At 55.2% G+C, this 111,167-nt stretch carries 84 protein-coding genes (1 of these 84 only partly in view); 37 read left to right on the forward strand and 47 right to left on the reverse strand.

The genetic code is table 11. From position 1 onward, the window contains the following. Positions 1-865, reverse strand: partial view of a glycoside hydrolase family 2 protein gene (locus CEE69_RS17435; RefSeq protein WP_099261899.1) — the 5' end (the start) only. Its footprint begins 1,439 nt before the window's first position; the window shows 865 of its 2,304 coding nt (coding positions 1-865); its start codon is at positions 863-865; the stop codon falls past the left edge of the window. Between the two features lie 375 nt (positions 866-1,240). Here CEE69_RS17435 and CEE69_RS17440 point away from each other — a divergent pair, with 375 nt between their 5' ends. Together CEE69_RS17440 and CEE69_RS17445 are read left to right on the forward strand one after the other, a co-directional pair. Beyond that, positions 1,241-1,864 (forward strand): hypothetical protein, encoded by a 624-nt coding sequence (locus tag CEE69_RS17440; protein WP_233215336.1) that lies wholly within the window; start codon positions 1,241-1,243, stop codon positions 1,862-1,864. After that, positions 1,865-2,698 (forward strand): DUF1853 family protein, encoded by an 834-nt coding sequence (locus CEE69_RS17445; RefSeq protein ID WP_099261900.1) that lies wholly within the window; start codon positions 1,865-1,867, stop codon positions 2,696-2,698. Between the two features lie 13 nt (positions 2,699-2,711). Here CEE69_RS17445 and CEE69_RS17450 read toward each other — a convergent pair whose 3' ends face one another. The 5 genes from CEE69_RS17450 to CEE69_RS17475 all read right to left on the reverse strand — a co-directional run bounded on the left by CEE69_RS17450 (position 2,712) and on the right by CEE69_RS17475 (position 7,307). Beyond that, positions 2,712-3,830 (reverse strand): alpha/beta hydrolase fold domain-containing protein, encoded by a 1,119-nt coding sequence (locus CEE69_RS17450; RefSeq protein WP_099261976.1) that lies wholly within the window; start codon positions 3,828-3,830, stop codon positions 2,712-2,714. A 187-nt stretch (positions 3,831-4,017) separates the two neighbouring features. Further along, the gene (locus CEE69_RS17455; RefSeq protein ID WP_099261901.1) at positions 4,018-4,557 is read right to left on the reverse strand and encodes a DUF1697 domain-containing protein; all 540 of its coding nucleotides are present in this window, start codon (positions 4,555-4,557) and stop codon (positions 4,018-4,020) included. A 71-nt stretch (positions 4,558-4,628) separates the two neighbouring features. After that, entirely contained in the window at positions 4,629-5,162 is a 534-nt protein-coding gene (locus CEE69_RS17460) for a GNAT family N-acetyltransferase (RefSeq protein WP_099261902.1), read from the reverse strand. A 333-nt stretch (positions 5,163-5,495) separates the two neighbouring features. After that, positions 5,496-6,776, reverse strand: coding sequence for a FecR domain-containing protein (locus CEE69_RS17470; protein ID WP_099261904.1), 1,281 nt, complete (start codon positions 6,774-6,776; stop codon positions 5,496-5,498). 15 nt (positions 6,777-6,791) lie between these two features. Next, positions 6,792-7,307 carry a sigma-70 family RNA polymerase sigma factor gene (locus CEE69_RS17475; RefSeq protein ID WP_099261905.1) on the reverse strand — a complete coding sequence of 172 codons (516 nt, stop codon included), beginning with the start codon at positions 7,305-7,307 and terminating at the stop codon, positions 6,792-6,794. A 319-nt stretch (positions 7,308-7,626) separates the two neighbouring features. Here CEE69_RS17475 and CEE69_RS17480 point away from each other — a divergent pair, with 319 nt between their 5' ends. Both CEE69_RS17480 and CEE69_RS17485 read left to right on the forward strand, forming a co-directional pair. Beyond that, positions 7,627-10,695 carry a DUF5060 domain-containing protein gene (locus CEE69_RS17480; RefSeq protein WP_099261906.1) on the forward strand — a complete coding sequence of 1,023 codons (3,069 nt, stop codon included), beginning with the start codon at positions 7,627-7,629 and terminating at the stop codon, positions 10,693-10,695. Between the two features lie 338 nt (positions 10,696-11,033). Beyond that, entirely contained in the window at positions 11,034-12,536 is a 1,503-nt protein-coding gene (locus tag CEE69_RS17485; RefSeq protein ID WP_099261907.1) for a carbohydrate-binding protein, read from the forward strand. A 184-nt stretch (positions 12,537-12,720) separates the two neighbouring features. Here CEE69_RS17485 and CEE69_RS17490 read toward each other — a convergent pair whose 3' ends face one another. The 3 genes from CEE69_RS17490 to nadB all read right to left on the reverse strand — a co-directional run bounded on the left by CEE69_RS17490 (position 12,721) and on the right by nadB (position 17,381). Beyond that, positions 12,721-13,371 (reverse strand): SGNH/GDSL hydrolase family protein, encoded by a 651-nt coding sequence (locus tag CEE69_RS17490; protein WP_099261908.1) that lies wholly within the window; start codon positions 13,369-13,371, stop codon positions 12,721-12,723. A 97-nt stretch (positions 13,372-13,468) separates the two neighbouring features. After that, positions 13,469-15,607 carry a DUF5722 domain-containing protein gene (locus tag CEE69_RS17495; protein WP_233215337.1) on the reverse strand — a complete coding sequence of 713 codons (2,139 nt, stop codon included), beginning with the start codon at positions 15,605-15,607 and terminating at the stop codon, positions 13,469-13,471. Positions 15,608-15,698: 91 nt separating this feature from the next. Next, on the reverse strand, positions 15,699-17,381 hold the full coding sequence (nadB, locus tag CEE69_RS17500; protein ID WP_099261909.1) for an L-aspartate oxidase: 1,683 nt from the start codon (positions 17,379-17,381) through the stop codon (positions 15,699-15,701). Positions 17,382-17,505: 124 nt separating this feature from the next. Here nadB and CEE69_RS17505 point away from each other — a divergent pair, with 124 nt between their 5' ends. Genes CEE69_RS17505 through CEE69_RS17520 form a run of 4 tightly spaced genes read left to right on the forward strand, consistent with a single transcriptional unit; the run spans position 17,506 to position 21,951 of the window. Next, a complete protein-coding gene (locus CEE69_RS17505; RefSeq protein WP_099261910.1) occupies positions 17,506-18,501 on the forward strand; it encodes a phosphatidylserine decarboxylase family protein in 996 nt (331 codons plus the stop codon). Beyond that, positions 18,498-19,454, forward strand: a complete 957-nt coding sequence (gene pssA / locus CEE69_RS17510; RefSeq protein WP_099261911.1) for a CDP-diacylglycerol--serine O-phosphatidyltransferase — start codon at positions 18,498-18,500, stop codon at positions 19,452-19,454. Before CEE69_RS17505 ends, pssA begins: the two co-directional genes overlap by 4 nt. Then, positions 19,451-20,542, forward strand: a complete 1,092-nt coding sequence (locus CEE69_RS17515) for a hypothetical protein (RefSeq protein ID WP_099261912.1) — start codon at positions 19,451-19,453, stop codon at positions 20,540-20,542. Before pssA ends, CEE69_RS17515 begins: the two co-directional genes overlap by 4 nt. Next, on the forward strand, positions 20,539-21,951 hold the full coding sequence (locus CEE69_RS17520; protein ID WP_099261913.1) for an MBOAT family O-acyltransferase: 1,413 nt from the start codon (positions 20,539-20,541) through the stop codon (positions 21,949-21,951). The genes CEE69_RS17515 and CEE69_RS17520 overlap by 4 nt, the downstream gene beginning before the upstream one ends. Positions 21,952-21,959: 8 nt before the next feature. Here the strand turns inward: CEE69_RS17520 and CEE69_RS17525 are convergent, their stop codons facing one another. Next, positions 21,960-22,871 (reverse strand): NAD(P)-dependent oxidoreductase, encoded by a 912-nt coding sequence (locus tag CEE69_RS17525; RefSeq protein WP_099261914.1) that lies wholly within the window; start codon positions 22,869-22,871, stop codon positions 21,960-21,962. Positions 22,872-22,877: 6 nt separating this feature from the next. Continuing rightward, positions 22,878-23,933, reverse strand: a complete 1,056-nt coding sequence (locus tag CEE69_RS17530) for an NHL repeat-containing protein (RefSeq protein WP_099261915.1) — start codon at positions 23,931-23,933, stop codon at positions 22,878-22,880. Between the two features lie 530 nt (positions 23,934-24,463). Between CEE69_RS17530 and CEE69_RS17535 the strand changes: the two genes are divergently transcribed. Further along, on the forward strand, positions 24,464-25,078 hold the full coding sequence (locus CEE69_RS17535) for a hypothetical protein (protein ID WP_099261916.1): 615 nt from the start codon (positions 24,464-24,466) through the stop codon (positions 25,076-25,078). A gap of 274 nt (positions 25,079-25,352) precedes the next feature. Here the strand turns inward: CEE69_RS17535 and CEE69_RS17540 are convergent, their stop codons facing one another. From CEE69_RS17540 to CEE69_RS17560, 5 genes are all read right to left on the reverse strand, one after another. Further along, positions 25,353-26,660, reverse strand: a complete 1,308-nt coding sequence (locus CEE69_RS17540; protein ID WP_099261917.1) for a DUF1501 domain-containing protein — start codon at positions 26,658-26,660, stop codon at positions 25,353-25,355. Continuing rightward, positions 26,660-30,352 (reverse strand): DUF1553 domain-containing protein, encoded by a 3,693-nt coding sequence (locus CEE69_RS17545; RefSeq protein ID WP_233215339.1) that lies wholly within the window; start codon positions 30,350-30,352, stop codon positions 26,660-26,662. Before CEE69_RS17545 ends, CEE69_RS17540 begins: the two co-directional genes overlap by 1 nt. 227 nt (positions 30,353-30,579) lie before the next feature. Then, positions 30,580-30,942 (reverse strand): hypothetical protein, encoded by a 363-nt coding sequence (locus CEE69_RS17550; RefSeq protein ID WP_099261977.1) that lies wholly within the window; start codon positions 30,940-30,942, stop codon positions 30,580-30,582. A 29-nt stretch (positions 30,943-30,971) separates the two neighbouring features. Next, positions 30,972-35,207 (reverse strand): FtsK/SpoIIIE domain-containing protein, encoded by a 4,236-nt coding sequence (locus tag CEE69_RS17555; RefSeq protein ID WP_099261978.1) that lies wholly within the window; start codon positions 35,205-35,207, stop codon positions 30,972-30,974. Between the two features lie 158 nt (positions 35,208-35,365). Beyond that, complete coding sequence (locus tag CEE69_RS17560; RefSeq protein ID WP_099261919.1) at positions 35,366-36,499, reverse strand: sensor histidine kinase; 1,134 nt, start codon at positions 36,497-36,499, stop codon at positions 35,366-35,368. 406 nt (positions 36,500-36,905) lie between these two features. On the opposite strand from CEE69_RS17560, the gene CEE69_RS17570 reads away from it, so the two are divergent. The 5 genes from CEE69_RS17570 (at position 36,906) to CEE69_RS17590 (ending at position 44,947) form a co-directional block, all read left to right on the forward strand. Beyond that, positions 36,906-37,385, forward strand: coding sequence for a hypothetical protein (locus tag CEE69_RS17570; protein WP_233215341.1), 480 nt, complete (start codon positions 36,906-36,908; stop codon positions 37,383-37,385). Further along, positions 37,382-38,464 (forward strand): ABC transporter ATP-binding protein, encoded by a 1,083-nt coding sequence (locus CEE69_RS17575; RefSeq protein ID WP_099261922.1) that lies wholly within the window; start codon positions 37,382-37,384, stop codon positions 38,462-38,464. The genes CEE69_RS17570 and CEE69_RS17575 overlap by 4 nt, the downstream gene beginning before the upstream one ends. 73 nt (positions 38,465-38,537) lie before the next feature. After that, positions 38,538-41,111 carry an ABC transporter permease gene (locus tag CEE69_RS17580; RefSeq protein ID WP_099261923.1) on the forward strand — a complete coding sequence of 858 codons (2,574 nt, stop codon included), beginning with the start codon at positions 38,538-38,540 and terminating at the stop codon, positions 41,109-41,111. A 285-nt stretch (positions 41,112-41,396) separates the two neighbouring features. After that, positions 41,397-41,795: a response regulator gene (locus CEE69_RS17585; protein ID WP_099261924.1), complete on the forward strand. Its 399-nt coding sequence runs from the start codon at positions 41,397-41,399 to the stop codon at positions 41,793-41,795. A gap of 59 nt (positions 41,796-41,854) precedes the next feature. Then, positions 41,855-44,947 (forward strand): PAS domain S-box protein, encoded by a 3,093-nt coding sequence (locus CEE69_RS17590; protein ID WP_099261979.1) that lies wholly within the window; start codon positions 41,855-41,857, stop codon positions 44,945-44,947. On the opposite strand, the gene CEE69_RS17595 is transcribed toward CEE69_RS17590, so the two are convergent. The 9 genes from CEE69_RS17595 to CEE69_RS17630 form a co-directional block, all read right to left on the reverse strand. Then, positions 44,944-45,834, reverse strand: coding sequence for a hypothetical protein (locus CEE69_RS17595; protein WP_099261925.1), 891 nt, complete (start codon positions 45,832-45,834; stop codon positions 44,944-44,946). The two genes, CEE69_RS17590 and CEE69_RS17595, sit on opposite strands and share 4 nt — an antisense overlap. A gap of 63 nt (positions 45,835-45,897) precedes the next feature. Next, positions 45,898-46,356 (reverse strand): hypothetical protein, encoded by a 459-nt coding sequence (locus CEE69_RS17600; RefSeq protein ID WP_099261980.1) that lies wholly within the window; start codon positions 46,354-46,356, stop codon positions 45,898-45,900. An 80-nt stretch (positions 46,357-46,436) separates the two neighbouring features. Next, the gene (locus tag CEE69_RS17605; protein WP_099261926.1) at positions 46,437-46,853 is read right to left on the reverse strand and encodes a VOC family protein; all 417 of its coding nucleotides are present in this window, start codon (positions 46,851-46,853) and stop codon (positions 46,437-46,439) included. Positions 46,854-46,877: 24 nt separating this feature from the next. After that, positions 46,878-48,083: a four-carbon acid sugar kinase family protein gene (locus CEE69_RS17610; protein ID WP_233215343.1), complete on the reverse strand. Its 1,206-nt coding sequence runs from the start codon at positions 48,081-48,083 to the stop codon at positions 46,878-46,880. Positions 48,084-48,096: 13 nt separating this feature from the next. Next, positions 48,097-48,279: a hypothetical protein gene (locus tag CEE69_RS33250; RefSeq protein ID WP_233215344.1), complete on the reverse strand. Its 183-nt coding sequence runs from the start codon at positions 48,277-48,279 to the stop codon at positions 48,097-48,099. A gap of 49 nt (positions 48,280-48,328) precedes the next feature. Next, on the reverse strand, positions 48,329-48,976 hold the full coding sequence (locus tag CEE69_RS17615; RefSeq protein ID WP_099261927.1) for a cyclase family protein: 648 nt from the start codon (positions 48,974-48,976) through the stop codon (positions 48,329-48,331). After that, positions 48,973-50,022 (reverse strand): Gfo/Idh/MocA family protein, encoded by a 1,050-nt coding sequence (locus tag CEE69_RS17620; protein ID WP_099261928.1) that lies wholly within the window; start codon positions 50,020-50,022, stop codon positions 48,973-48,975. The genes CEE69_RS17615 and CEE69_RS17620 overlap by 4 nt, the downstream gene beginning before the upstream one ends. Further along, positions 50,019-51,320 carry an MFS transporter gene (locus CEE69_RS17625; RefSeq protein ID WP_099261929.1) on the reverse strand — a complete coding sequence of 434 codons (1,302 nt, stop codon included), beginning with the start codon at positions 51,318-51,320 and terminating at the stop codon, positions 50,019-50,021. Before CEE69_RS17625 ends, CEE69_RS17620 begins: the two co-directional genes overlap by 4 nt. Before the next feature lie 60 nt (positions 51,321-51,380). Then, positions 51,381-52,475, reverse strand: a complete 1,095-nt coding sequence (locus CEE69_RS17630; protein ID WP_099261930.1) for an isocitrate/isopropylmalate dehydrogenase family protein — start codon at positions 52,473-52,475, stop codon at positions 51,381-51,383. 174 nt (positions 52,476-52,649) lie between these two features. Here CEE69_RS17630 and CEE69_RS17635 point away from each other — a divergent pair, with 174 nt between their 5' ends. Next, positions 52,650-53,795: a DUF1593 domain-containing protein gene (locus tag CEE69_RS17635; protein ID WP_099261931.1), complete on the forward strand. Its 1,146-nt coding sequence runs from the start codon at positions 52,650-52,652 to the stop codon at positions 53,793-53,795. Here the strand turns inward: CEE69_RS17635 and CEE69_RS17640 are convergent. Together CEE69_RS17640 and glpK are read right to left on the reverse strand one after the other, a co-directional pair. Further along, on the reverse strand, positions 53,792-55,381 hold the full coding sequence (locus CEE69_RS17640; RefSeq protein WP_099261932.1) for a glycerol-3-phosphate dehydrogenase/oxidase: 1,590 nt from the start codon (positions 55,379-55,381) through the stop codon (positions 53,792-53,794). The genes CEE69_RS17635 and CEE69_RS17640 overlap by 4 nt on opposite strands. Before the next feature lie 63 nt (positions 55,382-55,444). After that, a complete protein-coding gene (gene glpK, locus CEE69_RS17645) occupies positions 55,445-56,950 on the reverse strand; it encodes a glycerol kinase GlpK (protein WP_099261933.1) in 1,506 nt (501 codons plus the stop codon). Between the two features lie 277 nt (positions 56,951-57,227). On the opposite strand from glpK, the gene CEE69_RS17655 reads away from it, so the two are divergent. Continuing rightward, positions 57,228-57,461, forward strand: coding sequence for a hypothetical protein (locus CEE69_RS17655; protein WP_233215345.1), 234 nt, complete (start codon positions 57,228-57,230; stop codon positions 57,459-57,461). 22 nt (positions 57,462-57,483) lie between these two features. Here the strand turns inward: CEE69_RS17655 and CEE69_RS17660 are convergent, their stop codons facing one another. From CEE69_RS17660 to CEE69_RS17680, 4 genes are all read right to left on the reverse strand, one after another. After that, entirely contained in the window at positions 57,484-58,941 is a 1,458-nt protein-coding gene (locus CEE69_RS17660; RefSeq protein WP_099261936.1) for a sulfatase, read from the reverse strand. Between the two features lie 104 nt (positions 58,942-59,045). Then, positions 59,046-60,044 (reverse strand): SDR family oxidoreductase, encoded by a 999-nt coding sequence (locus tag CEE69_RS17665; protein ID WP_099261937.1) that lies wholly within the window; start codon positions 60,042-60,044, stop codon positions 59,046-59,048. Positions 60,045-60,222: 178 nt separating this feature from the next. Further along, the gene (locus tag CEE69_RS17670) at positions 60,223-60,714 is read right to left on the reverse strand and encodes a flagellar export chaperone FliS (RefSeq protein WP_099261938.1); all 492 of its coding nucleotides are present in this window, start codon (positions 60,712-60,714) and stop codon (positions 60,223-60,225) included. Positions 60,715-61,290: 576 nt separating this feature from the next. Continuing rightward, the gene (locus CEE69_RS17680; RefSeq protein ID WP_099261939.1) at positions 61,291-63,354 is read right to left on the reverse strand and encodes a flagellin N-terminal helical domain-containing protein; all 2,064 of its coding nucleotides are present in this window, start codon (positions 63,352-63,354) and stop codon (positions 61,291-61,293) included. A 332-nt stretch (positions 63,355-63,686) separates the two neighbouring features. Here CEE69_RS17680 and CEE69_RS17690 point away from each other — a divergent pair, with 332 nt between their 5' ends. The 3 genes from CEE69_RS17690 to CEE69_RS17700 all read left to right on the forward strand — a co-directional run bounded on the left by CEE69_RS17690 (position 63,687) and on the right by CEE69_RS17700 (position 66,207). After that, positions 63,687-64,106: a bifunctional nuclease family protein gene (locus CEE69_RS17690; protein WP_099261940.1), complete on the forward strand. Its 420-nt coding sequence runs from the start codon at positions 63,687-63,689 to the stop codon at positions 64,104-64,106. Between the two features lie 78 nt (positions 64,107-64,184). Next, a complete protein-coding gene (gene panC, locus CEE69_RS17695) occupies positions 64,185-65,036 on the forward strand; it encodes a pantoate--beta-alanine ligase (protein WP_099261982.1) in 852 nt (283 codons plus the stop codon). Positions 65,037-65,238: 202 nt separating this feature from the next. Then, on the forward strand, positions 65,239-66,207 hold the full coding sequence (locus CEE69_RS17700; RefSeq protein ID WP_099261941.1) for a UDP-glucuronic acid decarboxylase family protein: 969 nt from the start codon (positions 65,239-65,241) through the stop codon (positions 66,205-66,207). A gap of 49 nt (positions 66,208-66,256) precedes the next feature. On the opposite strand, the gene CEE69_RS17705 is transcribed toward CEE69_RS17700, so the two are convergent. Together CEE69_RS17705 and CEE69_RS17710 are read right to left on the reverse strand one after the other, a co-directional pair. After that, a complete protein-coding gene (locus tag CEE69_RS17705) occupies positions 66,257-67,396 on the reverse strand; it encodes an FtsX-like permease family protein (protein ID WP_390179982.1) in 1,140 nt (379 codons plus the stop codon). Positions 67,397-67,500: 104 nt separating this feature from the next. After that, positions 67,501-68,703: an ABC exporter membrane fusion protein gene (locus tag CEE69_RS17710; RefSeq protein ID WP_233215348.1), complete on the reverse strand. Its 1,203-nt coding sequence runs from the start codon at positions 68,701-68,703 to the stop codon at positions 67,501-67,503. A 169-nt stretch (positions 68,704-68,872) separates the two neighbouring features. Here CEE69_RS17710 and CEE69_RS17715 point away from each other — a divergent pair, with 169 nt between their 5' ends. Continuing rightward, positions 68,873-70,066: an ATP-binding cassette domain-containing protein gene (locus CEE69_RS17715; protein ID WP_099261983.1), complete on the forward strand. Its 1,194-nt coding sequence runs from the start codon at positions 68,873-68,875 to the stop codon at positions 70,064-70,066. 100 nt (positions 70,067-70,166) lie between these two features. Here CEE69_RS17715 and CEE69_RS17720 read toward each other — a convergent pair whose 3' ends face one another. Then, a complete protein-coding gene (locus CEE69_RS17720) occupies positions 70,167-71,129 on the reverse strand; it encodes a sigma-70 family RNA polymerase sigma factor (protein WP_390179983.1) in 963 nt (320 codons plus the stop codon). Between the two features lie 515 nt (positions 71,130-71,644). Between CEE69_RS17720 and CEE69_RS17725 the strand changes: the two genes are divergently transcribed. The 4 genes from CEE69_RS17725 to CEE69_RS17740 all read left to right on the forward strand — a co-directional run bounded on the left by CEE69_RS17725 (position 71,645) and on the right by CEE69_RS17740 (position 76,128). Next, entirely contained in the window at positions 71,645-73,159 is a 1,515-nt protein-coding gene (locus CEE69_RS17725; RefSeq protein ID WP_099261984.1) for an MFS transporter, read from the forward strand. Between the two features lie 140 nt (positions 73,160-73,299). Then, complete coding sequence (locus tag CEE69_RS17730; RefSeq protein ID WP_099261945.1) at positions 73,300-73,719, forward strand: OsmC family protein; 420 nt, start codon at positions 73,300-73,302, stop codon at positions 73,717-73,719. An 87-nt stretch (positions 73,720-73,806) separates the two neighbouring features. Beyond that, complete coding sequence (locus CEE69_RS17735) at positions 73,807-75,201, forward strand: beta-ketoacyl-[acyl-carrier-protein] synthase family protein (protein WP_099261946.1); 1,395 nt, start codon at positions 73,807-73,809, stop codon at positions 75,199-75,201. A 213-nt stretch (positions 75,202-75,414) separates the two neighbouring features. Further along, positions 75,415-76,128, forward strand: coding sequence for a hypothetical protein (locus tag CEE69_RS17740; RefSeq protein WP_199169899.1), 714 nt, complete (start codon positions 75,415-75,417; stop codon positions 76,126-76,128). A gap of 22 nt (positions 76,129-76,150) precedes the next feature. On the opposite strand, the gene CEE69_RS17745 is transcribed toward CEE69_RS17740, so the two are convergent. The 5 genes from CEE69_RS17745 to CEE69_RS17765 all read right to left on the reverse strand — a co-directional run bounded on the left by CEE69_RS17745 (position 76,151) and on the right by CEE69_RS17765 (position 85,391). Further along, on the reverse strand, positions 76,151-77,719 hold the full coding sequence (locus CEE69_RS17745; RefSeq protein ID WP_099261947.1) for a carbon-nitrogen hydrolase family protein: 1,569 nt from the start codon (positions 77,717-77,719) through the stop codon (positions 76,151-76,153). A gap of 90 nt (positions 77,720-77,809) precedes the next feature. Next, complete coding sequence (gene speA / locus CEE69_RS17750) at positions 77,810-79,816, reverse strand: biosynthetic arginine decarboxylase (protein WP_099261986.1); 2,007 nt, start codon at positions 79,814-79,816, stop codon at positions 77,810-77,812. Positions 79,817-79,859: 43 nt separating this feature from the next. Continuing rightward, positions 79,860-80,381, reverse strand: coding sequence for a hypothetical protein (locus CEE69_RS17755; protein WP_099261948.1), 522 nt, complete (start codon positions 80,379-80,381; stop codon positions 79,860-79,862). 83 nt (positions 80,382-80,464) lie between these two features. After that, positions 80,465-81,472, reverse strand: coding sequence for an FAD:protein FMN transferase (locus CEE69_RS17760; RefSeq protein WP_099261949.1), 1,008 nt, complete (start codon positions 81,470-81,472; stop codon positions 80,465-80,467). A gap of 154 nt (positions 81,473-81,626) precedes the next feature. Continuing rightward, positions 81,627-85,391 (reverse strand): CHAT domain-containing protein, encoded by a 3,765-nt coding sequence (locus tag CEE69_RS17765; RefSeq protein ID WP_099261950.1) that lies wholly within the window; start codon positions 85,389-85,391, stop codon positions 81,627-81,629. A 355-nt stretch (positions 85,392-85,746) separates the two neighbouring features. On the opposite strand from CEE69_RS17765, the gene CEE69_RS17770 reads away from it, so the two are divergent. After that, a complete protein-coding gene (locus CEE69_RS17770; protein WP_099261951.1) occupies positions 85,747-87,132 on the forward strand; it encodes a Gfo/Idh/MocA family oxidoreductase in 1,386 nt (461 codons plus the stop codon). A gap of 168 nt (positions 87,133-87,300) precedes the next feature. On the opposite strand, the gene CEE69_RS17775 is transcribed toward CEE69_RS17770, so the two are convergent. The 3 genes from CEE69_RS17775 to CEE69_RS17785 all read right to left on the reverse strand — a co-directional run bounded on the left by CEE69_RS17775 (position 87,301) and on the right by CEE69_RS17785 (position 91,631). Then, positions 87,301-87,498 carry a cold-shock protein gene (locus tag CEE69_RS17775; RefSeq protein WP_037198672.1) on the reverse strand — a complete coding sequence of 66 codons (198 nt, stop codon included), beginning with the start codon at positions 87,496-87,498 and terminating at the stop codon, positions 87,301-87,303. 168 nt (positions 87,499-87,666) lie between these two features. Beyond that, positions 87,667-90,336 carry a beta-propeller fold lactonase family protein gene (locus CEE69_RS17780; RefSeq protein ID WP_099261952.1) on the reverse strand — a complete coding sequence of 890 codons (2,670 nt, stop codon included), beginning with the start codon at positions 90,334-90,336 and terminating at the stop codon, positions 87,667-87,669. A gap of 5 nt (positions 90,337-90,341) precedes the next feature. Then, positions 90,342-91,631 (reverse strand): 3-keto-disaccharide hydrolase, encoded by a 1,290-nt coding sequence (locus CEE69_RS17785; RefSeq protein WP_099261987.1) that lies wholly within the window; start codon positions 91,629-91,631, stop codon positions 90,342-90,344. Positions 91,632-92,380: 749 nt separating this feature from the next. On the opposite strand from CEE69_RS17785, the gene CEE69_RS17790 reads away from it, so the two are divergent. The 10 genes from CEE69_RS17790 to CEE69_RS17835 all read left to right on the forward strand — a co-directional run bounded on the left by CEE69_RS17790 (position 92,381) and on the right by CEE69_RS17835 (position 105,063). Beyond that, positions 92,381-93,433, forward strand: coding sequence for a DUF1559 domain-containing protein (locus CEE69_RS17790; protein WP_099261988.1), 1,053 nt, complete (start codon positions 92,381-92,383; stop codon positions 93,431-93,433). Positions 93,434-93,608: 175 nt separating this feature from the next. Further along, on the forward strand, positions 93,609-94,073 hold the full coding sequence (locus CEE69_RS17795) for a hypothetical protein (RefSeq protein ID WP_143549279.1): 465 nt from the start codon (positions 93,609-93,611) through the stop codon (positions 94,071-94,073). 163 nt (positions 94,074-94,236) lie between these two features. Beyond that, the gene (locus CEE69_RS17800) at positions 94,237-95,814 is read left to right on the forward strand and encodes an HTTM domain-containing protein (protein WP_099261954.1); all 1,578 of its coding nucleotides are present in this window, start codon (positions 94,237-94,239) and stop codon (positions 95,812-95,814) included. A 90-nt stretch (positions 95,815-95,904) separates the two neighbouring features. Then, on the forward strand, positions 95,905-98,265 hold the full coding sequence (locus CEE69_RS17805) for a phytase (protein WP_158231043.1): 2,361 nt from the start codon (positions 95,905-95,907) through the stop codon (positions 98,263-98,265). Between the two features lie 168 nt (positions 98,266-98,433). After that, the gene (locus CEE69_RS17810) at positions 98,434-98,982 is read left to right on the forward strand and encodes an RNA polymerase sigma factor (protein WP_099261956.1); all 549 of its coding nucleotides are present in this window, start codon (positions 98,434-98,436) and stop codon (positions 98,980-98,982) included. Continuing rightward, positions 98,979-100,010, forward strand: a complete 1,032-nt coding sequence (locus tag CEE69_RS17815; RefSeq protein WP_233215351.1) for a hypothetical protein — start codon at positions 98,979-98,981, stop codon at positions 100,008-100,010. The genes CEE69_RS17810 and CEE69_RS17815 overlap by 4 nt, the downstream gene beginning before the upstream one ends. Continuing rightward, positions 100,003-101,439 carry a metallophosphoesterase family protein gene (locus CEE69_RS17820; RefSeq protein WP_233215352.1) on the forward strand — a complete coding sequence of 479 codons (1,437 nt, stop codon included), beginning with the start codon at positions 100,003-100,005 and terminating at the stop codon, positions 101,437-101,439. The genes CEE69_RS17815 and CEE69_RS17820 overlap by 8 nt, the downstream gene beginning before the upstream one ends. Before the next feature lie 38 nt (positions 101,440-101,477). Then, the gene (locus CEE69_RS17825) at positions 101,478-102,197 is read left to right on the forward strand and encodes a hypothetical protein (RefSeq protein ID WP_099261957.1); all 720 of its coding nucleotides are present in this window, start codon (positions 101,478-101,480) and stop codon (positions 102,195-102,197) included. Positions 102,198-102,243: 46 nt separating this feature from the next. Beyond that, positions 102,244-103,452 (forward strand): TlpA family protein disulfide reductase, encoded by a 1,209-nt coding sequence (locus tag CEE69_RS17830; RefSeq protein ID WP_233215353.1) that lies wholly within the window; start codon positions 102,244-102,246, stop codon positions 103,450-103,452. A gap of 324 nt (positions 103,453-103,776) precedes the next feature. After that, positions 103,777-105,063 carry a YHYH protein gene (locus tag CEE69_RS17835; RefSeq protein ID WP_390179981.1) on the forward strand — a complete coding sequence of 429 codons (1,287 nt, stop codon included), beginning with the start codon at positions 103,777-103,779 and terminating at the stop codon, positions 105,061-105,063. Positions 105,064-105,127: 64 nt separating this feature from the next. Here the strand turns inward: CEE69_RS17835 and CEE69_RS17840 are convergent, their stop codons facing one another. Then, entirely contained in the window at positions 105,128-105,877 is a 750-nt protein-coding gene (locus tag CEE69_RS17840) for an SDR family oxidoreductase (protein WP_099261992.1), read from the reverse strand. Positions 105,878-105,986: 109 nt separating this feature from the next. Then, positions 105,987-106,706 (reverse strand): carboxymuconolactone decarboxylase family protein, encoded by a 720-nt coding sequence (locus tag CEE69_RS17845; protein ID WP_233215354.1) that lies wholly within the window; start codon positions 106,704-106,706, stop codon positions 105,987-105,989. Between the two features lie 193 nt (positions 106,707-106,899). Between CEE69_RS17845 and CEE69_RS17850 the strand changes: the two genes are divergently transcribed. Then, complete coding sequence (locus CEE69_RS17850) at positions 106,900-107,742, forward strand: transglutaminase-like domain-containing protein (RefSeq protein ID WP_099261959.1); 843 nt, start codon at positions 106,900-106,902, stop codon at positions 107,740-107,742. A gap of 133 nt (positions 107,743-107,875) precedes the next feature. On the opposite strand, the gene CEE69_RS17855 is transcribed toward CEE69_RS17850, so the two are convergent. Beyond that, complete coding sequence (locus CEE69_RS17855) at positions 107,876-108,451, reverse strand: c-type heme family protein (protein ID WP_233215355.1); 576 nt, start codon at positions 108,449-108,451, stop codon at positions 107,876-107,878. 237 nt (positions 108,452-108,688) lie between these two features. On the opposite strand from CEE69_RS17855, the gene CEE69_RS17860 reads away from it, so the two are divergent. Continuing rightward, the gene (locus CEE69_RS17860; RefSeq protein WP_008657045.1) at positions 108,689-108,871 is read left to right on the forward strand and encodes a hypothetical protein; all 183 of its coding nucleotides are present in this window, start codon (positions 108,689-108,691) and stop codon (positions 108,869-108,871) included. Between the two features lie 96 nt (positions 108,872-108,967). Here the strand turns inward: CEE69_RS17860 and nhaA are convergent, their stop codons facing one another. After that, positions 108,968-110,290, reverse strand: coding sequence for a Na+/H+ antiporter NhaA (gene nhaA, locus CEE69_RS17865; RefSeq protein ID WP_099261961.1), 1,323 nt, complete (start codon positions 110,288-110,290; stop codon positions 108,968-108,970). A gap of 50 nt (positions 110,291-110,340) precedes the next feature. Then, positions 110,341-110,628 (reverse strand): hypothetical protein, encoded by a 288-nt coding sequence (locus tag CEE69_RS17870; protein WP_099261962.1) that lies wholly within the window; start codon positions 110,626-110,628, stop codon positions 110,341-110,343. Positions 110,629-111,167: the final 539 nt, after the last annotated feature.

A 111,167-nucleotide genomic window follows, 5' to 3' on the forward strand; every position in this document is an offset into this window, starting at 1 on the left:
AGTCGACTGCTTCGAAGTTCAATAGCGTTCGCTTGCCATCCTTCTTGCTGCAATCGAATTCGCGTCGATACCACAAAGTCTCCTCCGCATCGAGCAATCGCTGGACGCCGCTGAGTTTGGATTCCAATGGAAACGGAACCAAGATCTGGCCGGCCCATTCAGTCGGTGCCTGGGTTTGTTTCGGAGTGATTGCGTAGTCCCAATGGCCGTTCAAGTTGGCCCAATTCGATCGTTGCAGCTGAGGTCTTGGGTATTCGGTCCAAACGTTCTCAGCTGTTACTTCGGATCCCCACTTCGTGATCAGCTCCGATTGGAAAGGCTTCGTGCTGAGTTCGGGCTTGGGAAGCTCAGGAACGTTTTGCGAATCGACCACGTGGACATCGATGAATTGGCCGCCTGTCTTTTGAACGCAGTGCACGGCCAGCAGGTTTTTTCCGACTTGAAGGGCTGCTGCTTCGGCAGGCTCAAGCGGAAGCGTGTGGTATTGCGTGCTGTAGCCAGTCAGCTTTGCCACGAGTTTCCCATTCAGGTAGATCTGCGTGTCTTCGTCGTGGTGCACCAGCAAGGCGGGATTTGTGGGGATGGAATCCAGCTTGAATGACTTTCGAAGCCAGATCGCATCGGTGTCCCAGACGTGTCCAATGCGTGCGGCAGGGGTTTCGTGGGTTCCAAAACCTCCGGCCCCGTCCTGCCAATCGGCAACGTCGAAGCCGGGTTGCTGCCATCCGTCGGCGGGAGCACTCAGGCGAAATTTCCAGTCATCGTTGATCTCCTGTGCAGATACAACCTGGCATGCGAGCGAGAGAAGAAACCCGCCAAAGAGGATCAGCGGCTTCAAGACGGAATTCGAACCAACATGGAGCATGTGGGGACTCTTGGATCGGAGGAGGTCGAAATTTGGACAACTGATCGAGTGACGGAGAAACTGAGTGGGTTTTCCGGGTGTTCGCGTTGCCAAAATTTCGCTGGATGGGGTGGGGAAGTTGCGGGATCAGCTCAATGGTTCCGAAAGACTCTGTTTTTTGCGTGGATGGCAAAGGACCTGCGTCCGGTCGGTCAACGGATGAGTGAGCTGATTGCTAGGCTAGCATGACAACGGGTCGTAGTAAAGGATTCGGTCTTGGAAGGTTGGAGCGGCTTTTCGCTGGTGAATGGATGACATCGCTAACGGCGGTGACAATCCAGCCTGCGTCGGGACTTTCCGAAGCTGCAGCCATCGGCAGCGTGTTGGGTTAGGGCGATGGCCTTGTGCGTCATGCCAAGCGAAGATGGTGACGCGTTGTCGTTTGCAATGGATCACCACTGTTTGGAGATTGAAGACGTGACAAAGAATGATGTGACGGTCGGGGACTCGAGCGAGGTGCTCACTGAGATTGAAGCTTTCGAGTCTGCTTACGGGTACAACGCCGACTACATGAAAGAGTTGTTCGAACGGTCGCCCGAATCGTTTCGTCGGTTTGCGGCAGCTCGACCGATGACAATGCACTACGACCAACTGACGGCGGACGCGTATTTCACTGCCGCGATCACCGTGATGCAGGTCGAGGATTGTCGTGGTTGCCTCGAGCTGAATGTGATGATGGCAAGAGAAGCTGGGGTCTCTGACGCGCTGATTCAGCAGATCGTTGAATCGTCAGACAAATTGCCGACGGAGTTGAAGGACGTCCGTGAACACACTCTCAATTGTCTGCGTGGTGGTGCTGTCGATGAAGAGGTCGCTTCGCGAATCCAGCAACACTTTGGCCATGCCGCATTCGGTGAGCTCGCGATCGCGATTGTCGGCGTTCGAATCTATCCAGGTCTGAAACGCGCTTTGTTGAAGATGCAGAGCTGTCAGATCCCAGCTGACATCGCGAGCGAGTAGTTGAATCAATTCGCCGAAGATCTGCTTTGGGTGGTGAACAGTCCTTCGTTGATTGCACCCGGTGCGACGCACTCACCCATTTCGCCAGCACAGATTGATCGTCCGCGTTTGACCTCGTTCATGAATGAGGGATTGTCGAAGAAGGTTGGTCCCTATTTCGAGCGATTGATTCTGTATTGGCTGATCCACATTCGGTCTGTGGAGATTGTTGCTCACGGCGAACAGGTCCGTGTCGATGGCAGAACGCTTGGCGAAATGGACTTCTTGTTTGTGGATGAACTCGGTCGACTAACCCACTGGGAGGTTGCTGTGAAGTTCTATCTCTACCTACCTGACGAACCGTTGCGGGGGAGTCGCTTTGTCGGACCGAACTCGAGCGACTCGTTTGAACGAAAGACGACGCGTTTGTACGAGCATCAATTGGCTCTCAGCAAAAAGGTGCGAGACGACGTCGTTGTTCGTGAAGCCTTGATGAAAGGTTGCTTGTTCTATCCGCCGGGAATCCACTCAGTGCGGGAGTTCCCTCGTTGGATGTCCGCCAACCATGAGCGAGGGATTTGGGTACGTCGCCGAGATCTGGAGAAGCTTGCCCATCCGAGCGAGGAATATCGAATACTGAGAAAGCCGTACTGGCTGTCCGCTTGCCCGGCAAATGGAGAACATGCGTCAGCGATGGACTGGAACGATTTTGTCTCCGAGGTCGACCGCCAAATGGCTCAATATCAGCGTCCCGTCTTTGCAGCTAGACGTGAGAATTCTGTGGAAGCAGCTGAGCCAACCGCTCCTTCATTCAGTCGCTTTTTCATCGTGCCTGATGATTGGCCAGGCGAGTAAGCGAAATTAAGAACTACTCGGACGCTTGAAGATTCTCTGTCAGGAACGTCTGCATCATCTCACGAATCTTTGGAGACCCGAATTCTTTGCCTCCGTGTTTGCCACCTTCGATGAGATGCAGCTTCGATTCGACTTCGGCGGCTTCGAGTGCTTCGTGCATCAATTGGCTCTGGTTCGCCGGGACGGTCGGGTCTTTCGTTCCATGGATGATCAAGAATGGAGGGTCATTTGCGTCGACGTACGTGATCGGGTTGACCCGGCGGATTCCATCGTCGTTCCCGATGACTACACCGCCCCCGAGGAGCTTGGATTCGGGTGAACCGGCGCGGTTGTGAGATTCAAACCCTTTGGTGGTCACAAATCTTGAGAAGTCGGTGGGACCGTAAAGATCGATGACAGCTTGGACGCGACTGGATTGGTCCTGCCATCCGCCGGTTCCTTCGAGCTCCTCAACGTCGCCGCTGGTTCCGAGCAACGCGACCAGATGGCCGCCAGCGGAACTACCGCCGACCGCGATGCGGTCTGGATCGATTCCATACTCCTCCGCGTGCGCTCGCAGGTATCGAATCGCGCACTTGCAGTCTTCGATTTGTGCCGGAAAGGGTGCTTCACCTGTCAGGCGGTATTCGATGGTTGCCCCGACAAAGCCTTTCGCCACCACCCTTGCAACTTGGCCGACGCCACCTTCTTTGGTGCCACCCTGCCAGCCACCACCGTGCACCCAAACATACGCGGGCAACGGTTCATCGGACTTCTTCTCTGGCAGCACGATGTGCATTTTCAGGTCCCGGCCACCACCCTTTCCAAAGATGACGTCGCGTTTGATAATGACGCCTCGCGGCGCATTTGCAGCGGCATTGCGATTGTTGGCAGGACGTCGCGCGGACATTGTCGTCACCACCTCTTTGATCACGATCTCGCCGTCACCATCGCGGTCGAGACGTTGAAACAACCGATCGGGTCCACTGAACTCATCGAGAGTGACTTTGCCATCGTCATTGGAATCGTCGCCTTCCAAACGGTTTTTAATTGAGGAAGGGTCTCGCTGCTGGGCGGGCGCCATCGCCGCCCAAGTGAAGACGGCAACGAAAACCACGAGTGCGTGAATCAAAGGACGGGAGCTGTGAGTCATGGAATGCTCGGCGGTGTTTTGCTGGTCGACGTGTGCAATTGGATGATTCCCCGCATGATAGCGAACCAGTCTTCCGCGAATCAAATCACTCGATATTTGATACAGAGCTTCCGCATCTTCGCCTCGCGGTCTCGATCTAATTCTTCCACTTCTCGTAAGCATTCGCCCCATCTTCGAAAATGACGGACTATTGCGATTCGATGAGCGTCACAATGTTTGCGATCGTGGAGTAGTTGCGTGCGGTTGCCGCCACTCCCAGTCTACGCTCAATGTTGGCGGCCAGTTTGGAGGTTCCAAATCCATCAGGAGCGTGCAAGTAGAAGATGTCGCCAATCAATTCGTACCGTTCCGATTCAATCGCAATTTTCGCCATCTCCCGGGAGTCGAAATCGACCGGCGAGTCTGCCAGGAAGAAGAAGTGCATTGTCTTGGGAGCCGAAATAGCGTCCGCAAAAGGATTCGTCGCGACGGCAATTGCAAATTCGTCTTTGTTCAGAAGGATAACGTCGGGGTAGAAGCCGAACTGCTCTCCTGTCGCATCGGAGATGCGTCTAGTGAGTTCACGTTTCGATCTGAACCTGGACTCGAAGACAACGTTCCCGCTTTGGATGTAGGTTCGAACAGCTTTGCAGCCAACTGATTCGAACATTGAACGCAGCGCGGCCATCGGCACTCTGTTCTTGCCACCCACGTTGATGCCGCGAAAAAGAGCGATCCAGGTATTCATTTTTTCTCAACGGGTACGATTTGTTGCGAGGCGAATTTGCCGAGGAACGTGAGAAGACGCTGATCCGCCGTTCACTGTTCGGCTTGAGTAATGTCCAACACAAAACGATGCGTCGCGATTCCGTCGTAGTTGAAATCGCAATCGTAGGTCATGCCAGACTTTTCTAGCACGCGGATGGAGGCGATGTTTTCCGGCATGACAAACGCAACGATGTGTCGCAGTCCGATAACTTCGAGGCAAAACTTCAGACAAGCCGTGCAAGCTTCCGTTGCTATCCCGCGACCCCAGTGGTCTGGCAAGAAGCGATATCCTATGTCGACGACACCCAGGTCCGGCAAATACTTCGGACCGCAGAACCCGATAACGGTCTGCGATTCCTTCAAGACGCATGCCCATCGACCGTATCCGTACTCTCGAAAATCCGGGTAGTCGGCGATGAACTGCCTGGCTTCTGCGACCGAGCTCAGAGGTGCATCGCCGGTGTATCGCAGGACGTCAGGATTGCTATTGAGCTCAAACGCAAGTTCCGCGTCGTCAACCGTGAAGGCTCGATGAACGAGACGCGCCGTTTCTGGTCCAATTGAATAGGACGATGTAGTAGCCATGACATTTGCCTATTCCGTTCAATTCGTCGAAGGCGATTTCGGTCTGCTATTGGGGCCTGGATGGAGCCAAGACACTGGTCCTAACACGCTTTCCTCAGCGATACCGCCTTACGATAGGCCGACTGCCGTGCCAAAGAAACCCAAAGGCAAGAAGTGAACAACACGGAGATCCCCCGGAGTCGACATCGTTCTCGCGTCGGTTGGTTGACGTGTACCGTGACGCCAAGAATCTGCAACGTCAAAAGTCATCGTCGAGCAAGGCGGACTACGCAAACACAGGCGTCATGCCACCACTTCCGCAATTAGCTGAATCGTTACTGCGACAATCACCGTCTAAATAACCGCAGTGGAAAGAATCAACTGCGGCGGATGATTGCCTTTCCTTGAACCAAACCAGATATCGTTTTCTTTATCCTTGTCCAGGGTCAAAATCAACGTCAACGGACCTGGTTGCGTGACAACCTTGGACACATCCATTTCGACCACCTGCCCGTCGGTCACAACGCCACTGTGTTCGTCAACCAATTGGATTGATTCCGGGGCGTTGTCGTGGGTCAGGCTTGCCTCATCCCAATCGCTGTGTTCACCAAGGTGGACTTGCAGCTTGCCAGACCCGGTGTCGATCTCTTGAGTCAATTGCAGTTTCGCCGTCTGCAGTGCGCCCAACTCGGGAACGACGAAACGGAGGTAAATTACACGTTTGCCCCCTTCGACTTTCAATTGCCTGCTGTTGGCGGCGAGCTTTCCCCGGCCCAACGTCATGTCATCCGTTGGCACAAGCCGAGTGTTTTGTTGTGCTGATATGGCAATGTCCTGCACCGCGAAGGACGCGTCCTTCGTCGAAACGGTCTGCTGGGACCCCACCTCGATCCGCTTGCGATCACTGTGCCGGATCATACTCACGCGACCTTCGTAAACTTCCAACTTCGTCTGTCCGTCATCCGCCAAACCGAAAATGGTCCCCATCACGTCAATGGTCGAAAGGCTCGTGTGCACTTGGAAGGGCAGCTCATCAGGTCTTCGGTCCGAAACTTCAAAAAGCACATCACCTTGGTCTAGGTTGACTTCCGGACGAGCCGAAGCAAGCGTCACCCGCGTCCCCTTGTCCAACGATAAAATAGAACCATCGACCAGCCTCAACACCGCCCGAGCATGCTCCCCGCACACGACCTTGTCGCCAACACGAACGTGTGTCTCTGGGGCTAAAGGAAAAACACCTGCGGATCGTTCCACCTGTGCTTCACCGCTACCCGAAACGGTAAGGCAGATTCCAAACGGCGGAGAGGTCTCTGGCGTGGCATTGCGATAAAAATAGATTCCACACACGATCAACAAAGCCGCCGCGTTGGCAAGCAAGAGCCAAGCAAAAGAACGAAGCGGCGGGGGCGCTGTCCGCTTTGGCATCGCTGGCGTGGCGTTCTGTTGCATCAGGTTGATCTCAACCTGCTCACTCATCGATTCACGCAACAACACGTTCAGTCGCGTTTCTTCCTGGAATTGCCTGCGTAAATCCGCCGACGACTCCACCGCCCGCAACAACGTTTCGATGCCTTGTTCATCAAGCGAGCCGTCAAGGTACGCCGCTACCAGTTCGTCAAAAGACTGTTGATCCATGATTCAAAGCTCTCCCTACACCTGGACTGTCTGTGCGTGAATACACTGTCGAAGTTGACAACGAAGTCGGGTCAGCGTCGTGCGGATCGACCCGGCTCGCATGGATGCTTGCTCGGCCAAGTTTTGCCCTTTGATGTTCTGCCCGTACCGCAACAGCAACAGACGCTGCATGTTGGGCGATAACTTTTGGAAGCAACGGCGCAAGGCCACCCGTTCGCCTCGCCATACCTCGTCGTCACCTTCAACGGCGACCATCGCAAGCTCAGCCAACATGGTGTTCACACCACTGGTTGGCATTTGTTTTTGCCGTCGCCAATACCGCTGAACCACGTGCTTGGCGACGCCACACGCCCAGGGCAAAAATCGGCGTGAAGGATCAAACGTGTCCTCACTTTTTAGAATCTCGACCACCGTTTCCTGGAACAACTCCTCCGCCACATCGAAGTCATGCACCATCGCTACGATCATCGCAAAGATTCGCGACCGATTCTCGGTGATGTTCAAAAACGATTGAAAGGAAGGGTCACTCATGAAAGCGAATCATTGGTAGTGGTGACAGATTGCGGCGGTTCCAGCAACGACGATAGGGCAACGACGATAGAGCACATGCCTTTTCGGCCTAACGGAATGTCCGCTGTAGTTACTTGTTCGGTCCGTGCAAAGCGTGCACACGAAATCCTCCATTTTTCAAAACTTGATTGCCTCACGAACCAAGCGGGGAAAGTTTCGCCAGAAATCGAATTCTTTTTGTGCACGTTTGGACGGTTCCGACAATAGACCGTTGAAAGGCTTCATGTCAGCCCACGCTCTTTGTCGGATTACAACTAAGTTTGATTGGAAGGCTCCAGTAATGAAACGTATTTCAGTGTTCGTTTGTGCTCTCATCGCCATTGGGAACCTCAGCGTTCCCGCCGCAGCCAAAGCGGCGGACGTCTCCCTTTCAGGGGAACTTCGCCAATGGCATGCGGTCACGTTAACCGTCGATGGCCCGGAAGCCTCCGAACAGGGCACTCCCAATCCATTCCTCGATTACCGGATGGAAGTGGCGTTCATGAACGCGGATTCAGGCGTGTCTTACATCGTGCCGGGTTACTTCGCTGCTGACGGTGACGCCGCCAACACCTCGGCAACCTCGGGGAACAAATGGCGAGCCCACCTCTGTCCCGACCATGCTGGCGAATGGACGTACAAGATCTCCTTTCGGAAAGGGCCTAGCGTCGCGATTTCAGACGACGAAAATGAAGGCACGCCAGTCGAATCAGTCGACGGTTTGCAGGGCACGATCACAATCGCAGCGACGGATAAGTCAGGACGCGATTTCCGTGGCAAAGGTCGACTGAACTACGTTGGCAAACATCACCTGCAATTCGCCGGCACTGAAGAGTACTTCTTGAAAGCGGGCGCGGACGCCCCCGAAAACTTCCTGGCCTACCGTGATTTCGATGGCGACTTCAAAACCGATGGAAAGAAGGACAATCTTGTCAAAGACTGGCAACCTCACGTTCAAGACTGGATGTCAGGTGACCCAACCTGGCAAGGCGACAAGGGCAAAGGCATCATTGGTGCGATCAACTACCTTGCTTCCCAAGGACTGAATGCTTTTTCATTTCTAACTCTCAATATCGAGGGCGATGATCGCAACGTTTTCCCATATACCGCATACGACGAACGTTCACGAATGGACTGTTCGCGAATGGATCAATGGGAAATCGTGTTGTCCCATGGCGACAAGATGGGCATGTACTTGCATTTCAAAACTCAAGAAGCTGAAAACGTGAACCTGCTCGACAACGGCGAAACAGGACCACAACGCAAGCTGTACTACCGGGAACTGATCGCACGCTTCAGCCACCACCTAGCGATGAACTGGAACCTGGGCGAGGAGGTCGGCCTGGGCCATAAGGTCAGCACGGAAAAGAAAGTTGCCTGGGCGAAGTACTTTTGGAATCACGATCCGTACCAACATCACATCGTGATCCATAACGGAAACCGACACTACGACATGCTGGGGAACGCTTCCCAGTTGACCGGGTTTTCACTGCAAACGAACAAGCCTGACTTCCGCAATGTCCATGGACAAACGCTGGACTACCTTCGTCGTTCGGTGCAGGCCGGCAAACCTTGGGTGGTCGCGTGCGACGAACCTGGCGATGCACAACATTCACTTGTCACCGACGAAGAAGATCCGACTCGCAACAACGCTCGCCAGAACGCTTTGTGGGGTAATTTCATGGCCGGTGGAGCCGGCGTCGAATGGTACTTTGGCTACAAGCACCCTCACAGCGATCTAACGTGCCAGGACTATCGGGTTCGCGAAAACATGTGGCGGCAATGCCGGATCGCATTGAAATTCTTTGCCAATGAAAAGATCCCGTTTCAAAACATGACCAACGCAAACGACTTGCTTGGTACGAAAAACGGCTACTGCTTCGCGGACGCCGGAAAACTGTATCTCGTCTACCTGAAACAGGCCGACACAACGACTCTCGATCTCAACGGTGTCGATCGGGAGTTTGAAATCCTTTGGTTCAACCCCCGCACCGGAGGCGACCTGCAAGCGGGATCCGTTCAAACCGTCAACGGCGGCGACAAAGTCAATCTCGGCCAACCGCCTATGGATTCCGACCAAGACTGGCTCGCAGTACTGCGGCCAACCCATGGAGCCGTGGCACACAACACAACCGCCATGAACGCGTCGCCTCAAAACAAATCGAATCCGAACTCAACTGCACGAAGTTCGGCAAATGAGGCACTCGTCCTGAACGCTCTGACCGATTTCCAGTTTGTAACCGAAGGCGATTTTGTGCCTGGCTACAAAGACAAGAACCGGCGAGCGATGGCGATCGACGCAGCCAAGTTCCAAGACAAGTTTGCAGCCGCCGAGGCACAATACCAAGGCCAAGCGGGCACCTTCGACTTGGTCCTCACCGCGTTAACGGAAACGGACGGCGAGTCAAGCTACCGCCTTCTTGTGGCCGGCAAACTCGTCGGCGAAGTCCAAAATCCGGAAACCGCCAAAGACTATGCGCCCAACCGGACTCACTTCAAGCAAGTTGACTTGCACCCCGGTGACACCATTCGCGTCGAATTCAATTCGGCATCCAACGGCAAGATCCCTGAAGGCGATGCGTTTGCATTTTCACGAGGACGTTGGCGTTCAGTGACCATCGTGCAACCGGGATCGTCAGCGGGAACACCGGCCAAACAACCATCCAGCAAAACCAAGAACGCAAACGCCGCGTCTTCCGCTAAGACTCCCTTCAATTTCACTTATGACCCGTCAAAAGCCAAACGCGTTTCTCGACAAACCGACGGCATCGTCGTGGTGGAAGCCGAAGACTTCGACGCCGTCGATCGCCAGGACCATCGCAAGTGGTACGTGACCCGCAGCGAAACGACACCGGGCATCCTACCTGATCCGGACCCCAACCATGCCGACGGTGCCAGCAACGGTGCCTACCTTGAAATCCTCCCCGACACGCGGGTCACACACAGTGACCCATTGGTCAATGGCGTCAGCTTTAGCAACACGCCGGGCCAATGCAGCGTTCTGTACTACCCGGTCGAAATCACCGAACCCGGCCGCTACTACGTGTGGGTGCGGATGTGCTGCACCGGTTCGGAGGACAACGGTTTGCACGTGGGGATCGACGGTCAATGGCCCGAATCCGGTGCTCGCATGCAGTGGACCGGCAAGCACGGTCAATGGCAATGGGATTCTCGCCAGCGAACGGAAAAGGTCCACACCGGCGTGTTAGGAAAGATCTGGCTCGACATCGATGAACCCGGCCGACACACGGTCATGTTCTCAATGCGAGAAGACGGTTTCGAATTCGACCGATTCCTGCTGACCCAAACGCCGCAGTTCTTGAAAAGCAAGAACAGCGAAATGGGCCCAATCGCAAGTCCAATGCGATAGCCAGCGAAAGACCGAAACACCCAACGCCCCAACGCCCCAACGCCCCAACGCCCCAACGCCCCAACGCCCCAACGCGTTCCTCTCTTCTCGAGGTCGCGCCACTTCAAAGGGCGGGTGCCTGTTTCGCATTTCAACCTCGCCCGACGAAAGTTGGGACGGGTCGGAAAGCGAGCGTTCAGGGTGATTTCAGGGACACGCCGCTTCCCAAGAATTGTCCTGCCCCTCAGCCTCACCTGAACGGCTCTACTCGCCACCTCGCAGACTGCACACCGCAACCCGATCACGTTGCTCCCCTTCCCACCAACCAAACAACTTCCCGTTTCCCTTGGAGAACAAAAATGCCTTATTGGGGCCCATCTGCTCGCACCCTCTTCGCACTCGTTTCACTGTGTTTGTGCCTACACGCATCCAGCCTCCCTGCCCAAGGCTGGGGCTACGATAAGCACCGCATTGCGATTAGCGCTGACGGCAACAATCAACCTGACCTGAATTACGAAGGAACCTACAACACCGCCGACCCCGATGATTGGGGCGCGACACCGGCGACATTGGCGATCTTGGCCAAGATGAACCTGCAACCCAAACTGGTTCACTTCTCCTACAACAACTTCATGCCCTCGCCAGCCCACACGACGGCCCGCAACTTCATGCAAGAAGGCACCCAAGGGGCGATCGCACGATGGGGATTCGACGCGGACGTATTCTTCGACGTCGGCGTCCGCAAAGAAGACGCGATCGAACATTTGAAAGACGAACTGGCCAAATCAGTTGAATCCGACCCGCTCTACTTTGTGAATATGGGCCCATCCGAGTTCATCTACCAGGCGGTTCAACGGGTTGTTAACGAAGGCAACGCCGACTCCCTGAATCATGTCCGCGTGCTATCACACAGCAACTACAACGACCACCATCTGCGACATCCCAGTCACCATACGATCGAGCAGGTGATTGAACTAAGCGGCAACCGCATTCAGTTCAAGCGGATCAAGGATCAAAACTACCCCAAGGACAATCCCAAGGTGGGCTGGCACACGGGCCAGGACTGGCAACCGTGGGCTTGGCTAGAAAACCACCGCGACCCCAATGTCGCCTGGATTTGGGAAAGCATGAAAATGCATCAACACAACAAGGCCGATATCTCAGACGCCGGGATGATCTATTTTTTGATCACCGGTGACGCCAATGGCAGTCCAGCCAAATTCCAAGCCTTTCTTGGCGGCGGCATTCCGGTCGACGCGCAACAATTGGACAACCGCAGCAGCCAAATGAACAAGACGCTCGAGCGTCAAAAGGAACTTCAAATCAATTACAACAACGCCGTTCAATCTGGCAACTTGCTAGCTATCGAAGCGGAAGACTTCCCGCTCAATGGCGACTGGGCGTTAATCGAGTCGGCCGATGCGTCGGGTGGCGCGTACCTTCAATTCAAAGGGAAGAACCACTACGCCGCCGCCCAAGACGCGCACACGATCACCAAGCAGATCAACGTTCCCCAAGCAGGCACCTATGTGGTGAAATCGTACATGCGTCAGCCGTCTGATGCCGAAGGCGACAAGTCAAACGACATCTGGATTGGCTTTCCCGATGCGATCCAGAAGGGGAACGGGCAAACGATCACTGGGTTCCACAAATACTTCGGCCGCAGCAAAGGGCGATTCGGCATGAACGGACAAATCGAGGCACACCATAAACATTCATGGCTGAACGTCGAATTCCCGAAACCGGGCACTTACACAATGCAGGTTTCCGGGCGATCCGAGTTACTGCAATTCGATCAATTTGTGTTGTACCGAGAACTCAGCGCTGATGACGTCCTCGAACTGTTGGAAGTTGGCCAATAGCTGGCCCCCGCTTTCATCCACAATCTCACGAGTCTGGACTTTTTGAAGAAGCGGTTCCGACTCGTTTTGGATACTGAATTTCAGTGAGCACATCCGGTTGAGCGATGCGACGCTGAATCGCTTTGGAAATCATTTGCTTGATCCTGCGGACCTAAATACGGAGATCGAGTTTGACCGGTGTCGGTCAGCTTTCAATTCGCGTCAACATATCTTCAACGACGCCAGCAAGCTTGATACCGAGTTCGTGATGCTGGTCTTTGTCGAGGTGGACGCCGTCGAGCACGCTGGTCGTTGCGACTTCAGCTGCATTGAAGTAGTCGCATTGCTTTTCAATTGCAACCTTTCGGATTGACTCTGAAAGCCCGGCGGACTTTGTCTCGGCACCCTCGAATTTCTCGGCCATGCTGCCCACTGCAGTTTGGATCTTTGGAGGGGCGATCAGCAGGATGTCCGGGATGGGCATTCCCGGTTCGATAGGCGAACGTCGAATGGCATCGACGAGCGCTGCAATCCCTCGTGCTGATTGGCCTGCATCGACCCGGTGAGAAGATTGAAAGTCGTTTGTGCCAAGAAAGAGAATCGCGACTGATAGTGGCGAGTTGACTTCAATTCTTTGCTCCAAACCAATGAGCCCGTTTCGTCCAGGTTTGATCGGATCGTCCCACGCCGTTCGACGACCATTCAGGCAGTCCTCAATGACTCTGATGTTCAGCCCTCTATCCTGCAACTCAAACTCCATCCGTCCCGGCCAGCGATCTTGGTAGGCAAGACGACGCCGAGTGTTTGGGATGATTCCCCAACTGAGCGAATCAGCGTAAACGAGTACCTGGTGCATTCCATTGAGCCTTCATGTGAGTCGCGAATTTATACCCAGTCGAGTTGGGCGTTTCCCTGTCGATCTTGTTAGACGCGTTTTGTCGTACAGAGCTTGTTCAGCGTTCCCACGGCAGTTCGTATTGCGAACGAACCTCCGATTCAAACTCTGTTCCGATGGACTTGTAGGCCTCCCATGCCGGTTTCGCGATTCCGCGTGGGTGCTCGGGCGATCCGAGTCCTCGCAGGCCGAGATGCAGTCCGCCTTCTGATCGTGAATCGACCGGTCGGTGGTAGTCAAAGGCGAGAACTGACGAGCATCTTTGGATTTGGTCGAAGGTGTAGAACACAGCGGCGGCTTGCTGTTTCAACGATTCGCGATTCGTTTCGGATGCGTGGAAACCTTGTTCGCTGAGCAAGACCGCGCGGACGTTGCCATCCGGATCTCGCATTCGAGACGTGTGAAGGTAGTCATCCAAAACTCGCCAGTTCTTGAGCGTGAACATGGTCGCGTTCATTGAGAATTCGACGTCATCATTCCATGTGTCCGATTCCCAAAGACTTTCGGGATAGGGATGATGCGCCAATGCCCAGGCAAAGTTGCCTTCGACTTCGCCATGGCGGATGAGTGCCTCAATGATGTCCTTGGAACGGTACCAACGCCAATGCGGCGGATCGTGAAGGTTCCAATGATGAGTCAACGAAATGAACGACCGTGCGTGCGGATTGACTCGTCGAGTGGCGGCATCGACCATTCGCAACGATCGGAAGTAGTGATCCAAATACACATTGATGGGGACCTCGCCCATGTTGGTCCATTGCCACCCGGCGTCGATTTCGTTGTGAACGATCCAGTGATCGATGCGCAGGTTCCCTTCGCTGTATCGATGGGCAAGAAAGTCCAGCGTGGCCGCATAGAGTTTGGCGGACTCTTCATCGACCAAGTTAGGCATCGTGTAGGCGCCGGCTGGGTCGGCATCAGGGTGCTGTAGGCTGGGCGATTCGGAACGACGCTTCGCTTTTGAGGTATTGGGAATGAGCAAGATGCCCGCCATCACCAATCCAGCGTCACGCCCCATTTGCACACGCCGATCCAGGTGCTTCATCGCACCATGGTTGATGTAGAGCTCACGACCGCGAATCATCATGGATTCGTAGCCGCGACGTGGAGTCGTTGACAGCAAACCATTGAGAACAATGTTGACGGAGCCATGTTTCAAGTCGAGTTCTTTGACGTGTTCCGGTGTGAGTTCCGACAAACACGTCATGCCCTTCGCCGCTTGTAGTGTCGGCGTGGGTGCCAGCCGTTTTGCTTCGTCGGCGTCGTAAGCATCGACGTGATGGACGGCTGAAAACGGAGTCGTGGATCGTTGGCCATCCGAGTCAACCTGGCTGGAGATCGAAACGACTTGAAAGCGTGTTCCTGTATCACGAAGCGACGAATGGGGTGTTGCGGGGATTTGTACTTCAAACGTTCCGTCCGCCTTGATTCGAACCGGGCGAACAATTGATCGCGATCCGACCTTGGCGGAAGCGGCAGAGACATCGGTCAGTCCGCGTACAATCAAGCTGAGATTGGCGGTGGATAGTTTGCCAACCGCTTTTCCGTCGACGAGTATCTGATCGCTGTCGTGACGAACGTTGGTGATCTCGATCGGAAATTGTGTCTGGTAGTAAGAGGCAATCTGTTCGTCGAGTTGTTGCAGTTGCTGAATGCGTTGTGCCTTCTGGTGACGCTTTTCAAGTTCGAATTCGTTTTCGAGACGCAAAACAACGTTTCGAATGCGGAAGCGTCGGTTGGCAGCGTTTCCAAAATCGAGACGAAGCCACAGCGGTGCATCTTCTCGAAGAAATTCTTGGCCGAGTGACAAGTCGCAGGCGTAGGTGGTCCAACCCTCGGAACGGCTCAGGTGAGGCAAGTCGACACGACGTTTCTCCGACCAAGGTTTTCCGTAGAAGAGTTGCAGATTCCGAATGCCTTCTGCGCAGAAAACGTCCATCCCCAAAACCCAGTGTCGATCTTTGATCGGAGTCGCAGGAATTTCGAATGTGATGTACGGGTCGTTCCCCGTTGTCTGAAAGATGACTTCACTTTCGACGGACTCTCTGGTCAGATCGTGTAGTTGTGTCGACTCGTCGTCGAAACGGATTGTCCTCGGCGAGGTGGGCGAATCCTCTTGGGCGGTAGCGATGGAGATGGCGCTCGCGGCGAAGGTGATCAAGACGGCGAAATGTACGAACTTTCGAACTGAAGTCATGAGGCGCCCTGTTGGATTGAGCAACGAATGTTTGTGCGGGAGCGATGCAAGACGCTTCACCAAATTGGTTTTCAAAGAACAGCGGATGCGATCAGTCGGCGGTCGATTTCGCTTCGGCAGTTTCTCGAGTGATGACAGGCGATGTCATTGGTTCGCCTTTTTGCGGCATCCCACCGTCGATGTCCACTTGGACGCTGAGGTGGCAACGCCAATTCTCGTCGTCGGGTTCGGGGTAATCGCTTCGGAGATGCACGCCTCGTGATTCGGTTCGAGCCAGCGCGGAGGAGGCCATGCAGTGGGCGGTCAGCAAGAGATTTTGCAATTCCCAGCCCTCGACATTGGTGAATTGATGCCGCATCACATACGCTGCCAACGATCGGATTTGGCTGTCGGCTTGTCGTAGTCCTTCGGCGTCGCGTTGAACACCGACGAGTCGACCCATCAGGCTTTTCAGTGACACTCGCACGTCGGCGATGTCGAACGATTCGCTGAGTGTGTGATCGGCGTGTTGAATGCGTCGCGCGACCATTTTATGCGGGCCTTCCGCTGCCGAACGACTGGCCGCTTCCCCCGCATGTGCACCGTAGACCAATCCTTCCAGCAAACTGTTGCTGGCCAATCGGTTGGCGCCGTGCAGTCCGGAGCTGGTTGCTTCACCGGCGGCCCACAACCCTGGCAGACTGGAGCGGCCAAGCATGTCGACGCGAACGCCGCCGATCATGTAGTGGGCACCCGGACGAACGGGGATTCGATCGGTGGCGATGTCCAAACCGAACTTGCGACAAGTTTCCGCGATGCCTGGGAAGCGGGCACGAACCTGCTCGGCATTGAGGTGCGATAGGTCCAAGTACACGCAGGGGTGAGCCGTCTCGTTCATCTGATTGACGATCGATTGGCTGACAATGTCCCGCGGTGCGAGTTCGCCTCGCGAGTCATAATCGGGCATGAACCGATGTCCCGTGGCATCGCGAAGGTAAGCACCGTCTCCACGAAGGGCTTCCGTGATCAGTGACCGGGAAGAACCAGCGATGTAGAGCACGGTCGGATGGAACTGAATGAATTCCATGTCGCGAAGTTCAACGCCAGCCCGATAGGCGAGGGAGGTGCCGTCGCCCGTTGCGACAGGTGGGTTGGTTGATTCGCGGTAAACCTGGCCGACTCCGCCGGTGCATAGAATCGTTTCTTTGGCCCACACCATCGTCGGCCGTCCATCGCCGGTGACCACAATCGCGCCGTGACAGCGGCCCTCTTGGCTGAGCAAATCGACGGTGAAGGCATTTTCCCAAATGTCGATGTTGGCGGCTTCGCGTGAACGAGCGATCACGGCTCGCATCACTTCGCGGCCGGTCGCATCTCCCATCGCATGAACGATGCGCTCGTGGCTGTGTCCGCCTTCGCGGCCGAGAGCGAGTTCGCCTTCGCTCTTGTCGAACTGGGTTCCCCAGTGGATCAGTTCTTCGATCCGGCGGGGGCCTTCGTGAATCACGCGAGCGACCACGGCGGGATCGCACAGATTGCCACCCGCGATCAGCGTGTCTCGGATATGATCATCGAAGCAATCTTCCGGATCCAAGACCCCGGCGATGCCGCCTTGCGCGTAATTGCTGTTGGACTCGCGAAGCTCGTCTTTGGTCACGACTAAAACAGAGAGATTCGGTTCCACCGCGTTGGCCGCACGCAATCCAGCCAAACCACCACCGATGACCAGGACGTCCGTGAAACGATGAAGGGCTCTTCGCGAATCAAACGGCAAAAGATACCGGGGTGTGATCATCGTCCATCCAACGTGTAAACAAATTCGAGTGCGAGTGTTCTCGACAATTTCACAGTGTAACCAGTAGGCTTCACGCTGACCGGCCCCCTGCCAAGCCGTCGTTTTTGGCTTTCATATTGAACTCATGGCCAGCTTTTTGTCCTCCAACGCTTCCGTCCCGCTTGACGATCCGAGTCCGCCGTTCACTGACGCGTCGACGATGGAAGTCCCGGCCATGGACCCGGCCCTGAAATCGATCCAGCCGGGCGGTGGCGTGGTCATGTCCATCGAGTTGGCGTGGGGCAAGCTCCGGCGGGCTTGGTTGAACTCGGTTCGTCCCAAGTACGTGTCGAAGATGCGGGATCGCCGCCAAGGTCACCGAGGCGATTTGCCGTTCGAACCGGTCGATTCGCGGGACATGAAATACTATCGCAACCAAGACAGTTATTGGTGGGCGGATGCCGACGACCCGTTTCTCTGGCGAGAATCGCTTCCGTTTGTCCGGGTTGGGTTGGCAGAATTGATCGTCATGTGCACCGCCTCGGTTTTGCTGGCCCTGATCGCCGGGTGGTTCTGGTGGCCCCTGGCGTTGCCGTTTGTCCTGATCGCCGGCTTGGTTGCTTGGTTCTTCCGCAACCCGCGTCGGCAGGTTCCGGGATCCGTCGGTACGGTGGTTGCTCCTGCTGATGGCAAGTTGGTCGAGATCGTCGAGTTTGATGACCCGGTCATTGGTTCCGCGATCCGCTTTGGTATCTTCTTGTCCATCTTCAATGTGCACGCGAATCGAATCGCGATGCCCGGTCGAGTTGTCAGGGTTCGGTACCGTCCGGGCAAATTTATGAATGCTTTGCGTTCCGAATCATCCAAAGAAAACGAAAACATGGATGTCGAATTGGAATGTCCGGAAATTGGAGGCCGAATTGTGCGGATTCGACAGATCACCGGCCAATTCGCGAGAAGAATTGTATGCTGGGCTCGCGTTGGCGATGTTTTGCAACGCGGAGAAATGTTCGGAATGATTAAACTGGGTTCGCGAACCGAGTTGGTGATTCCTCACGACGAAGCCCTCGAGATCGTGGCACAAGTCGGTGAAAAGGTGTGTGCCGGCTCGACGGTGTTCGCCCGCTATCAACAAGGTTGATCGAAATGAGCGAACTGAAACCACGACCACCTATTCTGGACGATGACAGCGTCGACGACGAATCGGACCTCATGCGAGAGGACGATCTGCTGGATCGTTCCAAGTTCGGGCGTCGTCGAAAGCGACGGCGTGGTAAACGTCGACGACTGACGCTGGCCGTTTTGCCCACTGCACTGACGCTTGGAAACGGCGTTTGCGGTTTGGCAGCCATTGCGATTGCGGTCAGCACCGAATCACTCGATTGGACGCCCGAGTCAAAGCTTTTCGCGGCCGGTCTTTTGATCTTCGGCGGCATGTTGTTTGACGCACTGGATGGTTCGGCGGCGAGACTGACCGGCCAAGCCAGCCGGTTTGGTGCAGAGCTGGATTCATTGTGCGACGCGGTCACGTTTGGAGTCGCACCCGCGGTGATCGTTTGGCGGATCAGTGATGTGTTGCTGCAGCGATTGACTTGGGGAATTGGAGTGTTGTTTGCGTTGTGCGTGCTGATTCGATTGGCGCGTTTCAATGTGGAAACACCCGAGGATGATGACCACGAGGGTTTCGAAGGATTGCCATCGCCCGCCGCTGCTGGCACGATTGCGGCGTTTGCGATTGCGATTCCTGACCTGGCTGATTTCGCCGTGGGAGAAGCTTATCCGGAGTGGATTCATTCCATGGCGGGTGTCGCATTGGATGCGTCGCATTACGTGATTCCGACTTTGGCGTTGGTGCTCGCCTTTCTGATGGTCTCTCGCTACGAGTACCCTCACGTGTTCGCTCAATTGGTTCGCGGAAGACGGGCGCCGCACCAAATCGGACAAGCCCTTTTCGCGGTGGTGGGTTTGTTTTTGTTGCACTGGGTCGCGCTCCCGGTTGTGTTCTGCTACTTCGCGTTCATGTCACCGATCCGATCGTTGCTGCAGCGAAATTCGAACCCAGTCGCGTCATCGTCGTCGGTTGAAGGCGGATGATCGTTCGCTGGTTGATCGGTCTGTCGTTGGGCACCCTGATCATCGCAGCGACTTCGCCTTGGTTTGTGCGCAGTTATGTGCCGCGAAAGTTTGACGAGGCACGGAAACGTGTCGTGCTGAAGCCAGGCGAGTCGTATCGTTGGCGAGCGGAAGGCTACGCGACAACGTCAGTTGGACCGCACGGGATGATGGGGCGAACCAACCTGCCGTCGTCGAGTCATTCACCGGACTTCGTGCTTGCTCTTTGGGGGGATTCGCAAGCTGAAGGTGTCAGCGTCGCAGACACTGACAAATTGTGGCGTCAGCTCGAGAGTTCGCTAGGCGATCGGGCAGCGAACGGTGACCAAAGCGACGTGGAAGTGCAAGTCATTCCTTTGGCCAGCAGCGGTGATCACGCTGGCTCGTGGAGGCGACAGATGCCGTTGGTTGAGCGAGAGCTAAACGTGGACGGGCACGTCCTTTTGCTTTGTGAAATGGTCGACCTGATGGGGATGGTTGAACCCTTGGATGACCGAGACTCTGTTGGCTCAGTGGACCTTGCCAACACAAACTCGCTTGCGAATTGGATTCCGGACTTCGTAGTGCATGCCGGAAGAAACTTGTTGACTGATCCGCAGACAACAGAGCGTCGTCGACTGAGGTTCGGTATCGGTCCGGTTCCAATGTACACACCGCCGACCCAGGCGACATTTCTAGAAGAATCGGATCGAGTCGCAGCGGAACGATGGATTGCCGACAATCTGAACGCGATTCGTGCGGCAGCAACAAAGCCCATTTGGATCGTCTACGCACCTCGGTGCCCATTGATCATGGACGGCGAGCTTCGCGTGAATGATCCGGACGATCACCTATGGGACATTGTCGAGCAAAACGCGGAAGCGAATTCGTTCGAAGTCATCGATTGTCGTGACGTGTTTCGCGATTCGGTCGAACGTGGCGTCTTTCCACATGGCTTTCACAACGGGCGATTCGGAAACGGGCACCTCAACGCGGTCGGCTACCGACTGATTTCGAGGGAATTCGCGAAACGTTGGGGCGGGGCGGAAATACTCGTGCGTTCGGCCGAAGTGTCTGGAGCAGCCGAGTGAACTTCACGCAGCTGGAATTCTTGTGTTTCCTGGCGGTGGTCGTCTCGATCGCGTGGATGCTGCGTGGGCGGACGTCTCGCAATGCATTTCTGTTGGTCGCCAGCTACTACTTCTATGCGTACTGGGACATCCGGTTTTGCGGTTTGTTGTTGTTGTCGACCGCGGTGGACTTCGTCGTTGCCAAACGCATTGCCGCAAGCGATGACGATACGATTCGCAAACGGTGGTTGCTTTGCAGTCTCGTCGTCAACCTTGGGATGCTTGGTGTCTTCAAGTACTTCAACTTCTTCCTGGAGACGGCCGAGCCTTTCGTGCGAGCCATTGGGCTGAACGCATCCACGTTGCCAATCGTGTTGCCGGTTGGAATTTCGTTCTTCACGTTTCAAACGCTCAGCTACACAATTGACGTGTACCGCCGGAAGATGAGGCCGACCGATAGCGTGTTGGACTTTGCGTTGTACGTCGCGTTCTTCCCCCAGTTGGTTGCGGGGCCAATCGTTCGTGCGAGTCATCTGTTGCCGCAGTTGTCGGTGACACCAGGCTGGAATTCCAAACGGATGTACAACGGCGCCCAGCAATTGCTGCGCGGTGCCGTGAAGAAGGTGTTGATCGCCGATCACCTAGCGGACTTGGTCGACGGCGTTTTCGCAGGACCGGAGCTCTATCATTCCGCGACGATTTGGTTGGCGGTGTTGGCTTATGCGGGGCAGATCTACTACGATTTTTCCGGCTACAGCGACATGGCGATCGGAATCGCGAAAATGCTGGGGTACAGGTTTCCCGTTAACTTTCGACATCCTTATCTTGCGACTTCGGTTGGCGAATTCTGGCATCGCTGGCACATCACGCTATCGACTTGGCTCAGAGACTATCTGTTCATCCCATTGGGTGGGTCTCGCGGTTCGACATGGCAGACGAACCGCAATCTGATGATCACGATGTCACTCGGTGGGCTATGGCATGGCGCCGCGATGACCTTTTTGAGTTGGGGGATTTTGCACGGGCTGGCACTGATCACTGCTCGAACGATAACTCAACCACTGCCTCGCATTGCGGGATGGTTCGCAACGATGTGTGTTGTCGGTTTCGGATGGGTTTTGTTCCGAGCGACTTCGTTTGAGAATGCGATGTCGGTCTATCGTGGGATGCTCGGTTGGGTGACACCACTTTCCATTCCTGGAACCGAGACCTGGTCCGTGGCGGGAACGATCTTGTGGTTGCCGCCGTTGCCGTTGTTGGCTCTCGGTTGCATGGTGGTGGAGCACTTGATTTGGCGAACTCGCGGACGCCGTTGGATGCGATTGCCAGCGAACCGTTGGTACACACCGGTTGCGACCGCCGTGATGATTTGGGCGTTGGTGTTGTATGCACCTCGCGGTTTTCGTCCGTTTGTTTACTTCCAGTTCTGACGGGACATCTAGCGTTTCTGCCAGTCAATTCCCGAGAGACTGGCGACGGCCAAGGCCAAGGCGTGTGTGCCGTCCCGACCGTGGCCCTGAGCCGAGACGGCCCGATACAACTGTTCCGCCAACGCGAGTCCGGGCATCGAGAGATCCATCGCTTTGCATTCCGCCAAAGCGATGCCCATGTCTTTAAGAAAGTGCTCGACATAGAACCCGGGATCAAACTGGTTGTCGATGATTCGCGGGCCGAGGTTGCTCAACGACCAGCTGCCCGCCGCTCCGGATTCAACGGACTGCAGAACCGTGGGCAAGTCCAAACCCGCTTTATGACCGTAGACGAGTGCTTCGCAAACGCCGATCATGTTGGTCGCGATGAGAATTTGGTTGACCATTTTTGTGTGTTGACCCGCGCCAGGCCCACCTTGATGCACGATGGTTTTTCCCAGCAAATCCAAGCATGGATGGACCTTCGCGAGTGCTCGCCCGCTGCCGCCAATCATGATGGAAAGTGTGCCTCCACGAGCGCCCGTGTCACCACCAGATACGGGCGCATCGAGTGAGTCGACTTCGAAGTTGGCCGCCGCCTCCGCAATCTCGACTGCAAGCGATGGTTGGCTGGTCGTCATGTCGACGATGACATTGCCGGGTTTGCAACCCGCCAGGACTCCCGTTTCAGGATTCAAGATGACTTCGCGGACATCGTGCGGGTAGCCAACGATCGTGAAGATTAGATCACTGTTGGCCGCCACGTCCTTCGGTTTGCTCACCCAGGTCGCGCCGCGTTTCAAAAGTGATTCGGCTTTCGCTACAGTTCGGGTCGTCAGGGTGACTTCGTAGCCGGCGTCGAGTAAATGGCCGCACATGCTGGCCCCCATCACCCCCGTTCCAATCCATCCGATTTTGGGGAGCGATTTGTCGTCGGCCATGGTCATTCACTTTGCTGGGAGGGGAACTCGCAAGATACGATGGTTGAAGCTGTCGGCAATGTAAAGTTGATCGCCTCGGATGCAAACGCCGTGTGGACGACGGAGAGTGTATTCGCCTAAATTTAAAGTCTGAACGATGTCCGATTGCGGATCATAAACGCGAATCAGGTGATTGACGTCGTCTGCGATGTAAACGCGTCCATCAGTAGCAACGTCCATGTGCTTGGGACCATTGAAACTGGCTTGCTTCGCTTGCCCGTCCGCCGTGCCTTTCTTGCCGTTTCCGGCTAGTGTTGTGATTTCGCCGTCGTCTTCGACACGTCGCAACCGATTGCCGTTGCGTTCCAACACGAGCAGACGGCGGTTGCCGTCCAAGTCCACCGCTCGCGGGTCTTTGAGTTTGGATTTCCGTCCGGCGAGGGTGGTGACCAATCCAGATGAAAGATCGATTGACCGGACGACTTGATTGCCGATGTCAGCAATCAACAGTCGATCGCTTTCCGCGTCCAAGGTGACTGAGATGGGTTCGTGAAAGGTGGCTTCGCTGCGGTCGACGTTGTTGGTTGCAGGACCCTCTTTGCCTTGACCAGCATACGTGTCCACCAACCACTCGCCATCGGCCGCCTGCATCAACCTGCGAACGGAGTGGTTCGCATGGTCAGACAGATACAGGACATCCTCCGCGTCGATGACCAAGTTGTGCAACTTGTTGAACCGCGCCGACCGGGCAGGTCCATCAACGTATCCAAGTGCGTTGGGTTCAGTTGCTGATTCAGGACCGGCGATCACGTGTGGATCGCTAAAATTATCGGGCTCGCAACGCAACACGCGTCCGCCATCGAACTCGACAATCCACATGCGATTCTGCGAGTCGAACTCGACAGCAAAAGGTGTCCGCAACGGTCCCGGAACGGGAGCTTCCTCGGGAGCGGGTTCGGTTGGACCAAGTATGACCTCAACTGGTAGTGAAGGCATCTCACCAGCCGTTGAGTTGTTGGCAAAGAATACCAGCGTGTAGACGGTCACCACCAACGAACAGCTGCGAAACGTAAACGACGTCATGAAAAACTCGGTGCAGGAAAGGATGCATTTTGAAGAATGGCAATGGAACAGGTGTGACGCATGAATGGCACGATCGTTAGTTTAGCGACTCGGTGATGAGCAAATTGAGATGAAGTTCATCGAAGAGTTCTCATCATCAGACCGTAGTCGAACGACTCACTTTCGTCACTCGTCAATTTCGGGAAGGAACAGCAGAGTGAATGAGCTAAACTGAGTCCGTTTGACGGGCTCGCAAGGGGCTCATCTGTCCAGCGGCGATACTTTCAAGCGGCGACACTTTCAAGCGGCGATTTAACTTCCTGTCGTGTACATCGGATACTAGCGTGTGCAGTCAAACAAACATCCGGGTAGATTGCCGCTGCGGGTTGAACAAGAAGCTGCCAGGCAACTGAAATGAAGGACAGTTCGGTGGTTTCTTGATCGTAAATCGCGAGGATGGCTGCAATGAGTTCCACAACCATCGAAAGCTGTAGTAGAACGTAGGCCGAACGGTAATTCTTCACACTCAATCATCGAAACAGGCGGACCCAGTGTCAGATACTCCTCAAGAACCAGCGAACCCTTCTTCGCCCCAGCCCAAAAGTAGTGGAACTGGCCATAAAGGGCTGTTCATCATACTGATTGCTATTGCCGTCGTACTTGCGGCATTCTGCTATGAAACCTTCCTCGCCCCGGCGAATCTTCAAGCTGGCTTTGACAAGGTCGCCGAGGCACAGTTGAAAAGTCTGGGGGACAAAAAGACTCTAACGAACCTAGACGTGCGAGAGGTGTTGGGCAAAGAGCCCGCTGATACCTATAACGAGGGCGAAGAGTATGTCGAGGTTTTTCATTGGATGGGTGGCATGATTGTGAATTCCCATAAATTGTATGCGGTCTATCGAAAGCAGGGTGAAGATTGGACGTTTGTTCGTCACTCGCTGAAGCCTAAGGAGATGACCGACAAACAGACGATTGTCGTTGATCCGGACGCGATCGGGGATGATTCGGAATCTTCAATGGATACCGCGGATGGTAGCGGACCGCCTAAGGAACCGAACGGAGAAGATGATTCCTCCGGGGCCGACCAACCCGCCAATGACGACAACAGCGAATCTGGAAGCGATTCGGGAATTGGACCTTTAGAAGAAGTAAGCCCGTCCGCATGAGTCCTTGGAAATGATCTGCGATAGCACACGTCTGGCGGACACTCTTGTAGAACGCACCATGATCTGACTCCCGTGGTTGTCGGGAGGAATCCACGTTGCATTGCTGACTGACCGCAGAGCGATTTGATGGAAAACGCGAATGGTTCACACCTGCCTAACGCTGCAGATCAAACGCTAATTTCACCCGATCACACCCGTTGACGTGGTCATTCCTCGTGGAGCGAATTCGACGCGACATGGGTATTCGGTATGGGTGGGATCGAGCGTGTACGAGTCAGAGGAGCAATGGCCGAATTGGTTTTCCGTTGTCTGTGATGGGGATCGGACGGTCGCCGTCGTAGAGAAGTTTCTGCGGGTCGATTCCGAGCGATGCGTGCACGGTCGCGAATAGGTCTGGAACGCTGACGGGCGATTCGACAATGTTTTGCGAGAGTTCGTCAGTCAGTCCATAGGCACCGCTGTGGTTCAGTCCGCCGCCCGCCAGGACACAGGTGAACGCCTTGCCTTGGTGGCCGCGTCCTCCGCCGGCGTCGAACCCTGGTGGACGCCCAAATTCAGACGAGACCATGATGAGGGTTTTGTCCAGCAAAGACAGTTTCTCCAAATCATCGATCAAGGTCGACATGGCGGTATCAAGGTCTCGAATCAGCTCGTGCTGCTTGTTAATTCCGTCATTGTGAACGTCCCACCCGGTGCCGTTGATGAAATTCAGGTTGTGCGATACCTCCACAAAACGAACGCCTCGTTGAACCAGGCGGCGTGCCAGAAGACATCGCTGGCCAAACTCGCTTCCGTATTGATTGCGGAGCTGGTCGCTCTCGTTTTCGAGCTGGAAGACTTGTCCGAACTCGGGTCCAGATAGTCGCAACGATTGTTCGATCACGGAATCGTAGTCGGCGACGGCCGAGTCGTTCCCGTATCGCTGCAACGCGGAGGCTCGTGTTTGGGCGAGTAACTTTTCGCGTCGGGATTGGCGCCCCGCATCAATCCCGTGAGGCAACGACAATCCCGATGGGCCTTTGCTGGTGTCGGTCAAATACAAGTAACCACTTGATGCGCCGAGGAAACCGGGGCCCCGCGTGACGTTGGGATATCCGATCAACACATAAGGAGGGACACCGGAGTCAGCCGCGCCAAGTTCGTGAGCAACTGCGCTTCCCAGTGACGGGTAGGTAACCGTTCCCGTCACGACACGGCCGGTGTGCATTCGGTTGGTGGCGGCCGCGTGTTCGTCGATGACATCGTGGTGAACCGTCCGGACGGCGGTGATACGGTCCATGCGTTCGGCCAATCGCGGAAGGTGTTCGCAGACGGAGACACCTGGAACAGCCGTGTCGATGGACTCGTAAAGTGAGCCGGGTTTTCGAGCCTTTTGATCACCGACGCGTTTGGGATCAAACGTATCGATCTGGCCCATCCCGCCACCCAACCAAATGGAGATGACGTGCTCCGCCTTGCCGAAGGGAGTTGAGTCGCTCGCTTCGTTTGCACTCAGCATATTGCTGAGACCGGCGGATGAGGCGGCGATGGCGGAACTGCCCGCCGCGACGTTCTGAAGCCAGCTTCTTCGAGACTGCAACATCACGGAATCCAGATGAATTCGGGGGAATTGAGAAGTGACCAAACGACGTCTTCGTAGTTCTGACGCCACGATGACCGCAAACGAGAATCGGGGGCGTCACCGTGAACCGCACGGCGTTCCAATTCCAGTTTGATACTGTTGGCGCGGTCGGCCAAATGGTTGGACCATGACACGTGTTCGAGTTCGGGAAGCGATTCCGGGCGAATGCGGTGTTTCTGCGGCACGATCCGGTCCGCGAATCCTTCGGTCAGCACGTTGGCAAACAGATCGAGTTCGTCTTCAGTTGGTTTGCGTGACAGGAAGCGAACGAACAACGACCGTGTCAACGATTCGACCGAGTCGGAATCGACGGCCAAATCCGCGAGTTCGCTCCCTTCTGATGCTGCAACGGTCCATGAAGCGAAGACTGAGTTGCCAACCGCACCGGGCTGCAGCACATTCGGGTCAACATCGCGACGATCGATCGCTGATTGGCGAGAACCGGTCCATCCAAATGTTTTCATCACGTCGACGACCACTCCCGCTCTCGGAAATGCGAGGCTGGGGCGATCACGTTCGTTTGACAAAGTCGTGAATTGCCATGCTCGATTGGGGGCAGCCAGATGAATCATGGTTTGAGGTGGACGACGCGCTTCTTGATCAAACGACAACGGTTCGACATCCAGTGGTCTTCCCGAAGAAACAACCATCGAGTCAATGATCTGTTCCGATGACATGCGACGCCGGTCAGGTGCGGCGAAGAAGCGACTTTCCGGGTTCACCGGATCGTTGTCGCCGATGGCTTCGCGTTGGTAGACATCCGATTGCATGATCGTGCGAACCAAGTCGCGAAAATCGTAGCCACTTGCAACGAAGTCACGCGACAACCATTCCAACAGTTCCGGGTGGCTAGGGTTGGCCTTTTCCCAGTCTCCCAGCGGTTCGACAAAACCGGTGCCGATCAATCGTTGCCAAACGCGATTGACGATGACTTTCGCGAAACGAGGGTTCTCTGGAGTCGTCACCGCGACCGCTAGTTTTTCACGAGGGTCGGAAGGTTCACGCATCCAGCGATCCAGTCGCGACGTCTCGATCAAATCGTCGAAGGGCCATCTAGGTTTGACCGCTTCGCCGGGAGGCAAGGTCACCTTGATCAATGAGGCGCGACCGGGGTGATCCTCGAAGAACGCTGCTGGTACGCTGCTGCTGGCAGGGACTTTTAAAGACTTTCGAGCCAACATTGCGGCCAGAGAATACAGGTCTTCCTGCGTCGTGGAGTGATAGGGTGAGTCATGGCATCGAGCACACTGCAAATTCATCCCCATGAAGGCTGACGCGGCGACGATGCAACGTGTTGCTTCGGGAGCGTCATTGTCGGCGGCCATGCCGAAGCCGGCGCTACCACCTTCGTAGCGGCTTCCATGCAACATCAACAGTTCGGTTGCCATGCGATCGATCGGTTTGTTGTCGATCAAGGACTCATGCAAGAAGAAGCGGAACGGTCCGGTGTTGTTGAGCGATGGCTTCAAGAGATTTGGGTTCTCAGCGAGGAGATCTTGCCAAAAGCTAATCCAGTGATCAGCGACTTCGTCGCGCTGCATCAGTTGTTCAACGAGCCGTTCACGTTTATCCGATGACACGTCGGCGACAAAGTGATCAAACTCGGATTGCGTTGGAGGCACGCCAATCGAGTCGAGGTAGATACGACGTAGAAAGGATTCGTCGTCGATCGAGGCTGCATCCGGGATTTCGACGACGCTTGATTGGTCGTTCCAATTAGCTCCTTCGGAAATCCAACGGCTGAGGATGGCGACTTCTTCTTCGGGGATAGATTCCGACGGCGGCATACGTTCCGATTCGTCATCCGATCGGATTCTTCGCATCAACTCACCAGCGTGTGGGTCCCCGGAGATCACCAAGGATTCGCCGGAGTCACCTCCGATGCGGATGGCTTCGGCGGAACTTAGTTGCAACCCGCCCTCGCTGTCTTCGTCATGGCATCGATAGCATCGCTCTCGCAAGATCGCTTGAGCACGTTGCGACAACTCGTGATTCTTGTTGCTTGCCTTGTTTGGCTGAACGCTCTTTCGGTACTTTTCGATTTTGGCGGTTAAGAACTGATCGATCGCATGGCTGGACTTGTCCGCCTGATTCAACCCGGTCGGCATCGCGACGGGATCGAGAGAGTCAACCCATTCAGATGCTCTCGCGTGTCGTTCATCCCAGTAGTCGGTGTGCGAATCAGACTTTGTGCGTCGCGTCGTCGCATCGTGAGCATGAAGAGTCGAGTTGATTCGTTCCAGTTGACTTTCCACAACGGCGTCTGCAATCGGCAGGCGTGCTTTGACGTTCTGAAAGTCAGGCGACAGCAACCAGAACGGTCCGCTGCCATTCAGTTGCACCGCGATCATTGTTTCATCGGGTTCCGCACGATACCGAGAGCCGCCGATGACAGTTTCCAGGATGAAACGCTTTCTCTCTTCGTCTTCGATTGTGTGTTCAACGAGGGTTTCTTGTACGCCATAGGCCAGTCGTCTCATTCCAGGACCCGGTCGCTCCGGCAATGGTTCGACTGGATTGTGCCCGTCGGTGCGCCCGTTTTGGGGACCGACCGTCGCGATTGTCTCGTCGTTCATCCACAAACGAGACAATCCACGTGTGCGGACAAGGAATCGGTGCGTTCCCGATGGGATCGTGAGCTCGGTCCCCATTCGGAAATACACGGCACCCGAATAAGAGTCCCGGATTCCGTGCGAGTCGTACTTCAACGGCAAACGCGAAAGCAGCATGGGGGATTCGATGGTCAGCGATTCTCCCTGGTCGAGCGTCTTGTCCGGCCACTTGGTGTGAGAGGAAATCGAATCGTTCCACCACCAAGTGACTTTCCCGGGGGCTAGTCGCATCTCGGGTGGTTTGGGGAGAGGCGGAGGCGGCGGGCTCCAACAATCTTTCAAGTCTTCGTCTCGAAGCAGCTTGCGAGAGACGGTCAGTTGATCGATCCAGCCACGAAAACTGGACGAATGCTGACCTCCCATGGACGATCCGATCCACACTGGCGCGTTGTCGACGACAGGGTTCTGCTTTGTTGGTCCGCCCATGTCCCACTTCCCGGCGACCAGCTTTCCGTTCAACCAAGCTCGGACACTTTTGGGTTCTCCGAAGCGATAAGTGACGGCGATGTGGTTCCAAGTTGCATTAGAATCAATTCCTTTGTCGGACGTCCATCGATGCCATGGCGAATCGCCGTCGACTTCTGGCGTTGCGAAAAGCAAGCTGATACGGCTGGACCCTTTGAGGTGCCTCAGACGCAACGCCCAGTTTTGATTGTTGGATTGATACTTCTTTTCGTGAGTCCGTCCTTTGCCAATCACATAGACGTTTTGACCTTCGCCAATATCGTCGAGTTTGATGATCGCTTGAATCGACAGCAGATCCCCATTGGTGAAATCCCATTGGGATTCAGCACCGGGATCATCGATCACCAAGCGATCGCCCTTCCCGTGAAAACGTGCGGACTGATTGTTCGGTTCAGCTTCCTTGTATTCGGGAGGGACTGGACCAGGCGCATCCCACTGAATGGGACCACGTGATCGGTATTCGACGGACTGCGATTCGCTCAATGTCGCGTTCTCGAAATCAAGCGACAGCACGACATCGCCAGGATCGGTCGATTGTGCTGCGACTGGATCGTTCCCGAGCAGGGAAGCGATCATGGCAACCAATGCGAAGACGGTAATCCAAGATTGGCAAGGATTGCTGCGTGACCAAGCCTGATCACACGCTCTCGTTGGAGTTCCAAACGAAAACATGGCATTTTGGGGTGGGATGGGGAGGCGGGAGGGGCCGATCTGGTCAATCGACCCACCCACTATAGACTACGGGCTCACCCCCGTGTGCATCGCTTTGTAATGAAACATGCACACTCCGGCCAACCTGTCCGCTATTGGTAACGGACTCTGACTTCGGGCAGTGGGTAGTCGGTGACGTCTCGATCGCCTTCTTCGGAGTTGATTTCCCACAGACGATGGTACCCGCGAGTCACCAGCTCGATCATTTGATTCGCGTGGTCGGAATCCAGTTCCGTCAGTGCGAACGGACCGGTGACTTCGGCGGACTCGACGCGTTCATCGCGAATGCATTGAGCCAGGACCGGGTTGCATCGGATGTGTCGTTCCGGCGAGACGTGCAGCGTCTCAGGATCCAGGTGCCCGATGACGTACCTCAGATAGAGATCGCTGTCGACGATTGACATGACATCTTCGCCACAGACTTCGCATCGGTAACCTTCGTCGCACTTGGCCAAGTGAGTTTCCTGAGAAGAACGAACCAAAATCAATTGTTTAGAGACAACGAATTCAATTCTCCCGACGTCGGCGGGTCGCACAACCGGAATTTGGTCATTCGCCCGTCGGAATCGTCATACAAGATCATCGTTGCGGCAGACAAATCAGCTGCCGCGGGGGAATCGATCAGCATCGATGAGTCACCCGCGTTGAGTGCTCCCACCAATCGAAGCTCCAGATCGTGGTGACTTTGACGCGGCAGCCAGCGGTTCAGCGTTTCGGCCGACGGCAGGGTCACGATGACGAACACGTTGACCGCGGGGCCTTCGCGAAGGATGGCCTGGAAGGCGTCGCACCCGGAGACTTGGCTGGACGCATCCAACGAGAAGTTCATCGATTCCGGTTGACGCAGATCACGGAATCGATCCAGACCATCGAGGACGACCAAGACAGGCGTGTCGTTGTCAACGGGCAACTGTTTGATCGGCGGTTCCTCTGCTTTGTCATTGTTTGCCGACACGAGAGTCCCGCCGGAATCGAGACTGAACGCATGAGACGGAGATTTGGTTTCGCTGTCGTCCGATGAATCAGCGGGGTCTTTGCCGAGTCTCTTGTCCACCAATTGTGAAAGCTGAAGCATCGCCGATTCAGCATCACGGGTTCGAACGATTTGTCCGTCAAGATGATGTTGCTGGATCCAGTGAGCGGTCGAATCGCCTTCTTCGGCTCGTGAACCGTCGAAAAAGACCAGCGAAAGCTCGGGACGGTGAGCCATTGCGGATGCGATGACGCTGCCGAGGATGTTGGGTCGATTCCGCGCTGATCCGACCAGCAACGCATTGCGACCCGTGTTGGATTGCAGTCGCAATGCACATGGCGGCCCGAGTTCGACGGCCTCACCCAGTAGCCCGACCAGAGCGTCGGACGGCCCAGAGTCGTCGATGACTTCTCGGACCATTTCACCCGTGAAGCGACCGGGGCGGTTTCCTTCGAAGACGACCGCAGGACCGAGTTCTCGATTCCAGCATTCGTCGCGTTGTCCGATCTGATTCAGGAGGCGGACTTGCTCGGCACTCTCGAGGTAGGCAACTTGGAATGGATGGTTTCCTTCGACCAAACCACTTTCGTCGTTGTAGATCGCTTCACCTGGGCGCGAAATCAGACGGGCGGCGGTGTTGTCATCGGAAAGGATCAATGCCGCGTCCGCTTCGCTGCATTGCATTGCGATTCGAACCGCCATTTGGCCCAACGTTGCACGCGGCAGACTGTTTGCTCCGGCCAATGATTGGCTGCTGAGCACGACGTGAATTCCGAAGGAACGTCCCTGCCGCACCAGTCGATCGAGCAATGCGGTGCAGTCCGCTGCAAGCGAATCGTCTCGGGTGAACAACTCTTGAAATTCGTCGACAACCAGCATCAACCGTGGCATCAACTTTTCTGGACAAGCACGCCGGTACGAACCGACTTCTTGCACACCCGCGGCTCGGAAAAGTTCGCCTCGGGTAGTCATTTCGGAATCCAAGCGTTGCAGAACACTGCGCCCGAATTCGCGTTCGCTTTCGATGCCAATCACGCGAGCATGTGGCAGCTTGGAATCCGCGTAAATTTTGAATTCGACGCCCTTTTTGAAGTCCAGAAGATAGAACTGAAGCTCATCGGGTCGGTACATGGCTGCACCGGAAGTCACGATGCTGTGCAGCAGTGTGCTCTTTCCCGATCCCGTTTTACCTGCAATCAAAACATGTTGCCGGACTCCTTCGCCCAAGTCCAACGATCGGTTCCGGCCGGCGCCGGAGCTTCCGATGATCACGTCGAGGCCATCGGCTGCACTGGTTGTTTGTTCCGGGCCGGGCAATTGCTCTTCGGGTAGCAAAGACGTCAGCGGCACAACGACCCGCGACGCTTCTTGAGCAAGGCGTCCAATCCGATTGATCAACGCCGAACGGTCTTGCGGCATGGGTGGCGGAGCGGGCCAGAACTCGAACTCGTCCAAGCCGGCATTGAGCAATCGCCAATGGCCCGCCGTGATGCCATCGTCCAGCAAGCGAACTCGCCGTTTGGTTGCAATCGGGATGATGCCGTTTTCGTTCGGTTCTGGTCTCTCACCCGACAGCATCGATCGATCCAGGCCGTCGAACGCAACCGAAGGATCTTTTCTGGCTGCTTCTTCACCCGAGTCCAAGCCTGCATCGCCGTATTTGAGACGCAGTAGATTGGGGTGATCGAACATCGGCATGTCCGCGGGCCACTCATGTTTCTCATCGATCACCAGGATGACGAACACCCCGCAACGAATCCCGCTGCGAATCAGGGATGCGAGTTGCGAGTGAGCTTCTCGAGACAAACCATCCGGAAAGCCAACCGCCGCGATCGCTTCGTATGGTTGAGCCAGTGAACCCGCGACTTGGTTGTAATCTTCCAGGCGTTCGTATTGATCTCGCAAGCATGACTGCAGAATGTTTTCGGCGTGGTGGCTGACATCGTTGATCCGCGCCGTGATTTGATCCCCTTGGGTCCAGACTCGGTGGTGAATCAAGCTGGCATCGTGATCAGCCAACGCGAGAAAACTGGAGAAGTTTTGGCCTCGTCCGGCGGGATCGATCAACGTCACGCGAGCTTTGCCCGGTGGTGCGGCGCTGAGCAAACGCCAAAGGATCTGATGAGCGATCTTGATGCCGTCGTCAACGTGTGCCGTTGGTGCCTCGATGATCACTCCGGAGTGTTGGCGTCGATGCATTGCAATTGGCATCGTGTCGGGCACTTGCAATCGATTCAGAATGTCAGCTTCGTCACGTGCATGACCGTTCGTCTCCGCACGTTGCTTGTCGCTGTATCCCAATGCCGAATCGAATTGCTGTTTCAAGCGGTTGCCCAAACGAATCGATCCCAAAGGAAGGAAATCGATTCCCGCATGCTGCGGCGGTGGATTGGAAAGCAGTTCGTCCCAGTGCGGATGCCGATATTCCACCAAGTCGTTGGCGGCGAGGATCCGCGTCATGCCGCGATGCATTCCAGTGCTCAACCGCTGGGCCAGTGATTCCAACGTGTGTTGATGCTGCTGTGCAACGGCTTGCAGGGTCTGTCCCGCCGCCGCGTCGGACTGGCTGAGCTTTTCCGTGATCGCGTCGGCCGTTTGATCGGCACGTTCACGCATGGTTTGCTGAAGTTCGGAAAAGCCAGAACGGAACTGCTGCTCGATGCGTTGAAGTTGATCGTTCAGTCGGGTCTCTTCGGCCGCCTGCTTTGCCGAGAGGTCTTCTCTCAAAGCGAGCAGTTGGTTCTCCTGCCAATGGTGAGCTTCTTTGACGTGGGCGTCGCGTCGCTGGATCAGTTCCTGGCTGGACTTTTTGGCCGACGATGTCGAGATTCGCTTGGCCTGGATCACTGCGTCCTGAGATGACAACCGAATTCGCTCGGTGGTGGGGTGCAGTGCACGAGTCATCCGCCGGAGCGGCCACATCAGAATCAGGTAGCAAGTGAATCCGATCAAACCCGCGAGGACGACGGATCCAATCAAGTAGTGCAGGAGCGGTTCCGCTTTTACAAGAAGCGACGTTCCGGCGAAGAGCAGTAGCAATACCGCGACCAGCGATGGGAGATAGTACACAGCGTCGACGACGTGTGCGGCGAATCCTTTTTGCATATCGACGACGGTTGACTTCAGTCGGCGGTTTTGTCGACGAATCAGATCCAATGCGTCTACAACGCTGGTCGGTTGTGATTCACCGAATTCGGAATAGAGGTTGCTCGGAGTTTGGATGTCGAGCAAACGATTCAGTCGCCGGATCGTCAACGCTCGCGCCCATTCAATGTCCTCGTTGGATTCAGCAAGAGCGGCGTCGAGTTGATGATGTTCTTTGGTCGCGATTTTCTTCGGTTGATCCTTTCGTGCGTCGTATTGATTCTTGATCGCAATCAAGCGTTTGTCGACTTTGCCGTTGATGACGGCCTCTTCTTCAGCCAATTGACGTCGAAATCTCGCCGAGCATCGTCGCAGCTCATCGCGGGTTTGCAGCGTCGCGGTTTCATAGGCCGCGAGGGTCTCCTCTTGAGCCACATCCCATTGCTTCAGCGTGCTGATGCGATCCGCGTTGCAGTTTTCCTTGACCGCGGCGAGTTGGGCGGCAAGCCTCTGTTCGATGTTCGCGTGTTGGTCGCCTTGTTGACGGACCAATCGAGAATGTTCCTCTCGCGAAGCCGCAACGCGTTGAATCAATCCATGAAGCAGACGGCGTTGGCGTTCCGGAGCAAACAACAGCGCAGGCGAAACAGCAGAGTCTTTCATGGATTCGATTTTAACCCATGCCAGTCCGCCAAGTGGCTTCAAAGAGGGCGTCGAATGCAAATACAGGCAGTAGAAGTTTGAGCGGTGAAAAGAAGTGACACGGCGGTCTCAAAAGTCCCCTCGCAATCATTCCGTCGCAAACAGTTGCGAGTTGTCCATCATTCTGCGGGCGGTGTTGAATCCGTTTCGGGGTCTGGTTCGACGATCTTTCCGTTGGGGAGCGTGACATCGATTCGTGTTCCGATGCTGCCCTTTGGTGCGGGGTTGCTGGTTGGTTGCGAGGCAGAGGAGGACGGCTCGAGCGCAGATGACTCCGTCGCATCGAATGGGTCAGTGGTTTCGGTGGAAACCGCCCAGTGACCGTCTTGTATGTTGATGCGTCCACCAAGTGCGTGTGTGATGTTGCGAACCAGGTACAATCCCAATCCGGTGCCCTGTTTGCTTCGTTCCAATTCACTTCCCAAGCGAACGAAGCGACCGAACACTTTCCGACGCAGGTTGGCGGGGATTCCTGTTCCGTTGTCCAGCACCGAAACGGTCACATCGCCAGACGAGGAGCAGACGGCGGTCAACTCCACCTTGGGCGGCGAGCCTCCGTATTTGATCGCGTTGTCGATTAAATTGCGAAACAGAATCTCAATCTGGACGACGGGAGCATGCACATAGATGGCCGGGCAATGGATGCTCACCGTTTCAGGTGGCATTTTGTACCGCACGCAAGCTCCTTGGGCGCATTTCGACAAAACCGTTTCCAGGGAAAGATCGCTGGCCTCGTAGCCTTCACCGCCTCTTTCGACGCTCGCTGCATCCAGCAAGTGATTGATCAGGCTGTCCAACCGCTCGACATCTTCCAACATGATCAGGTGGAACTCCTTTTGTTGTTCCACGCTGACGTCGTGCCTTGTCATCGTTTGAAGGTACAGCTTCAGCGACGCAATCGGACTCTTCAATTCATGCGTGACTGAATCGATGAAGTTGGACTGGCGGCGATTCAGGTTGAACGCTTTGACCGAAAGCGTCAGATACGCGATCACCCCAGCCAGCACCGCGACCAACAAAGGTGCTCCAGCGCCCAGCATCACCCAGAACATTCCCGACGTTGAATCGTTGCGGACAGCACCCCAGACTGTGCCGCTGATCCAAACTGCGGTCAGCAGAACGACCAACACGATCAGCACCACGCCCAGTGTGACTGGCGTTCGCAGTGTCAGCGGGCGATGCGAGATGGGCGAAACGATGACGGTGTCCTTTGCAAGCTTTGCGGGATTCGAACCAGACACTTGGTTCTTCATAGGAGGAGCGATGAAATGGGCTCAGTAGCGAGGTTGTATTTTGTTCATTGAGGCGGACCTGCGTGGGGGTCGAACGCAAGCCTTTTGTGTGAAAGGACGAGCGGTAAATCTCGCCGATCCGATACGGCCGTTTGAGCCGTGGTCCATTCAACGTTAGCAAGATTGCTGCGTTGACCATAGCGTCGAAGGAATTGTGGCCTCGGAACGACAAATTCATGATCGGGCCGCTTCGGGAAACGAGCCTCCGGTTCGGGCATGTGACTCGGAAGCGAACGCGACATGCTGTCGCACCAATGGGTGGTGCCGAACATCGTGAACGCAAAAATGAGCCAAAACTTCCTCAAAAATTTGACTCCGACCATGACGGCGGTTGCCCAACCGGCAATAATGATCAAACGAAGACCAAGTGTCTTCTTCATTGCCACGCGGGGTTAGGATGATGCGTGCCGAAGCGCAGCAACGACAGTATTCCGAGAGAACGCTCCAGCAGGTCCGTTTGGACAGTGTCCGCGCGCTATCAAAGGCAAGGTTCTGTCCGAAAAATAGTGAGATCGTTCGTTCGCAGTGTGTCGACGACCGAGCTGAATCCGACAACCAATTCGGCAATCAGCTCTGGTACTTCGAAGCCAAAGGCGTTGACGAAGGCCACCACCGCCAAGACGTCTTTGGCGTGATCGAATATCAAATTCAGTTCGGATTGCAGGAATTGGTCGAGGACGGGGTGTTTGACACGCCTCAAGAACGCGAAGGATTTCGCAGCTTGTACGACCGCGAAGTCAGTGGGCCATCCTGGCGTCACCCCGCTAATCGGCTGTTGTTGGCCGCGATGATCGCCGTCGCCGCTCTGACGTTGTTCCTGCTGACGCTGAAGAATCTTCTGGCGTGAGTTCTACTGTCGTCGAACCAACCGAGAGTTTCCCCGCCGCTGACGAAGTGCCCGTGAAGTTTGGCACGATTGTTTCCGTCAACGGTCTGCAAAAAATCTATCGCGGAAGTTGGCTGCGTTCGTCCCACGTCCATGCTCTGTCCGGAGTGACATTGAATGCTGACGCGGGGCAGGTGTTTGGTTTGCTCGGGCCAAATGGTGCGGGCAAGACGACGTTGATCAAAATTTTGCTGGGAGTCATTCGCTCGTCCGGCGGTTCGGCCAGCCTGTTCGGACTGCCCGCCGGATCGGCCGCCGCTCGTCGTCGCGTCGGCTACCTTCCCGAATCACTGCGAGTCGATCGGCATCACACCGCACGATCGGCGTTGAAGTATTACGGACGACTGAGCGGTTTGGATGGAACGACGATCGGCAACCGCAGTGATGAGTTGTTGCAACTGGTCGGTTTGGCTGGTCGAGATCGCGAGCCGGTTCGTCGTTTCAGCAAAGGCATGCTGCAGCGTTTGGGTTTGGCGCAGGCCTTGATGCACGACCCTGATCTGTTGGTTCTGGATGAACCCACGGACGGATTGGACCCGGTCGGACGATCCGAAGTTCGCCGCGTGATCGAGCGTCTTCGAGACGCCGGCAAGACGATTTTTCTGAACAGCCACATTCTGCACGAAGTCGAATTGGTTTGCACGCACTTGGCGATCATGGCGAAGGGCCGTGTGCTGGCCTCGGGACCCATCAACAATCTGAGCGGACCCGGGTTGGAAGTCGCAACATCTGAGTTGACCATCCACATGGAGATCGAGCTCGAACGATCCAACTTGGACAGATTGCAGAATCAATTGCAGCCAATGATGTCGGGCGATTCTGCATGGCAATTGGTTCGATCCAACAACACGAAGGATCTGTGGCGAGTTCAATTGAATTGCGATGATCAAGCCGACGTGGATGCCAGCGTGGATGTGGTTCGCGGTCTGGACGGATCGGTCGTGACCTTGCAACCGCACCGACACACGCTGGAAGACACCTTCATGCGATTGGTGCAGCAATCTGGATCTCCTGTTCCAGCCACGACATCGGCGTCGTGATCTCGGCGGCTTCGTCTCGTGTCGGAAAATCGGCGACACCCTCTGTTTTGAATACGATCCCGGGAGAGATGCTTTGAATTGGCGACCTTATTTCGCCGTCGTTTGGGATTCGTTTCACGCGGCGATGGCCTCGCGAGTTCTTTGGGCCGCGATGCTGGCAATCTGGATACTGCTGGCGATGCTTGCGCCAATCGGAGTCCGCGAAGACTACACGACGACGTTCCGCTTCTTCGACGTTTACAACGGAACGCGAATGAAGGCCATGCTTGCTCAAGGCATGGTCGACCCAAAGCAAGAGGACGCTCCGTTGGGCCGAATCGCGGCGGCGATGCCAGAGGAATTGTCGCGAAAGCTGAAGCGTGTTGGCGAAGGTGATGAGGTCCGGATTCCTTTGCCGATGTTGACCGACGCTTTGAACGAATTGATCGACCAGGAGTTCAAACTTGCGAAAGGCAATCCGGACGCCGACGGCGATTCGGCTGATGCAGCAAGTGATGCAGCTGATTCGCGACATTGGTACGACGCGAGTGCTTGGGAAGAGACCGTTCGGCTTCGCGAGCTGCGTGAACTAGACGAAAAGCCGGTTGAGGAACTCTCCGATTCATTGGTTCGACGTCGTGCTCGGCTTCGGATCGAGGCCGCTTTGCCGGGCGTCTTCGAGGCTCGAAGTGCGCGATCAGTGTTGCTGACGTATGGCACATTGGATTTTCCGACCGGTTTCGAGATCGACCGAACTCAGTTTGAGTCCCTGTTCAACCAATTTGTCATTCCGACTTTGGTTCATTGGCTTCTCGGTTTCGTATTGGTTTTCCTAGGCATTCTTGTCACCGCGTCCATGATCCCAGACATGTTGCAAACGGGATCGTTGCACTTGTTGTTGAGCAAACCGGTCTCGCGACCCGCCTTGCTGATCGCAAAGTTTGTTGGCGGATGCGCGTTCGTATTCTTATGCGTGGCTCAGTTGGTCATCGGTTTGTACTTGATCGCTGGGATGCGACTTGAAATTTGGAACCCGCGAATCTTGTGGTGCATCCCCGTCGCGGTGTTCTTGTTTGCAGTGTTCTTCAGTGTTTCTGTTCCGGCTGGTTTGAAGTGGCGATCGCCAATCATCTCGATCGCGGCGGCAGGTGCGTTGGCAGCGATTTGCTTGGTGTTCAGCATCATTGCGGGTGTGTTTGACACGCGGATTGTTCAACCTGACCGTGTCGCTGGATTGGTTCGTGCCGGCGATGATTTGCTGTCGGTCACCAACGGCGGTGGACTGAACCGAATGGATGAAGAACAGTCTCAATGGGTTCCTGTGATTGATGGCAAGGCGATGTCCAACGATCGCGTCTTGCGACCCGTCGCGATTGATGCAGACCACGTGCTGACGGCAAGAATCCGCAACGGGAAGTTCAATCCGTTTGGTTCAGGGTCGCTCGACCTCATCGTGCTAGCTCGTGACAACGATTGGAAACCGCAACCGGGGTTGCGTTTGCCAACGGCGACCGAACGCTTGATTCCAATCGGCGTGACGGACAAGTCTGGCTCAGGGCACACACTCGCGGTCAACACAGCAGACCTGTTGATCACACACAATCGAGACATTCTGTCTTCGATTGGAAAGAAGGTGGAAGACGATTCCGACGAGTCAAATGCGGAGGATAACGATGGCGAAGACGGTCGTTCACCTCGCGGTCAATCATCGAATTCCATCGGCGCTTGGTTGAGCACGCTGGTGACGATGCAAGGTGGTGCGACGGAGGAGTTCGTCTCGATTCTGCCGAGGAACGTGGCGCTCAGTCCGCCGATCCGTTTGGCTGTGCCATTGAGCGCGGATCAATCGTCTGAAGGGAACTCGAGCGAATCGACGGGGTTGCTGATTTTGAATGGCAGTCAATTGCAGTTGCTGGAACCCGATGGCGATCCAACGGAGAACGTATGGCAACGCAACCACACGGCGGATTTGCTTCGGTCTGACACACCCTTGCCTCCCGTGTTGGCGGCGTCAGATCAGTTTGTGATCGCCAGCACCGGCGACGAGGTGGCTCGCTTGTTTGATCTTAGCGAATTGGAAGAGATTTACGCGGGCGATTGGCCCGATGAAATCGCACCTCTTGCCATTCACGCGGTCGCCGATGATTTGTTCTTTGTCGTGACCACGGAAGGCAATGGCCACTTGCTGAGCGTGATCGAGAGAGAAGCGACGGAGGCGGACGATTCAACAATACAGTTGCAAATCATCTCGACACTGCCGGTCGACGACATCGAAACGGCAATGGTGGAATTCGCGGCGGACTCGACCTCGGTCCAGCTGATCGTCGCGCACAATGTCGACCGAATCAGTGAGTTTGAAATCAGCAATCAATCTGGTTCTTGGGGACTCACCCTGAGCCGCAGCATCGAACCCGAACGCTCGTTCTGGAGAAATGTGGATCGTTATGGGATTGGGTTGTTGGAATTGCTGACGCCTCAGGTCCTGGCGCTTGGCGATACCACCGCCGGAATGGTTTCTGGGAAGAAGGCTTTCATTATCGGCGGTGGTGATATGGAAACTGGCGAAGTGGTTCGATACGGCATCGCCACACCGATCATCAGTTGCGGTGTATTCATCATCGCGATGATGCTGCTGAGCTGCCTCTACTTTGCTCGCAGCGACTTCTAAATTTGGTCGAGGACGCAGCGGCTACTCGCGTAAAAAGGTCCAGGATCTCTTTCCTTGGGCGGGAACCGACCCAACATTTGGAGCGTTCCTAAGCCGGAAATCCGATTGTGACGATTGGGCCGTTTGACGGAACTTGAAGTCAATGGCCACCACGTATTGCCGCGGAAGTATCGCAGTCGGTCACAAAAGGGGGCTAGTCTTGTTGTGCCCCGCTTTCCAAATCATTTCATGTTTCACTCTCAGGTGGGGAGAATCCGCATGTGCAGTACTGAACGAATACTATTCGTGGATGATGACACCATCGTCTTACGCGTGCTCAGACGTAGCATGGAAAGTGACTACGAAGTTGAGACCGCCGAATCAGGCCTTAGGGCTCTTGAAATTCTGCGAAGCGAAACGCCAATCAGTTGTGTTGTGAGCGATATGCGTATGCCCATGATGGATGGCGTCGAATTGGTGAAGAAGATCGCAGCGGAATGGCCAACTATTCCCTGCATTATTCTGACTGGTAATCAAGACGAAGAGAGCGAACAACGGGCACTCGAAGAATCGAACGTCTATCGATTGATGAACAAACCCTCGCCACGTGGTGAAATCATTGAGGCGATCGAGGGTGCATTGCAGCTCGGTAAAGGAAAACAAATTCCACCACAATCAGATGCTCATTTTACGATCAGTGCTTGATCGCCTATTGGTTTGAGACGCCCAAATGGCGTCTGGTGATCCTACCCCCAGAAAGTGTCATGAAGCGTTCACTCACTCTCGCACTAGTGGTTGCTTGCGTCGGAATTGCTACGACGGCCGCCACGTTAAACATCGTGCGACGTTCAGCAATGCGTCACGACCGAGAACGCTTCGAACACCTGGCGGACCGTTTGCACGGTGAGTTTCAGCGTCGAATGCAACAGAGCGAATTGGCGCTGGTCGCAGTCCAGTGCCTTTTTTCATCGAGCGATTCCGTACGGTATGACGAATTCACCAACCTTCTGTCGCAGATCGACTTTGATGATGAATTTTTAGGTGCTGAGGCGTTTGGATATCTCGAGGTCGTGCCTGACACTCCAGAAGCCTTGGAAACACTCAGCGACGAGTTGGTTGAATCCGGATTGCCCGCGTTGCATTTGATGACGCCCAAGGTAGCCGGAGTTCCTTACGATCGAGTTGGTGACGAACGCCTGATTCCTGCTCATTTTATCGTCAAATTTGTACAGCCCGGGACGCGATTCACAAAAGTGATTGGGTTCGACATGGGCGAAGACCTGTCTCGCCGTAGAACTGCGGAATTGTCCGCACGCACGGGGCAAGCACAGATCACCCCCAGGTTGCAGTTAGTGGGTGCGGATCCGGATGAGGCGAACTTCCTCTTCATGGTTCCACACTACCGTGGGATGCCCACAACCGAAGAAGAAAGGCTGGCCTCGATCGTCGGTTGGGTCGGGATGGTGATCGATTCATCAGCTGTCTTTGAGGGTTTGGAATCTGCAACCGGATGCGAACTTGGATACCGCTTGTTCATTCATGAAGGATCGTCGGGAGAGTATGAGGTTGCATCAAGTGGCGAGTTGAGCAACTCCTACGCGAGTGAATTCAAACATCATGCTTCGGAGCGAATCGCTGGACAACGTTGGGACATCGAGATGTTCCCGACCCAGGCTTTTACGACCACCACTGCTTCGCTGGTTTGGACCATTGGGCTGGGCGGGGCCTGCTGCACCATTTTGGTTTCGTCACTCGTGCTTGTGTTAAGTTCGAGCGCTTATCGAGCCAATCGAACGGCAGCTCGAATGACCGTTGATCTGCGAAAGCTGGCGATGGTCGCGAAACGAACGACCAATTCGGTCATCATCACGGACGTCAATCGAAAGATTACCTGGGTTAATGAAGGATTCACTCGCATCAGCGGTTATGAGTTTGAGGAAGTTGTTGGAAAGAGCCCGGGCAGCTTTCTTCAATGCGAGGAAACTGATCCCGGAACGATTGCATGCATCCGCTCATCTCTTAGTAGGCAGCAGGGTTTCCATGGAGAACTCTTGAATCGTAGGAAGAATGGCGACCACTACTGGGTCAATCTCGATATTCAGCCTCTTCTCGATGATGACGGCGAACACATTGGATATTTGGCCATCAAGAATGATGTCACCGAAGCCCATGAATCTGCTGAAGAACTGAAGCAAGCGACCAAACGAATCGAGTATGCTCTCGACGGAGGCCGGATGTCCATCTGGGACTGGGATGTGGCGAATGAAATCGTGTTCTACGACAGTCGTTGCCAAGCGATCACGGGCCATAGTTGTTCAAAAGAAGGCGATCTAATTGAACTTTGGTTCGCTCGCGTTCACAAGGATGATCTTGAATACGTCCAGGGCGAAGTCGGTCGCTGTATTGCTGGCGAAACCGACGTCTTTCAGATCGAATGGAGATGCAAGCGTCCAGATGGAAAGTACAACTGGCTGTTTGCAAGGGGACAGGCCGTCGCCCGCGATCAACACGGGAAGGCGAGTTTCATGGCTGGAACGACCATGGAAATCAATGAGCGTAAACGGGTTGAAATGGCGCTCGTCGAGAACACAAAGCGTTCGCAGGCGATGTTCTATTCCTCACAGGATGCAATCTTGTTCCTGTCGGATCGCGAACTCCTGGATTGCAATCCGAGGGCTCTGGAGTTGTTCGGTTTCGATAGCGTCGAAGCGATGCGCAACGTGGACGTGATGGCTCTCTCCCCGGAGTTTCAGCCGGATGGAAAGCGATCCGATCTTGAAGCTGATCGAATCATGCAAATGATCCGCCATACAGGAAAGAAGCACTTCGAATGGACTTATCAAACGAGAGACGGTAGGGCGTTTGAATGTGATATCTCCGCTGTCTCGTTTGAACTTTCTGGACGACTCTACGAACAAGCTGTGATTCGGGACATCTCCAGCAAGAAGGAAATGCAGCGTCAATTGTCACAAACGCAGAAGCTGGAGAGCATCGGACAGCTTGCGGCCGGAGTTGCGCACGAGATCAACACCCCGATGCAGTGCGTGTTCGGAAACGTTGAATATTTGAATTCGGCTTTCGACAAAGCTTTCAACCTGATCAACGCCTATCGTGAACTGCGTGAGGACGATGAACCAAGTGAGCTGGCGCAGCAAGTCGTTCCAAAAGCCGAAGCGTCATGTCGCTTCGATGCGTTGCAACGCAACATCACTGAATCCATCCAAGAAGCGCATGATGCGTCAAACCGTGTCATTGATATCGTTCGAGCAATGAAGACGATGTCGCATCCCGGAACCTCGGACAAGAGCGTGATGGATTTGAATCAGCTGATCCGAGACGCAACCACAGTGGCGAGAAACCATTGGAAGTACGTTGCCAATTTGGAACTAGAACTCGACGACACAATTAGTCCGCTGCCGATGTTCCCTGCACAAATGAGTCAGGTGATTCTAAACTTGGTGGTCAACTCCGCGGACGCAATCGAGGAACTCATTGGCAGCGAATCCCGCGAACTGGGGAACATCACCGTTGCAACTCGCAAGGTTGGAGAAGATGTCCAAATCATTGTGAGCGACACGGGCACCGGTATGCCAGAGAGTATCAAGTGTCGAGTTTTTGACCCGTTCTTCACGACCAAAGATGTCGGGAAGGGAACGGGGCAGGGACTGGCAATTGCATATGACGTGGTCGTCAACCAGCATGGCGGAACAATCAAGGTGGACTCGACGCCCGGCAAGGGGACTCAGTTCACAATCACGTTGTCGCCGTTGGTTGAATCCGATTCATTGCTCATTGCTGCCGGTGGTTCCGAAGACTCATCGACGGCTGGTGGGTTGGTGGAAGCAATCGTCGGCTAGTTCAGATTCTCGTCGCTAAGATTGGTATCTGTATCGACAGGATCAATTGGTCTCGCGAACAGAATGCCTTCCAGGCGATCGTAGTGCTGGTTGCCTGTGGCTTCTTCAGTTCCGAGTTGGTTGTACCAGCGTTTGCTGGTGAGGCTCCACTTGTAGCCGTTCGCGTTTCCCTGCCTGTCCAGTCGAAACCGCATGACACCGGAACCGATTCCCGAGTTGTCGATCGCCGTGACCCGACCGTCAACTTGATGGCGAGTGTCGAGTCGTTTTGTATGGGCTCCTTGTGAGGAGTCGAAAACGCGGACCTGGATCGAGGTCTCGCTTTCCGCTTGCTTGACGTCCCAAGCGATCATGATGTGCCCCGTCGTCGATTTCCCGCGGCGGATCCGCCATTCGTCGTCGTAGCGAGCAACGATTATGTCGCCCTGCATCAGATCCTCGGGCGAACGAAAAACCAGCCAATCGTCCGGTTGCTGTTTTTCAAGGTAGTCGTAGAACAATCCAGCCAACGGACGTGTCATCCACATCCGACCGTTCTCGGCGGAAGGAATCGATGTGCGGTTCTTCTTCAGATAGCTATTGATCCGTCGGTAGTGATCCGGCAACGCATTCTTCAGCACAACCTCACATACAAATCCGCTGCAATCAAATTTGACAATTCCTCGATCGAGATCGATCACGCTTTGCTTGCGGTGTGTGTATTGCGTCTCCTTCAGTCTCGACCAGACGTCTTTCGTTTCATTGACCAGAAGAACTCGCGGGGTGTTTCCGGCAATTGGCGTCGTGTCAATGACAACGTTCTCAAGCGTCGAAGCACTTGTTGCAGCTGTCGGCGATGCGACCTCTGATAAAACGAGAACTGCGAGCAGAAGCGTCGATTGGAGCATGATTTGGATGTGCAGCAAGTGTATCGAAGTGAAATGCCAACGCCGCGGCTGCCGAATACAAGGTCACCTGGACGCGGTGTCGGCGGATTCGGATTCCTGTGAGTGATTGGTGGGCTGGTTTTCGCTCAACAACATCACGCAATCATTGCGGAAGCGCACGTAGCCTAAGCTAATGGTGAGGACGCAGTAGGTCGCGAGGGATATCGACGATGCGCCAGATTCGAGTAGACGCGAAGTGTCCAAGTGCGGATCCCCTGCCAGCCAGGCTAAAGCTAGGTAGGTTCCGTTTGCAAGGATACAGAAGTCGGCCACAAACCACGCCGAACGCCAACGAATGATGACTGCGGCAACAATCGGAATAGCCACCCCAACGATTGGTCCCGACCACAGCGTCAGCAACGGAGATGGATCGGGCGAGTGAATTGAGTACGGGAGGTGCCACGGCCGCAGGTCGGCATCCACCAACGTCGCACCACCACTCCATCCGCCGAAGATGTGACCCAGTTCGTGCGTCATCGTCATCACGACCCAGCTCGTCAGCAACAAGCCGGCAAACCGTCCGAATAGACGAAGCGAATGAGGCGGATGTGGCATAGCGAGGACTACTGAGGGCCGGTCATTTCCCAGATCACGCCGCGAGTTTTGGCTGGATCGATGAAGCCAGCCTTCTTTCCAAGCACGCCATCGTGAGGCGTTTCGCTTTTGGGTGCCATTCCGCGGCCCGGCAGTTCCGCGAAGGTTTGACGGACATCCTCGGTTTCGAAGCAAAGGTGATGAAGCCCCTCGCCTTTTTGATTTAGATGTTCGATTAGCGGATGGTCGTCTGTCAGTGGTTGGACGAGTTGTAAATGCAGGTTGCCCATGTCCAAGTGGGTCAACCGAACGTTACCTGACTCAATGTGTTCGTCGATGACAACGGGCAGCCCCAGTTGGTCGCGGTAGAAAGCGAGTGCCTCATCGGTGTCGCGGACCACGATGGCGATATGATCGAGCTTCTTGAACAGTGGTGTCGTCGACACGGGATCCTCGTTGGGTACGTGAATTCAGGCTTTGAGTTTTTGAAAGGCATGCAGCAACGCGTCGCTGCCGCCGACGTTGCCAGGGAAGACGACGTAAGCGATACCAGGGAAGTGGCTGTCGGACGGCATCTTCCACACTGGTACACCAGGCAAAATTTGCCCGAGCACCATCGCGTGTTTCGCTCGCAAACCCTTGGTCGCGACATCGCTGGAAGTGATTCCGCCTTTTGCGATCAGGAATCGAGGACGCTGAGTGAGTCTCTCGACCACGGAAACTAGAGCGTCTGAAACTCGACTGCCAATTGATAAGCTGGACGCGGCGTCATTCCCGGTCACCAATTTTCGCGACGAGGAGAGAACGACGTTGGATCGTTGCAATCCAATGCTCACTTCTTGAACAATTTCTTGGATGTACGATTCACTATCATCGGATAGCAATTGGTCGACATCCAAAACGACGGACTTCAGTTCCGGTTCATTCTCGAGCAAACAGGCGAGTTGTTGAGTTGTCTTGGGGACGTACGAACCAACGACGATCAATCCGGTTTCCGAATCGCCGTCGACCATCTCATCTGCGCTCAGCAGTTCTCTTGGTTCCAACCCAGCGAAGGCTTGAACGAAGCTTGCGGCAGTCCGATAGACGAACGTTTGTCCTTTCTGTTCGGCAGATTGAGCTGCAAAAACGAAGGCTTCGATGTCTCGCATCGAGGCCGCGTTGACGATGCAAACTGATCCTGGAGACAGGCTGGTCAACCGATCTTGAAGCGGCGTCAGGTCGGGCGAACGCAGTTCGTTCAACCCGATAGAAACAATCTGATTTGGATCGATCTTTCCGCCGTGCTTTTCGACAACCCATTCTTTCAGATCGCTGTTTGAAAATCCGAACGCAGCGTCCTGGGCAAATGGCGTCTCTGCCGCGGGAACCAAACCATCATCTTCAGCGACATAGTGAACGTCGTTGATCGTGAAACGACCGCCTTGCAGGAAGAACGGGGCAATCACGTGAACGGCATCAGGTGTCCCAACGGCGGCAGCAATCGCGTCGACTTCCGCGGGGTAGTGGCCACGAAGTGTCGAATCGCTTCGGCTGACGACGACAATCCGTTGATCAGTTCGGCGAGCAGCTTCGGTCAGGTTCTCACCAATTTGCGAGGCCAATTGAATTGCATCGGGTTCGGTCAACGCACGTGAATTGGTGAGGATGTAGAACAGGTTCGATGGCGAATTCAACGCCGCGATCAACTCATCGATTCCCCCAAGTGGTCAGAACCGGCGTGTCGTACACGGTTTGGGTTCCGGTCGGATCATCATCTAACACAACGATCTTCCGGTTGGTTCGCTCGAGTTCTTCGCGAATTTCGGGGAGTAGCGATTCAGAGCGTTCTGCCGCGATGCCTTGCAGAGCTTCCGAGAGTGCTTGTTTCATGGGAGTTGGAGCGAAGCAGGGGTGATGGGGATTTGAAAAGGCGAGCGTCTCAAGCTTCGATGGGGCAATTCAGCAAAGCAAACGCTCGGCAGGGCGCTCCATCTCCACCCGCAACCTTGAGCGGCATGGCACCGAACAAACAATTTGGTTCCGTGATTGCATCCAGATTGGTCAAGCCTTCGACGATGATCACATTTCCGCCGAGCAGGATTTGATGGATTTCCGTGACCGCTGGAAGATTGTTGACATCCGCGACGGATGGAGGTTCAACGCCCACCAAGCGAACTTTTCGGTCCACCATCCAACGAGCCAGGCCCGGACTGATCGGCTGAAAGTTGTCCCGATAATAGGTCGGGTCACTGACATGCTGACTCCACATCGTCCGCAGCAACAACGCGTCTCCGGGGGGAAAACGATTGGCGAGTTCACCTAGGTGCGATACTTCGATCGGAGTTTTTGGTGGAAGGTGGGCGAGATCCACCAACCAAGCGTTACCGATGCAATCTTGCAGCGGGATCTCATCGATGGTTTGGTCGCTCGCTTCAAAGTGGAGCGGTGCATCCATGTGCGTCCCGCAGTGCGAATACAGATGCAGCGTGCTCGCGTTCCAACCGTTCTCGGCCAATGTGAATTTGCTCTCCGATTCGAACCCGCGCATTCCCGGTTCGAGACGCAGTGTCAGGTCGATGACTTTCATACTTTTGGCGTCTCCCACGATCCCGATCGGGACGAATCATACATCGCTTCCTGGACCGCTAGACTCTTCAGGTAGCTCGGGCCGTCCGTCTCGAAAGGCTCGCCGCTTTGCAGTTGATCGATGAAGTGTCGTTGGGTCGCGAAAACGCAGTCTCCAGCGAAACCATGTTGGCTGGGCGAATAAGAATGCTCATTTTCGGATTCACCCAAACGCTGAATTGTCAGGCGACCGTCATCATGAAGGCGAATGGATCCTTCGTCGCCTTCCAGCAAAACCTCGCCGAAGGTGTATCGAGGATTCTTGGCCGTTGATTCATTGAACCGATTGGCGTCGTACAGTCCCATCGCACCATCGTGAAAGCGAAAGACACCCACCGCGGTGTCCTCGCCTGCGATGGCAGGGTTAAGCTGGCGATGCCAACACCAAGTCTGATCGATCTCGCCTCCGAGATATCGAAACGTATCGATCGTGTGGATGCCAGCCTCAAAAATCAGGAACTTTTCCATCGTTTGAAAGTAGGGTTGGCGAGCGAGATACGCATCCGCCCCATGTCCATCACCGGCCCGGTTGCGGAACGAAAGTGAATGCAAGCGACTGCCAATGACACCCTCGTTCATCAGCCGTTTCATTTCGCGATACCAAGGCTGGAATCGGAAGTTCTCGTGAACCATGAAGCGGATTCCACGTTCTTCCGTCAGCGCGACCAATTCGCGGGCTTCCTCGACCGTCGGTGCGAGTGGCTTTTGGCAAATGATCGCATGACCACGCTGCGATATCTCGTCGACCAACCGAAGATGAGTGTCCGGACGTGTGATGATGTCAACAAAATCCAGTTCGTGTTCATCGAGCATCTGTCGGTAGTCCGAATGGACTGAACTGACGGAGTACTTCTTTGCAACTTCATGGGCTTTGTCGACGTCAACATCGCAACACGCAACGATCTCGACGTTGTCCATCCGGTTCCAGGCATCGTAGTGGAACTGGCTGAAGTAGCCGGCGCCGATCACCGCGCCTCGGAGTCGATTACCCTCGTAATTTGCGTTCATGGAGTGGCTCCCGCTACTGGCGACGAGGTGTTCAGCTCTTCCGCGATGGAACGATCAGGAGAAATACGGAACCACATGAAGATCGCCACCACGTTCAGGGCCGCGGCGGAGTAGAAGAACGGCTCGTGTGCATTGAAGTGGGCGACCAAATAGGGGAACGACAATGAAGTTGCGAACGCGCCCAGGTTTCCGACCATGTTCATGGCTCCGCTGACCGCACCGGCGCTCTTGCCACCAATGTCCATGCAAGTTGACCAAGATGGGCTGAGGATCATGTCACTGCCGAAGATCGCGATGCACATGCAAATCACTGCGGACATGGGTGTGGTCATGTTTACGCACAAGCTCATCCCGATCGCACCCAAAGCGAAACCGATCGCGGCTGGCAATCGCCGAGAGAGTTTCCATTGGCCACGACTGTAGAGCCGATCGACGGTGAAGCCAGCCAGCCAGTTCCCAACCACTCCGCACAGCAACGGCGCCGCGGCATAGAGCCCGGTTTGCTGGCTGGTCAAAGAGTACTGTTCCTTTAGGTAAGGGAAGAACCAACTGACGGTGAAGAAGAACGTGAAGTTGTGGGCGACGTACTGGACCATCAGCATCAGCATGTTGCTCGACCGCAACATTTGCGTGAATCGGATGGGGGCTTCCGCGACCTCAGTGGTCGTGCCGGACCGTTTGGGTGATCTCGAATCGATGATGTGGGCCGCTTCCGATTCGGAAACAGCGAAGTGGTCCTCGGGAAGGTCACGAAAGAGCAGGAACCAAACGAACGCAAACACGATTCCCAGTGCGCCGAAGAACCAAAATGTTTGTTGCCACCCACCGAGAGCGCCGATCAACCAGACCACTCCGGGCATCGCGAGTGCCGCCCCCAGTCTGCCGCCGGAAAAGCTGATCGAGTTGGTGATCCCTCTTTCATTCATGGGCAGCCACGACGTGAATGCTCGAGCCAGGGTCGGGTAGCCGCCGGCCTCGCCCATACCGAACAAAAATCGCAATCCAATCATGGCCGTCAGGCCCCGGACAACTCCCGTCAGAACCGTGAACGCTGACCAAATCAGGCAGACAACCGTCATCACTCGCCGCGGTCCAAATCGATCGGCCAATTTGCCGCTGGGGACTTGGAAGAGTGCGTAACCCAACGCGAAGGCCGACATGACCCAACCCATCTGTTGATCCGAAAATCCCAGATCGGTCGCCATGTCTTCTTTGGCCGCCGAGATACAAGCTCGATCCACCCACATCAGCACGGACAACATGAACGCGCCGAGGATCAGAAAGAAGCGTGTGGGCATCGCAGTGTCCGTTCAAAAGAAGTTGATAGTGCTCGCTGTCGAATCAGTTCGACGCGAATCTCAAACAGCGGTCGTTTCGCCTTGCAGTCGTCGGCTCATGCGGTCTGCGATTTTGTCGGTGATCTCAACGGTCGAGAGCTTGCCGCCCATGTCGGCGGTGCGCTGGGTTGGGTCCGACAATACGTCGGCGATGGCAGCGTTGAGTGCATGCGCTGCACGGCGAGTTTCGGGGTGATCCAGCCACTCCAACATCATCGCGGTCGAAAGATGCATCGCGATCGGGTTGGCGATGGATTGACCGGCAATGTCGGGAGCCGATCCGTGAGAGGGTTGGAACACAGCTGCTGTGTCACCGATGTCGCCGGATGGAGCCATTCCCATTCCGCCAACTAGCCCCGCCGCAAGGTCCGACAGGATGTCACCGAACATGTTCTCGGTCACCATGACATCAAAGTCTTGTGGTCGCCGAACCAAGAACAACGCCGCCGCATCGACATAAACGTGTTCCGCTTTGATATCAGGGAAGTCTTTCGCGACCTCGTCGAAGATGTGACGGAAGTAAACCATTGAAGAAAGCACGTTGGCTTTGTCGATCAAGGTGACCGTCTTTTTGCGATCGCGGCGACGAGCGGTTTCGAACGCCAATCGGCAAACTCGCTCTGACGCGGAACGCGTGATCCGCAACATGTTGCAAGCTTCGTCGGCGTCCAAATCCGCTATCGCGTCGCGACCGTAGAACAGTCCTTCGGTGCTTTCCCGAACAAGTACGAAATCGATGTCACCGGGGCCGTGACCCTTCAGCGGCGTGTCATCTTCGTGGAACAGTTGGATCGGGCGGACTCCACCGTACAACTGCAACTTTTCGCGAAGATCCAACTGCGGTGCGATCTCTTTTCCGTTGGGGTAGCGGACGTTCGGCAATCCCATTGCACCCAGCAACACGGCGTCGGATTCAACGCAAGCATCGAATGTTGATTGCGGCAATGCTTCGCCAGAACGTTGGTATTCACCGACACCAACGCTGTGATGATCCAGCCGAAACTCAACGTTGTCCAAATGTGGCTGCATCGCCTCGAGCAGTCGAACCGATTGGTCGCATACTTCGGGGCCGATGCCGTCGCCACCTAAGATGACGATATGAAATGATTGGGTCATGAGGAAACGTTGCTAGAAAAGTTGAGCGATCGGTGAATCACAGCAGAGAAGGAATCAAATCGCGGTGAGTCCATCGCGACGTTCACCAGGGACCGATTCCAGCGTGATCGCAAACGGCGAAGAGCGACATGATGGACGCCTCCGCTGCTTGCCAGCGGGAAACATTACACCACAATGCGATTGGATCCGACAGAGGACAGGCAACATCCTTTCGTCGCGGTCTATACACTCAAAGCATCTAAAGAACTGACCCGCGTTTGCAAAGAGATTGATGTGCCGATTCCAAAGCGACTTTTAGCGACACCTTTGATTCTGACATGTGTCGCGTCACTGTTTGCCTCGACTGTCTCGGCTGAACGCCCACGACTGGCGGTATTGACCGACATCGGCGGTGATCCTGATGACACACAATCGTTGATTCGATTGCTGGTTTACTCCAATGAGTTTGAAATCGAAGCTTTGATCGCGAGTGCGTCTGGAACACGCGGCGAGCTAGAGGAATCGATCACGCGTCCTGACTTGATTCACCAACTGATCGACGCTTATGAAACCGTTCGACCGAATCTGCAAAAGCACGGCGATGGATGGCCGACCGCGAAGACGCTGCGGAGCGTTGTTGTCTCCGGGAACCCGCTTCGCGAACGCGAGCACGTTGGCGAAGGGCATGACACGGATGGCTCTCGATTGTTAATCGAACGAATTGATGCAGGCTCGGTTGAGTCGCCGTTGTGCATCACCATTTGGGGCGGGCAAACGGACTTGGCCCAGGCTTTGTACCGAGTCAAATCAGAGCGTGGGGCGGATGGATTGGCAAAGTTCGTCCGAAAGTTTCGCGTTTATGACATCGCCGACCAAGATGGAATTGCAGATTGGATGCGCAGCGAGTTTCCTGGGATGCATTACGTCCTTTCCACTGCAACGCCCAAGGCCGACAAACGCATCGCGAATTTTCGTGGGATGTATCTGACGGGCGATGTCAGTCTGACCAGTCGCGATTGGATCGAAACGAATGTGCGTCAAATGGGACCGCTGGGAAGTCTCTACCCGACAAAAACGTGGACTGCACCGAACCCACATGGCTGCATGAAAGAAGGCGACACGCCTTCATGGTTTTTCTTCCTTCCCCGTGGAGGCAACGACTCCGATGATCCGACTCGGCCGGGTTGGGGCGGCGAGTTTGCGAAACAAAAGGACGGTTGGTACCTCGATCGACCCGCAACTCCGTCCTATGAACCCCGAACCTCCGTCAGTCGGTGGCGACCTGACTTTCAAGCGGACTTTGCCGAGCGAATGCGATGGTGTTTGCCGGTCAGCGACTAGATTCGATAGGCTTCGGAAAGCTTCTGGAATGATGCGAGTTGCTCCTCGGTCCATGTTTGATCGCGGTTCAATTCGTTCGCCATCATCTTTGCGACCGTCTCAGAGATTTGTAGTGCGGCGTCCGAGTTCAGGAACAAACATCGAGTTCGGCGTGCCAGGACGTCTTCGACCGTTCGGGCCATTTCATAGCGAATCGCCCAGATCACTTCACCGCCAGTGATCGAAAGGTCCGGATGCATGGGTGCAGCCCAATCCGGCTTTTCTCGTTCGAGTCTTTCGATCTCCGGGAGGTCCGATCCATAGTGACCACGTCCCGCGCCTGCGACCGTGTTGGTGGAACCCGAGTTGGGATCGTAGCCATGCAAATGCAGTGATTCCGTTTGGCACGCATTGGCGGTCAAAGGATTGGCAGCGTTCTTCGTCGATGCAATCGTTCGGTCGACGCAATCTTCGGCCATCTTTCGGACTGTCGTCCATTTACCGCCAGTGATTGTGATCAACTTCGAATCGGAAATTCGGATGGTGTGATCGCGTGACAACGATGCCGTCCGCGATGATTTGTCACCTTTGACCAACGGGCGAATTCCAGTGAACACGCTGAGGACATCCTCACGCGATGGTGCCTCCACCAAATATTCCTTCGCGGTTTCAAGAAGAAATTCAATCTCTCCGGCTTGTGGTTTGGGCTCCAACGAAACGGAATCGATCGCGGTATCGGTCGTTCCGACGACGGCATGGTTGTGCCATGGGATGATGAACAGGACCCGTCCATCGGATGTCTTCGGGACGATCATGGCGATGTCACCGGGGAAGAAGCGTCGAGGCAGAACGATGTGCACGCCTTGACTGGCCGCCAGCATTCTTTCTGCCGCCGGTTCATCCATCGCTCGAACCGCATCACAGAACGGCCCAGCGGCATTGATCACACGACGCGCTGCGATCGAATGGGTTTCGCCCGTTTCGCGGTCTTCTGCGACGACACCGTTGATCTCGCCGGTTTCGTCTTTGGTCAGATCAGTGACGGCAAAGTAGTTCAGCAAACAAGCACCTTGCTCGTCGGCAGTTCGCGCCATGCTGATCAACAGACGCGTGTCATCGAATTGCCCGTCGTGGTAGATGACGCCGCCGTTGGCTTTTTGTGGTTTGATCGTTGGGACTCGTTCGAGCGACTCCTTCTGATTGACCGCGTGAGATTGCCCGAAACGATTTCCAGTCGCCAACCAATCGTAAACCTTCAATCCAATCGCGTAGTACATCCGTTCCCAACGAGATTTGCAGGGAATCAAGAACGGCATGTCATGCACCAACTGTGGTGCATTGTTGCGGAGAAGTGTGCGTTCTTTCAACGCATCTCGGACCAAGGTGATGTTGCCCTGCTGAAGGTATCGGACACCACCATGCACCAACTTTGTACTGCGACTGGACGTACCCTTTCCAAAGTCCGCTTGTTCGAGAAGCAAGACATCCATTCCACGGCTGGCGGCATCCATGGCGATCCCAACTCCCGTTGCACCGCCACCAATGATGACCATGTCCCAGGGCTCGGACCGTTCTTTGAGTTTTGTCAGAGATTGTTGACGTTGCATGTTGCGTGAGGGTGGAAGAAAAGCTGTTGAGAAGACTGGCGTGGCTTGTCGGAGTATGCTGAATCAATCGGCGGATTCTTCTTGTTCCACCCATTGTTTGGATCGTTCAAGTGCCGCAGCCCAGCGTTGTCGACGACGAGCCACTTCTTCGGCGGGCATTCGTGGCTCGAACACTCGGTCGGTTTCCCAAATGCGTTCGATATCGGCGGAATCTTTCCAGAAACCAGTCGCGAGTCCGGCGACGTAGGCCGCACCCGCCGCCGTCGTTTCGATAACCTTGGGGCGGACGACGCGAGCACCGATGATGTCGGCCTGGAACTGCATCAGGAGATCATTCGCGGCCGCTCCGCCGTCGACACGCAACTCTTCGATGGCCACGCCGGAATCTCTTCGCATCGCATCGAGTACGTCAGCCACTTGATAAGCGATTCCCTCAAGCGCAGCCCGAGCGATATGAGCTTTGGTGGTTCCGCGAGTCAGCCCGACCAGAATTCCGCGTGCGTAGGCGTCCCAATGCGGTGCACCCAAACCAGCGAAAGCGGGAACGAGGTAAACACCATCGGTGTCGTCGACACTGGCGGCAAGTGATTCGACTTCGGAAGACGACTCAATGATTCCCAGCCCGTCTCGCAACCACTGCACAATCGCACCGGCGATGAAAATGCTTCCCTCGTACGCGAATTCTCGCTTTCCTCCGTCCCAACAAGCGACCGTGGTCAACAACCGAGACGGTGACGAGGCAGGTGTCTCGCCGATGTTCATCAGCATGAAACAACCGGTCCCGTATGTGTTCTTGGCCATCCCTGGTTGCGTGCAGTTCTGGCCAAACAGTGCCGATTGTTGGTCGCCGGCGGCTCCGCCAAGCGGAATCGACTTCCCGAACAACGTCGGCTGGGTTTCGCCGAACACGTGACTGGAAGGATGCACGGTTGGCAGCACCGCCTTCGGAATTTCAAATAGTTCCAGCAACTCGTCATCCCACTCACCCGTGTGGATGTTCCACAGCATGGTCCGGGACGCATTGGTCACATCGGTTGCGTGCAGGTCTCCGCCGGTGAGATTCCAAAACAGCCAGCTGTCGATTGTGCCGAATGCAAGTTCGCCCTTTTCTGCTCGAGCCTTCGCCCCCGGAACATGATCCAGGATCCATCGCAGCTTCGTTGCGCAGAAGTACGCATCGATGATCAATCCCGTCTTTTGTTGAACGAGATCAGAGTGTCCAGCTTCTCGCAATGCATCGCAGGCCGAAGCTGTGCGTCGATCCTGCCACACGATCGCGTTGTGGATGGGTTCGCCGGTTGCACGATCCCAAACCAGAGTCGTTTCGCGTTGGTTGGTGATTCCGATCGCGACGATGTCGGACTTATCCATTTCGTGTTTCTGCAGGACATCGCGAGCGACTTCCAATTGGGTTTGCCAAATTTCATTGGCGTCATGCTCGACCCAGCCGGGTTTCGGGTAGTGCTGAGTGAACTCCTTCTGCGACGCGCCGATGATCGATCCATCGTGCGCAAACAATATTGCTCGAGAGCTCGTTGTGCCTTGATCTAGTGCCAGAATTGCCTTCACTGAAACTCTCCGCCTTGCTGTTTGTCGAGATGATTGCCCAAGTTGATTCGATTCTACCCGTGTCACGCCGCCCCGTTTTGCCGCGTGGTGTCACTGGAGCAACCATTGCAATGTTCTTTTGCCGAAGTCGACCGCAATGCAGAACGAGATACTTTGCAATCAAACGCTCGAAGAATTGAGGTGATTTGCCGCGAGATCTTTGCCCAGCGTTGATGCGGGTCCGCTAGACTGAAGTGTGGTATCGAATTCGCGGGCTCAAGTGGACCGAGGTGTGACGATGTCGAAGATCCAACAGATGGCGGAATCCATTTTGCCCGCGGCATGGTTTGTCCGGGTTCGAGACTCGTCAAAGCGTTGGATGATCCGGTGCCCTCAATGCAACCGTGAACAATCGGTTTGGGACGTCGGAGGAATCCGCTGTGGAGCCGCATCGGTTGGCAAGCGGATCCAAGCTCACTGCGAATACTGTGGTCGTGTTACCGCGAGCATGTATTACCAGGACGACGAGTGAACACGTCGCTTCGCGATATCAACTAGTTCGACGAAGTGGCCAGTTCGTTGGAACGCACCTCGGTGAGTTTTGCCGTCAACCGTTGCTTCATCTGAGCGACGACGTCTTGATGGTCCGGTGAAGTCGCCAAGTTGGTGAATTGCTTCGGGTCCGTTTCCATGTCAAACAGTTCGATGCCTCCGGACGCGTCCTCTTTGTACTGGATGTAGGCCCATCGATCCGTTCGGATGAGGAACCCTTTCCTCATCGGCGCGACGCTGAAAGCGTATTCGCGAACCGTGTGAGTTGGGTCGTCAAGCATTTTGGAGATGTCTTTGCCCTGAACGTGTTCGGGCACGGGGACGTCGCATAGATTTCCGATTGTTGGATACAGATCCAGCATCTCAACCAGGCTGTCGCAAACGCCGGGGGCTTTGCCAGGAACCTTGATGATCAGGGGAACTTGGGATGACTCGTCCCGCAAGGAAACCTTGGCCCAAAAGTCATGTTCGCCCAGGTGATACCCGTGATCGCTGGTGAAGACCACGATTGTATTTTCGTCTTGTCCGGATTCTCGCAACGCGGTCATGACTTTGCCAACCTGCGAGTCCATGAAGGCGACGGATGCGTAGTAGCCACCGATTGCTTTGCGCTGTCGACGTGAATCCATCTTCATGTTCACGCTGGTTTTGTAGTTGATGCCGGGCTTTGGGATGTCGTCCCAGTCGCCATCGATTCGTTCCGGTAATTCGAGCTTGCTGAATGGTTTGAAGGGCTCGAAGTAGTTCGCCGGTGAAACAAACGGCACGTGAGGTCGAACGAAACCGATGCCCAGCCAAAAGGGCCGATTGCGTTTCGCGAGAAGCAACTCAGCAGCTTTGGCGGAGGTTTTGCCATCAGAGTGGACCTCGTCGTCTCCATCGGCTTCCACCGCAACGAATGTGTTGCCTCCGACGACGGGACGTAAGCCATTCGGATTGCCTTCGAGTGTTTCGCCGGTTCCTTTGGCTTTCCACTCCGGGCCGGGACTGTTGAATCGTTCGTTCCATGAGAGTGCGTCGTCCGCTCCGTTGCCGCCATCGTGGTCGCGGCCATCGCCACCGGATTCAATTCCGCCCGGCACCCCCATGTGATAGATCTTGCTGACGCGAGCCGTGTAGTAGCCTTCGTCCTTGAACGACTGCGGCCATGTTTGCCGGTCACCGATTTGCGGTCGCGGGCTTTTGTATCCCAGAACGCCCGTTGCGTGCGGGTAGTACCCCGACAGGAACGACGCTCTTGAGGGCCCGCAATAGGTCGCTTGGCAGTAGGCTTGCGTGAACCGCATGCCATCGGCCGCCAACGCGTCGATATTGGGGGTCTGGCAGACTTCGTTTCCGTAACACGACAGCGCCGTCGATGTCAGATCATCAGAGATGATGAACAGCACGTTCATCGGTTCTTCCGCGGCAACCGGCTTGCAAAGAGCAAACAGGATGGTCAACAGCATCCAATGACGCATGGGTGATTCCTCGGCGATTCAAACAAACAACGACACGAGCCGCGATTGTAGGCCGGGACGCTCAGAGATGCATCGGTGCAGCGTGCTTGATACCAGAGACAGAATCAAACCGTCGAGCAGATGCCTCGGTAGTATTCGATGCTTTGACGCAGACCTTCAGACATATCGACGGTCGGCTCAAAGCCGAGACGCGAGCGGATCTGATTCGTGTCAGCTAGCGAATCTCGCACGTCACCGGCACGCGGGGGTTCGTGAATTGGTTGAATGTCGCCCTCGAGAAGATCACGCAGCGTCTCCAACAACTCCAGCAATGTCGTGCGCTGTCCTCGCCCAACGTTGAAGACACCGCCAGCAGCATCGGCGACAGTGGCGGCCAGCATGTTTGCGTTCGCAACGTCTCGTACGAAGACAAAGTCGCGTGACTGTTGCCCGTCGCCATAGATGATCGGACGTTCGCCGCTGAGGATCATCGAAACGAATCGCGGGATCACCGCGCTGTATTCACTCTGCGGGTCTTGTCGTGGACCGAAAACGTTGAAATACCGAAGGATGACCGTTTCGATCGGGAACTCACGTTGGAAGACTTGGCAATAGTTTTCCGACGAAAGTTTTGCTGCGGCGTAGGGCGACAAGGGTGCCGGCATATCGTCTTCGCGTTTGGCAACGTAGGGCGAGTTGCCGTAAACAGCACTCGTCGACGAAAGCACAAACCGTTTCACACCCGCCGCCGATCCCGCGGCCAACAATTCAACAGTGCTGGTCGTGGTCCAATCGTGACAAAGGCCTGGTTCTCGCATGCTTCGTGGAACACTCGCCATTGCCGCAAAGTGAAAAATATGGTCCACGCCTTCGACTGATTTTTGTACGCAGTCTCGATCAGCCGCGTCACCTTCGACGAACGTCAGTCGATCTTGGTGCGGACCTTCCAAGAACGGCGTCAGGTTGTGCAGGAAGCCGGTGCTGAGATTGTCCAGGGCGACCACGTTTGCCCCTGCATCAAGCAAACGCTCGACCATCTGAGAGCCAATGAATCCCGCGGCACCGGTGACCAAGCAACGAGTACCGGCGAGCTGAGCGATGGCGGAATCGAGCGAGGATGACATAGGATTCTGATCGGATGCACTGGGTGGCGAAGCGGCATCCAGCCTAAAAAGAATTGGCTCGTTCCTCGAGTCAATTTGTCTTCGCGATCGCCACGGTTCTGACGCTCGACGATTGAGACCTCGATGTCGCAAACTTTTCGAGAACTTTCTCGCGAAGCTTGCAGGGAATGGTCGCGATCTATCCTTGCAGGTTCAACCCGGCGCCATCCGAAAGGACCTCCGAGACTCGTTTGTTGGAGCTGGTCTTGTCGCCTTCGCGAGCGCAGACCATACGCCAAGTTTCGGCTTCGGTTTCGAGGACCAACCGGATCTCATCGATCATCGTTGAGTCGCCATTTCCTTCCGCGGCGATCAAGTGCTGGCACAAGAACACGTAGAGATCGGCCACGGTGCGACAAACCTCGACGGAGTCGTCTGTGACGCCCGACAGCAATTCCGACAACAGTTCCAACAGTTTGAGCGAATACTCGTTTGTTCCGCGTTTGCCGGGCTGTGAATTCCAGTGGTTGGCCAAGTGCCGAGAAACCTCAACGGCTCGTTCGATCAACATCAGGCGCAACCGAGCGGGCGAGGCCGTTTGAACCATCGATTCGAGATACGCATCCCCACTTCGGCGGCCGAAGTTGTTCATTCCCTCACTGAGGCTGCCTGGTTCGCCGGGGCGAGGCAACGAAACGGCTGAGGCGTCGTTGCGAGTGGCTTCGGAATCGCTGTTATTCGATGAAGCGTCGTCCCCAACGAAGGTCATCGGTGGACGAACAAAAGAATCAGCCGTGTTGTACATCTGGTTTCCGGATGCGGGAATTGGAAACGGGCACACAGGACGTTGTCCGGCATGCAGCGCATAGTTGTATCGACGTGCGGAATTCAAATCTTCATCGAAAGAAGCCGCTGTATTGATTGCGGTTTGTTTTGACCGAGGGCAATTCAGTTGGATTGAATGCAGGATCGAGGTGAACACCTGCCCATCGACAAAAGCGTGATGCCGAAGTTCACCTAGGTTAAGATGCGCGACGCAAAGGGGTGGGGCCCGGAAAATAGCCCCTGATCGGTGCAGTTTCTCATCGCCGCGGCCGCATAATCCGAGCGGACAATGACTGTGAGCAAAAACCGTCGAAGGTTCGGTGCACTTTGCATTCTGACCAAACGAAGAAAAGCAGCTGCAAGCCGGGGCTCACAACTGCTTTTCGATATTCATTGTCGCATCAAGCGGCGATCAGGAACGCCGGTTCGATCTGAGTTTGGATTAACCCAACAGCGACAGAACGTTTCGTGGGTTTTGGTTGGCCAGCGACAGCACGTTGGTACCGGATTGAACCAGGATCTGTGCACGAGTCAGGTTGGCCGACTCTTGTGCGAAGTCAGCGTCACGGATCGAGCTTTCAGCTTCTTGCAAGTTGGCCTTCGTTTCGTTGAGTGAAACCAAGTTGCTTTCCAGCGTCGTGCTTTGGAACGATCCCAAACGACCACGCAGTCCAACCACTTTGCCGATGACTTCGTCGATGACCTTGGCGGCACCTTCAACGTCGTTGGTCAGGCTCTTGGATTGGCCACTGCCCAGTTCGTACAAACGACCTGATGCACCGCCCAATTGACCGGTCGAGACGCTGCCGATGCCCAAGCTAGCTTGTTGGGTGCTCGTCACGTCTGGGCCCAGTTGGAACGTTGCTCCACCACCGGTGATGCTGAAGCTGAAGTTCGTGCTGCTGCCGTCGTCTACAGTCAAGTTCAAGTCAAGCGAGCTGGTGTTGATCGAAAGACCGTTGCCTGATCCATTGGCCTCGACACCGTTCACAGTGGCGACGATGTCGTTACCGATCGAACGAGTGTTGTCCAGGTTGCCCTTGAACGTTCCACCGTCACCTTCGCTGATGACGTCGATGTCGACCAAAGCAGCGCTACCGTAGTCCGATGAGCTGAAGCTCAGTCCGGTGGTTGCGTCGGCGGTCACACCGGTGCTGTCGCTCACCAAGTTCACAGCAGCTGCGATTTGGTCTTTGCTGGTTCCCGCTCCGAAGTTGAACGTTTCTGCTCCACCTGATCCGCTCAGCTGGAAGACGAGATCCGCATTCAAAACTTCACCACCGGTGTTTCCGGTTGAAGCCGATTCAATTGCGGTCGAGCCATTGAATTCAGAGTCAGCCAGTGCGGATGCTTCGAAAGCTGCTTCAGCTGGAGCTTCGCCGTCAACGGTTGCACCGTTGATCAACGTTTCCAGGTCAGCTGCCGAAATTTCAGCTCCTTCTTCCAAGGTAACAGTCAAGATCTTTTGTTCGCTGTCATAGTCAGCTGCAGTGGCTGCTCCGGAAGCGAATTGAACCGTCACGTTGTTGTACTCAGCACCTTCAGCAGTCGCCGTAACTGTCAAACCAGTTTGGTCAGCGGTCACGGTAGCCGCGGTTGCTGCGGCTGGCGTGCCAGCTGCGGTCGCACCGCTGGCGGTGAACCCATCCAATGCGGCAATTGCTGTTTGAACGTCTTGTGCATCGACGTCAGCGGCGACTTCGGCGGGTGGTCCAGTGTTAAGAGCGTCACCGGTGAAGTTACCTGTGATGGTAAGCGTGCCGGTTTCGGCATCAAACGCGGCTTCACCCGTGTTGGAGGCGAACTTGTCGTCCACGATGACGATGTCTTTGAGACCTTGGCCAATGATGTCGATGGTCTCGCCACCGATAGCTTGGGATGCGGTACCAAAAGTGTTGGCCGCAGTCGTGGATGCTTGAGCGGCTGTTGAGAATCCGGAATCCGATGCGGTCACTTCCGCTTGCTCAGCGGCAGATGAAATGACGACCTCGACATCGATCTGACCGGTTTTGCCCAAGTTGGCTTGGTCGATCGAGATGTCGCTGATGCTACCGACACCGCTGGCGGTGCTGACGAAGTCTTGCGAACCGTCGAGCAACTTACGACCTTGGAAGGTCGTTGTTTGAGCGATCCGGTTGATGGCTTCGAGCGAGCTGTCGATCTGCAACTGGTTAGCAGCGATTTCTTCGTTGCTCAATGCACCCGAGTTGGCGGCTTCCACCACCAAACCACGAACGTCGTTCAGCAGGTTGCTGACCTGACCCAGTGCACTGTCAGCGGTGCTGATGATTTGGCTGGCACGCTGCGTGTTGCTGATCGATTTGGTCAAACCGGTGATTTCGCCCCGGAGAGCTTCGCTGGCCAGCAAGCCGGCGGGGTCGTCACTACCGGTATTGATCCGGAGACCAGTGCTCAATCGAGTCAGAGATTCTTGCAAGTCATTGTTGCTGCTTTGGAGGCGGTTCTGTGCGACCAAAGACGAAACGTTGGTGTTGATCCGAGTCATGTTATTTTTCCCAAAGATGGGTTGATGTTGAGTAGAAGGGGTCAACCGCTTTGGTGCCGAAGCATCGGAGAGACCCTGGGCGAAAAACACTTGGCTTTGCGTCCACCTCAACCATGGACCGCAAATTTGACACATGCGGCGGGTGCAACCCCAAATTCCATGTGCCCCGAAGAATTGCTTGGGCCGCATCCGGAACAACCGGAACAATCCGCGAGGCTCATCATGGAAGGCAACCTGACGCTGCGATATCATGCAGGAGCCGAGGCTGAAAACTCGGCCCACTCGCGTCCATTGATCCGAGTGAATTCTGGAACCTTTTGGCGAACTTTTTCATGACCGTCCAAATGCAGCTCGCTCGGATCATCATTTCCGAGCTGACCGATAACCAAGTCATTTATCTCAAGGAAGTCGACGGAACGCGCCAATTCCCGATCATGATCGGAATCTTCGAAGCGACGAACATCGATCGAAGGGTCAAAAACGATTACGTTCCACCTCGCCCGTTGACCCACGATCTGATTGTGAACGTCGCTGAGTCACTTGACGCGACCATTGAGCAAGTCGTGATTAGCGATCTGTCTGAACACACCTATTTCGCACAACTGCATCTGCGAACAAGCAGCGGTGAGCTGATCGAAGTCGACGCACGTCCGAGCGATGCGATCGCGGTTGCGGTGACGTTCGATCCGCCGCTTCCAATCTTTGTTTCCGAAGAGGTCCTCAGCGGTGCGACCGGAACCGACGAAGATTGAACGCGGAAACGTCGACCTGTCGAACACTGCTTCGTGCTGCTTCGACCGCTTCACTTGGAACCTGACGAAGGATCACTGTTGGAAACATTTTCATCCATCGATGCCATGCGAGCGTGGTGCCGCCAGCAGACGCGTAGCGGCGACACGATCGGGTTGGTGCCGACGATGGGTGCCTTGCACGAAGGCCATCTTTCTCTCGTTCAGGCTGCAACGAGTTCATGTGATCGCTGTGTCACGACCATCTTTGTGAACCCCACTCAATTCGCTGCGGGCGAAGACCTCGATCAATATCCGCGGCCCCTCGAAGACGACCTCGCGATGCTGCGAGACGCGGGTGTCGACGCTGTCTTCCTGCCGAACACCAAAGAGATGTACCCCGGCGGACCAGAGCAAAAGTCCACGTCGGTCCAGCCTTCCGCGGTTGCCTTGCCTCTGGAGGGACTGCATCGTCCCGATCACTTTGTCGGCGTCGCTACCGTTGTGATGAAGTTGTTCCAAGCTGTGCCGTCGGACCGAGCCTTCTTCGGCCGCAAGGACTTTCAACAACTTTGTGTGATCGAGCACATGGTTCGCGATTTGAATCTGGCAACCGAAGTCGTTCCCTGTGAAATCATTCGCGAATCGGATGGGTTGGCGATGAGCAGTCGCAATCGCTATCTGTCGGACGACGAACGCCAGCGAGCTTTGTGCATCTCTCGATCGCTGGCCCAAGTTGAACGAGCCTTTGCGGAAGGCAATCGTGATTCACAGCACCTCGAGTCGATCCTTGTCGATCATCTTGGGGATTGCGACAGCGTGGACTACGCCGTTGTCGTCGATCGAGAAACCCTGGCACCGGTTTCAGCGATTTCAAAGAACGTGGTCGCCCTCGTGGCAGCTCGAGTCGGAGCAACCCGGCTGATCGACAATCGTGAATTGTATGTTGACTGAGCAACGGAAATTCAAACGCCTTTGCGAGATCCCTCAATCCGCGTAACACTCAACTTCCGAATGCTTGTCTCGGCACTGCGCCGCGGACACGAATTTCTGGTGGCAATCAACGAGTTGACGCAAAGCAGGCGGGTAGAATTGGGAACTTCATGTTTTAAATGGCTCCCAACCGCGCGACGGTTTTCTGCGAACGGCTCAATCGATGATTCAACGTATTTTGGTAACGGGTGGTGCGGGATTCCTGGGCTCGCATCTTTGTGAGCGTTTGGTCAGCGACGGGCATGACGTCATTTGTCTGGACAACTTTTTCACCAGCCAAAAGTCCAATGTTGTTCATTTACTGGACAAGCCCAACTTCGAACTGATCCGGCATGACATCACCCTGCCCATTCATTTGGAAGTGGACCAGATTTACAACATGGCGTGTCCCGCGGCTCCTGGGCACTATCAATTCAATCCTATCAAGACGATCAAGACCAGTGTGATGGGGTCGATCAACATGCTGGGGATCGCCAAACGTTGCGGCGCCAGAATTTTGCAGGCCAGCACCAGTGAAGTGTACGGCGATCCGGAACAGCATCCACAAACGGAATCTTACCGCGGCAGCGTCAATCCGATTGGCATTCGAGCTTGTTACGACGAAGGCAAACGCGTTGCCGAGACGTTGTTCATGGATTATCACCGCAGCAACAACGTGGACGTCCGGATCGTTCGGATCTTCAACACGTACGGACCTCGCATGCATCCGTTCGATGGACGCGTGGTCGCGAACTTCATTCGCCAAGCTTTGGCGGGTGACGACATCACCATCTTTGGTGACGGCTCGCAAACACGATCGTTCTGCTACCGAGATGACTTGGTCGAAGTCATCATCCGAATGATGAACTGCGACGGTTTCACGGGCCCGGTTAACATTGGGAATCCCCACGAGTTCACGATCCGTCAACTCGCTGAGAAAACGATCGAGCTGACCGGATCGAGCAGCAAACTCATCGAGGCTCCTTTGCCAGCTGACGACCCAACGCGCCGTCGCCCTGACATTTCGCTTGCGAAAGAGAAGCTGGATTGGGAGCCGAAGATTGAGTTGGAAGAAGGCCTGCGGCACACGATCGATTGGTTCAAAACAATTGACTTGAGTGACTATCGCCCGCCGACGCCAAACTTCAGCTGAGCACTACCGAAGTCAATGAAACGTCAGCTTCGCTCAGCTAGATACCGAGCTAGAACAAATTCGCGGGTTCGGCCCGGATCAGCTTTCGAATCGCGATCAGGCCTGCGGCATTGCACATCAGCAGAGATAGCACGGCGACCAAAACCAACCACGTAAGCGTCATGCGGATGGGGACTCCCGCCAACGCAGATGTGACCGCATAGAGGATCAACGCGGCCAGCACAGAGGGTGGGAACGCGATCGTCGCAAGCAGGGTGGATTGGGTTAGCAACGTCTTGATCAAGAAGCCCGTTCCGTAACCCATCGCTTTCAAGGTTGCATACTCACTCAAGTGAGCCTGCACGTCGGATGCGAGGATCATGTAACTGATCACCCCACCGACAACGACGGCAAGAGCAACGCCCATGGCGAAAATCATGCCGATGGGTGTTTGGGTGTACCAACGCCAAACTTCCGCACTCTTGGCATCTTCGATCGTCAAAGCAGACGCATGGGAGGCTGGTCCAGCCAACGCATCCAATCGTCCCGCGACCATTTTGCGACCGCGATCGACGCTGACACCCTGCGTCAACCGAATCAGTAGCAAAGACACCTGGTCGTCGCTGCTGCCGGGAACCAGTTTTCGAAACGTTTCGCGGGAGCACAGCAGCGCGCCGTTGGCGGCCAATCCGGTTCCCATTTCGAACGTACCAACAATTTTCGCCGGCGTTCCAAACACGCTTGCGACAGTCCCAACGTCGTCCGGGCCAAACTTCACGCCGTTCTTTGGACCAAAGTCAGTCTTGGTCGCATCGTCGACCAGGACGGCGCCCTCGACCAACAACTTTCGTCGCATTTCACGAGTCAGCTCGGGCAACTCAAACGCGGGAGCATTCAAGTCGATTCCCATCACCGCGATTGCACGCGGGTCTTGGTTGGTTGGATTGGTCCACTGGGTCACTCCAATGTCCAATGGCACGGCCTGGTCCACTTCATCGATGGAGTTCAGCCAGGGACGCAGATCGTTGCGGATCTTGGATGCGTCGTAGACGTGTAAATAGTCAGGCGATCGGACCAGCACATCGCATGGCATCCGATCCAGCAAAACGGTGGCGGTGTCACCAACGCTGCCCAAAAAACCCAACTGCATGAACATCAACAGGATTGCGAACCCGATCCCGCAAATGGAAACCACGGTTCGAACCCACATGTGGCTCAGGTTCGACCACGCCAGCGAAGTTCGGACCACGCTGCGGCGTTTGCGAGGCTGGTTGGCCGACTTGGCAATCGGTTTCTCTGCCGAGGTGGTCTTCGTCACGGCTTCGCTGCCGTAGCCACTTTGGTTGACTCTTTTGAACTGCCGGCTTTGATCTCGACGTCCACCTGCAACTCGATCAGACGACTCGCATCGTTTGAATCTTCTGAATCAATCGCGATCACCACATCGGCCGAGTATCGATCGACCGCCGCCATCGGATAAGGACTGGCAAGCGTCGGAGCGGCGATCAGCGACTGAATGCGTTGGACCTTGCCTCGCAGCGGATCGCGAAGGGCTGGTGATGTGATCGTGACAGTCTGACCAGTTTCGACTCGCGAAAGATCTGCGACGTTCACTTCCGCAACACAAACCATTTGCGAAGTGTCTGCCATATGCATCAAAGCGGACACGCCAGTCGCTGTACCGATTGTTGCATCCACTCGAAGGACGCGACCCTTGGTCGGTGCGACCAATCGTGACGTTGCTACGTTGAATTTCAATAGCTCGATTTGTTGCTTCAGTGAATCCAAGGACGCGGACTGTTCAGCTGCGATCAGCGTCAATTCCGTCGCTCGAATCTCTTGTTCCGCTGAATCGACTGCGAAGCGTCCTTCGTCGATGGCTTCTTGAGCATCACGCAAGGCGGATTCGTATCGAGCTTGTGACTCGCTGACCTTCAACGCTTCTGTATCGAGAGCATTCTCTGACACTAAACGTTGTCGGGAGGGATCTCGCGAAGCGGACTCCAATTGCCGCAGCCGACGCTGCCCCAAATCCGCGGCTTGTTTCAACAAGTTCAATTCGCCGCCGTCAGCCTTGGAATCTTTGAATCGCTTTTGAGCGTCCGACAATTTCGACTCGGCTTGTTTCAACGACGAACGTGCGACCTGCAGTTTCGCTTCGCCGGCGGCTCGTTCGGCTGCGATGCGTCGTCTCGCTTCATCGAGTTTCGTCTGAGCGATATTCAGCTCAAGCTGGCGTGCCGGGAGGCTTTCCAAATCCATCAACACGGTGCCCGGCGTCACCTCCTCCCCGGGTTCGACATAGATCTTGGCAACTCGATCACCGGGTGCGGCCATGACCGCCAAAATTCCGCCGCGAGGTTCCAACGTTCCGAGCGCCATGACTCGTTGCAGGGCCACCGTCTGAGTTGGTTGGGACGGATCGGCCGATTCAGGTGGACGCGTCGCCGATCGCCAATCGCATCCCGAACCGATCGCCAAAAATCCGATCGCGAGCGTGAGGGGCAATCGGATCATGCCTCGTTGGATCGACCCGGCGGAGATCGGCTGCTTGGCTTGGGGCACGACGAACAACTGCAAAACGAGGTGACACGAATTCGGGACAAGTTGCTAAGGTAACGTTTTTCCGCTCCGCCGGGCCATCGTGATCGAAGGGTCTGGCACGCAAAATGTCCTGAAAATTCGCGTGAAATTACCTTTTCGAAACGACAATCGTCTCGGCCAAAACGGTGCTCGGCCATCCGCTTCGCGCGGGATCACGCCCGAGATCGCCTTGGATGGCTCCGCCGCGATCGATGTTCGAGGCGTGAATCACTATTACGGGACCGGTGATGCGCGAAAACAGGTGCTTCACGACAATCACTTGCAGGTTCAACCCGGCGAAATTGTCATCATGACCGGGCAATCCGGCTCTGGCAAAACTACTTTATTGACGTTGATCGGCACTTTGCGTCGTGTTCAAGAGGGCCAATTGAACGTGCTGGGGCAACCGCTGCACAATTTGTCTCAGACCAACATCGGATCGCTTCGAAAAAGGTTGGGCTTCATCTTCCAAGCCCACAACCTGTTCGGTTCGCTGACGGCCATGCAAAACGTTCGCATGGCTCTGGAACTGCAACCCAACCGCTCGTCTCGCCGCGAAGAAAACGAGCGGTGTGCGAAAATGTTGACCGAAGTGGGACTTGGAGACCGCATTCAATACAAACCCAGCGGATTGTCGGGCGGACAGAAACAACGGGTCGCGGTCGCACGAGGCCTCGTTCACCAGCCAGATATTTTGTTGGCTGACGAACCGACCGCTGCACTCGATGAAGAATCGGGGCGTGCCGTCGTGACGCTGTTTCAGCGAGAGGCCCGCGAACGAGGCGTGGCAATCGTGATCGTGACGCACGACAACCGGATCTTGGATGTCGCCGATCGAATCGTGAAGATGGACTTCGGTAAAATTGCTCGCGACACCAATCTGAACGAAGCTGCCGTGCTCGGCGAGATGTTGTCTCAGTGCAGCGTGTTCTCCGGCGTCGCGATTAGCACTTTAACCGAATTGTCACGCAGCATGACGCGGACGGAGCATGGTCCTGGCGATCGAATTGTGACTTATGGCGATGTTGGCGATCGTTTCTACCTGATTCGCGAGGGCAATGTTTCGATCAAACAGCCCACCCAGCCCGGTGGCGGCGAATTTCGTGAGGTGGCCCAGTTGGGCGAAGGAGCCTACTTCGGCGAAACCGCTTTGCTGACCGGAGAACCTCGCAACGCTCACGTGGACGCCACCACGGAAACGGTCACTTACAGCCTCGACGCCCCCACCTTTTCGGACGTCATGAGTCAACGCAAATCCATCGACGAAGAAGTGCGCAGCTCGCTCTTTGCAGAGTGATCTGGTGTAAGTGAAGCCGTTTCGAACTCTCGAACGCTTCCGAGCCATGCCGACTGATCCGTCTCCGTTCGATCAGTCGACCGATGCCAACCGTCGCCGATCAGAAGCCACGTTCACGAGGATCGGTCAATCCATCGGCCAATCGACGCAGGGCTTCGGTTTCGATTTGACGAACACGTTCCCGAGTCAATCCGAGTTCCGCACCGATTTCTTTCAGCGTCATCGGCTCGACACCGCCCAATCCAAAACGCAGTTTCAAAACCGTCGATTCACGTTCTTCCAAATCACCGAGCAGGCTCATCGCGTGTTTGAGGATGTCGTGGTCCAGCATTTCCTCGTCGGGTGCCTTCAACCGTTCGTCTTGCACCATGTCGCCGAGTGACCAACCCGCTTCGGTTTGATCGCTTTGTGGCGTCGAGTTGTTGATCTTGATCGCCTTGCGAATGATCGGCAACTTCTTCTTGGGCAGACCCAACACGCGAGCGACTTCTTCGTTGGTTGGCGTGCGGCCCAGTTCTTCGTTCAGCCGCGCGGTCGCTCGACGCCATTTGCTCAGCAACTCGACCATGTACGCGGGAATGCGGATGGTCTTGGCGGAGTTGATCAACGCTCGTTTGATCGACTGCTTGATCCAGTAACTCGCATAGGTGCTGAAACGAGTTCCATGAATCGGGTCGAAACCTTCGACCGCTCGCAACAATCCCAGGTTGCCCTCTTCGATCAAATCCTGAAGCCCGAGCCCTTTGCCCGTGTAGCCACGAGAAATGTTGACGACCAATCGCAGATTCGCCCGAACCATTTGGTCGCGAGCCATCACATCACCTTGAGCGATGCGGGCCGCGAGTTCGAGTTCTTCGTCGGCGGACAGCAACGGCGTTTCGTTGATTTCGCGAAGGTAGGTTTCCAGCGGCGATTGAGCAGCTTCACTTCGTCGTGTCGGCGTTTTGCGTCGACTCTTCTTCAGCAGGGAGAGTTCGTCCTGCTCGAGAGATTCGGAAAAAGTCATCGGTGGCGATCCGGTCGGGAAAGGGAGGTGGTTCCGACAAATCAGGAGTCGATGCATCACCGCGAAAGCCTCCGTTTGATCCGACACGTGCTTAAGCTGTTCGTTGGCAATTGGGAGGAGCCAAAGAACGGGACACGCGGAGTCAAACGACGGGATCGTCATTCAATGAGTGATGCCAACAACGACGCTGGGAGAGATCGGTCGGGAGTTGATCACAAATGGTTTCGACCAATTCCAGCCACAAAAAACACCACTTGTTAAAACGTTCCGTCTGTGTCGATCGAAACGGTCTGTCGGACTAGGCAAAACGCTGGCTGAATGAGGGCGCATTTGTTCGTTCGATAGCTGGTGAGCGTCCGCAGAAGGAGCCTGTGATGGACCGCAACCGGGCCTCATCCAGATAAGTTGGGTCAGTGGAAACGATTCTGATCGCTGAGCCGAGGCAGAGTTGCAGCGTTGCGAAAATCTACCGCTCAAGACCGATTCCTCGCGAATCGAAATGCAACTATACTGCCGCAATCCTGGCGTCAACAGCCGTTTAGCCACCCCTACATAATCCCCAAGAGATGCCGATGGACAATCGCAAGAAACTACTCGTTGCTGGAATTTTGACTCTCATTGCCGCGGGAATAGGGTTCGGAGTTCGCGGCGGATTGTTGGGGATATGGGCCGGTCAATACGGATTCACCATGACGGAACTTGGTCAGATCACCGGCGGTGGTCTGGTTGGTTTTGGCGTTGTGATCTTGTTCGCTGGCTTCTTGATCGACGTCATCGGCTACAAGAAATTGTTGATGGCAGCACTTGTCTGCCATGTTGTTTCGGCGGCCATGTTGTTCGCTGCAACTCCTGTTTTTAACGCGAGTGGAAAGGATGCGGTCTATGCAATTTTGTATTGGTCGATGTTCATTTTCGCGGTTGGAAACGGAATTTGCGAGGCGGTAATTAATCCGCTTACAGCAACCCTCTTCCCCAAAGAAAAGACGCACTACCTCAACATCTTGCACGCCGGTTGGCCTGCCGGGTTGGTTCTGGGCGGATTGATCGTCTTCGCGTCAGGAACGGTCGCTTGGGAAATCCTAATGGCAACGTTCTTGATCCCTGTTTTGGTCTATGGGTTCATCGTTCTCACGGAACCATTCCCCAAGACAGCCGCTCAGGGTGGGGACATCTCTTACGGCGGTATGATCGGCCGACTGATCGGCCCTTTCTTCCTAATCCTTCTGATCGCTCACGCATGCGTCGGTTACGTTGAACTGGGAACAGACAGTTGGATCAACAAGATCACCGGCAGTATCCTCAACAGCGAAAGCACCGGAACGACGCTCTTCATCTACACATCGCTGTTGATGACGATCCTTCGCTTCTTCGCTGGTCCCATCGTTCACCGGATTTCATCGCTCGGGTTGTTGCTCGTGAGCGCGGTTATCGGTGCCTGCGGACTGTATTTGATCAGCATCGGTACAAATGTTGGCTTCATGTTCTTGGCCGCATCGGTGTATGCCATCGGCAAGACATTTCTTTGGCCAACCATGTTGGGAGTGTTGGGCGAACGTTATCCCAACAGTGCTACTGTCGGCATGGCGATCATGGGCTGTGTTGGGATGTTGTCAGCAGGTCTGCTGGGCGGTCCTGGCATTGGCTACAAACAGGACTTTTACGCATCACAACAACTTCAAGAAGCAGCTCCTGAAACATTCGAGCGTGTCAAAGCTCCCAACGAGAACCAATTCTTGGTCTTCCCCGCTATCACTGGGTTGGACGGAGCCAAGTCCAAGATGATCCAGGATGGAGGAAAGGCGATTGACGCTGATCGAGAACTGGCTGGTGAAGATTGGCAAGATCCGAAGTACGAGGAACTCCGAAAACAATACACTTGGTGGGAAGCCAACAGTGGTTTTGCCGAGGTTGACCGCGAGCCTGTTTCAGTTGCGACTCTCTACGGTAGCCGAATGGCTCTACGCGTGACCGCTTTGGTGCCGTGTACGATGGCTGTGCTTTATCTAATTTTGTTGGTCGGCTTCAAGGCTCCGAAGCACGACAATGAAGAATTGGTCTCCGAACTAGAAGCGGAGGCTCCAGCCTGATCGTCAAATGATCGACCGGTTGATCAACTGATTGACAATCACCAAACTCGCGGGCGGAACATTGGTTCCGTCCGCGTTTTTTGTTGGACAATCAGCTCGAACGATTGTCCGCGATTGCCCTTTTCATTTGAAAGCGACGTATGTCAGTTGAAATCACAGCGGTTTACCAAGGTCAACTTCACTGCGAAGCGACCCATGGGCCAAGCGGAAACAAACTGGTCACTGACGCGCCCACTGACAACGGCGGACGTGGCGCCGCGTTCTCACCGTCTGACCTGGTTGCCACCGCACTGGGTACGTGCGTGATGACAATCATGGGATTGGTTGCTGATCGACACGAGCTGGACTTGAGTGGGACCACCATTCGCGTCGAAAAGGAAATGGCGAGCACCCCTGTTCGGCGGATCGCCAGCCTCAAAACTCAGGTCACGTTTCCTTCAGGGTTGGAAATGCAACCTGAAATGCGAGATCGACTGATCGCCGCGGCGCGGAAGTGCCCCGTTCATCAAAGTTTGCATCCCGACATTGATGCACCAATCGACTTTGTCGACCTAGATTGACAGGCACGGTCTGGTTTCACTTCATCGCTCGGATCATACTGCTGCCACCCGCTTGTCCCGTTTCTCTTGTTTTGACCGATTTCTTTCATGAACCGCAGTGACATCGTGATCACCGGCGTCGGCGTGGTCTCATCAATCGGTTTGGGGCGGGAAGCCTTCACTCAGTCTCTGCTGAACGCGGACAGCGGTGTCATTGAATTGGTCGACTCCACCGTGGGCGACCGCAATGCGACGGCACGCTACAAGTTTGTCGAAGGTCAATCGGGCGACACGGAGCAACAAAGCCAGATTCAGATTGGTGCACCGATCACGGATTTCGACCCCAAGCTGTTCGTCAAACCACGAAAAGCGTTGAAGGTCATGTGCCGCGAAATTCAAACGTCGTTCGCGGCGTCGCAGATGGCGATCGAAGACGCTGGTTTGACGTCCCTGCTGCCAGCGGAACCAACCGATCAAGCCAAAAAATCTGGTCGCATCGCGGTGGATCGAATCGGCACGGTGTTTGGCAGCGAAATGCTGTACGGCGACCCCGAAGAATTGGCGGACGCTTTCGCCGCTTGCATGACCGAGGCCGGTGAGATCGACCGGTCGAAGTTTGGCAACGCGGCCATGCGATCGATCACTCCGCTTTGGATGCTGAAGTACCTGCCCAACATGCCCGCCTGTCACGTTGGAATTGCGGTCAATTCGCACGGCCCCAACAACACGTTGACCGTGGGCGATGTTTCCGGCCCGAACGCGGTGCTGGAATCCTGTGGCTACCTGCGTCGCGGAATCGCGGACATCATGGTCGCTGCAGCAGCCGGATCGCGGATGAACACCACGCGAACCATGTTCACCGAGGATCAACCGCTGACCGACGCGTCGGATCCAGTCGAACGCAGCAGCCGACCGCATGCAAAAGACGCCAAGGGAATCGTGCGAGGCGAGGGCGCGGCTTGCGTGATACTGGAAACAGCCGAGTCTGCCTCCGCCGGAAATCGAAAACCAATCGCGAAAGTTCTCGGGATGGCTTCACGGTTCATTCCATCGGCCGCATTTGCGGAAGGCCAGTTCACCAGTTCTTCCGAGGAGAACGCGGGACGTGGCTCAGCCGCCGCGATCGACGCTGCCATCCAAGCCGCTTTGTCTGATGCAGGACTGACCGCTGGCGACATCGGGCTGGTTGTCGGACACGGAATGGGCGATCCAATCATTGACGCTCAAGAAGCCAAAGCGATTGAGAAAGCTTTGCCGGGTGTGCCGGTGACTCTACCGATTGGGTTGTTGGGTCACACCGGCGCGGCAACCGGAATGATGGGGCTGACCGCTGCTGTGGTCGCCGCACAACGGGGCACCGCTCCGCCGGTTTCGCACGCATCGGACTGTCCCGACACGCTAAAGGTTGTTCCGACATCCACACCGCTTGCGAAACCGAACGTCATCGCGTTGTCGCATACCTCTCACGGATCCGCGACGGCCGTCATCGTTTCCGCGACTTGAGAAAAAGTGTATCGGTCGTTGTGATTTCGACAAACGTGTCATGCGACTGCTTCTGATTGGGACTTGAGACCAAACGACCAACTTTCTGGTCGAGTCCATCTGGTCGCTGCCGAAGTCAACTCAGACAGACGCGTGAGGCGGTTCACGCGTGACCTGAACAAGCCATGGCCTGTTCGCCCCGTGCATCCTCCCAATGCCTAGCTGAGCGACGCGATGACAATGACACGTTTCAATTCCATTCTGCGTATCGCGGTGGCCCTGCTCGGCTTTGCAGCAGTCACTTGGTCCGCAAGTTCTGCCCAAGCGGTCGAAGGCACCGAGCTGACCAGTCGCAAAGCGATTTGGGCTCCACTGCTTCCTGACTACAAAGGCGACTCGGGCGACTCCGTTGGTTTCCTGACGGACATTCGTGGTCACCATCGCTTCGACGGCTATCGCACCAGCGTCGAAGGGAACGTCACTTACGCCGTTTCTGAAAACACGGAAATGTACGGCTTCGACGCGATCATTCGCGACACGTGGACGTTTGGTGTTCACGATCTGTCGGCCGGTACCGGCTACAGCCAAATGGAATGGAAGCAAGAAATCAGCGACGACGAGTTGGACAACTCTTATCGCGGTGCGGTCATCGTCGCCGGATGGGAAACTGTCTTTGGACGCCGTCCGGTTTGGGTTGATCTGCGTTTGGGTCTGTATGACTTGGACGGTCAGTACGTCGGCAACGATGGAGTGACAACGGGTTCAATCAACACGTTCACGACGACGTTCGGTGTTGACGTCAAACACGACATCACGGTCTGTGGCATTCCCGGTCGCACAATTCTGGGGATTGATTACCTCAGCGACTATGCAACCTGGGATGGTGCCAACATGGGCTTGGACGACGCGGTCGTGCTGAAAGCTGGTTTCGAGCTATTGCTCTACTAGAACTTGCAACGCTCCGCTCGCTCTAATTCTGAGCCGGAGTGTTTGGCGCTTCGGTGACGTTGTACAGGTCCAATCGGCGATCATTCCAATTTTGGACGCTGCCCTGTTCACGGTGCCGACGAAGCAACTCGAGATCAACGTCGTAGATCACGACGGTCTCGATGTTCGGGTTTGCTTCCGCTCCAATTCCTTCCCGTGCGAACGTCACGTCGAGTGGCGTTAGCACGGCCGATTGAGCGTAATGGATGTCCGCGTTCTCGCAGAACGGCAGGTTGCCGGTGCAACCGGCGATCGCAACGTAGACATGATTCTCAACGCAGCGAGCCGCGGCGCAAGTCCGAACGCGCATGTAGCCGTGGCGATTGTCGGTGTTGAACGGTACGAAGAACAACTGTGCTCCCTTCTCCACCGCGAGCCGCGACAGTTCGGGGAACTCGATGTCGTAGCAGATCTGAATGCAAACCGGTCCGCAGTCGGTTTGGATCACTTCGATCCCCGGTCCGCCCGCGACGCCCCACCATTTGCGTTCGCTCGGAGTGATGTGCAGCTTGTATTGCTTGTCAATCCTGCCGTCTCGATGGAACAAGAACGCGACGTTGTAAAGTTTTTCGTCTTCGACCACGAATTGCGAGCCACCAACGATGTTCGTGTCAAACTTGACCGCCAAGTGACTGAACAATTCCAAGTATTGGGGCGTGTACTCGGCCAACGTCCTAGCAGCTTGCCCGGGACGTTCATTGGGCAAAAACGATAGCAACTGCGTGGTGAACAGCTCCGGGAAAAGCAGGAAGTCGCATTTGTAGTCTCCCGCGACATCGACGAAATACTGTGCCTGCTGAGCGAACTCTTCGAAGTCCTTGACCGCTCGCATTTGATACTGAACCGAGCCAATTCGGACTGGACGCACGGTTCTGCGAAAGCGACGTTTTCCAGCCGAGACATAGTCCAGGTTTCGCCATTCCAAGAAGGTCGCGTAACCGCAACTCTGCAAGTCCGTCGGCAAATAGTTCGGAATCAAACCCTGCAACGAAAAACCGTTGGCGATTTGCGCGGTCAAAACTGGATCGAAGAACGTTTTGTCGATCACGCGGTCGATGTACTCGGACGCCTTCATTTCTTCCGCATGCAGGTGATAGCCCGGTATGCGGCCGCCAACGATCATTTGCTCGATGTTTCGCGAACGACACAGCTCTTTGCGAGCATCGTAGAGCCGTCGAGACAAACGCATCCCACGAAGATCGGAATGCACCATGATCTCGATGCCGTACAGCGTGTCGCCGGTTGGTTGATGGTTCCGAATGAATCCACTGTCGGCGATCTTTTTGTAGTCATGCCACTCGAGGTCGTCATCGTAATCCAGTAGCAGACTGCTACTGCTCGCGACGAGCTTGCCGTCACACTCGATGACGATTTGGCCTTCGGGGAAGTGAGCTAGCTGGCTTTCGACCTGCTCTTTCGTCCATGGCTGCATGTCCGGGAAGCAAGCCTTTTGCATGACAACCATCGAGTCGTAGTCCTCGATGCGCATGTTCCGAAGAATCAGCTCGCGTTCAAAATTGGAAACATCAAAATCAGGGGTGGGCGTCGACATATAGGCGCAGTCAAAGAACCGAAGAAAAGAAAACGACTCAACAACGAACCGTGCGATTGTCCTGCCACGGAACCACAGCAGACCCACGAACTATTTCGTTCGCGTCGACAAATACGTGTAGCCACTGAGCGCGCGTTCGTACGCCGCAACAGTTTCGCCGGCTTGCTGATGATCGATGTGCCCGTTGCCAATCGCGGTTTCGATCGAGTCTTGCAGGTTCTCGATCAGTTCGCGATCTTCGTACTGGACGTATCCCAGCACTTCCGAAACTGTGTCGCCTTTGACGATCGAACGGACCTTGGTCACTCCATCTTCGATGTCCACGTGCACGGCGTGCGTGTCACCAAACAGGTTGTGCAGATCACCCAAGATCTCTTGGTACGCACCCACCATGAAGACAGCCAACTGATACGGTTCACCGGACTTCAGCGGGTGAAGCATCAACGTCCGTTGACGCCCGCCACAACCAACGAAAGCGTCGACTTTTCCGTCGCTGTCGCAAGTGATGTCGCCCAGCACGGCGTGCCGGGTTGGTTTTTCAAGCAAACGGTGGATGGGCATGATCGGGAACAATTGATCGATCGCCCAAGAGTCCGGCATCGATTGAAACAAAGAAAAATTCGCGAAGTAGATGTCCGACAACATCCGGTCGAGGTGCTTCAGATCGTCGGGACGTTCCTTCATCGATTCGGCAAGTTCACGTACGCGATGGCAGATTGCAAAGTACAAATTCTCCGCCGCGACGCGTTGTTCCAAAGGCAGGTAACCACCGCTGAACAGGTTCATGCATAAATCCAGAGAAACCTGCGCGTCGTGGAACGTTTCCATCATGTTGGCTTGCGTCATGTTGACGTAGCCAACCCATAAATCATGAACAGGTTGTTCGTAGGACTCAGGTGGTCCTTCCATTTCGGAGGTTTCAATCGCGCCGACGGAATCCATTTCGATGCCACCGTGATCGGGTGAAACCGGCTCGCCTTCGACTTTGGCCCATGCGGGCAAGTTGGCGACGCCTTGGGAAGTCACCCCCAATGTTTCCATCACCAACACGCTGTGGTGAGCAGCAACGGCGCGACCTGATTCGGAAATCAATTCCGGGTGAGGTACGCCGGCTTCGTCGCAAACGGTTTGCGTGTGATAGACGACGTCGTTCGCGTATTCCTGCATCGTGTAGTTCATGCTCGATTCGCTGTCACTGCGCGAACCGTCGTAGTCGACTCCCAAGCCGCCGCCAACGTCGAGGTAACGCATGCCCGCACCTCGACGAACCAAGTCGACGTAGATTCGAGCCGCTTCGAGAATGGCGGATTTGAGCTGACGAATGTTTCCGATTTGGCTGCCGACATGGAAGTGCAGCAACTGCAGGCAATCGCCCATATCCATCGCGATCAAACGATCCAACTGAGCCAATAGTTCGGCGACCGTCAGACCGAACTTGCTGCGGTACCCACCGCTCGCTTGCCAGCGGCCACTTCCGCGAGTCGCCAGTTTGACTCGCATGCCGATCGTCGGACGCACGCCGATGTCCTTCGCAACGTCCAGAATCAAATCCAGTTCGCTGACCTTTTCGACGACGGGCAGAACGTTTCGGCCCAATCGCTGTGCGAGCAATGCCAACCGAATGAATTCTTCGTCTTTGAATCCGTTGCAAACGACCGGCACGTTGGCATCGCCCATCGCGACGGCGGCAACCAATTCCGGCTTGCTTCCCGCTTCGATGCCAAATCCCAACCGGGCGCCTTCACTGACGATCTGCTGGACCACTTCGCGTTGTTGGTTGACTTTGATTGGAAAGACGCAGCGATAGCGGCTTTGATACTTGTGATCATGAATCGCGTTTTTGAAACAACGGTCCAGCTCGCGTAAACGGTCGCGCAGAATCCCATTGAAACGCAGCAGAATGGGCAAGTCCAAATTCCGCTGTCCCAAACGATCCACCAACTCCTTCAGGTCGATGCTGTGGGATGAATCTCGGTCCGGCGAAACGAGCACCGTGCCATTCTCAGAGATCGAAAAGTACCCACCGCCCCAACGGTCGATGTCGTACGTTTGGGACGCGTCGCTGCGAGTCCATTTGGGATCCAAAACCGAGCTCACCCAGAATTCCATGTGAAAGAGGTTTGCGTTTGAAACGTCAGATTCAGAATTGCACCTCTTTCACGCCTCTTGCACCAGTGGGCAACTTCCCAGTTACCGTGATTTCTGTGATGGGATATCGACCTGGAACCCAGAATTGGCTGCTCTTTGTCGCAAACGCAGCCTGACGAAGCACCAACGTTTCTCCCACCGCCAGCGGTTTGTCCTGGTACAAAAAGTACTGGCCATTCAGGTTCATCGTGACATTGGGAATTTCAAAGTCAGCTTCGTTGGTGACCACCACCACATCATCAAGTAACTTGGAGTTGCCTTCGATTGTCAGCAGCGGACGGCGATCGATTAAAATCTCGACCGGCAATTCGTGTTCGCTGGCCTTTCCAAAGATCACCGCGTAAAGACTGAGCCCAAACAACGGAACGAAGCAAACCGTCGCCAGAGCGAGGAACAGCCCCCTAGTGGAAAGCTGAGGCGTCGGCGCGATTGAGCGCGGTGGTTCGTGGACCTCCGGATCCGATTCCGAAACGGATGCGGACGGCGGAGTTGGGCTGGTGGATGATTCGGACATGAAAACGTGTCGGGTGAACAATGCAAAGGTGAGAGCGAATCGGCTGTACGGATCTGATCTCAATCCAGAGCGAGCCAATCCGCTTATGAGTTGTGCCAGTTCAAGGGTCCTGACTTGTCAATCACAACTTCCTCCTGGCGTTCGCCGGCGCTGACCAAAATCAGTCCAATGCCGTGCTCGGCAGCATACGCTTTCGCGTCGTCGTTTCCCATCACAAACAAAGCGGTCGACAAGGCATCCGCTTCCACCGCATGAGTCGTCGTCAGCGTCAGAGACAACCATTGGCCGGCTGGGTAGCCCGTCCTGGGATCGATGACGTGACCATAACGCTTGCCTTGGTGATGAAAAAACTGCTTGCCGCTGCCGCTGGTCGACAGAGCCTCATCTCGCAGCCAAAGTCCTCCGAGCCGTCGGCCTGGACGCGTGGGATGGGACACGCCGACCAGCCATCCTTTTGGGCGTTCTGCGTCGACTTCGACCTCCGCTACTTCAGGATCATCCGCCGGTTGTTGATCACCTGCCGCCAACACGCTGCTGTGGCCCGCGTGAATGAGGAAATCCCGCATGCCTTCCGCCCTCAACGCGGCAGCCAAGACATCGATCGCGTTTCCCTTGCCAATGGCACCCAAGTTGAGCGACATGCCATCGACAGCGAAACGAACTGTGCGATTTTCGGCATCCAAAATCAGATGCTTCCATCCGACCCGTTTACGAGCGGAAGTGATCTCATCCGGTTTGGGTTTGCGACCTTCCCGCTTGGTAAATCCCCAAGTCTCCACGAGAGGCCCCGCAGTGATATCGAAGGCACCTCGGGTTTGCTCCGCCAGCGAAGTTGCTTTGGCCAAGAGATCGAACGTTGCTGGCTTCAGATGAACGGGTTGCTCGAACGCCGACGCGTTGACACGAGCGATCTCACTATCGCCTCGGTAGACCGTCAGCGCGTTCTCGATTTCCTCAATCGCTTCCATCTGTCGCAGAACGACATCCGCAACCGACCGGGTTCCAACCCGCTGATGCTCATCCGGCACCAACACCACAAATTCGCACGCCATCGCACGATGCTTCAATTCCAACAACTTCAAGTCCCACAAGAATTCGGCGTTTCAAACACCCGGCCATGCCACATCCGGCGGCACATGATACGGCCAAGTCCATCTTCGTGCGAAACCCCCTCGATCGCCGGCGGCCAATCTCCAATTGCACTGTTAAATTTGGCTCCGCGTCAGCGCAACGTCCGCAAGTCGTTCATCGAGTTGGATCGGTGCTTCTCAGCTTACCGATGGCGTCCAGATCATCCGCATGCAGTTTGTTCAGTGGGACCTTGCTTAGTTTTCCATTTTCTCTACGTAGCACGACGTGCTGGCCATCTGCAGAAACGAACTCCGCCCGCACTGAAAACTTCCCATCTGCGCTTCGCCATGTGCGAACAGCAATGGCGTTTTGAGTGGGCAAAGTTGCTCTTGCGTTCAAGTCATCCGACGCGGTTTTTGGCGGAGGACCCGCGATTGTGAAGGCAGCCCATAGCTGTGGTGCAGGGAAGTATCCCGCATCCTCCAGCTTTGCGATGATGGCGAGTTGAGCCTGACGTAGTGACGCTCCTCCCGATTCGCCCGCCGCGTAGTGACGGAAGAAGTCGGTCATCATCTCGGCGGTGATTTGGTCTGGGATGGACCACAGCGTCGCGGCAACGTTACGGGCTCCCGCGAGTTGGAATGCATACCGCAGTCCGGTGACACCCTCACCACTGTTGGCGATTCCTAGCCCAGTTTGGCAGGCACTCAAGACGACCAGTTCGGTTCCTCGATAGTCCGCTGCCAACACCTCCAATCCAGTCAACACGCCATTCCCGTTTCCTTCAATCGCCGAGTTCGCATCGCAAAATGCCAGCCCGCAAGTTGCCAGAGGATGCTGGCCGTCTCTGTGTTCAGCGAAACCGTGTGTGCTAAAAACGGCTACTTTAGGTCGGAGTGCTGATTGAACGACGGACTCCTTTGCTTCCGCTTCCAAATAGACCTCGGGCTCACCCGCGGCCAGCTGTTTCAGCGATGGTAGGATGCCCCGAGCTTCCTCCGCCGTTCCTGGAAGAGGCCCGAACGGGACAACTTTGGCGTCCGTTTTCGAGCCGGTTCCATAGTCGGGGTTCGCCACGACCAAAGGAGCAGACATTGGCTCGAGCGACGCTCGGGTCAGCAAGTCGCGGCCACTGAGTAGGTATTGAAATTCATGTCGATGAATCAGGAAACGTCCTTCCTCGTCCGGGAGAGCGGCCCAGGGCACCATCCACAGTTGATGGTCAGGTGATATCAACAGCTTCTTTGTATTCCAAGCTTCACCGGGCAACTGCTGGGATAGATGTGACGCGATCTCAGTCAATTGATTCTGAAGGGAAGATGCCATGCTATTCGCAACCAACTGCCCCCGGAGGACTGCCTGAAAATGGTTGATCGGCCTGGCGAGCTGATCCCAGTCCGGGCAAACAACTTTCAGTCGGACTTCGCCCTTGCTGAGGGCAGGTACGATCCACGCGACGGCCATTGGATCGGCTGTCTCAATTCCGATCTTCGAAAATCGTCCAGCACGATCCCGATTGGTGTTCAGCCTTTTCGTCTTCAACCCAACGACTGCCAGTTCGATCAGTACTGTGTCATCGGGAATGTTCTTCCGAACTTGTTCGAGCGTCACCCATGGCTCAAGCCTCATTTCGGTCCAACCAGCACTTCCAAGTTGCCACGAGAGTTCTGATTCACGCTGTCGAAGTCGATCCAATTCGCTTTGTGAACTCAAACGAGAACCGTTTGGTTCAGATGGTCGTTCCAGTGCAGTGACCGAACGCAAGCCGATTTCGGAGATTTGGTTTCGCACCTGAGCCAAATCTTTGGCAATCGCGCGAACTTGCGGATCCTTTGTCGATGCCGCCATCCGCGTTCGCTCCGCAAGCACCCGGGTTGCCGTGCCCTTCGAATTCAAAATCCATTCGCACGAGTACTTCGCCGCGTCTGGATGCTGTTTAAGTCTCACCGCCATCATCAACGCTGCATTGACCGCTGGCTGAAACTGTTCGCGAAGGAAGTCACTTTGCTCCTGTTCTGACATCAATGGCAGAACTCGTGCAACATGGTCCTTCAAAGCTCGCTGACTTCGGTCCATCGTCCGCAACGCTTCGGTGTCTTTTCCGAGACGTTCATAGAGTTGGGCGAGTTGCAGCGTCGCCTGTGCCGTGTGGGGATGGTTCCGACCGACAAATCGCTCGTAATCAGAAAGCTGTTCGGTCAATACGCTTTCGAGCTGCCGATACAGGTTCGCCCGCTGCGCGTGACTCACCAATTGGTCGTACATGTGACGCGTACTGACGTTCAGCGTTCCAGATTTGGCTTTTGATTGATGCCATGCCCGGATGAAGAGCTGCACTGCTTCCGATGCGGCATTCGGATCGTCGTCATCGAAAATGAGTCCACCCAGTCGCGCATAGTCGGAAGGGGAGACATCCAGTTCGTTGCTGTGTCGATGATCGATCACCCGACGAAGACTCTTTGCTGCAGCAGATGAGTCCCCCATTTTTTCCTGCGTCCAAGAGATGTTTTTGAGCAAAGACTCCCATCGCACTCCATATCGATTGGCCGACTCGGACAACTTCAACGCGTGCACATAAAGCGGGAGCGCTTTCTCAGGCTGCAACAAATGATGTTCGTATGCCTGGCCGCAATTGGTAAGCAACAGCTGATGTCTTCGCGGTGCGCGTTCCAGTCTTCGCTCTCCTGCTGCTAGCAGCGACTCGATCTCGTGGACAGCCTTCTCATGTTCACCACGGTCATTCAGATCGGTGACTCGGTGAACAATTCCTTCGATTCGCTCCACGAAGAGCTCTTCTTTTGTCTTGGCTTTTGCCTTCGGAACTTTGGGTACATAGGTGTGCTTCAACCCAGACGCGGTGTTCAGAAAATGCTCCTTTAAGTCTGAATCGAGCTTCCAAATCTGGTTGAGACGCCCATATTCGAGCCTGACAAGAAGGAAGTTCCCATCCGGCGACAAACTGAGATCATCGAATGGAATTGACCGGTTGCTTTCAAGCAGTTCTCGTACGCGCGGAGCAAATGGCAGGTACTCGACACTGTCTGGATTGGCTAGTCGCCGCAGCTGAACTGCGCTGACTCCTTCGTCTCCAAGACAACGCACGGTGAACAACTGCCCCGTCTCAAAGTCGATCTGCATGGCGTGGTGATCGGGCAGAAACAACAACCGACGTCCCAACCGCATGTCGAAACTCGCAACGCCACCCTCACTCGAGTTGGTCCAATATGTCCCGAAGACGGTGGAGCCTTCGGGGTTGATTGCTAAGTCGTTCAAGCTGTGATCCACGGGAACATTCGTGGCGGTCTTTGATTCCAGGTCCCACTTTCGTGTCAGTTCGTTGCAGGAGGTTAGCAGGCAGGTTCCTTGTTGGTCGAAAGAGGCACACATCACCATCGTTGGGTGCTGCGGCAGCTTGGCGATTGGCTCGCCGGTTTTGAAGTTCCAAATTGTGGTCGTCTGTTCATCGCAGAGGGCAAACGAATAGCCCTTCGGATTCCCAACCACAAACGAGTTGGCATTATTCAGGGGCCAGGAACGAAGAAGCGTTTCAGTTTCAAGATCGAACAGTTTCGCGGTTTGCTTTCCGCAAGCGACGAAATACCGGCCGTCGGGAGAGCACGCCGAACGTTTGGCGACAAATTGATCGGAGTATGGCATTCGGCTGATTTCACGTCCGGTCGATAGCTCGACCACAACGATCGCCTTCGCAGTGGCGGATCTCCCCCAATGCTCGACAGGAGCAAATTCGCAGGCAACCACTCGGCCATTGTTTGTTAGATGGACCCCGACCGGGCCATCCTCGTGATGCATGACGACCGTTCCGTCTTTCAAACGAATTTTGGCAGACTGATCGGATTCCTGAGCAATCAGCCCGCCATGACCGGCAAACCAAGTCAGCAAGGCAATCCAAACGCAGTGTCCGGTGTGCCGAACAATCATTTCTGTTTCTCTTGGCGAAAAAGGAGTTTGAAATGGCAATTCGCGTCGAGCGACTCTTACCGCCGGCTTCGGAGGGATTGAATTCAATTCGCCGGTCTTTTTGGATGCAGTGTGATGGCGTTTCGTTCCCGATGACACTGTTTCCGTGAAATAGCAGTGTCGACGCCTAACATGAAGCTGCGATCCGACAGGGAATATCTACCAGAATCAAAGAAGTAGCTGGCGTCAACAAAATGAAACGGACGGCTCGGATCAGCTATCATATTGGTTCAGAATCTGCCCCCTCTATTGCACCGAAACGGGCAATCACGTTTTGTGTGGGCTCAATTGAACGGCACCCTCCTGAGCCGTTCAGATGCAAATATTCACTCACCCGGAATTCATTGACGTGACCAACACCATCATCAACGCCGACCGTCGTTCCTTTTTGAAGTCGGCAGCCGCCGCCTCGGCTGGCATTGGAACCATCGGCCTCCAATCGGTCGGTGCTGCTGAGTCCAGCGACAAGGTGAACTTTGCAATCATTGGTTGCACCAATCGTGGTGCGGCAATCGGAAACGACGCGGTCAAATCCGGCATGGTTAACGTCGTCGCGCTTTGCGATGCCGATCCGTCGCGGACCGCGAAGTTCAAACAGCAGCATCCGGATGCGAAGGTCTACGACGACTTCCGCAAGATGTTTGATGAGATGAGCGACAAGATCGACGCATGTACCGTCGGAACGCCTGACCACACGCACTTCCCAATCACGATGCGAGCCATCTCGGAAGGTGTCGCTGTCTACGTCGAAAAGCCACTCGCTCACACCTTCGAAGAATGCGAGTTGTTGATCGCTGCTGAGAAAAAGCACAACGGCATTTGCCAGATGGGCAACCAAGGTCACTCGTCCTCGCAACGCATGCAGTTCAAGACTTGGGTCGACGAAGGAATCATCAAAAACGTGCGCCGCGTCGACGCTTGCATGAACAAGGGCCGACGTTGGCATCCATGGGGAAACGTGACCGGTTATCCCGCTGCGGAAAAGATGCCCGCCGGAATGAACTGGGATGTTTGGACCGCGACCGCGCCGATGCAGAGCTACAGCGATCGTCTTGACAAAGGCAACTGGCGTGGATGGTACGACTATGGAAACGGTGCCTTCGGCGACTGGGGGCCTCACACGTTGGACAGCATCCATCGCTTCCTTGAACTAGGGCTGCCCTACGAAGTTCGGGCCGACAAGCTGGAAGGCCCCAACGACTTCATCTACCCCATGGCCACAACCATCGCGTTCGAGTTTGCCGAGCGAGGACCGGGCATGCCCGCCATGTCGATCAATTGGTACGACGGTGTCAAAAACCAACCGCCACGTCCGAAAGAGCTCGGCCAAGGTAAATCGATGCCGGCATGTGGAAAGGTCATGTACAGCGACGATTTGACGTTCATTGGCGGCACCCACAACGGAAAGCTCAGCATCTTGTCTGAGTCGGTCGAAACGCCGGATATTCCTTCGGGCGAAACCAATCAAAGCCACATGAAGAACTTCTTGCTCGCCGCGATGGGCAAAGAAGAATGCAATTCGAAGTTTGCTGTCTCGGGGCCGCTCACGCAGGTGTTCATGCTTGGCTGCATCGCTCAACGACTTGGTGGCACGCTCAAGTTCGATGCTGAAAAAGGTGAAATCACCAACAACGAACGAGCCAACCAACTGCTCAAGGGAAACCCGCCACGCAAGGGCTGGGAGCAGTACTACACGTTGTAGTTTTTCGCGAGAATCGCAGGAAACATGCCAGACAAAAAAGAACGGCATTTGGCTCGATGAGCCAAATGCCGTTTTGTATTTTTACAGTCTTGGTTTCTTCCGTTCGCCTGTCGTCCGCGAGATGCGTTCACGACGGAACAGGAAGATGGGTGACTAACCCGAATTCAACTACTGAACTTGGACGTTTTCTGCACAAGGGCCTTTTTCGCCACGTGCTTCGTTGAACGTGACTTGCTGACCTTCACGCAGGTCGTCGAAGTTCACGCCTTCAACGCTGGACGAGTGAAAGAACAAGTCTTTCGAGCTGCCAACGTCAATGAATCCGAAGCCTTTGTCGGTGAGACGTTTGATAGTACCTTCTGCCATTTTTCAATCTATTCAAAAGAGTTCTTGGCAGCCGATGCCGGAGACGAAGTTGTCTTAGCTTGTCGACTGCGGCAGGCATCGTATCAGATGTAGCCCACCTGCCGACCACAAAGTGGCGTGCATTCTCTAATTCATCGAACTTTCTCTTCGCAAACGCGGATTCGCGTTTCACTTTGCCCGGATAACACGCATAAAGACAACTTCGCGGCTGGCACGAACAATTCCCAAAAGTCTGCCCGGTGTGTCAAAATCCCACGCGATTCCCTGCCCTGCAATCGGTGCGGGCAAAGTCGAGACGTGTTTGAGCTCACCTCCGTTATCGGGAACATCGAGCAGATACAGCTCAGCGTGGTCATGTCCGGTCACGTACAAATGCCCGTCCGGCCCGAAACCGCCGCCTGAATTGCTTTTTGGTAGAAAACGCTGGATCACCGATTCTGGAAACGTCCATTCGCCAGTCTCGTTCCACTGATCGTCGTATCGGACCAGTTTTGTGCGTCGAACCTCCGCTTCACCGTAGAAAGCAAACACGATCCACCAGGCTCCTTGGTGGCGATCGATCCAGTTGATCGCTCCCTCCGATTCGCTGAACGGTTTCGAATCCAGGTGCTTTAAACTCACCGCATCGAAAATCTCGATCGAATTCTTAAGCGGTTTGGCGGGCCAATTGGAGTTGGCACAATACAAACGGCCTTCCTTGACGATGCCGCTGTTCAGATGCTTGATCCAAGAGCCCTCGGGGGCTACCCACTTGACCAGACGCTTTCCCGTTTGCTTGTCATATTGAACGATCGTTCGATTCGAGATCGCGAAAAAGGACGACTCATCCACCGCGACGGCTTGGTGGGCTTCGGGAACCGAGACGCGTCGTAGTAGCTGAACGGAATCGTCGCGAGCAGCGAGGTCGACAAACGTGATGCTGGAAGGATTGCCAACCGGAGCGTAATGATTGGTGAATTCCAACAACCCCGAGTCACGGTCGATCCGGAACACGGTGACGTTATCAGCCCGCTGATTGCAAACGTAGAAGAACCGACCACTCGGATCAAAATTGAAACTGCGTGGGTAGTTCCCGCGAGTCCATTCGTTGCCTACCTGACGCAGCGAGCCGTCCGATTCAATCGCAAAGATTCCAATGCTGTCGTGCAAGCGATTGCCGGCGTAGACGAATCGCCCGTCGTGGGAAACCAAAATTTCCGAGCAGAAGTTGCTGCCCGCGAAACCGACAGGCAACGATGAAACCGTTTGCCGCGAATTCAGTTGACCGCCTGACGGGGCGTAGTCAAACAGCGTAACCGTCGAACCTTCTTCCTGGATCGAATACAGCCAACGTCCATTGGGATGAAAGTCGAAATGGCGAGGTCCATCGCCCGCAGGCAAATCCACACTCGTTGGATCATTGCGAGTCAGCGTTCCCGTGGAAGCATCGAATGCCCAGACAAAGATCTTGTCGAGCCCAAGGTTCACGTGCAGCACAAAACGACCGGATGGATCCGCCTCGATCATGTGAGCGTGCGACCCATCGTGACCACTGATGGCGAAACTACCCGGCGGCGCATGTGTCGCCTCGGTAGGCCCGATTGTTCCCGTGTCTTTTTTGACATCGGTGGCCTCGCCCAAACGTCCGTCCGGAAGAATCGGCAGCACAGCCACGGAGCCACTGAAGTAGTTGGCAACAAACAAGAATTTGCCAGACGGATGAATGCTGACATAGGTCGGGCCATCCCCTTCCGAGCTGACTGTGTTCAGCAACGTCAGTTGCCCGTTAACTGGATCGATCGCAAAGGCACTGACGGAGCCTAGCTTCGCCTCACCAAAACGATCCGTTTCGTTGCTCGAGTAAAGACGATCACGAGCCGCGTTGATCACCAAACAGTCTGGGCTTGAACCAAGATCGAACGTACCGGCAGCTTTCAATGCACCGCTTTCACGATCGACTTCAAAGAGATGGATGCCGCGACCATTGCCTTCCGGCAAATCGACTTGCGTCGGCGGGACATCGCCGAGCGGTGAACTGAACGTTCCCACGTAAGCCATCAACGGCCGATTCGCAGTCGACTCGGATGAATCGCTCTGTGCCGGTAATGATGGGGTGGTTAGAAATCGTGCCAGGCCAGGAACCTGAGTTTTCAATTCCTGGATGACTAGATCCGCCATGACGGCGGCACCCTTTTCGCTGAAATGAGTCAGGTCTCCTTGCTTGAAGTTGAACTCCATGCTGGCCTCTGGACCAAGACGGTTGTGCAGTTCAATGCTTCTGCGATGCAAGTCGATGAAGGGCACGTCGAGTTCCGCGGCAACTGCTTTCGTCGCGTCCGCCCAAGGTGTCAGCGTCGTGCGGATCTTGCCGTCCTTATCAAACCGACGCCGCGTGACAGAACTGACCAAGATCGGTTGAGCACCAATCGATCTCGACTCCACCGCATATCGTTTCAAACTGTCGCGGTAGGTCGTATCGGGGTCGGTTTCTCGCTCGGGGCCTTTGCCGGGTTGATCGTTGTGCCCGAATTGAATCAGAACGTAATCGGGTTTGGCTTCCAAGACCGCTGGCATTCGGTTGCCACTGTACCAATTCTTCGAACTCGCTCCGCCTTTCGCGAAATTCAGCACCGTGACGCTGTCGTTGAACCGCTTGCGAAACGCCACGCCCCAACCGGAGTAATCTTCAACCGTCGAGTCGCCAATCAAGGCGATCGTGATTGATTCGTCGGAGGAGGCTGGCTCGTCTTGCGCCCACGCAATGTTCGTGAACAGCAACGCGAGAACCGCCAGGCAAGTTGGCCTCGCGAATCGCTTTGCGAGCTTGGATTTCAATCCGCTGTTGATTGTTGTGATCATTCGATTCACTTCCGATCGATCAGTTTCTTCATGTCTTCCGTGACCGGCATGACTTCAAAGTCCTTGAAGAACATTTCACAGTCCGTGCCGCCGTGCATTTGTAAACCGAGCTTGCCGGTCTTTTCGCACTCTTCATCGATGATGTCCGACGTGCAAAATCCGTTGAGCGTTTGCACCAGTCGGTCGCCGTACGCGGCCGTGCAGGTCGTGTTCCAGCCTCCGTCTTTGTTGCGAACCTTCTCGACCAAGTCATCGTTGGTCACGATCCAACCGCGACCGGGAATCTTCTTTCCATCAATGATTCCGGCGGTGTGCCAGAGAGCCGAATCCTTGCCGTTGTTTGCGATTTCGTTTTGGAAGCCACGCAGGACCCAAGGGGCACTGGTTTCCTCAGCGCGGAAGTACAACGCACTGTTGCCGCCTTGCATGCGATACGTCACCCGAGCGATGAAGTCGTCGTAGTTGTCGTTGGAAATGACCAGCCCGTCTTTTCCCTGACTCTTGGAGTGGACGCCATGCAAAACGCCTTCTTCGGTGAACGACCATTCTTCGGGCAGGACAAACTTGGCGTCTTGGAGTTGATAGCTGCCGTCCTCGCCTTTGACGAAGAACGACTTCCACTGGCTCTCCCCCAAATCCTTGATGCGAATGTTCTTCCAAGCAACGGACCCGGACTTTCCGCCGTGAATTTGCAGACCCAGAAAACCCTTCATGGAAAAGCTGTCGAACATGTCAACGACCAAGTTGCCGTTCAACCAAGTCTTGATCGATGGGCCGACACATTGGATTTCCAGGTCGTTCCATTCGCCTTGGCGGCAACTCGCCTGAGCAGCGGAGAGGCGTTCCTCGGACGTGTGGGCGTCCAACCAAATGATGCCATGTTTGTGGCCGCGACGGCCTTCATCGTAGATCCGACCCGTCATGTCACCGCCCGGTCGCATTTCAGCCTGATAGCCAAACACTCTTTCACGATCGCCTTCTGGGCGAGAAGCGGATCGGAATTGAACGCCCGAATTGCCAGCTTCCAGGAACTTGTACTGCAGTTTTAAAACAAAGTCACCAAATTCCTGCTCCGAACACATGAACGTGTTGCCTGGAGTGTTGGGCACACACTCGCCAACGATCGCTCCGTCTTCGACGTGGTATTTCGCGGACCCGCCGCGTTTCACCCATCCACTCAGGTCTTTGCCGTTGAATAGGGAAACAAAGCCCTCCTCAACTTCTGCCGCCGAGGCGGTCAGAGTAATTGATGTCCAAAGTCCAGCCAGGATGGCGACGGCAACGTGCTTTCTCATGGTTGTCATTCTTGAGCTTCTCTTGTTTGTCGGAAGGTAGGTTCGACGAGGCGGGACCGCAAACTTCGCGGCGGCAGGCATTCTACACAAGGACCGCATCGCAAACTGCCATCCACCAAAACCTCTTCGGCAGTTGCCACAAAGCGATGCAAGCAAGCGGGATTCATCGGGTGAAACGACATCCACGGAGCTGGAGTTGACGGCGACCTGATGGAGTCGTTCCTGTGAACTCGTCACGCATCTAGAAACCCGACGCCTCAGCGAGGGACCCACTGGCTCGTTGCAATGTCACGCGTTCCTCGCTCACCGGCACGTTGATTGAATCAGCCGCACCGCGTTAGCGGCGGTTAACCAGACGCCAACCGGGGCTAACGGCAATCGGCTAATGATTCCGTTTGCAGAATGCAGTTGAACAACCGTGTTGTAAACGAGGAACGAACCAAACGGATTCTTCCTCGCTCACGCTTTTAGCTTCGGGTTTCCAAGAGGACTCTTCTTCATCGAATGTTTGTTTGAGCGTCTCCTTCAAATTCACATTCCTTTGCCACACTCCCGCCGCAAGAGACAAGGGAGTTGGGTTTTGTTCTCGGTGCGATCGCGAAAGGGAACGTGCCTGTCAATTCGATCAATCCTTGTTTCTCGCGAATCCAAATCGGACCACTTGGTTTGGAATGAATCTTCTTTTGCAGTTTTGAAACATGGCTTGGCGGATGCCAGCCAACATACCCTCCAATGATGGAAATGAGACGATGAAACAGCCTGCAAGAATGGCGTTCACTTTGGTTGAATTGCTGGTGGTGATCGCCATCATCGGCGTTCTTGTCGGATTGCTTCTGCCAGCCGTGCAGTCAGCACGCGAGGCCGCCCGGCGCATGCAGTGCCAAAACAACCTGAAACAAATTGGGTTGGCGTTGCACAACTATGAATCCACCTTCAAAGTCTTGCCTCCAGCCGGTCTCACTTATGTGGATGACTCTGGCTTTGGCGGAACGAAAGACGACGATGGCTACGGATTCCTTTGCTTTTTACTTCCGTACATCGAACAAAGTGCTCTCTACGAGCAAGTCGATCCCTCGGGTTACTGGGAAATGGAAGATGGTATCACTGGCCGTCCCATGGAAAGCCTGATTCGTGAAATCGATGGCGGGTCGCCCACGGAACGGATTCAACGACGTTGGGAAGCTGCCACCACGCCGGTTGGCACTTACCTGTGTCCTTCTTCCGCAATGCCCAAGAACGCACCTTTGAAATGGAGCATCTACGGATCGGGAGACTTTGGCGTCGGTACGCTGGACGTGAACCCCATGTTCCACGCCAATCAAGCAACGGGATTGGCAACCACCAGCTACAAAGGATGTGCGGGCAATCACTTGGGTGACAACGGTATGTTCGTGAAACGTGCCGAAGGCGAACCTCGCTTGTTCCGCGACGTGATCGACGGATTGTCCAACACCATTGCGGTCGGCGAATCGACGTATGTCCGTGCCTCTGGTATCAGCAAACCAGCCGCGGTTGGCGAAAGTCCAACTTCGCTGGAAGACTGGCCCGTCTGGATCGGGATGCCCCGAACCGACGAATCGGTTCGCTTCACGGCACGCACCTCGTCACCGATCAACGCCTTCGCTTCGGTCGGGAAAATGTACAACGCAATCGATGATGACTGTGCATTCAGCTACCACCAAGGTGGTGCGCAGTTCAACTTCGCAGATGGTTCGGTGCGATTCATCACCGAAAGCATTTCGATGGAAACATACCAAGCTCTTGCTGGGATGAACGACGGCGAAGTCGTTGGTGAATTCTAGAGCTCTGATGCGGCTTCTTTCCGCTTCATGAAATCTCGGTAACTCTCTCCCCGACTTGTGTGCGGGGAGGGAGTTCCATCTTTGGTCGTCGAACGACCAATCCACACGATTCTTTCGACTGAACTTTCTATCCAACCGTCCAAATATTCCAATGAACCTTTCAGACTATTCAAACATGATTTCACCAAGAACGTTGTTTGTCGTTCTTTGCTTGGCGACCACGCTGTTGCCAGGATGTGGTGACGACGGATTCCCGGTCGCGCCCGTGACAGGCGTCGTGAAATGCAACGGCGAGACCGTTGGTGGCGGCATTGTCTACTTTCAACCCAAGCAAGTCGGTGACGATGCCGTGGTGGGAAAGATTGGCCTTGGCGTGATCAACCCACAAGGTGAATTCACTGTATCAACCTATGGGAACGGCGATGGTGCGGTCGTTGGCCCTCACATCATCAAGGTTGGCAAAGGCAGCGGACCAGGTTGTGACTGTGCCATGAATGCTGACCGGATGATCATGGAGGTCGAGGTCACCAGTGGACCGGAAAACACATTTGAGATTGACCTGCCAAAGAAGACCCGACAAGACGCTCGAGCAGAACAACTCGAAGCGGATGAAGACGACGATGATGATGACGACGAATAATCCTTGAATGGATGTCGCCATTGGAACGTGCCATTCATTGTTCGAGGTGAATGGTTGTGACTTTTGCCTGGCATCAACTGGTGTTCCGTATGGGCTGCGTTCCGTTGTGAAAGCAGCGGGCGTGCCCATCGAAGTCTTTCTCTGAAATATCAACTGATCCTTCATGACACAAGAAACAGGTTCGGCATTCAACCGAATCAGCAACCGACTGTTGCAAGCCGTCCCCATCGACTTCTTGGTGGTTTTTCGCATCGCTTTTGGCGTTGTGATGTGCTGGTGGGCAATCAGCGGTGTTCGCAACGGCATCCCTTACAACAACTACACTCTGCCTGCCTACCACTTCACGTACTACGGTTTTGATTGGGTGAAACCGATCGACCTCAGCGTTGCGATCGGCGGGGTGGCGGTCGAAGGAATGTCGCTTCTGTACATCGCGTTTGCGGGGCTCGCAATCTGCATCGCCATGGGACTGTGGTATCGCCTGGTCACAACCCTTTTCGCAGTGGGAATGTTGTACTGGTTCTTGATCGACAAAGCGTACTACCTGAACCACTACTACCTCTGCACACTTCTTAGTTTGATGATGCCGTTCTTTCCGGCGGGAAGAGCGTTCTCAGTCGATGCTTGGCGAAATCCAAGTCAACGCAGTGACACCGCACCGGCGTGGTGCCTGTGGTTGTTGCGTTTTCAAATCGGAGTCCCCTACTTTTTTGGTGGGATCGCGAAGCTCAATGCCGATTGGTTGCGAGGTCAGCCAATGCGAACGACGCTTTCGTACATGACAGACCATCCGTGGATTTCCAAATTCCCGTTTGATCAGGAATATCTCGTTCAGCTTGTCTGCTGGGGAGGCCTTTTGTTTGACCTCGCGATTGTTCCGCTCTTGCTGTTCCGCAAGACACGGTTGTTGGGTTTCGTCCTGACCTGTGCGTTTCACATCAGCAATCACAACTTGTGGAACATCGGAATTTTCCCTTGGTTGATGATCGCGGCGACGACGGTCTACTTTGATCCGGGATGGCCCCGGCAGCTCCTCCATCGTTTCGGATGGAGCAATCGTCCGGAGTTTGCTGAGACGCCTTTGACGACTCGGTTCTCATTGCCGCAGCGTGCCGTGGTCTCATGTGTGCTGCTTTGGATTGGCGTTCAAACAATCGTTCCGCTGCGAGTGTTCGTGCTTCCCGGTAATCCAAGCTGGTCCGAGTATTCACATCACTTCTCGTGGCACATGCTGCTTCGCGCGAAAGTGAGTGGCGTTCGCGTCTACGCGACGGATCCAGAGTCTGGTCGGTCGGGAGTCATTGACTTGCGTCCCTATTTGACCCAGCGACAACTCGCGGTGGTTGGACGCGACCCACGAATGATTCACCAGTTGTGCTTGTTCATCGCGGATGACTTGGCGACCAAAGGGCATCCGAACGTCGAACTTCGCGCCCTGGCCTTGGTTTCTCTCAATGGACGAAAGCCACAGCCGATCATCGATCCGTCTGTTGATTTGACGAAGCAACCTCGTGACTTGCGCTATCCAGACTGGATTGTGGATCTTCACGAACCGTATCGGCATTTGGCTTGGAAGGTTCCGCTGGAACAATGGGAAAGCCAATTGGATTTGGATCTCCCACCCCAGATGATGGCATTGAGAATCCCACAACGACCTGTTCCGAATTCAGGGGCAACTTCCCCTGATCGTTCGGCTGCGATTGCAGTCTCTCAGCGTGTTGATTCCGTCGCTGGAAACTGAATTCCATGCTTTGGCCCCGCTTCCTTGCTCTCGATCAAACGAATGATCGCCCCACCTACCATTCCCCGTGACGTTTTCGAAGGAAAAAGAATGACCTATTGGAAGAAATGCGGCATCGCGTTCCTTGCTTTCACCTTGAACGCTGCTTGCACCCTGGTTGGTCCGACCACCTGGGCACACGATGATGAGAATCACACTCATGAGACTCCGGTCAAAGTCCCTGCCGGGATCACGTACGCTCCCACAGCCGTTCCTGACCGGATTGTTCTGACGTGGGCGGAAGATCCCACGACGACGCAGTCGGTTACTTGGCGAACCGACACATCGGTTGAAACGGCGATCGTGGAATTCGCAACAGCCGAAGACGGTCCGCTGTTTGTGAATCACACACAAGAAAAGGCTGCGAAGTCCGAAACTCTGGAAACAAACTTGGGCCTCGCGAAATATCACAGTGTCACGCTGAGTGGTTTGGTCCCCAACACAAAGTACGTGTACCGCGTTGGCGATGGTGTCAACTGGAGCGAATGGGCTCACTTCATCACCGCGAGTGACCAAGCCGATCCGTTCAGCTTCGTCTATGTCGGCGACGCCCAAAACGATCTGAAATCGCACTGGTCACGACTGGTTCGTCAGGCCTACTCGGATGCACCGCGTGCTGCTTTTCTTTTGCATGCAGGTGACTTGGTCAACCGAGCTGACAGTGACGCTGAATGGGGCGAATGGTTTTACGCTCAGGGGTTCATCCCCCGCAGCACACCGTGTGTGGCCGTTCCTGGTAACCACGAGCAGTCCAAGATCGCCAATGAAGAAACAGGCGAGGTGACTCGTCGTCTGACCAACCACTGGGAGCGAGTGTTCGAATTTCCAAGCAACGGTCCGGAAAGCTCTCGCGAATCCGTGTACTGGATGGACTACCAAGGGGTGCGATTCATCGGCCTGGATTCCAACAATGATGTCGAAAGCCAAGCGGTCTGGTTGGAGAAGGTGTTGCAAGACAACCCGCAGAACTGGACCGTGGTCACCTTCCATCACCCAATCTATTCCTCTAAACGAGGCCGCGACAACAGTGAGCTTCGGGACCTATGGCAGCCACTCTTTGACAAGTACAAAGTTGACTTGGTTCTCAATGGCCACGATCACACCTACGCTCGAACGGGGTTGATGGCCCACGGCAGCGAGAAGAACGTGCCGTCTGGTATTCGTGCTCAAAGCGAGATCGCAGGAACCGTGTATGTGGTTTCCGTCAGCGGTCCAAAAATGTACGAACTCGGACGCGAACCTTACATGCAGCGAGTCGCGGAAGACACGCAGCTCTATCAAATCATCACCGTGGATGGCGATGAGCTTCGCTACGTTGCTCGCACCGCCGTTGGTCGTCCTTACGATGGTTTCACGTTGACGAAACGCGAAGGCAAGCCAAACCAGTTGGTCGAAAACGTTCCTGACACACCCGAACGAGTGCGTCCAGAAGCCGATGTTGCGGAAGCGGAACCAGTCAAACGCAACGCGGATCAAGTCCCGGTCGTCACCTCGAGTCTTCGCTTGACCAACCCAGAAGCGAAGGATCAGGACGACTTGTGTGTTTGGAGAGACAAGCAATCTCCGGAACACAGCGTGATCATCGCCTCGGACAAATCGGCCAACCGTTTGTTTGTCTACGACTTGGAAGGCAAGCTGACTCAGTCGATCGAAGTTTCCAAACCAGGAAACGTCGATTTGCGCTACGACGTCCCTTTCCAAGGCGAGCAAATTGACTTGGTGGCCGTCAATCAACGCGAAGACGGTTTCAAACTTCGTCTCTTCCGCGTCGACCATGAAACGCGAGAGTTGGTGGCGATCGACCAAGGCGGGATCGCAACGGGGCCCAACTACGGTGGTTGCCTCTACCGTTCAGCGGTCGATGATCGTCTGTACTTTTTCACAACGTCCAAAGAAGACGGTTGTGAACAGATCGAACTCAGCGAAACGGTGAACGGGTTTTACACTGGCAAAAAGGTTCGTCACTTGGATGTTGGAATGTCGGAAGGCGCCGTCGCTGATGACCAACTCGGCTTGGTTTACGTCGCAACCGAAACCGAAGGCGTCTGGCGATTTGAGGCGGAACCCACGGGACAGCCCGAAGGCACGTTGATTTTGCAGATCGGCGACAATGGAATTCAAGGTGATTTGGAAGGCGTGGCATTGAGCTACGACGACAATCAAATCCGGTACCTGACCGTCTCGGATCAAGGATCCAACACCTTCCACGTTCTTCCGATGGTTGGCGGCAGCAGCACGTATCGTTTCTCCATCGAGAACGCTGAAGAAACCGATGGGATCGAGGTGGTCACCGATTCATTTGGCCCCAAATTTCCCAAGGGATTCTTCGCTTGTCATTCGCACCATGACGAGAGCTGCCCGATTCTGATCACCCCATTGCCAAGCATTTTGAACGCTTTGGGGACGAACTGAGCGAGTTGGCCAAGTCAGACTGAAAACAACGCGGGGATTTGCTTTTCCTCGCGTTGTTTTGAAGGTGGAGGCGTTTTTACGAGGCGTGATTGGGAAAAACGGCAAAATGTTGTCCCCAATCGAACCTGAACAGACAGTATCGGTGTTCACTTCACAGGAGCACTTGATTTGTCTGACCAGAAAGCACGACTCGCGTTCGAGATTTTGGCCCGCGAAAATTCGCGGATGCTGATGGTCTATCTCCGCAGTTTGGTGCGTGATGAAGCGGTGATCGACGACTTGTTTCAAGAGTCGATGATTGTCGCTTGGCGACGTCTGGACGAATGCGATCTGGATCGGCCCTTTGGCCCTTGGCTACGCGGGATCGCGTCTCGAATCGTGATGGCCCACTATCGCAAGCAAAAGCGGGTGCCCATCGTGATGGAGGAAGCGGTGCTGTCCGCGGTCGACCGCCAATTCGAACGAATCAACGCTCTCGCCGGTGACACCTGGGATGAAAAGCTGGTCGCGTTAAGGGAATGCGTTGATGCGTTGCCCGGACACCAGATGGAGGTCATTCGAGGTCGCTACCTCGATGGCTTGCCCACCCGCGCCGTCGCGGAGAATTTGAATGTCACGGTGGAGGCATGCAAAAAACGCCTTCAACGCGGACGGTCTTTCCTGGCCGAATGCCTGAAGAAAAAGGGCGTGTTGGGAATCAAGGAGGCGACCGTATGAATCGCCATCTTGATGATTGGATGACGCAGTGGTTTGACGATGAAGGATCGGACTCCTCCCACAGCGAATTCGAGATCAACACGGAAGAGGAATCCAGCGAGGTGCTCGCCAACAGTCTCCTTGTCCACGGAGCGTTGATCGATCTGGCACGGCACGACGAGAAGCAGGAATCTCAACGTCTCGAACGCCTGATGAGCCAGATTGAAGCAGAAACGACGAGCGATGAACCTATCGTCTCTCCACCTCCCCAACCGCGCCGAAGCAGGCGTTTCGCGGTTCTGACGTACGCGGTGACGTTGGCCGCATCGATTGCAATCATGTTCGCGATCCTGGGCTCTCACCAGGATGCATCCGCCGCCATCGCGTCTCTCGAAAAGGTGCTTCAAGCAGCCGAGAAACCTTTGGACCGCACCTACGAAGTCAGCGTCGTCGAGCAGGAATCAAACGGAAGACTTTCACGGCGCCGGTGGCAGGCCCCCAGACGTTCGCGGCCGAAAGAAGAGGTCGACGGTGCCACGCTGTCGGTGCGTGGTGCCAATCAATACGTGCTGACGGTCTCGCTGCGATCGGGCTTGAAGCGAATGTCGGGATGTGACGGGAAAGTCAGTTGGGCGTTCCGCGAAGATGGACCGGTTCACGTCAGTGGTGACCTCAGTCGTTTTCGTGGTGGGATCCCGGGGCACCAACAGGATATCCCCTTTCTCAATCTTCATTCTCATCTGGAACAGTTGCAGAGCGACTACGACGTGGAGTTGTTGGAAGAACCGCCCACCGCCACCGGCGGCAACGGGCTGACTCAGTTGCGTGGCGTTCGCAAGTCGAACGAGATTCGTGGACCGAGGGAAATCATTCTCTGGTTCGCCCCGAATGATGGAACGATTCACAGAATGCGATTGGACGGACTTCCCCGTGCTCGCGGTGGCCCCGCTGCCGTGACGTTGGAACTGCAGGACCAGTCTCAGCTTCCTCTTGACTACTTTTCACACGCCGCGCATCACGAACCCAGCAAGAGAATCCAGTATGAATGAATCGAGTTTCCATCGCGGCTTCCACCTCAGTTTGCTGTTGTTCCTGATCGCAGTGGCAAACGTTGCTTTCGCTCAAGGGGAACGACGTGGCGGCAGCAGACTCGGTGGCTATCAGTCACCGCCTCCCGCCAACAATATTCCAGATCATCCTTTCAACATCATCTTGGGACGACTGAGCGACAGCAGTGTCACCATCCGAGTCCTGTTTCATGGTGATGTGCAAGCTCATGTTGTCTACGGTGACCAACCGGGGAATCTGCTCCACCAAACTGAGGAGCACACTTTGCGTGCCGGCGAACCATGTGACTTCGTCCTCGAATCGCTGGCCAAGAATTCACGCTACTTCTATCAAGTCGTTTACGAAGCGGCCGGAGTCAGCAAAGTGAGCGACGAGTTCACTTTCCATACGCAGCGTGATTCAGGAGATTCGTTTGTCTTCACGGTTCAGGCTGATTCGCACTTGGATGAAAACACGAGCGGCGAGGTCTACCTGAGAACGTTGCAAAACGCGTTGGCAGATCAGCCCGATTTTCACTTCGCTCTCGGTGACACCTTCATGACGGGCAAATATGTGAAACCGGAGTTGTCAGAACCGCAGTACCTCGCCCAACGTTTCTACCTCGGTCAACTGTGTCACTCCGCGGGGCTGTACTTTGCTCTCGGGAACCATGATGGAGAATCAGGAAGCCGAGGCTCCAACGTTTGGGCAACCAACACTCGAAAACGATACTTGCCGAATCCGTCACCGAACGATTTTTATTCCGGCAACGAGCATGAAGAGCGATCGGTTGGCTTGCCGGAGAACTACTACCAGTTTCATTGGGGCGACGCACAGTTCATTGTGCTCGACCCGTTTCGCCATACCACCAGGCGCTCACGCGGTGGGAGCAGCGACAATTGGAATTGGACGCTTGGGGAAAACCAATACCGGTGGCTCAAGGCTTCGCTGGAGCAAAGCAATGCGAAGGTGCGATTCGTGTTCTTGCACCATCTGGTAGGCGGAAGCGATCGAAACCAGCGCGGTGGCAAAGAAGCCGCACCGTTTTGGGAATGGGGAGGCAAGGGAACGTCCGGCGAAGACGAGTTCGCTCTCCGCCGCCCAGGATGGGAGCAACCAATTCACGCGATGCTAGTCGAACATGGTGTTGACGTTGTCTTTCACGGCCACGACCACATGTTCATCAAACAAGACTTGGACGGGATCGTCTATCAATTGGTGCCTCAGCCCGGGCATCCAAGATCAGGAACCAAGAGTGCCAAAGAATATGGGTACCTGAGTGGCGACGTGCAGGGAAGCAGCGGGCACATCCGCGTTCGCGTCCAGGGTGACTCCGCTCGCGTGGACTATGTCCGGTCCTATTTGCCTGCCGCGGAACGAGGCAATCGTCGGAACGGAGACGTCACCTATTCCTACCTCTTGAGCCATTGACCACGTTTCGAAATCCTCCCGCAAAAGAAAGATCCTCTATGAAACGAATCTTTGCCCTCGCAGCGATTCTCCTCGTTCATGCCTTGCCTGCGGCCGCCCAAGCACCACCTCGCAAGCCACGCATTGACGACACGATCCGAGCCAATGTTTACGCTGACAATTCTTTCAAACTCTACATCAATGGTGAGTTAGTGGCGGTCGATTCCATTCCCTTTGTCCCTCACAACGTCGTTTCCGTCGATGTCCTTCCGGCGTATCCCATGACGATCGCGGTGATGGGAATCGACAACGCTGATCCGAAGACAGGAATGGAATACGCCAACACCAGCATCGGTGACGGAGGCCTGATCTTGAAACTTGGGGATGGCACTGTGACCAACGCAATTTGGAAGGCCAAAAAGATCTCTTGGGGGCCAATCAACGGCGACGTCAAGAATCCACGAATCGAAAGCACTGCCATTCCGAATGATTGGTACGCGGTCGACTTCGACGACAGCGAGTGGCCAAACGCGACGGAGTTCACGGAGGAAGAAGTCGGCCCCAAAGCTCCCTTCTTCGAGCATGACTTTGAGGGCGCCAAATTCATTTGGTCGGGCGATGTGAAGTTGGACAACGTGGTCTTATTCCGAACCGTTGTGCCGTCTCCACCGGACGGAAAGCAACGTCCCGATTTTCGCGGATTGACCGATGTCGTCCCGCAGGGTGGCGGTCGAGGTGGTGGAAATCGCGGACAGCGTCCGCGGGGTCGCGGCAACTGAAGATTCGTTCAAAAGACCAGTTTTGATTTCTCCTCGAAAGTTTCTCATGCCCATTCGACTCTCGCTCCTTTTGATTTTCCTCTCCTCGATGGCGCTTTCGCACCCGTTGCACGCCCAACGATCCGGCGAGCGCAGACGCGGCAACGGCGGCAGCAATCAAGGTGGTGTGCTTGGCAACTCGCCTTTGCCTGACGTCAATGCTCTGACGGCCGACGGCAAACCCGTCAACCTTCGAGAACTCTGCGATGGCAAGTACACGCTGTTGGCGATGGGATGTTTGACCTGTCCCGAATTTCATCGCAGCTATCCCGAAATCGAGGCAGCGAACCAGGACTATGCATCCGATGACGTTCAGTTTTTCTACGTCTACAAATCGCTCCGGCATCCTGAACTGGGCGGCTATGTGGAGGCACAGAACCAGAACGAACGATTGTTGCAACTGAAAGAAGCCCGCGAAATGCTTGGGACGCAGGCCCCTTGGATCGCGGATTCGATCGACAACTCGATTCGAGACGCGTTGCAATCTGGATCGCGGTCGGTGTATCTGGTTTCGCCCGAAGGCAAGATTGTGTTTTCACACAACAAACCGACGCGGTCGGACATTCGCGAAGCCCTGAGTCAGTTCGTCGGAGAGATCGAACAACCGACCCTCGCCAGCGAACTCGACTTGCCGCAATTGCCTCGCCGTCGTCAAAACCTCAACGTCGATTCGGAAATTCGAGTGGCCCGACCAGAAGGTCTGACGATTCTCGTTCAAACGGCCAAGACACCCGAACAAACTTACTATGTCAAGTTGCGTGCGGAGGCGGATGCGGAATTGCTGCAAACCGGCACGGGAAAATTGTTTCTCGGTTTCTATCCCGACCCAATCCACAACGTGCATTGGAACAACCTGACGGAACCAATGAAGTACACGTTGACCCTTCCGGAAGGCGTGGAAGCCACTCCGATGGAAGCGAGTGCCAACAAGGGGCCAGGCGACAAAGACACACAGCCAAGACAATTCTGGGTGACGGTGAAATCAGACGGGCCGCTGTCGTCGATCGATTTGTCGATCGATTTGTCGATGCACTACTTCGGATGCACCGAAGACATGTGCGAAGCCCTGACGCAGGAATACACGATCGAATTCAAAGAAGCAGGAATGGACTCCCGAACATTCGGTTTCAACCGAGGCCCCCGCGGACGTGCCAGACAGGAAGGAGATAGAGGCCCCGAGAGATCACGGCCCGGTCAGCGTCGTCGCATTCAATGATCGCGTGTCTGGCTCGAATTCCCCACCCCCGTTCTTCTATTTCACTGAACTCATATGAATCATTCTCTCTGTATCCCTGCCATTCTGTTTGCGACTCTCATTGCCACGTCAACGCGCGCTCATGATGGGCACTCGCATGCTCCGTCACCCGAGACGCAACATGAGATCGTTCGGCTCAACACGGGACCTCCTCGGACCACTTTGGTAGTCCAGCGTGATGAGACGCAGTTGGAGCGTCCGGCGATTGCCAGCGTTTTTGAACCCTTTCGAAACAAGCTCGCCATTCGCCATGACCGGGACCATCTCTTTGTGGAATCCAACGGCATGCCTGACCACTCGATGATGGTCGGTATCACCGCTTGGCAGCAACAAGTCCCGTTGCCGCAAAAGTACACCGGCAACAACGCATGGAGCATTCCGCTGCATCCCGTGCCGGCCAAGAGGCCAATGCTCACGAAGGACAACTTCTTTCGAGGTGCGATCGCGCTCGCCGCCAACGGCGTCCCGATATTTAATCCAATCAAAAACGATGGCAAGACTGACACGCTAAAGGCCGGCGAGTTGGATCAATGGGGCGGCCATTGCGGACGGGCTGACGACTACCATTACCACATCGCTCCCGTGCACCTGGAAAAGATTGTGGGCGTGGGGAATCCTGTTGCCGTCGCGCTCGATGGCTATCCGATCTACGGCTACAACGATCCGAATGGCATGCCACCAACTGATCTGGATCACTTGAACGGGCACAAAGGTCCTGACGGCAAGTACCACTATCACGCCACGACGACGTTTCCCTATTTGAACGGCGGATTCTATGGCGAAGTGGTGGAACGCGATGGCCAAGTTGATCCGCAGCCCCGTGCTCAAGGCGTCCGTCCAGCGTTGAGAGGGTTGAAAGGAGCCAAGATCACCGGTTTTGAGCAACCCGCGCAGGATAGCTACATCGTGCGATACGAAGTGTATGGAAAGCCTCGTTCGGTGGAGTACACCGTTGCGAAGGACGGCTCGGCGACGTTCCAGTTCGTGACTCCTCAAGGAACTGAAACAGAACACTACACGCCAAGACAACGGGGCGGTGGCGAAGGTCGTCGCGACGCAGAACCACCTCGCCGCAATGAACCAAGCGGGCAACGCCGAGGCGGGAACGGCCAGTCTCGTGAGGGGCGCCGTTCCGGTCGAGGAGGCCGGCCCGATTCAATGCGTCCGTCTGCTGACGCGAATCCGCGAAATGCAGGTGGGCCACGTGGCCCGCAACCTGGCGATGGGCCTCGCCAGCCTTGGATTCTCGTGCACGCGGATGAGATCGATTTGGATCACAACAACATCATCAGTCGAGATGAGATTGTTGGCGAAGCGACCAAAGCGTTCGCTGGATACGATACCGACAACGATGAACAACTCACCCAGTCAGAACTTTCTGGCCGTGGCGGTTCGCGTAGTGCAATGGCGGGATTTCTAAAGGGACACGCCAAAGAGATTGACCGCGACAATGACGGGATCGTTTCGAAGAAGGAAGCGATCTCGAATGCGGAGCGGATGTTTCAAAAAATCGACACGAGCGGTGACGGCGAGATCCAGCCAGATGAACTGGAGGCCTCCCGCAGGAAGTGAGCATGCAGGGCATGCGCACGAAGCATGCCTGAGTTGCTGACATCAAGTCACAAATGGACGTGGCTCAGGCCACGCCCTCTTGCATGTCTGCTTCCACCACATTTTCCGCAAAGCTTTGGTAGGCTTCCCCGATTTGCTGTGCCATCGGATCGGGCCAAGCATGGAAGCGTCCTTCCGCGAGTGCATCAAAGATTGCGGTGGCGACCAATTCCGGCGAGGCGGCGATGTCTTCGAAGCCAGCGTTTTGGCCCATGTCAGTCGCGATTGGACCGGGATGAACACTGACAACCTGTGTGCCTTGGTCTCGCAAAGTTTCACGCAACCCTTGTGTCACTGAATAGCTGGCCGATTTCGACGCGCAGTAGGTGGTGAGGTCTCCGAACGTTTTGACCGACGCCACACTGTTCAGTTGAGCGATCGCGCCTCCGCCGTTTGCTTTCAACACGGGAGCAAACGCTTGGACCATTCGAATCAGACCGTAGACATTCACGTTCATTTCGAATTGCAGCGCTTCGATCGCGTCGTCATCCAGCGAGTTCTTGACCTTCAGGACGCCAGCGTTGTTGATGACGAGGTCCACGTCGGTTGCAACATTCGCGGCGGAGGTGATGGATGCCGGATCCTCCAAGTCCACTCGGACTGGGACAACGCGGTCGCCGTGCTCCTTCACAAGGGAGTCAGCCGAGTCGGTGTTGCGGACGGCGGCGTACACTTTGGACGCACCGCGTTTCAAGGCTTCTTCCAAAATCACTTTGCCGATGCCGCGGTTTGCTCCGGTGACCAGCACGACTTTGTCTTTCACTTCAAAATTCATCTCGAAACTCTTTTCCGTGTTTGTTTTGTCAAATTTGCTTGATCGGCGGCACTTGATAGCGCCAGCCTTGTTTGCGTTGCATCTTCCGTCTGCTGTGCTACCGCACAAACTACGCTTCGGCGTGCCATTCGTTTTTTGAAAAGGCATCATCAAGTGGCGTTTCCGCGATGTGATTGGTGTAGTTCGAGAGCACTTTGTAGGCCGTCCCCACGATCACCTCGAAAACAGTTGCGTTTGTGTAGCCCACCGCCAACACCGCTTCGATGTCTCCGTCTTCCATCCAACCACGTTGAACGTTGACCTTTTCGGCGAAGACGCGAAGTGCTTCGAGCTTTGGATCGGCGATCGGTGTGCCCGTTCGCAAGGACTCGATCACGTCGGCCGGTACCTTGAGCGACTGCATGATCGACGTGTGGGCGGCCATGCAGTATTCGCATCCATTCAGCCGGTTGTTGGTCATCGCGATGATCTGACGCTCGGTCGCATTCAGATTGGTCTTCGTATCAAAGATCCCCGCGATCGTTCGATAGGCTTCCAACAACGCAGGCGACTCCGCCATCGCGGCGTGCAGATTCGGAACAAATCCGTATGTCTTCTGGCTGTGTTCCAGCTGTGGTTTGCTCGCTTCCGGAGCGGAATTGATCGTGTGTGTTTGAAAATCAGTCATCGTCTTGCCTTCGTTTTGACCACTCGGTCCAAATGGGATCTGGAAATCAGAGGAAACATGTTCCTCCGGGGCGTGAACCACTGCGGTTGTGTCAGGAAAATGCATGTTTGAATGGCCGGACCGCCATTCGACGACCAAGTCGCGAGAAGAACCTCGTGGCATCAGGGTTCGTTAGTGCGGGCGAAACCGTCATCCGAGAGCCCGGCTGAACAGGACCGGCCCCTTGCGATCGATTGACACCATCCGCCCGGGCGAATCCCAAAAATCCGTGGTGGATTCTTCCTTCGCCGGTCTCGTCCACCTCGTACGATAGAAGGCGTTTCCGCATGTCTCTCAACATCGTTGAAGATCTGAAATGAACACCGTCCATGTCGGGTGCCAACTGAACTACCTCGTGAAGTCGCCCTCGATCTTCCTGTTGAACTGTTCTGTCGCCAAGAATCCGCACCAAATCGTGACTTCAGAGTCGCTCGAGGTACTGCCGTTTTCACCGGTCGAAGAATGCGACGTCAGCCCACTCGGCAACCGGGTCGTTCGATTGAACGCTCCTCCGGGAGAACTGCAGATTCGCTACGCGGCGACCGTGGGTTTGCAGACCGAATCCGTTGACTCGAATGACTTGATGGAAACCGATTACGAAAAGCTGCCCGGCGACATTCTTTCGTATCTCAACCCGAGCCGATATTGCGAATCTGACAAGCTCTACCGCTTTGCCATCGACGAGTTCGGACACCTCGTTCCCGGATATTCACGCGTCACAGCAATTTGCAATTGGACGTTCGAGCAACTGTCCTACATCCCCGGCAGCACCAATTTCACGACGACCGCTTGCGATGTCTTGTTGCAACGTGCGGGCGTGTGCCGAGATTATGCACACGTCGCAATCAGCTTGTGCCGTGCGTTGGGAATCCCTGCCCGGTATGTATCCGGGTACGCGGTCAACCTGGTCCCGCCGGACTTCCACGGTTTCATGGAAGCCTACTTGGACGGACGTTGGTTCCTCTTTGATGCCACTCGTTTGGCACCGGTCGGAGGCTTGGTTCGAATCGGAACCGGGCGAGATGCAGCCGACGTAGCTTTCGCGACCATCCGCGGTGAAGTCGATTGCACGGGAATGGGAGTGTGGGCAACGGATGCCAACCCGACGGACGAAAGGCTAAGTCCTGACAATGTGCAAACCGGAGTCAGCTCTGCTTGAGCGACTTGACACTTCTGGCGAGTAAGTTCAGCCGATCGATCTCAACACCTGGCATCGCGACCAATGTCGCAATAGCCGCTATCAGACATGCCAAGATTCGATCGCGTTTTCAGCGTCGATGTTCGTTCAACAATCACGGATCACTAGGATCCTGAGATAGCGGGATGCTAATCACCAAAGCGGCCGCCCGATCGTCATTGCTGGATCGGCGCGAAGCGTGGCAACTGAGGCAGGTCGCTGACAATCGGATTCTTCCCGCGAAACGGTAGACGTCTTTCTCGGTCTCATCGAAACTCGGCTTGCCAGTCTTCAGCGATTTCACCGCTCGCTTTTCAAAGCCTTTCTCGGGTTCATTGTCGATATTCATCGCTTTCAAATCGACCGCGATCCATCGCAATTGAATCCCGTGGCTCTTCTCGAGCTCCGCAAACACATCTTCCAGGGAACGAGACGGGATGCTGAGCCCTTCGTCTTCGCGGAAGAAGTCGCGGTGCATGACCTGGAGAGCTCCGTGCAAAGTCTCGTGCAGGATGGCCGCACGGGTTCTCGCTTCAACCAGCGTCGTTTTCGAATGATCACGCGAAGACTCATCATTCGACGTGCGGACCGTCGTCGCATTTTTCGCTGGAGCATCGATTGACTTTGTCTGATCGATTGACTTTGTCTGACTGACTGCCAACTCAGAAGTCAGCAACCAACCCAGCGTCATGGCGCCTGCAAACGCGAGCGTGCGAGTGAATGACCTCAAAGGATTGCCTCGACAAAAGGAGGAAGAAGCGTCGCGAAAGGTTGACGCGAGGAAACGTTGATTGACGCATTGGAAGGATCGATGAATCGCAAGCAGAGCATTCTGAAGCGAATACACGGTGTTTCCATACAAAATCACAGAATACCAGGCGACGGCATCACGCTTGCAATGAAATAGGTTGATACCACGGACGGGGCAATGCCTTCTCTCATTCTTGGAATCGAAACCATGTTGATGCGAAACCCCCACGAAGAAATTGTTGTCACCAAAACGAGTTTGGTTGCACCCAATTGCGAGTCACCAACGGTTTACCTGTTTGGACAAACCGTTCTCTTGCTGTTGTTCTTGGTTGCGATCCTGCTTCGTTCGTTGACATTCTAAATCTTTGACCTTCGGTAGGAACGCTGCGACCGCAGATTGATCCTGCGATCGCAGCGTTCCGCCATTTCAAATCATCTTGCGAGACGCCAACTTCACTCATTCGCGAATGGGCTTTGGCAGAGTCCACAAGAGCAGGCCCATTCCAGCGATCGCACTGATGGCGGACCCGACCAATACACCCGTCTTGGCAGTATCAAGTCCATCGGCTCCGAACGCCAAGCCGTCGATGAACAATGCCATCGTAAATCCGATCCCAGCGAGAAAGCTACCCGATATCAAAATGGGCCAGTTCAGTCCGCTCGGTAAACGTGCCACGCCCAATCGAATCACCAACCAACTGAACAGCACGATCCCAAGTGGTTTTCCGACGACCAAACCGATCACGACCGCGATAGCAACCGAGTCGCCCAGGTTTGCTGGTTCAATCAACACTCCCGCATTCGCGAGCGCAAAGACCGGCATGATCACATACGCGGTCCATGGATGCAGCGATGACTCCAAGTACTCCAGCGGCGAGACCGTTTCTCGAGTGAGTTGCTGGACTTCTCGAACCACCTCGGCGCGGTGCAACCGGCGACGCCACTTCTTGGGTTGGAATTCGTGCTCCTTCTCGTGCAAGTACTCACGAAAACGTTCGGGAACCAAAGTGGGTGTGGCAGGCGTCATCAGCCCTAGAATCACGCCGATCAGAGTCGCGTGAATGCCGGATTCGTGAAGTGCAATCCATGCAAGAATTCCGACAATCACATACGGCGGAAAGCGACGCACTCCAATTCGCGAAAGCAGATGCACCACGCCGACGGCAGCCGCAGCGAGGAACAAATAGCGGCCGTCCAGCGACTCGGTGTAGCCAACTGCGATCACCAGAATTGCACCGATGTCATCGACAATGGCGAGGGATAGCAAGAGCACTCGAAGGCTGTGTGGTACGCGAGAACCGAGGATCGCCAAACAGCCAACGACAAATGCGATGTCTGTCGCCATCGGAATGCCCCACCCTTGCATTCCAGGTTGGCCGTATTGCATTGAAAGATACAGCGTGGCCGGCACAATCATTCCACCGATTGCAGCGGCGATGGGCAGAGTTGCCTGCTTCAGATCCGAAAGGGAACCATGAGCAAGCTCCCGTTTGACTTCCAAACCGATCACAAAGAAGAACACCGCCATCAAACCGTCATTGATGACATGGTGCAGGGAGTGGTGAAAGACGATGTCCCCAATGGCAATCGTCAGATCGGTATGCCAAAACGCCAGATAGCTCTCCGCCCAAGAGGAGTTCGCCGCGACAAGGGCGACCACCGTACACAAAATCAGCACCAGCCCGCTGGTCGCCTCGATGTGTAAGAAGCGTGCAAACGGACGCAGCCACCGATCAATGGGTTGAATCGGTAGCGGAAGTCTAGTTTCGATGTGATTCATGCAAGCAGTGTGAGGGGTCTCTTGGGCGAGAAATGGAGCGGGAATACGACCTATGGCAGATCAGGAAGCACGGTCATTCCGTTGGTGAATGCGTCAGGGGAAAAGATCAGATAGACAAACATCATCGCCGCTGGCAGCAGCAGCAAAACCAGCATGGTGCAAATGACCCCGACGACATAGTTCTTTTCATCGTCGTCCGTCAGAAGCTGGCTGGGCGGCGAGTTGTGCTCGTCATACATGTCAGGTCCTAACTCGTCGATGAAATAGACCGTCCTTTCTGAGGCGTCGTTCGCCTCATTGGTTTGGGACGTCGGGCTGGTAATCAATGCCGGCAGCATCGGCTTTTTCCTCCAGTAAGAGTTCCCTCCGACGGTTCGAAAAACGGTTTGGCTCCAAACGAAGAACTTTCCCGAAATGATTTCCGAACCCGGATTCACTTTCGAAGACTCTGATGCAGGTAGGATGCCGATCAGAACCATTCCAAGCATCGCCATGATGTCGTCTGAACCAGGTGGCGTTGTTTGGCATAGATATACGCGGGCAATCAAAGCGTACGACGACGCGAGCGGAAGCTGGTTGTTTTTCGGAGCCGGATTTCGAAACACAACTAGAGAAGCCGCAGCGTCAACCGGAGTTTCCGGCGTGTCCACTGCGGTTGTCAGTTGCGTTGCTTTGGCGAACTGATGTTGCGGTAGAAGTTCATTCGAATCCTGCTTGCCCCAGGTAGATCTCGGCCAGCTTGCATTGCTATATCTCGCCCCCACGTCGCGATTGAGCTAGTGCTTTCGGAACGATTTGATCTGGCGTGAAGCTTGCCGGCGATGGAAACTGCTTGTCTTTCGCATCTTCACGGAGTGGGATATGTCAGGCAAGGCGG

This window comes from Rhodopirellula bahusiensis (assembly GCF_002727185.1).
Classification (GTDB): Bacteria; Planctomycetota; Planctomycetia; order Pirellulales; family Pirellulaceae; genus Rhodopirellula; species Rhodopirellula bahusiensis.

Excerpts from the sequence above, each read along its gene's own strand:
- CEE69_RS17505 (WP_099261910.1), top strand. The coding sequence starts at position 17,506 with ATGGCCAGCTTTTTGTCCTCCAACGCTTCCGTCCCGCTTGACGATCCG.
- CEE69_RS17595 (WP_099261925.1), bottom strand. The coding sequence starts at position 45,834 with ATGCTCCAATCGACGCTTCTGCTCGCAGTTCTCGTTTTATCAGAGGTC.
- CEE69_RS17635 (WP_099261931.1), top strand. The coding sequence starts at position 52,650 with ATGCGATTGGATCCGACAGAGGACAGGCAACATCCTTTCGTCGCGGTC.
- CEE69_RS17725 (WP_099261984.1), top strand. The coding sequence starts at position 71,645 with ATGGACAATCGCAAGAAACTACTCGTTGCTGGAATTTTGACTCTCATT.
- CEE69_RS17490 (WP_099261908.1), bottom strand. The coding sequence starts at position 13,371 with ATGCACCAGGTACTCGTTTACGCTGATTCGCTCAGTTGGGGAATCATC.
- CEE69_RS17460 (WP_099261902.1), bottom strand. The coding sequence starts at position 5,162 with ATGGCTACTACATCGTCCTATTCAATTGGACCAGAAACGGCGCGTCTC.
- CEE69_RS17655 (WP_233215345.1), top strand. The coding sequence starts at position 57,228 with ATGTCGAAGATCCAACAGATGGCGGAATCCATTTTGCCCGCGGCATGG.
- CEE69_RS17555 (WP_099261978.1), bottom strand. The coding sequence starts at position 35,207 with ATGAAAGACTCTGCTGTTTCGCCTGCGCTGTTGTTTGCTCCGGAACGC.
- CEE69_RS17480 (WP_099261906.1), top strand. The coding sequence starts at position 7,627 with ATGAAACGTATTTCAGTGTTCGTTTGTGCTCTCATCGCCATTGGGAAC.
- CEE69_RS17720 (WP_390179983.1), bottom strand. The coding sequence starts at position 71,129 with ATGCATCGACTCCTGATTTGTCGGAACCACCTCCCTTTCCCGACCGGA.
- CEE69_RS17440 (WP_233215336.1), top strand. The coding sequence starts at position 1,241 with ATGGCCTTGTGCGTCATGCCAAGCGAAGATGGTGACGCGTTGTCGTTT.
- CEE69_RS17820 (WP_233215352.1), top strand. The coding sequence starts at position 100,003 with ATGAATGAATCGAGTTTCCATCGCGGCTTCCACCTCAGTTTGCTGTTG.
- CEE69_RS17735 (WP_099261946.1), top strand. The coding sequence starts at position 73,807 with ATGAACCGCAGTGACATCGTGATCACCGGCGTCGGCGTGGTCTCATCA.
- CEE69_RS17860 (WP_008657045.1), top strand. The coding sequence starts at position 108,689 with ATGCCTTCTCTCATTCTTGGAATCGAAACCATGTTGATGCGAAACCCC.
- CEE69_RS17755 (WP_099261948.1), bottom strand. The coding sequence starts at position 80,381 with ATGTCCGAATCATCCACCAGCCCAACTCCGCCGTCCGCATCCGTTTCG.
- CEE69_RS17780 (WP_099261952.1), bottom strand. The coding sequence starts at position 90,336 with ATGATCACAACAATCAACAGCGGATTGAAATCCAAGCTCGCAAAGCGA.
- CEE69_RS17770 (WP_099261951.1), top strand. The coding sequence starts at position 85,747 with ATGCAAATATTCACTCACCCGGAATTCATTGACGTGACCAACACCATC.
- CEE69_RS17545 (WP_233215339.1), bottom strand. The coding sequence starts at position 30,352 with ATGATCGCTTCCCTGCTCGGGAACGATCCAGTCGCAGCACAATCGACC.
- CEE69_RS17765 (WP_099261950.1), bottom strand. The coding sequence starts at position 85,391 with ATGATTGTTCGGCACACCGGACACTGCGTTTGGATTGCCTTGCTGACT.
- CEE69_RS17450 (WP_099261976.1), bottom strand. The coding sequence starts at position 3,830 with ATGACTCACAGCTCCCGTCCTTTGATTCACGCACTCGTGGTTTTCGTT.
- CEE69_RS17830 (WP_233215353.1), top strand. The coding sequence starts at position 102,244 with ATGCCCATTCGACTCTCGCTCCTTTTGATTTTCCTCTCCTCGATGGCG.
- CEE69_RS17705 (WP_390179982.1), bottom strand. The coding sequence starts at position 67,396 with ATGTGGGTTCGAACCGTGGTTTCCATTTGCGGGATCGGGTTCGCAATC.
- CEE69_RS17740 (WP_199169899.1), top strand. The coding sequence starts at position 75,415 with ATGACAATGACACGTTTCAATTCCATTCTGCGTATCGCGGTGGCCCTG.
- CEE69_RS17665 (WP_099261937.1), bottom strand. The coding sequence starts at position 60,044 with ATGTCATCCTCGCTCGATTCCGCCATCGCTCAGCTCGCCGGTACTCGT.
- CEE69_RS17630 (WP_099261930.1), bottom strand. The coding sequence starts at position 52,475 with ATGACCCAATCATTTCATATCGTCATCTTAGGTGGCGACGGCATCGGC.
- CEE69_RS17470 (WP_099261904.1), bottom strand. The coding sequence starts at position 6,776 with ATGGATCAACAGTCTTTTGACGAACTGGTAGCGGCGTACCTTGACGGC.
- CEE69_RS17690 (WP_099261940.1), top strand. The coding sequence starts at position 63,687 with ATGACCGTCCAAATGCAGCTCGCTCGGATCATCATTTCCGAGCTGACC.
- CEE69_RS17640 (WP_099261932.1), bottom strand. The coding sequence starts at position 55,381 with ATGCAACGTCAACAATCTCTGACAAAACTCAAAGAACGGTCCGAGCCC.
- CEE69_RS17700 (WP_099261941.1), top strand. The coding sequence starts at position 65,239 with ATGATTCAACGTATTTTGGTAACGGGTGGTGCGGGATTCCTGGGCTCG.
- CEE69_RS17625 (WP_099261929.1), bottom strand. The coding sequence starts at position 51,320 with ATGCCCACACGCTTCTTTCTGATCCTCGGCGCGTTCATGTTGTCCGTG.
- CEE69_RS17825 (WP_099261957.1), top strand. The coding sequence starts at position 101,478 with ATGAAACGAATCTTTGCCCTCGCAGCGATTCTCCTCGTTCATGCCTTG.
- CEE69_RS17620 (WP_099261928.1), bottom strand. The coding sequence starts at position 50,022 with ATGAACGCAAATTACGAGGGTAATCGACTCCGAGGCGCGGTGATCGGC.
- CEE69_RS17730 (WP_099261945.1), top strand. The coding sequence starts at position 73,300 with ATGTCAGTTGAAATCACAGCGGTTTACCAAGGTCAACTTCACTGCGAA.
- CEE69_RS17850 (WP_099261959.1), top strand. The coding sequence starts at position 106,900 with ATGAACACCGTCCATGTCGGGTGCCAACTGAACTACCTCGTGAAGTCG.
- CEE69_RS17795 (WP_143549279.1), top strand. The coding sequence starts at position 93,609 with ATGATTTCACCAAGAACGTTGTTTGTCGTTCTTTGCTTGGCGACCACG.
- nadB (WP_099261909.1), bottom strand. The coding sequence starts at position 17,381 with ATGATCACACCCCGGTATCTTTTGCCGTTTGATTCGCGAAGAGCCCTT.
- CEE69_RS17515 (WP_099261912.1), top strand. The coding sequence starts at position 19,451 with ATGATCGTTCGCTGGTTGATCGGTCTGTCGTTGGGCACCCTGATCATC.
- CEE69_RS17600 (WP_099261980.1), bottom strand. The coding sequence starts at position 46,356 with ATGACGATGACGCACGAACTGGGTCACATCTTCGGCGGATGGAGTGGT.
- CEE69_RS17495 (WP_233215337.1), bottom strand. The coding sequence starts at position 15,607 with ATGACTTCAGTTCGAAAGTTCGTACATTTCGCCGTCTTGATCACCTTC.
- CEE69_RS17785 (WP_099261987.1), bottom strand. The coding sequence starts at position 91,631 with ATGAGAAAGCACGTTGCCGTCGCCATCCTGGCTGGACTTTGGACATCA.
- CEE69_RS33250 (WP_233215344.1), bottom strand. The coding sequence starts at position 48,279 with ATGAAACAAGCACTCTCGGAAGCTCTGCAAGGCATCGCGGCAGAACGC.
- CEE69_RS17815 (WP_233215351.1), top strand. The coding sequence starts at position 98,979 with ATGAATCGCCATCTTGATGATTGGATGACGCAGTGGTTTGACGATGAA.
- nhaA (WP_099261961.1), bottom strand. The coding sequence starts at position 110,290 with ATGAATCACATCGAAACTAGACTTCCGCTACCGATTCAACCCATTGAT.
- CEE69_RS17845 (WP_233215354.1), bottom strand. The coding sequence starts at position 106,706 with ATGCCACGAGGTTCTTCTCGCGACTTGGTCGTCGAATGGCGGTCCGGC.
- CEE69_RS17775 (WP_037198672.1), bottom strand. The coding sequence starts at position 87,498 with ATGGCAGAAGGTACTATCAAACGTCTCACCGACAAAGGCTTCGGATTC.
- CEE69_RS17455 (WP_099261901.1), bottom strand. The coding sequence starts at position 4,557 with ATGAATACCTGGATCGCTCTTTTTCGCGGCATCAACGTGGGTGGCAAG.
- CEE69_RS17790 (WP_099261988.1), top strand. The coding sequence starts at position 92,381 with ATGAAACAGCCTGCAAGAATGGCGTTCACTTTGGTTGAATTGCTGGTG.
- CEE69_RS17615 (WP_099261927.1), bottom strand. The coding sequence starts at position 48,976 with ATGAAAGTCATCGACCTGACACTGCGTCTCGAACCGGGAATGCGCGGG.
- CEE69_RS17680 (WP_099261939.1), bottom strand. The coding sequence starts at position 63,354 with ATGACTCGGATCAACACCAACGTTTCGTCTTTGGTCGCACAGAACCGC.
- CEE69_RS17540 (WP_099261917.1), bottom strand. The coding sequence starts at position 26,660 with ATGTTGCAGTCTCGAAGAAGCTGGCTTCAGAACGTCGCGGCGGGCAGT.
- CEE69_RS17745 (WP_099261947.1), bottom strand. The coding sequence starts at position 77,719 with ATGTCGACGCCCACCCCTGATTTTGATGTTTCCAATTTTGAACGCGAG.
- CEE69_RS17530 (WP_099261915.1), bottom strand. The coding sequence starts at position 23,933 with ATGACGTCGTTTACGTTTCGCAGCTGTTCGTTGGTGGTGACCGTCTAC.
- CEE69_RS17800 (WP_099261954.1), top strand. The coding sequence starts at position 94,237 with ATGACACAAGAAACAGGTTCGGCATTCAACCGAATCAGCAACCGACTG.
- CEE69_RS17475 (WP_099261905.1), bottom strand. The coding sequence starts at position 7,307 with ATGAGTGACCCTTCCTTTCAATCGTTTTTGAACATCACCGAGAATCGG.
- CEE69_RS17870 (WP_099261962.1), bottom strand. The coding sequence starts at position 110,628 with ATGCTGCCGGCATTGATTACCAGCCCGACGTCCCAAACCAATGAGGCG.
- CEE69_RS17840 (WP_099261992.1), bottom strand. The coding sequence starts at position 105,877 with ATGAATTTTGAAGTGAAAGACAAAGTCGTGCTGGTCACCGGAGCAAAC.
- CEE69_RS17835 (WP_390179981.1), top strand. The coding sequence starts at position 103,777 with ATGCCTGACCACTCGATGATGGTCGGTATCACCGCTTGGCAGCAACAA.
- CEE69_RS17660 (WP_099261936.1), bottom strand. The coding sequence starts at position 58,941 with ATGCGTCATTGGATGCTGTTGACCATCCTGTTTGCTCTTTGCAAGCCG.
- CEE69_RS17560 (WP_099261919.1), bottom strand. The coding sequence starts at position 36,499 with ATGAAGAACCAAGTGTCTGGTTCGAATCCCGCAAAGCTTGCAAAGGAC.
- CEE69_RS17525 (WP_099261914.1), bottom strand. The coding sequence starts at position 22,871 with ATGGCCGACGACAAATCGCTCCCCAAAATCGGATGGATTGGAACGGGG.
- CEE69_RS17805 (WP_158231043.1), top strand. The coding sequence starts at position 95,905 with ATGACCTATTGGAAGAAATGCGGCATCGCGTTCCTTGCTTTCACCTTG.
- CEE69_RS17855 (WP_233215355.1), bottom strand. The coding sequence starts at position 108,451 with ATGACGCTGGGTTGGTTGCTGACTTCTGAGTTGGCAGTCAGTCAGACA.
- CEE69_RS17710 (WP_233215348.1), bottom strand. The coding sequence starts at position 68,703 with ATGATCCGATTGCCCCTCACGCTCGCGATCGGATTTTTGGCGATCGGT.
- CEE69_RS17485 (WP_099261907.1), top strand. The coding sequence starts at position 11,034 with ATGCCTTATTGGGGCCCATCTGCTCGCACCCTCTTCGCACTCGTTTCA.
- CEE69_RS17590 (WP_099261979.1), top strand. The coding sequence starts at position 41,855 with ATGAAGCGTTCACTCACTCTCGCACTAGTGGTTGCTTGCGTCGGAATT.